This window comes from Caballeronia sp. TF1N1 (genome assembly GCF_022878925.1).
Lineage (GTDB): Bacteria > Pseudomonadota > Gammaproteobacteria > Burkholderiales > Burkholderiaceae > Caballeronia.
In genome coordinates this window covers 171,920-287,262 of the sequence record NZ_CP084627.1, presented here as the reverse complement: position 1 = coordinate 287,262, position 115,343 = coordinate 171,920, and the positions used below count along the sequence as shown (strand labels likewise).

The window sequence follows — 115,343 nt, the reverse complement described above, 5'->3', positions numbered from 1 at the left end:
ATTTATCTGACGACCGCGGGCAACGAGATGCTTCATCACAGCCGCGCGATCCTCGAACAATTCCGCGAAGCCGATGACGCCATGGCGCGGCTCAAAGGGGTTTCGGGCGGTACGCTCAACGTGGCGGTCATTAGCGCGGGCGACTACTTCTTTCCGCGCTTGCTTGCGGCATTCACCAAACGTAATACGGATGTCCGCCTCAACCTTGCGGTCCATAATCGCGAGGAACTGCTGCATCAACTGACTGATAATCTCACCGACCTGGCCGTCATGGTTCGGCCGCCGCGCGACATGGACACGGTGAATATCTCTTTCGCGCCGCATCCGTATGTGATCGTTGCGCCGCCGGATCATCCGCTGGTCGGGCTCAAGGACGTGCCGCTAGAAGCGCTTGCGGATGAACCGTTTATCGTTCGTGAGCGCGGTTCCGACACATGGAATTCGATGGAAGAAGGCTTTGCCGGCCGGCTCGCCAATCTGAATGTGGCAATGGAGATAACCAGCACGGAAACCATCAAGCAGGCTGTCATTGCGGGCATGGGCGTGAGCTTTTTGTCTGCTCACACCATCAGCATGGAATTGCAAGTTGGCAAACTCGCGGTGTTGGATATCAAGGGTTTTCCCGTCATGCTCAACTGGTTCGTCGTTCATCGCAACAACAAGCGTTTGCCTCCGGTTGCATTGGCATTCAAGCAATTTCTCGTCGATGAAGGCGCGGCTCAGATCGAAGCGATTACGCATATTGTCGCGAGTACCGGTAAACCCGATGTATAAGTCATCCGAAATATAAACGCGAAGAAACTTTAATTTTCGTAAATGGATCGAGTTCCCTATCCTGCATGGAAGCCCCACGGCCATACAGGAGACGAACATGAGTCATGCGACCTTAAGCGACGACCGCGAAGTTCAGGCGCAAGTGTGCGCTTTCAATACTGCATTCGAAGAGCTCGACCTGATGTTCCGTTGGGATGCCGATACCTACCGCGCGCTCGCTTCGACCGAAAGCGATTACGGAAAGATCGCCCAATATATCGCGACGCATTCGCCGCATCTTTTGAAGGCTTATAGCGCGGAGTTTCTTTGCGGCGCAATTGTCGAGCGGAAGAATTCGACACTCGAAGCGTGCCGCCAAAACACCGTGCAGTATAAAGACAGCACGCAGCGCGCGCGGCTTTGGCGCGCGCGGGATGACGAAGGAAAAGAGGTGCGAGCTTGATTCTCGGCTTCGGTATTCGTATGGAACGTTGAACGCGCTTTCATGATTTTCGAAAGGCGGACCGGCATTAGTGCGGGCCGCCTTCCGGCATTGGGTTGTGCAGGTGCCGCAATCCGAACGCCGACGAACGCGCTTTCTACAGAAACAAGCAGCAGCCTACATTCAAAGCTGGCGCTGTTTGAAAAGCCCGTATCAAGGCGTCAATGAAACCCAAACCGCCTTGGGCTCCGTAAAGTTTTCGATGGCGACATCGCCGTGTTCACGGCCGAAGCCGGAATCGCCGGAGCCGCCCCAGGGCAAGCGCACATCCGTATAGCCGTAAGTGTTGATCCACACCGTGCCCGCCTTGAGCCCCGCCGCCATGCGATGCACGCGTCCGATATCCGCGCTCCACACGCCCGCCGCGAGGCTATACAGCGTGCCGTTCGCGATGCGTAGCGCGTCGGCTTCGTCATCGAACGGAATCACGCTTGCGACCGGTCCGAAGATTTCTTCCTGCGAGATGCGCATCTCGTGTTCGACGTTCGCAAATACGGTCGGCTCGACGAAGTAACCGCGCTCGCCGACGCGCCGTCCGCCCGTCACGAGCGACGCGCCCTCCTCCTTGCCGATGTCCACGTAATTCAGCACGCTCTGCATCTGTTTGGCGGAGATGACGGGGCCCATGTTGGTTTCGCGCTTCGACGGATCGCCGAGCTTGATGGTGCGCGCGCGTTCGGCGAGGCGCTCGACCACTTCGTCGTAGACCGTGCGTTGCGCCAGGATGCGCGAGCCCGCCGAACACACCTGCCCCGCGTTGAAGAAGATGCCCGAGGCGGCCGCGCGCACGGCGCCGTCGATGTTGGCATCCCCGAAAATAACGTTGGCGGATTTGCCGCCCAGCTCTAGCGTGACGCGTTTGAAGTTGCCTGCCGCGCCTTGCAGGATGCCGCGTCCCACCGATGGCGATCCCGTGAACGTCACTTTGTCGATGCCTGGATGCGCGACGAGCGCATCGCCGACGACCGAACCCTTGCCCGTCACGATATTGAGCACGCCGGGCGGCACGCCGGCTTCGAGCGCGAGCCGGCCGATCATCAGCGCGGAGAGCGGCGTGATTTCGGCGGGCTTGACGATCAGCGTGCAGCCGCAGGCAAGCGCGGGCGCGATCTTCCACATGCCGATCATCAGCGGAAAATTCCATGGCACGATGGCCGCGACGACGCCGACCGGCTCGCGCACGGTGTAGGTGAGCGCGTCGGGTCGCGCGGGGACGACCTGGCCGTTGATTTTGTCGCACCAGCCGGCGTAGTAGGTCAGCGTGTCGATGGCGGCGGGCACGTCTTGCCGATGCACGGCCGCGATTGGTTTGCCGCCGTCTAGACTTTCGAGCGCGGCGAGTTCGTCCTGATTTTGGCGCAGGAGGTCGGCGAGCTTCATCAGAATGCGCCCGCGATCCGCCGCGCGAATGGCGTTCCACGGCTTGAGCGCTGCGCGGGCGGCGATCACGGCGCGATCGACATCGGCGGCGGTGCCTTGGGCGACGTAGGCGATCGGCTCTTCAGTGGCGGGATCGAGATTCGTCGAATATTCCGCGCCGCCGGGCCGGACGAACTCGCCGCCGATCAACAGTTCGTAGCGCTTCAAATCCGTGGTGCTTGCCATGATCGTCTCCGCTTTTATCGAATCGTGTCATGGTGGGGCACTTACGGCGTTGTCGATAGAAAAACATTCTTATCGTTTGTATAGGGTGGGGTGTATGGGTGGGTGGTTTCGGGTTTCTTTGGCGGCTTGGGCGAGCGGGCGGAGGGGTTTGGGTGATGGCTTTTCAGTCGTGGTTTTGGCGGTTTGCCTAGGCGGCAGCAAAGGACAGCGCGTTGCCGTCCAGCGCAGTGTGCTTTCTCAGCTGCCTACGCGGCAGCAAACCTCTCAGTCAATTATTCATCTCCGCAATGATTTTTCTCAGCTGCCTACACGGCAGCAAACTGTGTTTTGGATCGCAGCTTGACTGGCGTTGGACCTATCCGTAATTCTGTGGGCGAGGCATATTATGAGAGGTAAAAGTCATGGATATGCCGATGAAGAAGAAACGCACCGTCGCTTCTCAGGCAGCGGCCCGAGGGCCGCTGCCTGCCCTTCCGGAAGGTCTGCTGGATGACCTGGTCAAAGGCCCGATGACGCCCACCGAGGTCCAGGACCTGATGCTGGCGTTCAACAAGGCACTCATCGAGCGCGCGATGGGCGCCGAGATGAAGATGCATCTGGGCGACCTGGCGGGGCAGCCGAAACCCGACGGCCAGGACAACGAACGTAACGGCGCCAGGCGGCAAGACGCTCATCACCGATTATGGCCCGCTCAGGGTCGATCTGCCGCGTGATCGTGACGGCAGTTTTGAACCCATCCTTATTCCGAAACACGAGCGCCGTTTTACCGGTTTCGACGAGCGCATCATCGCCATGTACGCGCGCGGCATGAGTGTGCGCGAGATCCAGGCGTTTCTGGCCGAAGCCTATGGCACCGAGGTTTCGCCCTATTTCATCAGCTCGGTCACCGACGAAGTCATGGCTGAAGCGCTCGCCTGGCAAAGCCGTCCGCTTGAGCCGATGTACCCGGTGGTGTTCTTCGACGCGCTGCGTGTGAAGATCCGTGGCGACGGCGTGGTGAGCAACAAGGCGGTGTATCTGGCGCTGGGTATTCAGGCCGACGGCCAGCGCGATGTGCTCGGCCTGTGGATCGAACAGACCGAAGGGGCGAAGTTCTGGCTGAAAGTGTTCAACGAACTGAAGACCCGGGGCTGCCAGGACATCCTGATCGCGGTGGTCGACGGCCTGAAGGGACTGGCTGAGGCGATTGGCACGGCGTACCCGCGCACGGCCGTGCAGACCTGCATCGTGCATCTGATCCGCAACAGTCTGGAGTACGCCAGCTACAAGGACCGCAAGAGCGTGGCCGCAGCGCTGCGGCCGGTCTATGCCGCCGCGAGTGAACAGGCCGCTCAGCAGGCCCTGGAGGCCTTTGCCGAAGGCCCGTGGGGTGCGAAGTATCCGACTATCGTGCAGTCGTGGCGACGGGCGTGGGAGAACGTCACACCGTTCTTCGTGTTTCCGCCGGACATACGCCGTGTCGTCTACACCACAAACGCCATTGAGAGTCTGAACATGCAACTACGCAAGATCATCAAGACACGCGGCCACTTCCCCAATGACGAGGCCGCCATCAAGCTGCTGTGGCTGGCATTGCGCAACGTGCTGGCAAAGTCAGTACGCGCGGCGTTCGACTGGTCGTCCGCGATGAACCAGTTTGCCATCCTGTTTGGAGAGCGTTTTACCAACGCACGCGGGTGACTCCGCTAACCGCCTCGCACACAAAAATGCGGACAGGTTCTTTTATTTTCTCAACTGCCTACGCGGCAGCAAACTCGTTTGCCCGTACCACTGCGCGCTGCCCGGCTTTCTCAGCTGCCTACGCGGCAGCAAACCATCGATGGAACCCCGTTCTTCTCGTGCGAACTTTCTCAGCTGCCTACGCGGCAGCAAACAGAGGGCGACTCGCTCCTTCCCGCAGGGAAGTTTCTCAGCTGCCTACGCGGCAGCAAACCAGCGCGTCGTATCGCTCGACGGTGAGCTGCTTTTCTCAGCTGCCTACGCGGCAGCAAACTTTCCTTCCCCCGAGTTTGAATATCGTGACGATTTCTCAGCTGCCTACGCGGCAGCAAACGCCCAAGCTTCAAGCGCAGTGAGATCGCTCATTTTCTCAGCTGCTACGCGGCAGCAAACTGCGCATCAGCTGATAAAAGTGCCACGCGAATTTTCTCAGCTGCCTACGCGGCAGCAAACGTCGCCTTCTGCGATTCGAAGAACGTCTTGACTTTCTCAGCTGCCTACGCGGCAGCAAACGCATGGCCTTATGTGCGGTCGGCTTTTATCTTTTTCTCAGCTGCCTACGCGGCAGCAAACTGTTCATCTGATTTCTCCTCGTGGTTGGATTCTTTCTCAGCTGCCTACGCGGCAGCAAACGTGCTTTGCGCGCGATTGCACCCGCTGATGATTTTTCTCAGCTGCCTACGCGGCAGCAAACATCTCATGTTCGATGTTCATGCGTACATTTCGTTTTCTCAGCTGCCTACGCGGCAGCAAACGGTCCCCAATGATCACATGCACGCCGACGTACTTTCTCAGCTGCCTACGCGGCAGCAAACTCGCGGATCCTGCGAAAGCGGGGCGGCGAATCTTTCTCAGCTGCCTACGCGGCAGCAAACGCTGGAGAGCGAGCTCGCGTTGATTGACGTGCCTTTCTCAGCTGCCTACGCGGCAGCAAACCAGCAGGGCGCATGAGTCAATTCAAAGGTCACTTTCTCAGCTGCGTACACGGCAGCAAACACCGATCTCGCTCGCTCGCGCAAACGTTTGTCATTTCTCAGCTGCCTACACGGCAGCAAACATCGACCCCTGGTATCGCGAAGACACGAAGCTTTTCTCAGCTGCCTACGCGGCAGCAAACATACAATTCCTGTGTTGTGGAAGACCCGCAGACTTTCTCAGCTGCCTACGCGGCAGCAAACCTTGAGTAGACCGAAACCGGCACGCCCTTCTAGTTTCTCAGCTGCCTACGCGGCAGCAAACTGTCTGCCGAGACGATCTCGGCAGCATAGGAGTTTCTCAGCTGCGTACGCGGCAGCAAACTATGCTGCCGCAACTGAAGATTTTCGATTGGCTTTCTCAGCTGCCTACGCGGCAGCAAACGCTCCATGTATGCGGGCGCATTCTTCGGTAATTTTCTCAGCTGCCTACGCGGCAGCAAACGACGATGCATTCCTTGCTCAAGTGCTTCTATTTTTCTCAGCTGCCTACGCGGCAGCAAACTTTATTTGCGGGAATATCGGGACGTCTGGGTCTTTCTCAGCTGCCTACGCGGCAGCAAACCAATCGAAAATTGCAGAGAGCGCCAAGCAAGATTTCTCAGCTGCCTACACGGCAGCAAACAGGTGTTGTCACCGAACCGGTTGCCGCTGATCTTTCTCAGCTGCCTACACGGCAGCAAACAATGTGTTCGCCGCGCTTGAGGCAACGGATGGTTTCTCAGCTGCCTACACGGCAGCAAACTTCAGATACTGCGTGCAGAACTGGCGCTTCCTTTTCTCAGCTGCCTACACGGCAGCAAACGCTGCGGCGACGACCCGGTTTTTGCCCGAATAGTTTCTCAGCTGCCTACACGGCAGCAAACCGTTCATTGTGTCGAACTTCGTGACGTGGTCATTTCTCAGCTGCCTACGCGGCAGCAAACTGCATAGCCTGACCGATCTGCGCGGCGCTGAGCTTTCTCAGCTGCCTACGCGGCAGCAAACACCAGTCAGTTGAAATCGCGGCACATCACCGCTTTCTCAGCTGCCTACGCGGCAGCAAACCGACCGGCAATGCGCCCGCGCGCGAGTATGCATTTCTCAGCTGCCTACGCGGCAGCAAACATTGGCCGACTGTCATTGATATGCCTTCAGCATTTCTCAGCTGCCTACGCGGCAGCAAACAAGGTGGAAGTCGCCGACGACGCCCAGCTCGATTTCTCAGCTGCCTACGCGGCAGCAAACGGCAAAATCCCGCGGGTAATGAGCTTTCTGCATTTTCTCAGCTGCCTACGCGGCAGCAAACATTACATCAAGTCGGAACTCGACGAGGCAATCTTTCTCAGCTGCCTACGCGGCAGCAAACTTCCTCGCCGACCTTCACAAGCTTCACTCCCATTTCTCAGCTGCCTACGCGGCAGCAAACACTGAGCGCGGCATCACGCACGACGATACCTTTTTCTCAGCTGCCTACGCGGCAGCAAACTGTCTTGGCGTCTCTGCGCAGCAACTTTCGCATTTCTCAGCTGCCTACGCGGCAGCAAACGGCGCTTGACCCCGACGGCGCGACCGGCGCATTTTCTCAGCTGCCTACGCGGCAGCAAACAAACGCACTAGCGGAAAACCTGCGGTATCTGTTTTTCTCAGCTGCCTACGCGGCAGCAAACACGACGAACGCACCGCGATCGCGCTTGCGACATTTCTCAGCTGCCTACGCGGCAGCAAACTAGCCGACTTAAACGCCATCCCCTTGATTACTCAACAAAAGACACCGTTCTCGCCGAACCAACCCAAATTCTCCCTATATCGCTAACTCATTGATTTCCCAATCAACAAACCAGCGCTCCAGAAAAAGGGTTTAGAACCACGGCACAGTTGCTCCGCAACTCAACCCATAACTATTAAACGTCCCCGGCACGCTCGCAGCCACCTCGCCCTTTTGATCGACAAACAAACAAAACGGCTGCCCTGTACTCGCGCTACGTAAATGCACGTAAGGCAAATCAGGCCGACGCTCGACCGTGTCCGGAATCGCCGCAGCGGCCTGCGCTTCCGTCTCGCCCTTACGTCGCATTCGACGCCGACGCATCCGCTCGACATTGGTTTTAAATTGACGCCGCTGTATGACGCGATGCATCGCCCCCGACGGAACGCGCATAACGTCGGTAAGCTTCACATGATCCCGCATACCCTGCATCCAACCGCGTGCCATCAGCTCCTGCAATCGCGATTCGTCGCCATGCAGGCGCAACACATCGCCCAGAAAACGCGGGCTCAAACTGTATTGCGGAAAGCTAATCCCGATGTCGTCCGCACGAAACTCCACCAACGCGCGATGCAGTTTCGCCACCAAAGCGCCAAGCAGATGCACACGGCTAAACTCCGGATCGGGTCGTAACGTGATGTCGATATAGTGAGTCGTCATGGCCGTCAGTTCGCATCGCCAAAAACACCGCCGCGAATCAGAACGGCCATGACGAAGTGCTGCTGCTCGACCGCCGGCATCTTGTCCTTGAGCAACCAGTCATCGAGGAGGTTGTAGAAGTCTTGCGTCGGCTTCAGCTTCGGATGGCGATAGGCCGTGCCCTGAGTCGTGACCGACCCATAAGGCTCGACCGCAATCGGGCCAGATTCCAGCGCGTTCTCATACCAAGTATCGATCGTTCGCAAGGCATTGCCGATTTTTTGCGAGTGAATAGCCGCGACGTTCTCCACGTGATAAAGCGTCTTGCTCTTTTCCGTCTTCTCCAGAATCAGCTCTTGAGACGGAAATACTTCCTGACCAAAGCCAAGACGCACATACGCGGTCACGCGCAGAAGCACATGGGTTCTACCCGCAAGCCCGTCGGCAATAAGTCCGCCCAGCGCCGTCACATTCGAATCGAATTGATCCATCGTGCGCAAGCCAAGCGACAACGCATCGAACGCGAGTTTCTGTACGCACTCGCCGTTCTTTTGACGCGATACTTCGACCGCCACGCTTTCCGCACCTATACGGTTACGCCAAAGGAAGCGTCCGTTTGCCAGATTCGCGGCGTAGCGATTAGCCAGCTCAGTAAAGTCATGCTTGGCGACATAATCATTCACCACGTTTTGAAGCCGCACTCTATACGCTGCGTTATTACAAGCCGAAGGCATGCCCGTGCCCGACAGAACGCGCAACGAGAAAGTGACTCGGAGCGTGTCGGCATCGGCCGGCAGCGTAGCAACGTCCACGGCCTGCAAGTTTGCATTATTGACGGCTGCATCCAATTTGGCTGGATCACCGCCCTTTGCCTTGAGCCGATTCGAAATCGTCCCACGAACCGATTTCACGCGGATACGAACCGGCGACCATTTCGATCCGTTGTCGCGTTCATCCCAACGGCCAGAGTGGAAGACCGCATCGGACGGATCCAGCTTACGTTCAAAAGCGAGGACAGAAGCAGTAGCAATTTTCTCAGACATCTTTTTATATATTCCTAATCAAGATAAAAACAAAGGACACCACGACGGACGCGAAAGGTCGCCGCGGTCAATCAAACTCGTATTCCTCGTCATCGTCCAACTCGGTGTCGGAGCGATCGGGTACGTAACCGCTACGACAGCGATACAAGCCGATCTCCGTATTGGTTTCCGCTCGCCAAAGCAAATCATCCAGACTATTCAGCCGATGCGGGCTGATCCACTGACCGATTGAATACACCGTCTCTACGAATACGCACGGAATGGACGGATCGCGCACGTTTTCGACGCTGCCCGCTGGATACGGTTTAGTGAGCGCGGCGTAGCCCACGGGTATTGGCACGGTCCAGCCTTCGCCCTTTTGTCTGTTAGGATCGGCCCAACGCACGCGCTTGGGTGCGGTGGACGATGCAGCGTCATCGGCCGCTTCTTTTTCCGGCATGGGCTGATAATTGAATCGAGCAGCGTGCAGCCAGGCATCGATCAAGCTGGCGTCAGGGTGCTTTTCGCGCAACGCGTCGTGGCGGTTCTTCAAAATATCGTCGCGGCCGATAAGCGCGTAGCCCGGAAGCCACTGACGGCGCCATCGGGCGAAATCGCGCGCCCGTTTGTCGTGGCTATCCGCGAGCTCGGCCATCCAGGGTTTGGTACGCCGTCCGGGCATGGGACCGACCGGCAGCAACGTTCCGCCAGCGACACGCATGCGCGACACGATCTCCCCAACCTTATCGGCCCATTCGGCATATTGCTTTTCATGGTCCAGTATCGATGAAGCGATAGCGTCGTCGATTGAAACTTGAAACACCAATGTGATGTCCAGGTGCATTCGTCCTTCCTCGACGATCGTGGATGGCTTGCCATCACGGCCCAAGGGATTGCGTGTCAAACGGAATGTCTTGACGTAGCCCTGGGCCACCTGCTCGTCGTATCGATGACAGATCACGCCAACCTGTTGCAGCCTTAGCGGAACGTCCTCAATGGTGAGCTTGCGCTGCAAAGACCACATGAGTCCGGTAGTTGCAGTGATGGACGGAAAGCCGTGCGTGAACGCGCCGGAAATGGCATTGGCATTCTGTACGTGCAGATGAGGCAACACGAGCAACGCCTTTGCGGTGTTAGCGCTGTTAATGTTCTTCATGCGCGTTCATGCCCCGTCAGTTCGCCATGCGTCTTGCGAAATGGGATGTAGTGGGGCGCCCCAAGTCGATCTCGCAAATCACGCAGGTGTTGCACCCAGCTACTGCCCTCGCCTAGCAATTTTCTACGCCATTCGCGAGCCTCCTCAAAGCTGACACGAGTCAATTTGTCCTGCAACTGGCCGTTGAGCCAGTTGCCGAAGCCGATGCCAATCTGCGCGGGCCAGTCCATAACGAGCCATCTTTGCAGGAAGTCGCCTTCTTCCGGCAATTCGGCACGCAACGGGTCGAGCCAGAGCTTTTCCTCTTCAGCGAGCGTGTCGAAGCAAGGTTCCCGCGTCCAGCCTGCTGGCTGGAGCAATAGCTCTCCGGCATAGATAACCAATTCGTCGACGATCCTTTCTCTTAGCCGATTCGTGCGGTCACGAAAGTGCATGTTGTTCGGACGGCTGCTCGACAAATGCTCCTGCAATCTGTGAACGGCAGCACGCACTGAGCGACGTGCGCCGAAGGATCGCGCGAAGATCGATGTCGTATGTACCGGAAGAAAGTTGCGTTGGGCTTTCCATATTGGCGGCAGTGACGACAACAGGTAGTTATTTCCCCCGCGCTCGCTAGTGAGCTGTGAGACTATCTGCGGCTTAGTGCTACCCAATTTCTGAATTGCGAGATCACGGTAATCACGATAAGCGCCCTCGTACATCGAGCCATCGCGATATGCTTGACGCGCCAACTTGTTGGAATCACCAAAGCGGGCGTCTTGCACTTCCTCGTATATGACCTGAGCAAGCGAGGTTGGGTGCAGCGGAGAAATAAGGTGATACTGCGCGTCGTCATCGGCGTTGTCGCCGACCAGCCAGTACAACTGCTTTGCGTATCCGTGGGAAGCAGGACCGCCGTCGCGTTCGGCCACGATGCTAATCAGCGCCTCTCGCAACGTCTTGGCCTCGGAAGGATCGTCCGCGAGAGCCTGTAGAGCCGCCTGGTCGTCGTCCAGCAGAGCCTGAAGCAAACTGCGTCCACCGGACTCGATCTTAAGCAGCTTGTAAACGTCAAGAGCACCCGCATCACCTGTTACGTCGACCACAAAGTGATTACCTAACGCATGACTGCCAACTTCACTAAGAGAAGGCAACTCCGTAGGTTTAATGTAGAGATTAGTGCCGCGTGCTCGTGGATGCATCGCCTTCAGCGAATGCGTAACGACCTGTATATGCTTTACACGCCTTGCCGCGTCATTAAGCCACGGACCGCGTTGATAGTCGGCGATCAGTTCTGATCGCTTCGCATCATCGAGGGGAAGCTTGTCCAGTTTGGCTTGGAGACGTTCAGGCAAGAAGGCGTCAATTGCTGCGCGGAAGCAATCAGATGCTCCCGGCGCATGTGAACATGACATGTGTTCTCCTAACTTTCCTTAAAAAAGCATTCAACGGACCACTCAACTTTATTGGCGAGATTCGGTGTTTGATTGACTACTGAACTCGCCTGAAATAGATTAAGGGAGCAGACTTCACTAAGTCAAATCTTTAGTGGTTCGAAAATTCTTAAATGTGTGAATTGCAAACGTGCTAACGTAGTTTGTTGGATCTACCGTGCAGGTAGCTGAGAAAAAGTCAAATCTTTAGTGTTTGTCATTCCTGCCGAACAGGCAGCAAATCCTCACTCCTCCCTAAACCCCAGCACCGAGTGAAACCACCACCCATTCTGCGATTCATGCAAGCTAACCGTAGCAACCCTCTCCGCGCTAGCCAACGCGCTCTGTCCGTGCGCATCCGCCCATTGCCGTAATAGGTCCATCAATTCGACATGACACCACGAACCAATCCCCGGGCCGACTAACTCGGAATCAGCTATCTGCTTGAACTTGTGGTGAATATCGACATACGGCGCGTTCCCTCGCTCCCGCCGACCGATAACCCGATGCAACCGCAACTCATCCTCGTCCTCCGAAGGCAGCAACGCGATATCTTCGCGTCGCAGTGGATCATGACGAAAGCGCTGCATCTGCGGCAGCACACCCGTCAACCAGATTCGAACGCGCTCGTCGTCCGTGGCGTGCCAATGCCGCGTGGCATCGTGCGATATGCGCGTACGTGACATGCTGCTCGCATCGCGCGGCCGCATCGTGTCACGCATTCGGCCATGCTCCAGGTCGATCAGGCTCTTGGAAGGCTTCAACTTGTCGGCGCGACAAATACGCGGCCGAGCATCGATCGGCCACGAATGACTGCCTTCAGGCAGCGGCAACAACTCGCTCAAGAAGTGCGTTTGCAAATGGAAGAAATAGGCCGATTCGCCCGACTCCCGAGATACGCCGCCTGACATCTCGAACCCCGGCTTGCTGAACACCGCGTCCAGCTTCGGATTACGTCGCTCGAAGTACCGAAGATTCGTATCGAGCACAGCGATATTCGCCCGCGCCACCGCCCCCGCCCGATGCCGCCGCACGCGCCCCGCAAGCTGGATCAGCGAACGGATCGACGACGGTTCGGCAATTGCCCAGTCAGCGTCCCAATCCCGCCCGACCTCGCACACCGGTGACGCCAGCACGATAAACAGATGATCTTCCTCAGGATGCGCATCGAGCAGCGCGCGCACCGATGGATGCCGCAACGCAGGATTCCCGCCGCTTCCCTGCGCCCGACGATCGAACACCGAATCCAGTTGCTGTTCGATATGCGATCGCGCCAGCAATGCAAACTGCGAGTGATACACGCACAAGTGAACATGCACACCGGATGCTGGCGCGCCTTGCCGATACATCGCCCGGGCAACATCGAACAACGGCTTGATGTTGGCCATTCGGATAAGGCCAAAACTCACGCGCTTGCCGGTCGTTGCATCGACATCGTGATTCTGCTCATCCTGATGCAAGCTCCACGCAGACTGCAAAACGAGTGCCGCAAAACCGACGTGAAAGGCGACGATTGGGGCCGCGTCGCGTACCGCTACGACAAGCAGGGGCGGCTAACCACGCTGAACAACGAGAACCACGAATCTACCGAGTTTCGTTATGACGCGCTCGGTCAGGTCATCGAGCAGACGGGGTTCGACGGGCGCAGCGTCGCTTATGCATGGGACGATGCCGGGCGGCTGGCGGCATCGACTGAAGCCGGCGTCGAGACGCGTTACGAGCGCGACCCGATCGGACGGCTCACCGCGCGCACGATCGGCAAGCAAGCGACCGAGAGTTTTTATTACGACGCGCGCGGGCGGCTCGCGACCGCCACGGCCGCTGGCAGCACGACCCGCCTGCATTACGACGACGCGGACAACCTGATCGCCGAAGAGCAGCACGTTCGCCCGTATTACCGGGGCCAGTATTCGACCGTCACGCGCCACCAATACGATGTGCTCGGTAATCGCACGAAGACCATCCTGCCGAATACACGCTCCATCGACTGGCTGCGTTATGGCTCGGGCCACGTCCACGGCGTCATGCTCGACGGCAAGCCGCTGATGGATTTCGAGCGCGACAAGCTGCATCGGGAAATCAAGCGCACGCACCGCAGCTTCACGCAGGCGCGCCAGTACGATCCGGTGGGACGGCTCGCACAGATGTCGGTGCGTCATGTGAGTTCGGTGAATTTGCTCGATGTGCTGGCCGAGCGCACCTATGGGTACAGCACGGCGGGCAACCTGACGCGCATCGAGGACCATGTGCGCGGGGTGACCGATTACACCTACGATCCGGTAGGCCGGCTGCTCAAGTCGGCGACGCCCGACCTGACCGAAATCTTTGCGTTCGATCCGGCGGGCAATCCGGTCGATGCCAACAAGGTTCCACCGCGCCCGGCGATCGAGACGGCCGAAGCGCGTGCCGCGCGCCATGCCCGGGAGGATGAAGAAGACGCGGCATTGAAGCGCGCCGGCCGAAGCCCGACATGCAACTCGCTGATGTGTTGCGATACCTGCGCCGCATACCGATCGTGGGCATCTTGAGCGAGGCGTCTTACACCACTGTCCGCAAGACGATGAGCAAGCGCGCTGAGCAAGGGTTCGACCGCATCGGCTTTCAGACGCCTATCGGACCAAAGAATGCCAATGGCCTCCTCCGAGACAGGGAGCTTGTCCTCGAAATCCTTTGCATTCACAAGATACACAGGCGCCGCCCAGCCCAGCGTCCGAGCCTGACGCGTGAGCCGCTGTGCAAGTTCTTCCGAATCAAATGGAGCGTCCTTGTAATGCCGATTGCACATCACGGCTACGATCGCATCTACGGGCCGTCGGCGACGGAACCGACGGATCTGGTCGAGCCAGTCGGCATCGATAAAATCAATTGTCTGCGCCGCATAAATCAGAACCGCACCACTGGTGATCTCATAGCCGTTCTTGGCAAGCCCTGGCGCAAGGCGTTTGACGATCGACTCGTCGCCACTCACAAGAATCCAGCGATCGCGGTACCGCCAGCACCTGCCATGGCGGTCGCGAAGCGCTAATTTCAGTGCTTCCCGTTTGATCGGCACAGACTCTTTGCGCACCGTCTCGGCCGCACTCAGCCGGGCGAGCGGATCGCGTTCGAATTGCTCCTGCTTGCGCTGCAGGGCAAAGCGCGCTGTCAAGCGCCATGTGCTTGACAGCGCGCCCCGTGCACTGAGTACGATCGCGCCCATCATGCATACAAAAATCACCCTTCGGGCAGCAGATGGATCGAGTTCCGAGCCATGGGACCAAGCGTAAAGTGAAGCGAGCGCGGTCAGCGCTCCCACAAAAATCCAATAACGAGATTTAGGCAATTTCTATTCCGTCGCGTGTCGATGTCTGGCCTCCCGGCTGCGCGACCGCAACGCGAAACCTGCCTTCTCTCCATGCCATTAGTTGTGGGCGCTTGGTATCCGCCGCGTGCTCGATACCGAGCGTGAGCGTGAGCCATCCGGTCGCGCCGTCGAGGCGATCGAATGTCTTGTCAATGTCGTGAATACCGGACAATTTCTCAGTCTTTGACACGCCGGCCACCAAGCTTGAAATGTCTCGGGAGATGATTGATTTCTCGTCGGACTCCAGAGCAGCTTCCCATAGATCACTAATTTGATCGCCTGTCGCGTGCCCAAACCGCAAAGGGGTTGTCAGTACAGCCCTGCACTCCTCCGACTCACCTTCGATCGGCCGGTGCAGTATTGCAAGCGGACAAAGCTCATAACGATAGGCGAGCGGCGCCCATGACAGCAGCAAGGCGACCGCAGCTTCGGTGCTGTCGTCGAATGGCGCTTCACGAAGCTGTACAGCAGCAAAAAGGACGAACCGTTCCAACTTTGGCCCACCTCGGACATCGAGCCATTCATCCAGCGCCATCACGCCTTGTTCGGGTTCGATCAGAATGGCAGTGGTCGGTCGAAGTTTCGCGGCGGTCCAACAAGCTTGCCATGCCGCAAGCGAGGTGTCGCGATCCGCCTCCTTGGGCAACTGCAGACGAACGGCAAATGGCGCGTCATGGGGAATCTTCCGGACTACATCGACCATCGCCGCGATCAGATCTCCGAAGCAGGCGCGATAGCGTGATGGATCATCGTCGTCACCGACCAGCGGCAGTTCCTTGTAGTTGCTAACCGAGACTGCGATTTCCCCTGCCGGCAGTTCGGCGGTGTTCGCAGGCTCCGCAATGAGCCTCGCCATGTTCGACGTGCCGGCGCCAGTTAGATAGGCATAGCCGAGCACCGCGAGCGGATCGCGGGCAAACTCCACTGCTTTTTCTCGGTCTGCGCGCAGTGTTTCGTTCACTGCGTCGATCCGATCACATTCCTGTTCGTGATAGAGCCAGCGCAATCCGTAGGCAAGCGCCCAAAGCAGAAAAGGAATGCCTAACAGCTGGATCCAGAACCATGCTGTGCGCGTCGATTCGTTCTTGGGCCACGCGACGAAGGTATAGACGGCGCCTCCCGCCATGACAACAGCAAGAAGCACCAGCCAAATAATCATCCGTGGCGGCTCGGGACGGGTCTCGGATGACTCTGCCGGGGGTAAAACGACGGGCATCCGTCTACCGCAAGCTAGAAATAAGGCGACAGCCGCACGTAGCACGAAAGCCGTGCCGGGCGACTGGAACCCCGCCGTCGGTCGTGCCATCGTCACCGTCGATGACGAGGTTAGGCTTGATGTCGTGCAAAGGGCAACTTACCTCGTCTCCTTTGCGCGCGACATAGCTACCGCCGAAGCGCATGGTCTTCGAGGCGGTAATGACTTTGCCACCGTGATCGGTGTCGTCGCCAAGACGGATGAGATCAATCATTTCGTGCTCCTTTTACTTGTCTTTGAACCAATTTATGCAATTGCCTCAGTGTTATCCGAACGCTCACGCGCTGAGGCAATGCTCCAGTCGTTTTCGGGCATGTAGGAAACGTCGCCGAAGTACATCATTCGCCAATTCTGAAGCTTTGAAAAATCGTTTCCAAAGCCGGCTACAGAATCGTGTACCAAGTAGTCGAAAAAATCGAGTTCAGCTTGCGCGTCGCTTGGTTCGCCGATGATTAAAGACACGTCTTCATAAGCACGGGCCAACGTCAATTCCCTCAGGGTCAAGGTCTTCCCATTCAGTTTCTTAGTCTCTGCTTCCGCCGTCGCACTATTGATCGCAAGACCGCCTTTGGTAATAAGACGTAGTTGCTCGTCCTGCTTTGGCACCAAGTCGCCGTTATTTGTCTTTGCAAGTATTTGTTTTGCCTTAGGCAGACGTGCGCGTGCGGCGGAATCGTTGGTCAGCTTGGAGAGGTGACTACGTGCGACGTAAAGCGGGAAAAGGTGATCGGAGACAGCTTTCTCAAGTGGTCCGGCGGCTCGAGCGCGCCGTTGATATCGATTAAACAGAGCCGCGGTCTTGGGAGAAAGACTAAACGACGCTTGGACCTTTGCACCAAGCGTGCTTAACGATCGCAGCGGTACGCCGGCAGTTCGAGCCGCACGATACATGTGTAGCAACGGCACCTGACTTAGCTTTTCCGCGTCTTCCAGCGCTTTGGTCTGTTCTGCGGGCGCATAGCCCCCACCCACATCTGAGTGCACTCCGGGATAGACGATCTCAGAGCAATTCGGAGGATAGTGCTTTCCGTCACGCACGGAATCCAAGGGAAAAGAATCGCGGACCTCATGCGCGGCGACGTAGTGAATGCACTGCTCTACCATTGCCGGAATCTTTAGGCTTTTCGCCCAATCGTAGTGACCATCTTTCGGTGCAATACTAAGTCCGACGCTCAGAGCCGGCGATATGGCGTAGGTGGCGAATTTTAGGATTGGACTATGATCGACGGATTTGGCACTAGCGGGTAACCCTGCGGAGGCAACCGTATCGAACAAGCCCATGAAGTACACCCGGATCGGGTAACCTTGATAGCGCCATCCGGCGGTGTCCTGTCGGCAATCCTTGGACAGGCGAACAGCAAAAGCACGCGCCAGGGCTGCGCCTCGTGAAAAGCCGAACAGCGCGACGTTGATCATTCGAATCGGTTGCTTAGGGTTCGTCGCGCGAGCTTTCGCTTTGGAGATTCTCTGATCGAACTGAGTCCTTGCCCACCGCAAACGCTTGTCTCCACCGCTAGCGAACGCAAGTCCCGGCGTGCTCGCTGTCATCTCGCCGACTTCAGGGAAAGGTGTGCCGAGCCCGTTAATATAGATTCGATATGTGCCTGTCCTTTCTTCATCTTCAGCATGTGCCGCATGAAGGCGTGCAACGTTACTATGTGCCGACTTCTCTGTGTCAATGTAAAGATTGTTTCCTGTACCGTCGAAGAAGACAGAAATCCAAAGCGATTGCGAACAGTCTGAAGTACCAGGCCGCTTTTTCTCATCGAAGCAAGCCATAGATTCCGCACGCTTTTCACGCTCACTCGAAGTCAACGGCCGCAGACCAGCCGAGGAAGGAACCTGAGTAATGTCCAACATGGCTATTTATTCTCTTATCGTACAAAGGGCATGCGTCGCTCAAGCTTCAATCGCGGCGGCGAGGGTCCATCCGAACCAGATATGGCGGCCTCAATATGACCGTCCGGGTAGAAGTGAATCTCAAGATATTTCGGATCAGGAGGAATAGAGCCTCTTACTTCGACTCGTACTTTTTTGGCTGGCTTGGGCGGATCGACGATTCTCCTTGAAGGATAGGATTCGAGAGCGTCCATTGAGTATCCAACCTCGACCCAAAAGGGCATTTTTGTCTTGCGACTCATAATGACGCAGCAGGAAACACTTCCACCGCCAGAAGTCGGCGTGCTTAGCTCAACACTGCCTCCCCCCTGACCATTCACTCCGAAGTTCCAGAAGGCGCGATCGGTGTAGTTGTATCCAATTATTCCGAGCATGTATGGATCTTGTGTGCACCCCCCGAGACTCGTAAGCGCCAGCAAGCTTGCCAATGCAATACGTTTAAATCGCCTTTTCAGCATGATTTCGGCTCCTCTTGTTCCTCTTGTTTATGTGCTGCGAGCAAAGCCGATCTCACCCGGTTAGTCAGCAACATATGACTGAGCAACTCCTCGGTTGTTGCCTGCGCGACAATCCCCTCGCAGACCCGGTAGCGAGTCTGTGCGTCGAACTCAGCGAGGAGATCGTCATCGCTCAGCTGCAGCGAATGCAACACGGAATCAGGCAAACTGGCGTCCACAAAGACCTCAGTCTGTTGCTCGCTTAGCCGAAGGGGACCGCAGTATGAGTCTTCAGTCTCGTCCGCCAAGATCAATTTCTGCGTCTCACCATACCTATCGAGATACCACCATTGTTTTGCGAGTCCGAGATACGCCCGACGCTGCTCGGCAGACAAAGCGCGGTCAAGCACGGCGAGCGAGCGCGTATCGAAAAATTTCATCTGCCATTCACTGCCGTCCTCGCACAATGCATCTAGCCGCTCGCTCAGGCCGCAGATCAGATCGTCGGTTGGCAGGCGAGAGAACAGGAACGACACGCCGCGGTAATCATCTACGCAGGCGTGCGCCAGCCGCGTCAGGAGCTTCGATGGCTTCTCGGCCCCTCGCGCGATACGAACCAGGTACGGACCATAGTCGAAGGCGACCCCGCCATCCGATGCAACACCGTCAGTGCGACCGTTCATGTCTGCCTCATTCCTTCGATAGCGGCGCGAGATCCTTGCCGGGCTTCTTCGGGTCCATCGGATCGAGCCCGCTCTTCAATTCCGACTGCTCTTCGGCCTGCGCCTCGACCGATGTCTTGTGCCGGTGCGCGAAGATCAGGCCATTCTTCACGGCCGGCAGCTCCGGGTGATCCGCCAGCCACTGCTCGAAGAACGCTTTCGGTACGTGCTCGGTGATGCCGAAGCCCGCGACCGCATAACGGGAGTTCGCCCCGTTCAGCGTCACGCGCTTGCGCAATTCGCCGTGCTTTACGATGTCCAGATGCATCCCCTGCGGCAGGCGGCAGGCCACCGTCACGGTGTCGCTGGATGGGGGTGGCGCGACCGAGGGCGCGGCTGCGGTGGGTTGCATTTCAGGTGACGCGTCTGATTGCTGCGTCGTCGGGTCGGCGAGTTTCGCGTCCGACAGCGTGTCTGAGCGGGCGGTACGGGCGGCCATATCGTGACTCCTAGACCCCGACCATCGAGGCGATCGCAAACGGCTGGAAAATCACTGTGCCCCAGGTCCCCTGCGACTTCTTCTGCTTGAAACTGCTGGTCTCGCGCACGATGCCGTGCGCGCGCATCTTCTCGGTGAACGCGCAAAACCCGGTCTTTTGCGGTCACAAGCGGCGGCTGCGCATCCATGGCGATGAGCGCCGTGGTGTACTCGAGCACGTCCGGCAAGACGATGCCGAAGGTCCGCTCGAGTTGGTCGAAATCGCTATTTCTCATGGTTGGCCTCGCTTCATGGGCGCCGTCGCATGCGCAAAAAAGAAGACCCGCGCCACCCGCCTATTCGAGTCGCGGATCGGTCGCGGGTCTTCAACGGGGACAGTTCGTCTCTAGCCCAAGGGCCACGTCGAGATCTTCATGAGTTCGCCGGGCGCCGCGGCGGACATCACGAGCCACTTGGTCTCGACCGCACCGGATACCGAGGCGCCAGCGGCTCCCGGAACGGCTGTGCCGTCCGTCAGTTTGGCGAACACCTTCTGCCCGGCTGCAGTCGCCACGGTGCCCGCATTGCGCGTCCAGAAGTCGCCCGCGTGATGCAAGGTGACAGCAAACCCTGCGGGAATCAGCAGCGTGGCCTCGGCGAGCCACTGCGTGATCAGCGCCTGCTGCTCGCGATGCACGAATCCCGTGGGGGCGCCGGTGCCGGTGTTCGATACGAGGTTGTAGAAGTCGACCTCGCCCGAGCTCACGTTCTCCTCGCCGTTCGAGCTCGCCCATGCAAAGCGCCCGACTATCACGCCATTCGGGCCGGCCACGAGCGAGCCGGGACCAGCGAGCACCGAGGCGCGTGGATTGGCCGACGCGAAGTCGCCCTCGACAGCGGGCGACGGTTGCACATACACCTGCGTCTGGAATCCCATGACGATCTCCTAGCCGAGTTGTTTGATGCCGGCCGCGTGGGGATAGCGCTCGGCGAAGCTCTTCATCGAAGCCGAGTCCATCGCAGGGTGACCACGATTGAGCGTGCGCTGTAGACCCGTCATGCCCGGTTTGGGCTGCGCCTCGAGGATGGCGCGAAACGCACTGGGGTGAATGCCCTCGAGGCGTATCCCGAGCGTCGTGAGCGCCGCGTGATAGACCTCCTCGGCGCTGTCCTGCGCCAGTGCCAGGTGTCCGACCCAGGGCTGCACGAAGCTCTCCGCATCGGCCACCGCGCGCATGCGCCGGATCGCTGCGGTCTCCGCACCCTTCGCGGCCTGCTTGACTGCCTCGCGCATGGCTGCGTCCATCGCGACTCGAGCTTCACGTTGAACTTGGCGGCGCACTTGGGCAATCGCTGCGTCCATCGCCGGACGGCTCACCGGATCGGTGTCCTTTGCGGGTGCGGCCGAACCCGGTGGTGGCGGTGTGCCCGGCGTCGGAGGGGGCGTGTCGACCGCCGCCATCTCATCATCCTGGTCGCTCGCGAGCTTGAGCGCGCGAAGCTTGGACTCGATGCCGGTCAGGTCCTCGTCGCTGAGCTTGCCGCGCAGTCCGCTCAGGATCTGAGCGATAGGATCGGCTTCGTTGGTGCCGTCGAGTTCCCCACCGGCTGCTGGCTCGGCCGCAGCGTCGGCCTTCGACGGATCACCGTTGTCACCCTCGCCCGCATCCTCCGTATCGAGGCTGTCGAGCAGCGCCACGAGATTCTCAATGTCGGCGTCGGTGGCCAGCTTCGGTTTGAGCGACGCCAGGATCGACGTCTTGCCGGTTAGCCAATTCGCGCGCGTGAGGCTCGCCAGTACAGGATTAAGGTCCGTGCGCGCATCGGCGGCCAATGTCGGCCGGAAGGCTAGTAACGCGCCGCGCACGAGCGCCCCACGACGCGAAAGTTTGAGTCCCTTCGGTGAACCCGTTGCTGTGCTGCCCATGATGGTTCTCTCCAATGCTGAATCGCCGACAGCGACGTCCGGTCCGGCGCGGCCCGCGCGCACGAGCGCAACGTGGTTGCCACGGATGTCACGCATCACACCGTCGTAGGACTCGCCGTCGTAGACGCCCGGCGTCATGTCGGCGCGGTAGTAGTACGCCGATGAGATCTCGCGGCGCGTGTCGTCGTCGATGCCGCGGATCGCCTTGGCATCCCATACCACGAGGCTGTTACGCAGGTACGGCGCATCGAACGCTGCATCGCTTCCGGTGCTGCCCACCACGATCTCTTTCTTGGGCGACGCGGCGCTGAGCTGGATGTGCTCGCGACCAAGCTCGTCGAACGCGTCGATCAATGGGACGCGGTTGAAGGTCGGGGCGGCGCGCGCGAGTTCGTCGGGGTCACGCAGCAGCCGGTACGTGCGCTGAGCATCAAGGCCAAGCTCTTCCCAATCCGGAATTTCACTGCCGAGGTACGGGCAGACGTTGGCTTTGCTGATCGGTGTGATGGCGACGTGAAGGCGACCGTCTTGATCGTAGGTGCGGACCGAGGCGCGGTCGAAGGCGAGACGCGGTTCGTTACCGAAATCCAGCACGCGCAGCGCGATTGACATGCGAATGACGCCGTATTTACGCTGTGCTTGTCAAGATTGTGAATATTTGCCACATAACAAGATCAGACGTCTCTAACGTGTAGCATGCCTGTGCATCGATTAGTTTCCTTTGACAACGTAAGCGACCATGGATCCGTCTTGTATTCCCAACGATCTATACGCGCCAATCTACGGAAGGCCATGTCGGTCCTATCAGCAATAAAACGACTTTTGTTAAAGCCTGTCGCGCATAAAAGCTCTACCGTACAGCGAGTCGTAACCGCCGTAGAGCGACCTCGACATTCTTCGGCCACGCCCTCCGCTTTACCAGAAATCGTGGCCGCATCGAAATTCTCTCCTGCTAGTAGTAGCATCAAACTCCCATCCAAGATTGATGACTTATTGGCGATGGGCGTGACAATCCATTCGCCCAATCGGAAATGGACAGTAGGCTATCGTGACCCTGGCCCTACCTTGGTCCATGAAAGTGTCGTTCGACTTCGGAACAACGAGACGCGTGAAATCTGCACCACGGTTCGATCGCTTGTTCGACCGATCGCAGTTGACGTATCGGATGAAGGCGTCTGGGTTGTAGACGACGCGGGGCCGGCCTCAGAACTCTCAAGCACAGTTGTTGTGTTCGATTCCTCTGGAGCGGAGCTTTACCGACGGGCATACCGGGCAAATCTTATGCAACTGACGATTTCGCCGTGCGGAAGATACATTGCGAGTGTTACAGCCAATGCACCGAACGAGGATAGCCATCTCCTTGAAATTCACAACGTGAGTAAAGGCAAAGTATTGTTTTCCCGAACACCCGCTATTGCAACGCAATGCACATACATATTCGAGTTCGAAGAAAACCAACTTGTAAAAGTGTTCGCCAAAGTGCCGAAACTTGGTCGGTTTGCCTACGCAGCTTCCGGGGAATTCCTCGATGCGAAGAGGTATTTGAAAGCACGATTGACAAAAGGCAGCTTTAGCGACCGAATTCTGGCAGGGCAAGAGCTGATTGGCGCAGACCCTTCGGAAACAGCGCTACGGCAAGCCTTAGAGTCAGTTGAGGTGGCGATAGGAGAGTCCAAAGAGAGTCGTTCATGGCACGTGAGCGGATTGTTGCTCAAGGGAAGGATCTGCAATTCGCTAGGGCAACTCAACGAAGCGATTAGAGCCTTTGAGGCTGCACATGAACTCAATCCACGAGCGATATCCCGCAAGAGAATAAACGCACTCGCAAATAGGCTCGCTTCATGAACCTTCCGTTGCTGAACGTACTTTAACAGTTCGGGTAGTGTCGGTGTCGGCCTCGACTTTGCGCATGTTGGCCAGTTGCTCCTCCGACAGCGTCCACAGCGGCACATAGCTGAAGCCGATGTCCGGGTCGATTGCACCGAAGAGCGACAGCTGGATCACATTGAGAAGACGCGACAGCGGCGCGGTAAAGAGCGCCTCCTGCTGCGCCTCGATCCACGCATAGAAAGTGCGCAACTCGCCTTCACTGGTCGCGTTCAGTCCCGAGGGCGTGATGCCGAGCAACACGATCAGCGGAATGCCGGTGACCGCTGCCATGTGTTCCTGCGACTGCGCCTGCAGTCGATCGAGGCTGCCAAGCGGCGCCGACACGTTGGCGAAGTCCTCGGTGTCACGGTCGATCATCATCAGGTGCCGGTTGTCGCGCGCTTGATTGAACAGCACCGCGCGCCGCAGCATCTGCTCCGCCCCTTCAGCATTCAGCACCGCGGCCAAGTTCGTCTTGAGCACCATGGTGGAAAACGAATGCAGCAGGTCCGACACGCTCTGGCGTGTTCGCAGCCAGTTGTCGACATAAGGCTTGGCGATCTGCGAGAGACTTAAGCCGCCAAACGCATACGCGGGCTTGAGCATGTCGGGCACCGGACGCGACACAAAAGTGAGCAGCCGGCTCGCATGGACCTGACGGTTCATCACGAACCAGGTCTGCGGCTGATAGAAGTCACGCCGCAGCGGATCGGTCGAGTTGTACATGCCCGGATACGTCCAGATCGGCTCGACCACCCGCAAGCCCTTCAGACTGCCCAAGCCGATCTTGGCTCGACTGTCCGCCAGCGGCGCGATCAGTTCCTCGGGGCGGTCATCGCCCATGTCGAGATAAAGCTGCGCGCGTCCGAAATAGCCGTCCTGCTCGGCCACCTTGCGAAAAGCGGCCTGCACGCCCAGACGCTTCATCTCGGCCACGATGGCCGCAATCTTCTCGCTCTTGTCGCCGTTCTTGTCGTCCTTGCCCGTGCCCTGCAACCGAATCCACTTGCGCGTCATCTCCTTGGCCAGGATCTCGGCAGGACGCCGGTACTCGGGACGCTGGGTAAGTTCCGCCAGATATGGATAGCCGAGAAAGCCGAGCCCTTCGCTAAAGGCACCCGATATGGCTCCTGAGAGCGCCCAGCGGTAGTTCGCGTCACTTGGTGAATCGCACGCGAGCTTGGTGTCCTGGGCGATGACACCAGGCGCGGCCTGCGGCAGCGTGAAGGCCCGCATACGCGGCGGTGGCGCACCTAGCACGCCGAGTGCCGCGTCACTGATCTGACGGGTCTTGGGACCGTTGCACGCGGGCGATGCCGTCGGCTTGAACGTTTCGTTCAGGCGAGGTCGCCAGAAGTCGAAACGCAACATAACTTCGAAACTAGCGCTGCCGGGTGATTCCGAAAAGTCGCAAAACGAGTACAGATTTCGAGAAAGCACGTCGACTTTAAGGTAGGCTACATCGCAATTATGAAAAGGAGACGGAGTCGTGACACGAAGATTTAATATCGAGGCGCTGAAGGCCATCGCTCAAGCGCCGGCCACCGGCGAAGCGGAGTGGCTAACTGCAGCTGAAGACTCCGTCCTATTCCTAAAGGAGAACGCGGAGAGCGAGGAGACTTTGATCTATGCCAGCGGACCGGCGACGCTCATTCATGCCGTGCTCGCGCCGCTGGAGCAAGTCACGCCTGCAGACCAGAAAGATCTCATGGACTCCTTCGTGCAGCCAGACGACAGCTGGATCATTCAAAAGAGGTACGGCGGCGGCGAAGGCCACCACGTCTACCTTGAAGCGCCATTAAGCTCGGGAAGATCGCTATCCGGCGGAGAGAAGCTCGTTTTCCGGCGCTCATTCGATGGCGTCCAGAAGGGTGAAAGTCCAGTCGAACTGAGCCAAAAGCTCGTGCATGCGCTCGGCCTGCATTTCGTGGCCGAACGCAGCGCGTACTGTCGGCTCGATGAACGCGGGGACATTGAGGACGTTCTTCGCGTAATACGCACCGAGCTTGCGGGACGGAAGAGCCTTACCGCGGTTACGATTCTAACCAAGGATCTTGGCACTTACATGACTTTGGCTAACATGGCCCTCGTCTACTTCTTTGACTTCACTCGTTTCGATTCAGCAAGTTTCATCGGTTGGGGCGAGCATCCGCGAATCGACCGCAGGGCCCCCGACCTCTTCTATCACGGCGGTAGCATCGTAAATGCCAGCTATGTCAACGGTCGGATGATCGTCCGCTCAGCCATCCCGTTGCAGCGACTCATCGACGAGTGGAAAGAGGAAACGAACCCGACTATGACAAAAGAATATGCGACGTTCAAGATATTCGACCGCAAAAATCAAGTCGAAATTGAGACGTCGTGTGCACCGGATTTCATTACGGACTACTTCCATAAATCGGACCTTCCTTGGCAAATTTCTCCCGCTTTTTTCCGTCCTGACGTGTTGCACCGCTTCAAGGCCGACCCCGAGAAATATAGTCTTGACGACCGCTCCATTAGTTGTCGCAACGCTTGGTACCTCAAGAGCTACGACATTAACGAAGCAGGACAGGTGCATGCCTATATTGGCGACCTCGCCCGCCTTCCGATCGAAGAGCAGCGCTATTGGCAATCGTTCAACGAATGGCCGCGGGGCACAATCTCAAGACGCGCGCACGAAAACGACATCCTTGGTGAGTTCAGTTCTGAGTATGACCCGCTCCTGCTTTTGAAGTACAAGATCAGGAAACTGAATATCACTCCGCCTGACTGGTGGCAACCAAGGGACGAAGCGCTCATGGACGCGGCACGCTACCCGGCCACAGATTCAACTCTTGAATGGGCCAACGAAATCATGTCCTTCGACCAGTTGCTCGTAGAAGGATTTCAGCTTAAGCCATTGCGAAAAAGTCTGGAAGCGAGAGGAAAGAAAGCGGAAACAAGTTGGGCCCCTTTGCGCGTGATCTCAGAGATCTTTGTTGCTTCTGGAAATACTGTCGACGATGCCAAAGCACTCCTCGGTCCTCTCAGTAGGCTTCACGCCTTGCGTAGCATCCTAAAAGCACACAGCTCGGTCGAGCAGAAAAATAACGAAGAGCGGCAAGCGCGCGCAACACATGGAACCCTACGGGCTCACTTCAAAGATCTCGCCGCCCAATGCGACAAGAGCTTTGACGCAATTCTGCTCGTCCTTGAAACGGACAAGCAGCTATGAGGCAGGCGCCAGCCGTTGCGCGGTCGACAACGCGAACGCGCGCGACAGCGCGTCGACCTGATCGTCGTGCGTGCCGAACGGAAAGCCACGCAGTTCGGCCACCAGCGGCGCTCTGTATTTGCCCGACGATCAGAAGTGTCAATAATGGTGCCCCAACGGCTCATCTAGAATAGGACCAAACCAGCACATGGCAAGAAAAGCAGGCGTTGTAAACGTATTCGCTACGCATTATGAGAATTGGTCTCAACGCGATGCAACTTTTGACGAGGCGTTGGATCGTGTCAACAACAAGGGCTTGTCCTTGGTGGAAGCCCTGCGGGTGAAGGACAAGCTTATGGCAGTCGTCTCGACGCACTTCGAAGCGGCTGCCCGCATACTCCGGCAACATGCTGACAATGGCATGGAGCGCCACATCGACGAGGCACTCGACTCAAGCATCGAGTATTGCAACCTGCGCGGATTGATGCCGCCGGATGAACCCGAGGCCCTTAGTTCGTATCAGGGCGAGTTCTCAGAAGACGGTTGGGCAATGGCGGATCAGGCCATAAAGACTTATGGCGTAGAGATAGCGGAGGGACAATTCTTGTTCCACGGTGGCCGATGGGCAAGCAACAACTCCACTGTCACAACGTCGCGTCCGTTTTCGACGTCCTTCTGCCCTCAGGTGGCCTTAAGGAATGCGCAGTGGAGAGGCAAAGCCTATGATGCTGGCCGGGTGGACCTTATGGTGGTCCGCGTGACACGGCCTAAAACTAAAGCCTTCGCGTACAGCCTAAAGGGCAATCACGGAAACGAGAAAGAGGTAGTCTTCGCGAGCGGCGCAACACTTACCTGTGTGCGCAAAACCTACATCGCCGACATTCCCGTATCCAGAGTCACTTCGGGCATTCAAAGGGTTGAAAAAAACGTGCCAGCCTACGTAATTGAAGTCGAAATTAGTTGACCAGCTGGTTTTTGATAACCGCAGATTGAGCAAAGCTCAGTATGCAAAAAAAATCCGACCAGTTGAGTCGCTGTACCGCTTCAGCCAACTTCCCCTGTCACTCGGAACGTGCTCTTCGGGTTTGCTGGCATGCCGACGTGACTTTAGACCGACCGCCAGCATGCACTCGTATTAAACCGCTGCCAGCGCTGCATCCGAAATCCGCATTGGCCGCCGCGCAATCAGTAGCGCAAAGGCGCGCGACAGCGCGTCGACCTGATCGTCGTGCGTGCCGAACGGAAAACCGCGCAGTTCAGAGATCAGCGCGGCGTTCCAGTCGCCCCGCAGCATCAGCACGTTGCCCACATTCATCTGCGCCGCGAACGGCTCGGCGCGCGTGACCTTGTCGCCCGTCTCGGGGCTGCTCACCACGCGATAACCCGCCAGCTCGCGCGTCAGATACAGCACCTGAGTTTTGCCGGCTTGTCCGGGGTCTTGCGGTAGGCCGACACGCGTGCCCCCGCCGTCGAGTTGCGCGGTGCCCGCGATAATCGCATCGCGCCGGTCGGGTCCCCACCGCCCGCGCGTCACATCGCCGATAACATAGCGCCCGTCCGCCAGGCGCCCGAGCTTCGCACCCGCCGTCCAATCGCCGTCGCCCTCGATACTCGCCAGATCCCAGGCGCGCACCCAGTCGATCCAGCTCGTCGGAATGATGTCCACGACGACGAGTTGCTCAGGCTTGAACAGATCGCCCTCCGGGGGCACCGGCATCTGCTGATACAGCGATGCCCACGTGCGCGGGTTCGATTCGTACTGCGCCCAGTGCTTTTGATCGAACCACTCGGTCCACAGATACTCGCCTTTCGCGCGCGCGAGCGGATCGGTATCGTTCTCGCAACGCGCCTGCAGGCACAGGACCTCCCACATGTTGCCGTCGCGGCAGGCGATGCGCCCGCTCTCGCCATGCCAGCCTTCGGGCAGGATGCGGCCCGCCAGGTCGTCCTCGTGCCAGCGCGTACCGATATAGACGATCCAGCCGCCCGGCATCAGCCGCGTCTTCAGGTCGTCCTCGTAAGCGTCGAACACCTTCTCGCGCACGACTTCCGAGTCAGCCTGCTCACGGCCGCGAATCACGTCATCGAGGATGAGCCCGTCGCAGCGGTTGCCCGTGACGCCTGACAGGATGCCGCTGGCGAGATACTCGCTGCTGTTGGTCAGCGCGAACGCGTGCGCGGCGTGTGAATCGGCCGCCAGCTCCGTGTTCCAGATGCGCTGCCAGCGTGCCTGCCGCACGATCGAGCGCGTGCGCCGGCCCATGCGGCTCGCGAGCGCGTCGCCGTAGCTCGCGAGGATCAGCCGCCGCTGCGGCGCCGCGCCCACATACCACGATGGGAATACCACCGAGGCGTAAGTCGATTTACCCGCGCCCGGCGGGGTAAAGATCATCAGCCGTCCGTGCGGCGTGCGGCTGGTCGCGTCCACGCGCTCCAGTATTAGCCGATGGTGCGCCGCCAGCGGCGTCGACACCGGCTCGAACTGATCGCAGTCGTCCGCATCTGCGTCATCGCTCGCAGGGTCACCAACAGGCCGCCCGGGCACCTCGATCGCGTTGGCGTAGTCGACGATGCTCGCGCGAGCGCGGCGACGTGAGAGCAGTTCAGCCGCTGCCGCATCACGATTAACGCGATCCACTCGATTAACGCGATCGACGTCCCTTGCGTCCCTTGGCGACGATGGCTTCGAGTTCGGCATCGCTCATGGACTGCAAAACAAGCGGACCGCCGTTCGCGCCAGAGAGCTCGACCGCCTGTGCGGTCTCCTTCCAGCGCGCGCGGCATTTCAGCCAGAAGATTGCCGCGATTGTGTCGCCACCGGTGGCCTTGTTGTAGAGCGATTGCGCCACGTTGCTGTTGGCGCGAACCGCCCCCTCCAGCAGCTCTTGCGCGAAGTGCGTGCGCAGCGTCTGCTCGGTCACAGGTCGCCCGCGTGCGCCGGTCACCAGCGCGCAGATCTCCGACACGGACGTGCCGCATGCGGCGAGCTTGAGCACAAGCTGCCGCTGTGCAATAGCCGGCGCAAAAGCGCTACGCGGCATGATTAAAACGCCTCACCCGTCAACGGTTCCATGCGATGTTAGGCCAGATGTAGCGCACGTTTTTGCCGCAGTGGTCATGTTCAAACACATCGGCTTGATTGACTCGCTTTCGTTCGCCATCAGAGCGTTAATGCCGTCATCCCAACCACGGAATGAAAGCCATGAACGCACCAGCCAACAACGCACACCACACCAACGAACAAGCCGCTCACGACGGGCTATCCACGCGGCTGTACCGCATCAAGAACACGCTCCTGAACATTGGCGACGTGCTCTACGATCAGAACGGTCGCAGCGTCGGCCAAGTGACCTATCTCGCCCACGGCCCACGACACAGCGATCTCGTTGTCCATACGTGCGGCGGCGACGCGTACCGAACGCGCGGCGGCTACCTGCTGGGCCTGTCCAACCGCAAGCCCTACTAAAGCAGCGCGCAACCAGCAGCGCCGGCCTTGTGCCGGCGTTTTCGCTGGTGCGGCTAGCGTGGGAAACCCACCCGCGTGGCTTCGATCTGACAGACCCAAATCACCACACACTTCACTCGCTTTCGTTCGCGACCAGAGCGTTAATGCAGTCATCGCAACACACCAACGCAAGCCAAGCAAATGAACACCAACACGACCCACACGACCAGCGCCACGATCCCCAACACCCGCAACGAAGGTTGGGGCTTCTTCGGCACGATGGACCAGCACGCCAAGGCCGCCTGGCCGCGCGCGATTGAAGCGGTCTCAGAAGCGACCGGCGAATCGCACGAGGCGGTGCGCCGCTTCCTCGACGCCGCGCCTGGGCGGCACTTTGCCGACGACGTTCACAACGCCATGCACGGCGGCCTCGAACTTGCCGCCGCCATCGACGCCGCCACCCGCAAGTGGATGGGCTGGACCATCAGCGCGCGCGCAAGTCGCCAGCACGGCATCCCGCGCGGCCTACCTTATCTCACCGGCTTCGTGATCCACTGCGATCTCACCAGCAACGACGAATAAAGCCCACCGCGCAGGCTGCGGCCTGCGCCTCAACATCGACACGCTTATTGACTCGATTGTCTAGCAAACCAGAGCGTTAATGCTCTCACCGCAGCGCACCGCGCCGCACCCACCGATCATCAGGACCGACCCACATGGCAACGAAAGCAACCACCTCCGCAGCGAAGAAGAGCACCACCAAGGCAACCGCCAAAACAGCCACCCAAGCCGCCGTTAAGAAGGCCGCCAAGGCTCCGGCCAAGGCCGCGCGCACCAGCGGCACACAGGCGGCCACCAAGCCGCGCACGACGCCCGCAAAGTCCGCGACGAAAGGCGCGGTGAAACCCACGGCGAAGAGCACACCAGCATCCAAGCAAGCGCCGTCAGCACGCAAGACAGACCCGAATGAAGCGTTCTTCGCCAGCCGCTCGCCTGCTTCCACCACGCCGGCCGTGTCGGCCGTGTCAGCACCCGCCACGTCGCCGGCGCCCGCCCCTGCACCCGTCTCGGCCACCGCGCATCAAGCACGTGCGTCCCGCCAGAACACCGCGCAAGCCCGTGTCATCGCGATGCTTGCCGCGCCCGAGGGCGTCACGCTTGACGCGATCATGAGCACCACCGGCTGGCAGGCGCACACGGTGCGCGGATTCATCAGCGGCACCGCCAAGAAGAAGCTCGGGCTGACGATCGAAAGCGCCCGCGTGGACGGCAAGCGCACCTATCGGGTCGCCGCATAATCCACCGCAAGACTACCGGGCGCCCCTGAAGCGCTCGCCCCCTCTTCAAACCACGCGCCATCGGACGCCCGACTGGCGCGCTCCCCATTAAAGTCCTGCCAGCGACGCACGATGACGTCGCAGTAGCGTGGATCGACCTCCATTAGCCGGGCCACGCGCTGCGTCTGCGCACATGCGATCAGCGTCGAACCCGAACCGCCGAACGGGTCCAGCACCACCTCGCCCGCCTGAGTGCTGTTCATCGTCAGATACGCCAACAGCGCGACCGGCTTCATGGTCGGATGCGCATCGCTGCGCGCGGGGCGATCAAAGGCCCATATCGTTGATTGCTTGCGATCGCCGTACCAGCGATGCGCCGCACCTGGCTTCCAGCCATACAGCACCGGCTCGTGTTGCCAGTGATAGTCGTGATGGCCCAACACAAAGCAGGGTTTTGCCCATACGCCGCACTGCGCGAGCCGCCAGCCGGCATCCACCAACGCGCGCCGGAAGTTCAGTCCTTCCGTATCGGCGTGGAACACGTAAGCGGCCGAGCCGGGCGTCGCATGCTCGAGCATCCGCGTGAACGCGCCGAGCAGGAATTTGTAGAACGCGGCGCCGGCCATCGCGTCGTTGACAATCTTTAGACGCCGTCGACCCTTGCCCTCATAGTTCACGTTGTATGGCGGGTCGGTCAGCACGAGTGCCGCCGAGGTGTCCACCATCAGTTGCGCCATGTCGCTCGCATCGCGCGCGTCGCCACACATCACGCGATGCGGCCCGCATCGCCACACATCGCCTGGCTGCGACACGGGCGTGTCTGGGCACGCGGGTGCGTCGTCCTCGCCGGTCAAGCCCGGCAAGCCAGTCGGCCCGAGCAGCCGCTCTAGCTCGCTGCCGTCGAAGCCCGTGAGCGCGAGGTCGAAGCCATCATCCCGCAGCGCACCCAGCTCGAACGCGAGGAGTTCCGGGTCCCAGCCGGCACGCTCGGCAAGTTGGTTATCCGCGAGAATATAGGCCCGCCGCTGTGCATCGCTTAAGTGCGAGAGCACGACACACGGCACCTCGGCCATGCCGATTGCTTGCGCAGCCGCAAGCCGCCCGTGGCCCGCGATCACGCGATCGTGATCGTCGATCAGAACCGGATTGGTGAAGCCGAATTCGCGCAAACTGGCGACCAGTAGGCTGATCTGCGCCGGCGCATGGGTGCGCGCATTGCGTTCATAGGGGACGAGTTCGGCGATGGCGCGCTGAACGAGTTCCATGACTTTGGGCAGCTTACTCAGGCATTGTCAGCGCCACGACATTTCGGAATTGTCTGGTCTTGCGTGCAGCGCTCTCGGCACCAGCTTCGTCCTTTCAACCGGACGAGGATCACAGCATGACGCTCAATAAAAACATCGAACATGACGAAGCGGTTGCGCTGAACGAACTGCGCGTGAAATTCATGGGCAAGACGATTCGTCTTAAGTCTGGCGGCCCGGTCATGACAGTGGACTCTGTCTCAACGGTTGCCGATGCAAATTATCTCGACTGCTGCTGGTTCGACGGAGTGAAGCTCGAACAGGCAAAGCTCAGGCCGGATTCGATTGAACTGGCTGAGCAACCACGTTCACACGTAGAGCTTATCTAAGGGCAACGCTAATCACTTGTTTGCAAGGCGGTGCCCATTAGGCGGCGGCCTGCGCCTCAGTTTCGCTCATAACGATGCCCGTCTCACGCAGTCGTTCGTCGATGTGGGCGAACGCGGCGTCGAACGCGCCGCCTTGCGTGCGGGTGCCCAAGAGCGCGGGCGAGAGCAGCGAGATATGCTGCGCCACCGTCTGCCGATGCGCGCCGCAGCGCTGCGCGAGTGCCACTTGCGTCTCCGAGGTATGCGTGAGCAGGTTCGTCACCAACGCCTCGCGCAGCCGAACGTTAAGCACATGATTGGCGAACAGCGCCGCAGTGGTCGCCACAACAAATGTGAGCGCGTTAGCCCATTCGGGGTTCGGATAGTGGCCCGCGCAACACGGGCGGCGGCAATTGCAGCGCAGCTGGCGCGGCGCATACGACACGACCAGGAGCGCCTGCTGGGCCATCGGCAGCCGCTCGAGTTGGCGGCGAATACGTGCCGCTTGCACGCTGGCGTCGGTCCCGACGAGCGCCATGCCGGTGCCGACGCTCTGATGCAGCGGTGCAAGTGACGACACGCTGCCCGACTCTACGGTGTGGCGCAACGCGTCACGCAGCGCTTCGGCGGTGCTGAGGTAGTGGTCCTTCATGGCAAGTGAACAACCGAACGTGCGAAAACGAAAAACCCGCCGATCGTCGTCGAGTCACGAGGCGGGTTCTTTGGACACATTACGGCACATACCGTTTAGTTGCCCAGAATAGACCGAATATGTCGCTTGTCAAGTCTTGCGCCCCCCAAAGGGTTAAACACGCCTCCTTTGCGCGTCCCTTTCGCGTCCGTCGTGCGAGCTAGCGCCTGCGTATCAGTTTGGCGAAGGCAAGAATGTCAACCGGTTCGACATGTTTTGTCGACTTTAGGCGGGGCTCATAGCGGCTCGTCGTGAGTTCTTTCGCACGGTCGAATGAGACATAAGACACGGTGACGAAATTTCCACCAGTGGACAACTTACCGATCGACCCCGCACTCGCCCAACACGCCCCCGACACCCGCCTTCGCCCCGACCGCACGACTTCCACGCACGTTCAGCCACGCGCAACCTTACGCCGTTGTCCCCTGCTTTATCCACTGTCGACTTCACGCGACACGGCCTTGACTTCGCGGCGCCTTTTGCGCGCCAGCCCCGCGCAAGGCTGGGTTGCGCAGCTTTTCTCGTACTCATGTCGGGCTCTGACCGCACGCGCTCGCCCCTCGACGGTGAGTCAGCTAAGTCAGCGGAGTCACCATCCTGCTATCCCCATCCCTCACACCTACGCGCGTGCCCTTCCTGATCGTTGAAAAGTAAAACGTCAAATAGTGGGAATAGGCGGATGGTGACTCCGCTGACATAGTTGACGCCGGATTTAGGGCAGGCTGCCTGCTTTCATCCGCTCGCGAGCGACGCGCACCTGCTCAGCGAAGGTGAGTGCACGCAGCGCGTAGACCACGACGCGCCGTCCTGCCACGCGGAAAAGTCCGTCGTCAGCATCGGGATTACGTACTGGCGTATAGCCGGTACGCTCCATCTGATGCGGAATGGCGCGGCGATTGTGGCGGTCGGCCAACTCCCCCTCCACCGAGCGCATGTTGTGGCGCATGGCCCCCGAGATGAGATCGTCAAGCGTCAACGCGGGCGGGCTGCCGAGCAGTTCGACGAGGTCACGCATTTCACCGCGTTCGGGCGCGTCGCCTGCCTGCACCATGGTCCAGAACGCGGGCGTATGCGGAGGCGGCGCTTTCGGGTCAAAGCCGGAGAGCTCGCGCGTGCGCAGCCATGCGGCGACGTGGCCAAGCCCGCCTTCGTCGTACCAGGACCATAGCCCATGCCAGTAGTCCTCGTTGAAGTCGGCCGCCGTCGCCTCGCTCCAAGCGACATAGTGGCGACGATCATCGGCGGGTAGGTATAGGCCGTCAGTGAGATGGTTGGTGGTAAAGATGACACCGCAGGCGTTGGCGACATAGTACTCGCGCAGATTCTTCTCATCGACACGCACCACGTCCGGCGGCGCGGCCAGCAGTGGCTTGCAGTGTTCGTAAAATGCGAAGCGGTCGATCTCACCGAGGTCGCGCACTTCAGATACGCGCACGATGATGTTGCGCACCCAGCCGTTGAAGCGACCCTGCATGATGCGCGGATTGATGTCGGCGAAATTGTGCGCGCCCACGGCCGTGCGCACCGGCTCCAGCAGCGTGTCTTTGCCGATGCCGGGCGCGCCGCCGAGCATGAGCGCGTGGTTAATTTTGACGCCCGGGTACTGCACCGTATGTGCGAGCCAGTCGGCAAGGTGATCAAAGTCATCGGAATAAAGGTGCGTGAGATGATCGAGCCAGGGTTTCGCGCGCAGCGCGTCACCAGGCAGCACGGCGGGTGGCGTGTACAGATTGTAGACACTCACACCCGCGTGCTGCTGCCAGCCAGACACGATCATCACACGGTCATGCACAAGCTGCGGTTCGCCCGGCACCCAGACGAGCTGCACGACGGCGCGGTGTTGGTCCAGCCAGGTCGAGGGCTTAATACGCTCGCGCGGCGGCAGTTTCGCATTCACGCTGGCGACAGGCCAGATCTCGCGCGTCGGCGCATGCAGATAACCGTGTGTGGGAAGATAAGCGTAGAAGTCCTCGTAACTGAAACGAGACTTAGAGTCGTTGGTGTCCTTTGCACTTATCCGGCCAGGGCGGCGTGAAAACGGATCAGTCATGGCAGTATTTTTCTGCATCAAGGATGCGCTTGAGCGAGCCGAGCAGGCGCGTGTGCTCGCTCTTAGTGACTGAACCGCGACGCAGGATCGCGCCGATGATCACGGCGACCTCGAGCAGCTCCAGCGTGAGCGCGGGCCACATCTGCGCGTCCACAAAGCGGCGTCTCGCCGGGCTCGCGTGATGAAGGGTGTGATCGTCGCGCGGAAACAGCTCCGCGAGGTTCAGGTCGAGGGACTCGGCGATCTCCGTGACACTGCAGCCCGCGAAGCAATGCATCAGCACAACGCCCTCGTCGGTCTCGGTGATGCCAAGCGCCGGGCGGTGGCCGTCGTGCGCGGGACACATCGCACGCCACCGACCCGGCGCGACACGGTGCACGCCATCGAGGCGCGCCAGCAGCGTCGTCACGGGTCGTGTCGAGAGGTGGTTCGACGACGTGCGCCGGTTGCCGTTCATCGCCTCAAACCGTTGCCGAACACGTCATCGAACATGAGCCGCAACGCCTCATCGTGCAGCGGGCGACGACCATACCAGCGCTCGGCCACCGCGGCATAGTGATCGGCATTGCGTGCATACGGACCGCCACGGCGTTCGCTTTGGCGCGCACCAGTTCAGCCACGGTGGGCAGTGGCCTCAGCGCATCGAGGCGTTTCGCGTACGGTGCTTTCACGAATGCCTCCGTTCACCGGTGATCGGTATCGGGTCCGCTGTCGCTATCGGGCGGTGTCGACACGATCAACGCGGAGCGCGCCAGCTGCGCGATGCGATGCAGGTCATGCTGGGTGGACAGGCTAGCCCGGCGCTCCCTGCCGTTCGCACGCTCGGCGATCTGGGCGATCAAATGCAATGCGTGGCGCAAGCGCGGCACATCGTGAACCGCACGCGCGCGCAACTGCTCGCCATGGGCGATGCGCAGGTCCTTGAAGAACGGGTTCATCGTGACTCTCTTAAAAGGCGCCCAATCTGCAGGCCAGTTAGCCGTGCGTAGGACGGTGCGGTCAGCGATTCGATAACGATCTCGACGCGCGGATGCGTGCGATCAATGCCGTGATACACGTGCTTCTCGCGAACTTGCCGGTCATTGCGGTACACGCCGTCCTGCACGCGCTCACGCACCCTCACCCCGTTGCGCCGCACATATGCCCAACGATCCTGCAGCACATCAAGCACGAGCGCCTCGTCGAGATCGGGCCGCTCGCTGGCGTAGAAGAGCTTCAGCGTGATGCGCACCGGTCCTTCGAGACGTAACCGGCGTGAAGCCGGGATCTGCTGCAGCGCCGAGCGTTCGAACGCGAGCGCCTTGTCCGACTTAATCGACGCCAGCCGCGCGCGCAATTCGCCCGTCGCTGTACGCGAACGGCGCATGACGATCGCCCGGCTGTTTGCTTTGCTCGCGCATTCGCCGAGGATCGTGAAGGCAATGACACCCATGCTCAAGATGCTCACGACACCTTCGAACGGGTGAGCGCGGCCAGCACGCGCAATGCGCGCAGCTCGGCAGACGTCATGCGTGCGAGCGTCTGGGGCGTCAGGCTCGTGAAGCCGACCATAATCGTCGGCGGCAACGGGATCGCCTGGTGATGCGCACGCCACAGGTGCAGGCAATAGGCGTGGTTGTTGATGTATTGGTCACGCGGCGGATGGAGCTGCATCACGGTCTCGCCGGGTTCGAAGAACTGGTCCCGGACCCAGGCCATCTCCGACCACAAGGGACAACGCCCCTCGCCCGCCACGGTCACGCTGACGTGATCCCATCCGCCGCCGTTCGAGGCGATCAGGTACAGCGTCGCGTGCGTAGGCGCGGCGATTAGCCGAAAAGCGCCAGTGTGCGCTTCGTCATCCTGGCTTTTGATACGCCAACCACTCAGATGGTCGAGCGGTCTCATGGGCTCACCCCGCGCAGCAGCGAGTACACCGCCCACGCGCCGAGCATGCCTTGCAGCAGCACGCTCATGGCTCTCACGTGGTTGCCAAGTGGCGTGGGCGGCACGCCTCGTGCGAGGTCGCCGAGGTTGCCCAACGCGCCTGCGACAAACAGCACAGCGGTAACAGTTAGAAAAGCTTTCATCATCATGATCATCGTATTGCAATCGTCAACGAACGACCGAGTTACCGACTTACTTCGTTTCCTCCAGCCCCTGCATATGCTCGATCAGCACGTCGCCCGGGCGCATGCCCGACGCGTCGCGCAGCAGCGCCCGCGTTCGGGGATCGAGCTGGCCACGGCTACTTTGATAGCGATCGCGCAGGGTGCGCATCTCTTTGGCCGACAACACGTGAATCACCGGCAAGATCGAAGTGCGCCGACGGCTTCTCTGTTTGCCGACCGAAGATTCCGGCGTGTTGCCAAGAGGTTCCGCTGTCTTTTTCATGATGTTCACTCGTCTGAAGTACGCCATGACAATCCTTACGGCCCGGCTGAAATGCTCAGTCTGCTTTGAACGCTTGGTGCGGTCGGCACCAAAGCGCTTAATGATATTTTCGTGTGCAGCCTGTCGGCCGGCCCGGAATCGGCGGTGCCGACTGGAACTCAATTTTCGGCGCTCTACTGCCGCGACATCCCTCGTAAGCCTTCGCTTGCCTGCACGCGTTCGTCATTGGACGGTGTGAGGCACCGCCCGCTGCTGACGGTGCTGCTCAACGCGCGCAAGCGCATGCACGAGCGGGGCGAGCACATCGAACTGCTGCAAGCTTGGGTCAAAAAGGGGACTGAAGAGCGTATGCATAGCCACCGCCAGACCATACGGGTAAGGCACGCCGCGCAGATTGAGTGCCTTCATGAACGACGCTGAGCGGCTGATCTCTGGATGCGTGCGCAGGTAGGCATCGATCTCAAACAAACCCGGTGCCTGCGTCATCCACATTGCCTGGCGGCATTCATAGTTGAATAGCAGGCTTGCTGCCTGAGCGGCTTTCTGCGCTTCCCATGGGGCAAGCCCCTGCATGGTGGCCACGTCTCTCGGCAGGCGGCGGCGTCCGCTATCGAAGCTGAGCACAACGTCCGGGTCGATTGCGACCTCGACGTCGAATGTGATAGCGACACCGTATTGCAAGGCTTGACGAGCCGCATCAAGCCGGTGCTGCCCGTCACCGAGCTTGCCATTGCTTGTGAAGCGCAGGCAGTCACCATTGCACTCGCGCCAGTACCCCTCGACCATCGTCTGCGCATAGCGATCGGCCACTCGCTGATCAAAGTGACGGTTGAGTCGCGGCAGCGCAAGCCAGGCATCCACGATCGCCGCCGTGCACGTGACGCGCACGCGCCGGCGTTCGCGGCACATAGGCAGTACGATCGCCTCGCGCTCAGACCGCGGCTCTTCCGATCCGACTTGGCTCGCACGCTCGGACATCTCACGTTCGGCTTTGTCGCGAGGGGAACGAGTCAAAACACCAAGCTTAGCCTGCTCCTCACGTTCGTAGCCATACCACTGTTGAACTTCATCTATTCCATTAGTACAACTATTTTTGACACGATTCATTTCAACACCTCCTTCCAAGTGTATTCCCCGGCGTTCCGTTATCGCATTTCTTCCCGGGCGTTTGATGGTCTGTCGCTAAGCCTGCTGATCAGGTAAAGCATGGAGCCGGACCACAACCGGCCACAAGACTTGTTGTCAAGGGCAGCTTTACTCATTGCAAGAATGATCAGGCCCTTGACGAACTTAGAGAGGACGATTCATCGGTATCCGGCTTTCTGTCGACAAGCGCCCGCCTCAGTTCGCCAACGTTCCAGCGCGCGGTGACGCCGAGCTTCTGCGGTGCTGGAATGACGCCTTTACGTACGCGCCGCCATACCGTCTGCGCGGTACACCCATACAGAAGGCCCACCGTCCTGACGTTGACGAAAGCGCTGTCCGGGTACACATCGAACAGCACAAAAGCATCGGGAAGAATGGAAGCTGACACGGTATGGCTCCTAACTGCGGCGCAATACGGTCGGACTGCTTGATGTATCGCGCCAGGCGTTCGTAAAGTGCCTGAGACGATACCGATTGAATACCGCAAATCGAAGTTTGAAAAGCTCGCTGCGCGCAGCGTGTAGGTAATTTGACGCCGAACCAACGCCAGCGTGAGACTACTGCCCGGTCTGAGCCCGTGACTACGGCTTGTCCGGGGCGTAGCCGGGCTGGCCAAATTCAGTCAACCACCTTCTGATCGTCCGCGAAGCTACGGCACACAAAGCAAAGTCGGGTCGGCTTGCTTCGGCTTCGATCTTTTCCGTGATGGCCTCCGCCAGCGCATCCAGGCTACGAAACTCGGAACGGTGCTGTCGGAACAGTTTGTGGGCCAGGCGCTTTGCTGCGTTGGTGCCCGCATGCCGCTTAGCTGCATTTCTCGAAGCCATCTCCGAGATGCTCTTCCTGGTTGCCTCCACGAGGTCCGCTGCTCGCCGACGCTGTTCTTTGATTTCTTGATTTATTTTGTCTATCGCCTCTCCTGATTTCTCGTCGCGCAGCGCTTCGGCCCATAACATCGCCTCCTGTGCTTCCAACGCATGTTGCGCTGCCTCATGCCACCAGGTGAACGGATCATCCATCACGTCCGTCAAGGTCACGCTGAGTGTGTGCCGACCGCTACTGCTCCGAATGACCGGACGTGCGGCAGCCTTTGCGTGTGCAAGGCTTAAAAACAGCTCTCCGTCGATGGCGTGACAGAGTGCCAGTACAGCGAAGTATTCGTACGCCTCACCCTTTGGAAAATCCGGATCGCTGTCGAGGTCGTATGCTTTGAGCGCATCGCGCAACGCCGACGCATCCGAGATGACGCCGCGGCAAAAGCTCGCCGGAGCACGATCGCTTTCGGTCTCATCACGCGGGTACCCCCAGTCTTCAAAATACTGTTCAATGAAGGAATCGACGTTCGCCGCGGCTGCTTCGATTTCCTGACTGTTTCGCCGGTCTACTATCCAGCGTGCCCGCCGCGCAACTTCGTTTAGCTTGAGCATGCTACTGACCCGCCCGCTCTTCAGATTCACGCGATTATCGACGCAACGTTCCCAGTACCACATGCCGTTTCTCCCATCGAATGTGGATGACACGGCCAAATCAATAACCGTGGCCATCCGGCGGCGCCGGCTATCTCCATTCTCGACTTTTAAAGATGCGCCAGGGCATGCGCGGCGACTCAATCAATTCGCGACGATACGGTTTCGAGCCGTAACGATGACGAAATCGAACGATCATTTCAATTAGCGTTCCAATTGAGCCTCCGATGTGCGGATTAGCTTAGATAAGTCAGCTTGATACGAGATGATCCGCTGCGGTACAGATTAAGACGCTTTCGAGTGGCGTGAAGGCACCGTTGAAATCCACGAAACGGCCTCTTAGTATTTATCCCGATAACGAGGTGATTTCCTCAGATACCAACAGAACACGCATCTTGTTTTCAACCGGCTCTTTCGTCGGTGTCTCAAGCGTTCTGACAAAAAATTGCTTTTCAAACTAACTCTGGTTTTATTCGTCATCCGAATCATTTATTTTGCGACTCGAATAAATTGCTCTTGCGCTAGCGCTGCCGTTTTTCTATTGTGCGCTGTGTCTGCTCTTGCTTTCGGATTCCTCGCGATGCAGCCCCCCTTCAAACTCGATTGCACTTCCGACGTTTCCGGTCACGGCGTCGACGCCGTGTCTTCGAGCGCGACAAGCTGCGTACATGCGACGCGCTCGCTACGCGCACTTGGACTGAAGCCGCGCACGCTGCACTCGCTGCGCCGGGCCGGCGTGCGATCCGTTCGAGGACTTTGTGAACTGAGCGAACACGAACTGCTGCTGATTCCCGGAATCGGCCACGGCTCGATCGTGGCAATTACAGCCGCCCTCGGCAGCTGTTCACTATCACTGGATCAAGACGGCAATGAGCACATCTGACACCGATCTAGATCTGAGCCACGATCCAAGCGCACCGGCGTCGGCCCACGCTAACGTATCTGCGAACATGCTGGCCGGCCGCTACGATGATCTGACGGCCGTCGACTATCACGCGCGTGATGCCTTGAGCGCCTCCGGCATTTCGAAGTTGCTACGCTCGCCGGCCCACTATCACGTTTGGCGCAAGGCACCGCACACGCAGACGGCCGCCATGGCTTTCGGCACTGTCGTCCATGCGCTCGTGCTCGAACCTCACCGGGAGCCGCCCGTTTCGATCGCTCCGGCTTGCGACCGGCGCTCCAGCGCCGACAAGGCCATCTGGGCCGACTTCGAAGCGAATCTGAAGGGTCGCGTGCCATTGAAACAAGAGGAGTTCAATCGAGCGCAGCGCGTTCGCGACGCCGTTTGGGCCAACGCTGGCGCGCGACTCTTGCTCGACGACATTGCCAGTGAAGTTTCGCTATTTTGGACCGACGATCAGTTTGACATCCCGTGCAAGGCACGGGTCGATGCGGTCCGCGCTGATCATGGCGTGGTGGACTTAAAGACTACCTCAGACGCGGCGCCTACGGCGTTCGCGCGGTCAGTCGCCCACTTGAACTACCACGCCCAGGCCGCGCACTATTGGCGCGCGGTCGAGCACACGCTCCACGCTTCACCACCATTCTTCGCCTGGATCGCCATCGAGACCGACCCGCCTTTCGGCTTGCGTTGTTACGTCATCGATAGCCAGGTGCTGCGTCTCGGCGGAGATCTGGCCGATCGCGCCGCCTCAATTTATGCCGCGGCATTGCGCACCGGTCGGTGGCAAGGCTACATCGAAACGATCGAGCCGCTGCGTCTGCCGAAGTGGGCGTTGCAATTCGATGCAGTCTGAGGAGATGTCATGTCCGTCAATGCCAACATCGCAGCCTTCCGCGGCGACCTCGACAAGCAACAGAAAGAACTGCAACTTGTCCTGCCTAAACACATCGATCTGGGTGGCTTCTGCCGGATTGTGCTGACTGCGGTGAGCGCGAACGAGAAACTCGCCGCCGCGGATCGAACCAGCCTGCTGGCCGCGTGTATGGAAGCCGCCGAGGATGGACTCATGCCTGATGGCCGGGAAGGCGCGATCGTGCCGTATTTCAACAAACGAGCGAACTGCTATATCGCGTCGTGGCAGCCGATGGTATGGGGCCTCGTGAAACTCGTGCGCCAGTCGGGTGAGTTACTCGACCTGGGCGCGCACATCGTGACGAGCGCCGACCGCTTCGACTATCTCGTAGATGAGCATGGCGAGCACTTCCAGCACCGTCCAGACTTCGCGCAGTCCGATGCGCAGCCACTGCTGATCTATGCGTTCGCACGCACTAAGGACGGCGGCGTCTACTTCGAGGCGATGTCGTGGCGCGAGGTGCAGAGATTCCGCGAGTTGTCGCAGGCGCGGTCCGACGACACACCTTGGCACAACTGGACCGAGGAAATGGCAAAGGTGCGTGTACTCAAGCGCCTATGCAAACGTCTGCCGATGTCGGCCACCGCGCGCGCGGTACTCGTGCGCGACGATGCACGCGACGCTCAGCACTTCGCACCCGTGCCCGAAGTCATCGACCCGGTGTCGGCGATCAACGCGACGATCCGCGAAACGGCTGCCTCTGTGGAGGCGATATCGACGTCAAGACCGGCGCTTGATGCGCCCGTGAAGAGGCAGGCCGTGGGGGCGCCGAAAGCAGCGCGCGGCACACGTTTGAGCCCAAATGGCCCAGACGAAGTCCACGAGTCACAGAGTACGTCGTCACCCTTCTCGCTCACCTACGCCCAAATTGCGGAACGGCTCAACAAGGCGAAGGACCTCGCGGCGCTCGCCGCCGCCTCCAAACTAATCGACTCACTCGCCGACGAGAGTCAGCGTGACGAGTTGTACGAACTGGCCGAGCAGATCAATACGGACCTGGCATTGGCTGCACACGACGCCGAACCGCCCGGCGAGGGCGCCTGACACGGAAGACGTCGACACGCGTCGCGGCCCGTGCTCATTGGCCGCCCACGTTAAAAGGAGAACGCTATGCAAGCGCTCGCGACGCTGGCAAAGGATCTCACCGCATACACGATGCACCCTCCCATCCCCAACGACCAACGCGAGGTGTGCGAAACCCTCTTCTATTTGGGTGCGGCCTGCGTCATCGATTTCGTTCACGCGATTCATAGCAACGCCTCAACGCCTCGCGAAGCACAGATCGCTTTCGACGGCATCTGTCGCGAGGTGCGGGACTTCGGCATCCAGCCGATCGTTCGCAAGGCGCTGCACGGCGCTTCGCTTCATGTGATCGACGTCTCCGCATCTCGGTCCAATACACGTTGAGCCAGCAACTCACCATCATGAAGCGCCTCGTCCCAAACAAAAACATGCGCAAGCTGCTCGCGCGCTATCCGAATCTGGAGATCACCCGGACCGATCATCATGTGCGCGTGCGTCACCGAGGCACGGGCGACTTCATCATCGTTTCGGTGACCAGTTCGGACTGGCGCAGCATCCGCAAGGTCGAGCGTGATCTCGAACATCTTCGCGCCGGCATGGGCTACCTGCGACAAGCCGCCCTGCGCCGGTGCTCGGACAAAGCTCGGTAGACGACCGCAACGCAGAGCCTATTGCGTGCCAAGACGTCAAGCCGTTCTTGGGAGACCTCGCTCAACCTGCCGACGAAACGCCACACTCGCGAGAAGTCTATTTGTCAGTGGCTGTTCGTGGCAAACGACGCTACAGTGCGCCGCGGCTCACCCACACGGAAACGGACTCTGAGAACGCGGTTCTAACACGATAAGGAATACGCACCATGCGTACGCTGCAAGCCGGAACCACCGAGACCGCGCACTACGTGACGGTGCCATTGGCCGCCGCCCTGACCGGGCTCTCTGTGAAAGCCATCCGACGCAAGATCGAGGAAGGCAAGTGGCTCGAAGGACGCGAATACCGCCGCGCACCAGATGGCGGCATCTTTATTTCATTGACGGGGTATCAGAAATGGGTAGAACGACAGGGGGCGTAGAAGTCCGCGCAGCCTCCATTCGCCTGAGCTTCACTGCAGGTGGCGTGCGTTATAGGCGCACGCTCATGGTCGACGGCGCAGCGGTGCCACCGACGCCGGCGAACATCAAGTATGCGAATCGGCTCATCGCAGAGATCTGCGGGCGCATCAAGATCGGCAACTTCAGCATGGACGAGTATTTCCCTGATGACGAGGCGCTTGCGCCCGTGCTGGAGCCGGTGTCAGCGTCGATGCCGGCCCCGCAGGCGCGCGTAGGGGCGCTACAGCCGCCTAATGAACGGTCCAAGCAGCCTATGCCCACAAAGCGAAAAACAAGGGAGCGAGCGCCTACCGAGCTCAGCGTCGAAGCCTGGCTCACGCAATGGCTCGATTTGACGCGCATTGAAACATCCACACGCATCGGCTACGACGCCGCGGTCAAGTTCTGGAGCCGCTCGTCGTGCGACAACCGCGGGCATCCGATGGGCACACTGGCGCTCTCCTCGCTCAAACTCTCGCACATTCTCACAGCGATCGCCAGCCGTCGCGAACTCTCCGGCAAGACGATCAACAATTACGTTTCCGTGCTGCGACTGGCGCTGGCGGTCGCCTGCGCCGATCAGCTCATCGCCACCAACCTCGCCGAAGCCGTCCCGCGCGCCAAGCACCAGCGCCAACCCACCGATCCGTTTTCGCGCGACGAGTCGGAAGCGATCATCGCAGAGGCTGCCAACGTCGATGCTCAGATTCACAACTACATCGAACTATGGTTCTGGACGGGGCTGCGCACGTCGGAGATCAACGGGCTGGAATGGCGCTACGTGGATTTCAAGGACAAGACCATCGCCGTCGAACGTGTGTTGGTGGCGGGCGAAGAGAAAAACCGCACCAAGACGGCGGAAGCACGCCTCGTACGGCTAAATAGCCGCGCACACGCCGCCCTGCAGCGCCAGCGTGCCTTTACCCAAGTGGCAGGCGGGCGGGTGTACCAGGACCCGCGTTCGGGCAAGCCATGGCATAGCGAGGAGGCGTTCCAGCGCGTGTACTGGGCGCGCATCCTGCAGCGCCTGGGGCTGCGCTATCGCCGCCCCTACAACATGCGCCATTCATATGCCACCAGCATGCTGATGGCCGGCATGACGCCGGCGTTCTGCGCGCGCCAACTCGGCCACACCGTGGAGATGTTCCTGCGGACCTACGCGAAATGGATCGATGGCAGCCAGAACGATCTGGAAATGGCGCGATTGGAGAATGCCCTTACCGTGTCCGAAATTGCCGTGCGGAACGCAAAATTATCGTAGCCGCTTATTGAAGCAACGAAATTCACATATTCACTCCCGTTCCGATTAGCGAGCGCGAACGGCTATATCGATATCCGTGAGCGGCTGAAAAAGTGGCAATGGACGTCGTCCGACTTTGGCAGTTCTCGGCCAGGAGCCGCCAGTCGAGAGCGGCATCCAGTTCGACCAACCAAGCTCCCGTTTCCTGTCGCTGAATGGCCGCTTTGCGGCGCGCAAATTGCCGAGGGCACAGCCTCAATCCGGCCACGAACAGTCGTTCACCTTCGCCGTTGCTAGGTCGCTCGTGGGGACTGCTCCTTCTGAGAAACCAGCCATTCATTCCGCGGGCTGGAGGAAAATCGCCTCTTGGAGCTTTCTCGACTTGCCGATTCCATTGGGACATCCGTAAGAGGTTACGATGCCTCCGTTACAGGAAATTAAATTGAAACCCCAGAGTTTTCCTGCCCATGCGAAACAGCACAGAGGAGATACGGATGCAATCGCGAACGTTCGTCTTGCCGAAAGCCGGTGTGGCGTTTGACCAAAACAGTGAATGGCCTGCCGATAAGTGCACGGCCCTTGACGTACAGAAGTCGGTGGTGATTGTAGGCGCGAACGGTAGCGGGAAGACCCGTTTGGGCACGTGGATCGATCTATATTCGCCGCAGAAGGAATCAACGCTTCGTGTATCTGCACAAAGATCGTTGACCATGCCCGATAGCTCGCAGCTTATTTCTCTCACGATTGCAGAGTCCGATTTAATCTACGGCTATGGCAAGGCGACGGAGAACCAAAATCCCGCAGGATACAAGTTGGGCAACCGCTGGGCCAGCAATGGGCCGGTTCACATACTTAACGATTTCCCTAAATTGATGGTTTACCTGTTTTCCGAGCAGGCCGACGTGAGCGCGAAGTACCTAGCTGACTCACGGCTATCTGAAAAACGAATACCCCCGCCAGTTACGAAGCTTGAACAGATCAAAAATTTGTGGGAGACGCTTTTACCCCATCGCGAACTGGTGCTCGGCGGAGCAGAACTACATACCAAGATCGCAAACTCTGACGGCACGCCCTACAAAGCTTCTCAGATGAGCGACGGCGAGCGCGTTCTTTTCTATTTGGTTGGTCAATGTCTGGCAGCTCCAAAGAGCGGAATCATCATCGTAGACGAGCCGGAAGTTCATCTGCATAAATCGCTGCAATCGCCCTTATGGAATGCGATTGAAAACTTGCGGGCAGATTGTCTTTTCGTTTACATAACACATGACGTTGACTTTGCTGCTTCGCAGGTTGCGGCAACGAAGCTCTGGCTGAAAGGCTTCGACGGCGCATCTTGGGACTGGGCCACAATCGACGACGTTGACGACATGCCGGACGACCTGCTACTTGAAATCATGGGAAGTCGCAAACCGGTCGTGTTCGTCGAAGGCGACAACGGCAGCCACGACGTTGCTCTGTATCGTGCGCTTCTACCTGAGTGCCTTGTAATGCCACGAGGCAGTTGCAGTGCCGTTATCGCAGGCGTCCGTGCGCTTCGAGATAACAAGCAATTTCATCACCTCGACATAGTAGGCGTTATAGACCGTGACCGGCGAGGCGATGAAGAAATACAGGCACTTGGAAAGGACGGCATCCATGTGCTCGACGTGGCAGAAGTCGAAAATCTCTTTTGCACCCGGGAAGTCTTAGCGCTCTGCTCGACGCGCTTGGCAAGAGATGCACAGATTGATTTCGATAAGATCGTCAAACTCGCCTTCGAACGTCTGAACGCGGAACTCGAGACGCAGGTTTCGATGCGCGTTGCCGCCGAGATCAAATATCGTTTGAATCTTTTCGACGTTAAGGCGAAGGGTCCGGGTGCCCTCGACGACGCGGTCAAGCAGACGGTAGCGGACATTGATGTTTCCGTTCTATATTCCGAAACAGAGGGATTGTTTGTTTCGTTGATTTCCCAAAACGACTACAACGGACTACTTAAATATTACAATCGAAAATCGTTGGCCTCGCAAATCGGAGCCACGATTGGCCTTGCAAATAAGGAGCTTCCGGCGCTCGTGCTGCGAATTGCGAGCGGTGATGGCGTGCACGCGATTCGGGAAGCCGTGCGACCGTACTTCGGCGATTTTAAGGACAAGATACCTGTGAAGCCGACTGAAGACCCTGCGGTCGCGGAGCCTTCGGGCACTATCGTCTGACAGGTCCCCGCTGCTTGGCAGACGCTACTGGCGTGCGTCCTCGCGGGCTGGAGGTAGAGACGACACGCGCAGTCGGACGTCTCATACTAACTCGTGAGCGGCCGCTGCTGGTGCAGTGATCTGAATGGCGGCTTGGGGTCGGGGCTTCGCGTTGGCGAGTGGCCGTTGTCGGGCAGCCAGACACCATTGAACGCTTTGCGGCGATGAGTTCGTAGCTCGGAGGGGCTCATCCCGACCCGCAACTGCCGGTCGCTCGACACGCCCCTAATGGCCGTTTGCGAGGTACAACCTCCGCTCGATCCTGCTGGTCCCCTAGCGGGTCGTCGGCCATAGCCGACGGCCTAGACAGACAGAGTCTCACACTGGCAACGTGGCGGTTTGCAGACAGTGGCGACATCGCGCTGCCCGACATGAGCATCCCTCGTCAGCACACTCATTGCCGCGATCATGGCGCATTTGGTGCCGCGCATGCAGTATTTTCCGTATAGGAGTTTCATTTCCACAAAAGTATTTCCAGAAACACAAATCACTGTTGCGCTATCTGTTGCGCGCAAACGGTACTTGTACTGTTCGTGTTGGAAATTATTCCGTTTTCAGCTACCGCGAATGACACCCTTGACGTTCTTTTCATGTCTTGGAAAACGGAAACCCCATAGTGATAGCGAACAGTTCCGCTGCATGGGACGTTAAAGTAAAATGAATCAAATGTTGTTGTCGGTGGTTTTGTGTAGTAGTCGGACGTTCCGGCAAGACTCATCGGATTGCTGAGTGCAGTAAGACTTTTGTTATCCGAAGTGAATTCTAGGGCGCCCATCTCGCCGTCGGATCGAGTAACAAGGTCATCGCTTATTGGCCAAGACGAACCCGTCGTGGCATTTAACAGCGCCGACAGGAAAAACCCCTTTCCCCCTTGATCGCACGGATATGGAGCAGTTGTGCTGCACACGTTGGGCGACCGAGAAAGGGCGTTGCGACGGACCCAGTATCTAACTGACCCTTGGGTATCTGATTGATAGTCTTCATGCGGCACGCCGATAGGAAATTGCCCGTGAAGATCGTGATCTCCATAAAAGAGATTCGAGAAGTCCGGATCAAATTTCAGTCTGTAGAAGACGCTTGTAAGTTTGCAGAGTGGATTTCTATAGCCTTTCGCAGGCTGGTTTCGGACATGTCCTGGTACCCATTCGAAATGCAGATGAGGGCTCCCTGACACACCGGAAGAGCCACTGACGGCAATTTGCTGACCTGCTTTAACCGACACTTTCGTGTTGGACGTCTTGTCAAATTCGTAGCATGTCGGAACATCCAATCCAAGACTAAGTTTGTTCGGAGTCAAATGTCGATATGTAACGCGTCCCGTAACATTGCCGCTTGCATCTGTTAAAGCCAACGTTAGGCGATATTGTGGATCCGTTTTTGAACCTATCTTTGTAGGCTTCAACGGCTTCCATCCCTTGGGGTCCACGCATTTGTAGTTTTCGTCTCCGACTGATTCCAGGTAGCCATCCGCGACTGCATAAACCGGCGTTTCTGCATCGGCGAAGAAATCAATGCCCTGATGGCCACACCTCATGTCAGGTTGACCGTCGGGAAGGAATTTTTTGGTAGTACGGTCGCTTTCTTTACACTGACGTGGTTCCGAAAATGTTCCTACGACGCCTGCTACTGTCGGATCGTAAAAAGCTACTGCCCCGCCCGAAGCCGGACTTTTCCGTCCAAACTGCAGTGGAGCGGCAAAGGACGCATCACCCGGACAATCCGATGGGCTAACATCTGCGTGGGACGTCAAAGCAACTTTTTGATTGCTTTTTACCGAAGCGTCGGTTCCTCGATCGTCGTCGGTGAGGACCACAAGTCGCAGTGTGGCCGCCACGTGACCAGAATCAGCAAGGGACGGGTCGAACGCAGTGACGGGCAAATTGACCGTGAGACTTTTTTCTGCGGCGTCGAAGTCGCCGTTCAGTATGTCGAATTGGTCCAGAGTTTCCTTCTTATCCGGGTCGTCCGACGAGTCGAGGCCTTGCGTGAAAGCGACAATCGTTTTACCAGCTGCGGCGTCGGCCAGAATGTCATCAGGCAAGATGATCTTCGCCGTCATCGTGCCGGTTACCGCTTCCGCCGGCGCAACGTCGACTTTCACAACTGTCGCGTCGGCGTTAGAAATGCCGAAGTTTGAAGTGCCAGCGATAAATGTATTTGTTGATTCTTCATCGATGCCTCTGGTTAGGACAATTGAAGCATCCTTAGAAAGCGCACTGCCTCCGACAACAATAGAAACCTGTTTATCTATTTGCACACTTCCACCAGTCGACGGAATAGTACTCGTGGAGGTGAGCTTGGGCTGCGTTGTAGTTGGCACATCAGGGGAAGGTGTGGAAGGAGACGAACTCGAATCACCCGTCGAATCTGTACCACCGCCGCAGGCAGCAGATAGGGCGCATAGCGTACACGAAACCAAGAGTTTGGTATAAGTCATGGGACAGCGCCTTATATTTCAGATTCGTTACGGATTTTTTAGTTATCCACTCTATTCGCGAAGCTTGAATCTAAAGGACTGCGCCATACGCATCGAGAGCGTTCATCTTGCATCTGGCAGACCTGCCTGTGTGCGATTTGAAAGCAGGTGTCATGTATGTGCAATATTGATCTTGACACTAATGTGCGGTGGCACACATTGTTTTTGGGGTCTCGGTCTTGCCTGACGTACATCCACGAAGGCGCGGGACCGATGCATCGCAGTGGATCTATGGTTAGTGCTGACGGCCCAAACGAAGGTCGTTTTCGCCTTTGATTCTCAGAGAATGTCGCAAGCGGAGCGACGACGCACTCACCGGGTGCGGTCGAGATGATCCGTGCGAGGTAAGCGCGTCGTGATGACCGTTTGATGCGACGTCTAAACATTCATGCGTCGGTGCGTTTAGTTATTCGAGCCCCGTCGCTGGCCGGGCCCGGTCACATCCATGTTCAGATTCCCAGCAGCTTTGGTGGAAATCGGCAGACCAGAACCACCGGGCTATGCCTAGAAGGTTGGCAACACGCTGACCGCTAAAGCTCATTACGCGACGCTAGTTGTTGACAATTGAACGGCCGTTTGCGGAATAGTCCCGTCGTCTAAACGTCCTAAGCGACCCATCTCACGAACGTCCCTTCATGGCCGTTGGGTAAGGTCGCCAGCGTCCGCTTTATGGTGTTCCAGCTCGGAAGATGCTGTTCGACTGAGTGACCGCTTTAGAGCGGGCCATCCGACCGAAGTGGGTCGACAACGGACCTACGACGTGGCCGTTTGGGGATCGGCACCCGTTGTTGAACCAGATGATGCAATTGTAGAAAATAGCAGCAAGTGGCCCCAAACTTTAGTGTCCGTGAATGATCTCTGTCGATCCGCGAAATCATCACCGGGGGCGAAACGTTGTGGAACGCAATCCCTGACACCATTCGTTGGCGGAAATGCCATATTTCGGCGGCTCTACTTTCCGTTGTCGGCTGGTTTGTTTTTGGGATAACAAGGTGTTCGCCCACAAGGCGTCGAACGCACAGGAAGGGATGCACGGCAAAGCGGCGCAGAGGTACGCTGAATGAGGCGAGCGTTCAAGGGGTCTAGTGGGCATTGTGACCCACATGGTCCCCGCAACTGTCCCCGGAGTGTCCCCCAAAAGCCCCTCATCAGGGACGCAAACCGCCAACCGTTTGATAATTTGAATGAATGCTGGTGGGCCGGGTGGGGCTCGAACCCACTATCGGTCGATTATGAGTCGACAGCTTATACCAGTTAAGCTTCCGGCCCTTTTGAAAGCAGAGGGCAAAAAGAAAGCGCCATGGCGGCGCTTTCTCTAATACAAACGTTGCGCAACAACTGAAGGTTTGCGAGTTTGCCTCACAACGCCTTCCATTACAAGCCCATTGATCCGATCAGTTCCCTTCCAGGAATGACTTGAGCTTGTCCGAACGGCTAGGATGCCGCAGCTTGCGCAACGCCTTCGCCTCGATTTGCCGAATCCGCTCACGCGTGACGTCGAATTGCTTGCCGACTTCTTCCAGCGTGTGGTCCGTGCTCATCTCGATGCCAAAGCGCATCCGCAACACCTTCGCCTCGCGCGGCGTCAACGAATCGAGCACGTCCTTCACGACATCGCGCATGCTGGCATGCAGCGCGGCATCGGAGGGAGCCACCGTGTTCGTATCTTCGATGAAGTCGCCAAGATGCGAATCGTCGTCGTCGCCGATCGGCGTTTCCATGGAGATCGGCTCCTTCGCGATCTTCATGATCTTGCGGATCTTGTCCTCCGGCATCTCCATCTTCTCGGCCAGCGTCGCCGGGTCCGGTTCCAGCCCGGTTTCCTGCAGAATCTGCCGCGAGATGCGATTCATCTTGTTGATCGTTTCGATCATGTGAACCGGAATGCGGATGGTGCGCGCCTGGTCCGCGATCGAGCGCGTGATGGCCTGACGAATCCACCATGTCGCGTACGTCGAAAACTTGTAGCCGCGCCGATATTCGAACTTGTCCACCGCCTTCATCAGGCCGATATTGCCTTCCTGAATCAGGTCGAGGAACTGCAAGCCGCGGTTCGTGTACTTCTTCGCAATCGAAATCACGAGACGCAGATTCGCCTCGGTCATCTCGCGCTTCGCCTGACGCGCCTTCAGTTCGCCCGCCGCCATTTGACGGTTGGTTTCCTTCAAGTCCTTGAGCGGTAACACGACGCGCGCCTGAAGGTCCAAAAGACGCTGCTGCTGCTCGCGAATCGCGGGGATATTGCGCTCGAGCACGGCGCTGTAGTCGTGCCCTTCGGCCACTACTTTGTCGCCCCACTCCAGATCAGTCTCGCTGCCCGGAAAGCGCGTGATGAACTCCGCGCGCGGCATGCCGCACTTGTCGACGACCGTGTGCAGAATCTGCCGCTCGACCTGGCGCACTTCGTCCACTTGCGCGCGCAGCGTGTCGCACAGACGCTCGACGGTACGCGCGGTGAAGCGGATGCTCATGAGTTCGGTCTGAATGGCTTCCTGCGCCTTCAGATAGGCCTTCGACTTGTAGCCTTCCTTCTCGTAGGCGCGCCGCATCTTGTCGAACCATTCGCTAATGAGCGAGAACTTTTCGAGCGACTGACGCTTGAGCGCTTCGAGTTGGGCGGCGTTCGCGCTGGCTTGCGCCGCGCCATCGTCGTCGTCCTCTTCCTCGTCGCTTTCCTCGTCCGATTGCTGCTCTACGTCCTCGGTCTCTATCGCTTCGGCTTCCTGTTCGGAAAAACCGTCGGTGTCTTCCGCGTTCGGGTCGATGAGGCCATCCACCAGTTCGTCGACGCGCGTCTCCTCGTTCTGCACACGCTCGGCCATCGCGAGAATGTCGGCGATGGTCGTCGGGCATGCGGAGATCGCCATGACCATGTGCTTGAGGCCGTCTTCGATACGCTTCGCGATCTCGATTTCGCCCTCGCGCGTCAGCAACTCGACCGTGCCCATTTCGCGCATGTACATGCGCACCGGGTCGGTCGTTCGGCCGAATTCGGAGTCGACGGTGGAGAGCGCGACTTCGGCTTCTTCCTCGACTTCATCGTCGGAAGAAGCGTTCGGCGCGTTGTCGTTCAGAAGGAGCGTTTCGGCATCCGGCGCCTGCTCGTACACCGCCACGCCCATGTCATTGAACGTGCTGATGATGCCTTCGATCGCCTCGGTTTCCGTGAAGTTATCGGGCAGGTGATCGTTGATTTCGGCATACGTGAGGAAACCGCGCTCCTTGCCGAGTTTGATGAGCGCGCGAAGCTTCGAGCGACGCTCCTCGATCTCCTCGACAGTGCCGGGCGCGCTCGACGCGAACGCGTCCTTCAGAAGCGCCTTTTCCTTCGCACGGCGGTCGCGAGCCTTGGCCTTTTCGACCTTCGCCGCAGGCGCGGCGGTGGGCTCCGCGGTTTGCGTTGCGTCGTCTTCGACGGGTACATCGTTCAGCTTTTTCGTCATGGAGTTCGCCATACAGGCTTTAGTCTCGACTCGCGGCTGCTGGACAACAGCCGATGGAACCGTAAATACCAAATGCGCACGCTGCATCGTCCTGCGTGCCCTGCCCGGGGCGCCATCGCGGTTGAATCCGTCGCGGTTCATCACGGCGAATTCGTCAAACGCCCTTCACCACGATAGCAGCCGCTTCCCTTGCGCCCGTCTGTACGTCGGCGTGCTTTCCTGTCCGTTTCGTGTCGGAACAATGCTCAAACGCGTGCTGCGCACCGCTTTTACATGATTCCCACAGCCGATTCGGCCAGCGCCTTGCTGCAACTTCCCTGCTTCCTTCGCTAACTATTCCACGCACCAATGAAGGGATTTGGCCCTTCGAAACGGGAGAGGAATTGACAAAAAGCAACTACTTTTTAACATTTTATTATAGCATCTCGCTATCCGGCTTCAGGGCTAGCCGCCCGTCCTGCCTTGATCTGCGCGATCTTCGCCGACAGCTCCGAGAACTCCGCCACCTCTTCCGGCGAAAGTCCCGGCTGCCGCGCCAGCAAATCCAGCCGCGCGCGATAACTGTCGTGTTGCAATTTCAGTACCGTCGCCTGCAACTCTTCGGCGAGCAGGCGTTTCTGCTCTTCCACACGCTGCGCGGCGTCCTCGTCTGACGGATCGCGCATCAGTAAATCCCGCACGTTTTCATCATAGGCGAGAATTTCCTGGAAGATATCCTCGTAGGTGGGCGCGTTTGCTGCGTTTCTCAAGATGTCTGAAAGCATCTGAAATTCCGCGCTCGCGCCCAGTTCGCGCGCATGCGCGATGACTTCGCTGAACAGTTCGCCATGCTCGGTCATGGTGACGAGCGTGCGTTCGCTGATTCGATCGAGCGATGCCGCGATGCCCGGATACATCACCAGATTGCGTAGCGCGCGCTGTTCCTGACCCGTGACACGCCGGCGTTCGCTTCTCGGCACCATCGCGCGGGCGACAGCGGCGGCACGCGAGTCGATGTCGCAAAGCGCGGCGATTTCCGTGAACGGCGTAGCGAGGCGGTCGGCCAGCATATGCAGAATCTGCACGCGCAACGCGTTGGCGGGCAGCGCCTGCAACAGCGGCTTCGCGTCGAACAGGGCCTTCGCGCGGCCTTCGGGCTGGTCGAGTTCCTTGTCGTTCAGCACCTCGTTGAGCAGAAATTGCGACAACGGCATTGCGCGGTCGACTTGCTCACCGAAACCGTCGGCGCCGAATTCGCGCACATAGCTGTCCGGATCGTGCTCTTTCGGTAGAAACAGGAACTTGATCGTGCGGTTGTCCGCTGCGTGCGGCAGCGCGGCTTCGAGTGCGCGGCGCGCGGCGCGCCGGCCGGCGGAGTCGCCGTCGAAGCTGAAGACCACCGTTTCCGTCTGTCGAAAAAGCTTCTGTACGTGGACCGGCGTGCAAGCCGTGCCGAGCGTGGCGACGGCGTTCGCGAAACCTAGCTGCGCAAGCGCGACCACGTCCATATAGCCTTCGACGACGAGCGCATAACCCAGTTCACGAATGGCAAGACGCGCCTCGAAAAGGCCGTAAAGCTCGCTGCCTTTGCTGAATAAAGGCGTTTCCGGCGAATTCAGATACTTCGGTTCGCCGCTGTCCAGCACGCGTCCGCCGAAGCCAATGACGTTGCCCTTCACATTTCGAATAGGGAACATCACACGTTCGCGGAAGCGGTCGTAGCGGCGCGCTTGTCCTTGCGCGTCGGTTTTTTCGCTGACGATTACGAGCCCTGCTTCCACCAGATTTTCATGGCGATAATCGGGGAACGCGCTTTCGAGATTCTGCCAGCCGTCGGGCGCGTAGCCCAAGCCAAAGCGCGCCGCGATCTCGCCAGTCAAGCCGCGTTTTTTCAGATAACCGATGGCGTTAGGCGCGCCGCGCAACTGTTTGCGATAGAAGTCGCAGGCGGTCTGCATGACTTCGGTGAGCGCGACGCTCACGGCCTTGCTCGGCGCGTTGGCATAGGCGTCACCGCCCGCGCCACCCGCGCCGCCGCGAAACGACGGCTCCTGCGGCACGGTCAGACCGGCCGACTGCGCGAGGTCCTTCACGGCCTCTGGAAACGTCAGCCCCGTATGCTCCATCAAAAAACCGATGGCCGTGCCATGCGCGCCGCAGCCGAAGCAATGATAGAACTGCTTGGTCGGACTGACTGTGAACGACGGGCTCTTTTCGTTATGGAACGGACACAAACCCATGAAGTTCGCGCCGCCCTTCTTCAATTGGACGTAACGGCCCACCACGTCGACGATATCGACGCGGTTGAGCAGGTCCTGCAGGAATGCGTGCGGTATCAACGTAGGCGAACGCCGCTGATTACTTGGCGAGCGCGGACTTGACCTGCGCGGAAACGGCCGTCATATCCGCCTTGCCCGCGAGCTTCGGTTTCAGCGCGCCCATGACCTTGCCCATGTCTTGCGGGCCGGCTGCGCCCGTTGCGGCGATGGCGGCCTCGACTTCAGCGGCGATGGCATCGGCGGAAAGCTGTTCGGGCATGTACGCCGCGAGCACGGCGAGTTCGGCGTTTTCCTTCGCCACGAGATCGTCGCGGCTGGCCGCTTGAAACTGGCTGATGGAGTCCTTGCGCTGCTTGATCATCTTGTCGACGACGGCGACGACGGCCGTGTCGTCGAGCGTGATGCGCTCATCGACTTCTCGCTGCTTGATGGCTGCGAGCAGCAGGCGAATGGTGCCGAGGCGCTCGGTTTCGCGCGCGCGCATGGCATTTTTCATGTCGTCGTTGATCTGATCCTTGAGGCTCATCGTTCACCCGGTGCAATTGCGAAATTCGCGATATTGAAAACCCGGCTGGCGCGACGCGTGCCCGTGCGGCTCCCGACCCTTTCCGCTAAAGCAAAAACCCGCTTGGGAATGCTTCCTCAAGCGGGACTTTGAGCGAGGCCGTTGAAACCGCGGCGAAGCTTGAGGCCATCGTGACGTCAGCCGGAGCGAAAGAATCCGTGCCCGAACGCGCATTTCGAGGCGCCTTCGAACAAATACGGAATCCTCCGATAACCGTTCGAGTATAGCAGGCGCGATGGCGTTCCGAGACCGCGCCACGGCCGCCGGAACGCCCCGTCTCAGGCGTGCGCGAACTCCGCTGCGGCCTTGCCCGCCGCGACGCCGGAAGCCCACGCCCATTGGAAGTTGTAGCCGCCGAGCCAGCCCGTCACATCGACGGCCTCGCCGATGAAATACAAGCCCGCGACGCGCTCGCTCATCATCGTCGTGGACGAGAGTTCGCGGGTATCGACGCCGCCGCGCGTGACTTCGGCCTTGCGATAACCTTCGGTGCCGCTCGGCGTGATCGTCCAGTCCGACAACGACGCGCCAAGGCCCTTGAGCGTGCGGTCGGGGAGATCGGCGAGGCGGGCATCGACGGAAACATGCTGCGCTTCGAGCCACGCGTGCGCGAGCCGTGCGGGAACGTGGTCCGCGAGAAAATTGCCTATTTGTTTCTTCGATCCCGCCTTGGCTTCGAGCAGGAGTTCGGTGGCGTCGGCGTCGGGCAGGAGATCGACGTGGATCGGCTCCGACGTATTCCAGAAACTCGAAATCTGGAGCACGCCCGGACCGGACAGCCCGCGATGCGTCAGCAGCAAGTCCTCGTCGAATTCACCTCGCGTCTTGCCCTTGCCCGTGCCGATGCGAACCGGCAGCGACAGCCCCGACAACGCCGCGAACGGCGCCCAGTCGGCCGACGTGAAAGTGAGCGGCACGAGCGCGGGAAGCGTTTCGACTAGCTTGTGGCCGAACTGTTTCGCCACGCGATACCCGAAATCCGTCGCTCCGATCTTCGGAATGGACAAGCCGCCCGTCGCGATGACGAGCGCGGCCGCGTCGATTGCGCCCGCCGAGGTGTCGAGCGTGAAGCGCGCGCCGTCGTGCCGGATCTCGTGGACGCTCACCGGGCGCCGCCACGCGACGCTGCCGGCATCGCACTCGCTTTTGAGCACGTCGATGATGGTTTCGCTCGAATCGTCGCAAAAAAGCTGGCCTTTGTGCTTTTGATGCCATTTCACGCGGTACTGCTTCAGCAGCGCGAGAAAGTCGCGCGGCGTGTAGCGCGCGAGCGCGGAGCGGCAAAAATGCGGATTCGCCGACAAGAAGTTTGCCGGCTGCGCGTTGAGATTGGTGAAGTTGCAGCGGCCGCCGCCCGAGATACGGATTTTTTCGGCGAGACGCTCGGCGTGGTCGATCAGCACGACGCGACGCCCCGACTGGGCGGCGACTGCCGCGCACATCATGCCGGCCGCGCCCGCGCCGATCACGGCGATATCGAAGGATTCCATGGCGCGCATTGTAACTGGGGGGCGTCGTTACACTGCTATACTTTTCTGTTCCCTTCAAGCGCTCAACCCATGCTAGTTCTCGGCATAGAAAGCTCCTGCGACGAAACCGGCCTCGCCCTCTACGACACAGAGCGCGGCCTCCTTTCGCACGCCCTGCATTCGCAGATCGCGATGCATCGCGAGTACGGTGGCGTGGTGCCCGAACTGGCTTCGCGGGATCACATCCGCCGGGCGCTGCCGCTCCTCGAACAAGTCATGGCCGAGGCCCACGCCGCGCGCGCCGACATCGATGCCATCGCGTTCACGCAAGGTCCGGGGCTTGCGGGCGCGCTGCTGGTGGGCGCGAGCATCGCCAATGCGCTGGCGATGGCATGGGACAAACCGACTGTCGGCATCCATCATCTCGAAGGACACCTGTTGTCGCCGCTACTCGTCGATGCCCCGCCGCCGTTTCCGTTCGTCGCGCTGCTCGTATCGGGCGGCCATACGCAACTGATGCGCGTCACCGATATCGGCGTCTACGAGACGCTCGGCGAAACGCTCGACGACGCGGCGGGCGAAGCCTTCGACAAAACCGCAAAGCTGCTCGGGCTGGGTTATCCGGGCGGGCCGGAAGTGTCGCGGCTGGCGGAATTCGGCACGCCGGGCGCGGTCACGCTGCCGCGTCCGATGCTGCATTCAGGCGATCTCGACTTCAGCTTCAGCGGCTTGAAGACCGCCGTGCTGACTCAAAGCCGCAAGCTCGGCGCGAATGTCTGCGAGCAGGCAAAGGCAGATCTGGCGCGAGGTTTCGTCGATGCAGCCGTCGACGTGCTCGTCGCCAAGTCGCTCGCGGCGCTCAAGAAGACCGGGTTGAAGCGGCTGGTCGTGGCGGGCGGCGTGGGCGCGAACCGGCAGTTGCGCGAGGCGTTGTCGGCTGCGGCAAGGAAGCGGCGCTTCGACGTGCATTACCCCGACCTGGCGCTTTGCACCGATAACGGCGCGATGATCGCGCTGGCGGGCGCGTTGCGGCTTGCCCGCTGGCCGGAGCAGGCCGGGCGGGATTATGCATTTACGGTGAAGCCTAGATGGGATTTGAGTTCGCTGGCGCGAGTTTGACCTTTGCGTGGCTTCGTGCGAAGTCTGGTTTGCTGAATGAACCGCACGACAGTCTCGACACAGCCAAGGCCCACACGGATCGCAACACGCGACCAACGCCGGCCAACGCGCTCACGAATTAGCGACGCATGTGCCTTGCGCGAACGGGCGGCACGCACGCAACGGCGATATTCGCGCGGCCACTGCATCGCCAAATGAGGAAAAGAGCGTCGCTGCAACGTTCATTTCGGCGGATCGAACGCCTGCACAACCGCCCCGAACGCCGGCAGCGCCTCACACCGATCGCCATGCGCGATCAACGCCAGCCAGCGATTCCCGCTGACCAACGCCCCATGCGCTTCGCGCACGAACCGCAGCGCGCACGCAACGGCGATATCCGCGTGACCGATTGCATCGCCGAACCAGAAAGGCGTCGGACGCGCCGCGCGATCCGCTTCCAGCACGTCGAGCACGCGTTCGATCTGCCCCGTGCAGCGCTCGACCCAAGCCTGCGACTTTTCCGCGTGCATCACGCGCTCGTAGACCAGCGCCACAGCCTTGTCCGCGAGACCCGTCGCGAGCGCACACACCTTCAGCGCCGCACGACGCTGCGCGCCGCTTTGCGCAATCATCGCGCGGTCGTCGCCGGCGAGTTCATCGAGATAGTCGAGGATCGTCGCGCTCTCGATCACCGTGTCGCCCGACTCCAGCACGAGCGTCGGCACGCGCGAGAGCGGATTGAACGGCGCGATCTTGCCGGCATCGCCGAAAGTCGACCACGGCCAATGCTCGTAGCCAATGCCATAAAGATTCAGCGCAATGGCCACGCGTCTGACAAACGGGGAATCGTATTGGCCGATGAGAATCACGACGCACTCCGCAAAGTTCGGGTCGAACAGTTTAAGCGCGCGCGGGCTTCGGAAACAATGGCCACGCGAGCAACGCGCACACGCCCGCCAGCAGCCACACGCCCGGCCACGAAGTCGCCGCCAGGACATGCGGAATGACGAGCGGCGTCACGAACAAGCCCACGTAGACGGCCGTGTTGGTCATGCCGAGCGCCGTGCCGGCGCGCTGCATGCCGGCGAGCGTGGCGAGTTCGGTGTACGCCACCCCATGCCATGCCGATACGCAAATGCCCGCGAAGACCAGCATCGCCGCGAGCAAGTACGGAAGCTTCGCGACGCCCAGCGCGGTCGCCACCGCCAACGCCACAAACGACACCGACGCGACCACCACCGACCCGCGCAGATACGCGCGCCGGTTGCCGCGACGATCCGTATGACGGCCGCTCCAGACGCGCATGACCATGGCGCCGAGTTGCAGCGCGCCCATTGTCGCGCTGATCGCCGCGACGCCGAAGTGTCCCGCGTCGTGCATGAAAACCGTCGCGAAGGTCAGCACCGCGAATTGCGGCACGCACAGCACGCCAATACCGAGCACCACGCGCCAGATCCGCGCATCTCTCAACGGCGCAGCCGTCGTTGCCTGCGATACCCCCGCGTCCGCGCGATGCGGCCTTTCCGGGGGCTCATGCAGCCAGCGCCAGGTGAATGCGCCCGAGATCGCGCACATTGCGGCGAGCGTGCCGAACACCGCGCCAAAACCGTGCGATGAAGCGAGCCACGGCAGCAACGCCGCGCCCAGACCGCCACCCATCGGCACGGCGGTCTGGCGGATGCTCATCGCGAGACCGCGCTCGCCTTCGCCGAACCACGCCATGACCGCGCGCCCGCTCGATCCGTTGACGCTGCCGCCGAGCGTGCCGAGCAGGAACATCGCGAAAACGAGCCAGCCGAGCGCGGGCGCCGCGCCGAAGCCCGACGGCACCGCGAAGACGCTCATGCCGAGCAGCACGGCAGCCGTCGCGAACAGTCCCGTCAGCAAGACGGGCCGGTCGCCCCAGCGGTCGGTGAGCAATCCCCAAGGAAGTTCCGATACCGCAAGCCCCAGCCCGAGCGCGCCGAGCACGAGTCCGACTTCGCCGTTGCCGAAGTGATAGCCGCTGCGCATCCAGACGGCCGTCGTCGGAATGCCGCCGATTGCCGCCGAAAAACTCGCGTTGGCGGCAACGCCCACGCCGAGCACTTTCCATCGATGCGCGCTCGAACGCGACGCTGCGTTCAAAGTTAAAGGAGTTGCCATGTCGCCACCCTGTTCTCAATTTGACTGAACCCAGTGTGACGGCATACGATCATCCTGAAAATAGCAAAGTTTTGCATCGATCGTTCGATAAAACAGGATTGTTGCCATGACTCAAACCACGTTCGACCTCGCGGTCCTTCGCAGCTTCGTCGCGGGCATGGACTTGGGAAGTTTCGCCAAGGCCGCAGACCGCGTCGGTCGCTCGACTTCCGCCGTCAGCGCGCAGATCCGCAAGCTGGAAGAGCAGGCGGGCACGCCGCTTTTTCGTAAATCGGGTCGTGGGCTCGCGCTCACCGACGCGGGCGCGGTGATGCTCGCCTATGCGCGCCGTCTCGTCGAATTGAACGATGAAGCGGCGGTCGCGGTGCGCGGCGTCGATCTCGAAGGCTGGATACGGCTCGGTCTGCAGGAAGACTTCGGCGAAGTTTTGCTGCCGGAAGTGCTGGGCCGCTTTGCGCGGGCGCATCCGAAAGTGCGGATCGAAGCGCGGGTGGCGCGCAACACCGAATTGCTGGAGCGCATCGAGTCGGGTCAGCTCGATCTCGCGCTCGTCTGGGGCGCAGGCAGCGCAACCGACGTTGGCAACGCGACCAGCCTCCCTCAACCGATCGCCGCGCCGCCGATGCGCTGGATCGTGTCATCGACAGTACCGTGGCAGTTCGATCCGGACGAGCCGCTACCGTTGATCGCGTTCGACCGCCCGTGTCTCTTTCACAGCGCGGCGGCCGCAGCGCTGGATCGCGCGGGCATCAAGTGGCGCATCGCGTTCACGAGTCCGAGTCTGTCGGGATTGTGGGCGGCCGCCGCCGCAGGTCTCGGCGTGACGGTGCGCACGGCCTATGGCGTGCCAACCACGGTGCGCGCCCTCGAATGCGATGAGAGCGGCTTACCGTCGCTGCCGTCGATTCCGCTCGCGCTGCATCGCGGATCGGGCGTGGGATCGCCCGTGGTCGACCGGCTCGCGTCACTCGTGATGGATTCGGTGCGCGAAATGCACGCATCGACTCAAACCGTGGCGGCTTGAGCCTTCGCTCAACCGAGGCGCTTGTCGCGCTCGATCACCGCATACGCGCTGTGATTGTGGATCGACTCGAAGTTTTCGGCTTCGAGCACATAAGCGATGATGCGCGTATCGGCATTCAGCCGCGTGGCCACGTCGCGCACGAGGTCCTCGACGAACTTCGGATTTTCATACGCACGCTCGGTCACGAACTTTTCGTCGGGCCGCTTGAGCAAGCCCCACAATTCACACGACGCCTCTTCCTCGGCGATTCGCACCAGTTCTTCCACCGCGACTTCGCCCGCCAACTCCGCCGTGATGGTCACGTGCGAGCGCTGATTGTGCGCGCCGTACTGCGAAATCTTCTTCGAGCAAGGACAAAGGCTCGTAACGGGGACGAGCACTTTCATGGTCATGCGCGTTTCGCCGTCGCGCTTTTCAGCGATAAAGCTCACGTCGTAATCCAGAAGACTCTGCACGCCCGACACCGGCGCGGTCTTCATGACGAAGTAAGGCAGACTCACTTCGATACGGCCGGAATGCGCCTCCAGTTTCGTGAGCATCGAGACGAGCAGCGCACGCAGGGAAGTTTGATCGAGCGGCTCGCGATTCTCCTCGAGCAGCGCGACGAAACGCGACATATGCGTGCCCTTTTGCTCGGCGGGCAGATGCACATCGAGGTTCCATACGCCAACGCTCGGCTGCACGCCGTTTGCCGACCGCACCGACAACGGATGCCGCACTCCCTTCACGCCGACACGCGCAATGGCGATCTGACGCGTATCAGGCGTGCTTTGAACGTCGGGCATCACGAAGGCGGGATTCATCTGGTTCATTGATTCTTGTCCTTGGGCTCGCGCGGTCTTTCCTGAAAGCGCGCTTCATAACTCGTAAGCGAACACGGCGCGGATTGCGGCCCGCGCCGTGTAGAGACTAAGTGCAAAGCACGACGCGCCCCGAGCGCGCCGCGTTAGGCTGAAACGTCAGGCGACGCGCTTTTCCAGCTTGCCCGGCTGGGCGCTCACGACCGCGTTGAGAAAGCGCTCGCGAATGGATTTCGCGATACCTGCGCCGTCCAGACCGACGCTTGCAAGCAGCTTAGCGGGATCGCCGTGATCGATGAAGACGTCCGGCAAACCAAGCTGAAGCACGGGCTTCACGACCGAACTGGCCAGCAGCGCTTCGACGCATGCCGAACCCGCACCGCCCATGATCGCGCCTTCCTCGATGGTCACGAGCGCGTCGTGAGTGGCGGCGAGTTCGCGCAGCAAGTCGGCGTCGACAGGCTTCACGAAGCGCATGTTGGCCACCGTCAGATCCAACTCTTCGGCGGCAACGAGCGACGGCGCGACCATGGTGCCGAACGCGAGAACGGCGATGCGCTTGCCCGAGCCGAGTTTCTGCGACGACTCGCGGCGCACCTCGCCCTTGCCAAGCGGAATGGCGGTCATTTGTTTGACGGTTGCCACGCCCGTGCCCGCGCCACGCGGATACCGCACGGCTGTCGGGTTCGGCTGCTGAAGCGCGGTGTAGAGCATCTGACGGCATTCGTTTTCGTCGGATGCGGCCATCACCGTCATGTTCGGGATGCAGCGCAGGAACGCGAGGTCGTAATTGCCCGCGTGCGTTGCACCGTCCGCGCCGACGAGACCCGCGCGGTCGATGGCGAACACCACCGGGAGATTCTGCAGTGCGACGTCGTGGATCAACTGGTCGTACGCGCGCTGCAGGAAAGTCGAGTAGATGGCGACGACGGGCTTCATGCCGTCTGCAGCCAAGCCGCCCGCAAATGTCACCGCATGTTGCTCGGCGATGCCGACATCGTAATAACGATCCGGGAAGCGCTTTTCAAATTCGACCATGCCCGAGCCTTCGCGCATGGCAGGCGTGATGGCAACCACGCGCGAGTCTTGCGCGGCAGCGTCGCACAGCCATTCGCCGAACACCTGCGTGTAGGTTTTCTTCGAGGGCGCCGTCGATGGCTTGATGCCTTCGGCCGGATTGAATTTGCCGGGACCGTGATAGAGCACCGGATCGGCTTCGGCGAGCTTGTAGCCTTGGCCTTTCTTGGTCACGACGTGCAGGAATTGCGGACCACGCAGTTCCTTGATGTTCTGCAGCGTCGGAATGAGCGAATCGAGATCGTGACCGTCGATCGGCCCAATGTAGTTGAAGCCGAACTCTTCGAAGAGCGTGGCTGGCACGATCATGCCCTTCGCGTGCTCTTCGAGCTTGCGGGCGAGATCGAGCATGGGCGGCGCGACGCGCAGCACGCGTTCGACACCGGCGCGCGCGGCGGCGTAGAAGCGGCCCGACATCAGACGGGCGAGATGACGATTCAACGCGCCCACGGGCGGCGAGATCGACATGTCGTTGTCGTTGAGGATTACGAGCAAGGGCACGTCGTCGGCGACGCCGGCGTTGTTCATTGCCTCGAAGGCCATGCCCGCGGTCATCGCGCCGTCGCCGATCACGGCGATGGAATAGCGGTTGTCGCCCTGCAGCTTGTTGGCGATCGCCATGCCGAGCGCCGCCGATATCGACGTGCTCGAATGCGCCGTGCCGAACGTGTCGTACTCCGACTCGCTGCGGCGCGGGAAGCCCGAGATGCCGTTCAACTGACGCAACGAGTGCATCTGGTCGCGCCGGCCTGTCAGGATCTTGTGCGGATACGTCTGATGGCCGACGTCCCAGACGATACGGTCATTCGGCGTATCGAATACGTAATGCAGCGCGATCGTCAGCTCTACCGTGCCGAGATTGGACGAGAGATGGCCGCCCGTCTGCGACACGCTGTCGAGCACGTAGGCCCGCAGTTCGTCGGCAAGCGGCTGCAGTTGGCGTCGATCGAGGGCGCGAAGGTCGGCCGGATCGTCGATGGTTTTCAGCAAGTCGTACATCGTCGTCCCATTTTAGGAAAACTGGCGTGATTCGTTCAACGCGGTCATTGCGCCGTGGGGTTCGTCACGCATTCAACGTTCAGTGCACCCGGTTCACAACCAGGTTGGCAAGTTCGGCCAGGCGCTGACCGCGCGCGCCGAACGGCTCTATTGCAGCGTGCGCATCGCGGCCGAGTTGCGCGGCGAGTTCGCGCGACGCGTCCAGCCCGATGATCGAAACATACGTGGGCTTGTCGTGCTGCGCATCCTTGCCCGCGGTCTTGCCAAGCGTGGCGGAGTCCGCCGTGACATCGAGGATATCGTCCACCACCTGAAACGCGAGGCCGACCGCGGCGGCGTAATGATCGAGCGCCGCGAGCGCCTTGGCGTCCGGACGTTCGCCCGCGAGCGCACCCATGCGCACCGAGGCGCGCAGCAACGCGCCCGTCTTCTTGCGATGCATGGTTTCGAGCTCCGGCCGCGACAGCTTGCGCCCGACGCTTTCGAGATCGATGGCCTGACCGCCTGCCATGCCGAGCGAGCCGCTTGCGAGCGCCAGTTCGCGCACGAGCGCGGCCTGCTGGGTATCGCTCAGACCATTGCCTTCGGATGTCAGCGCGACGAACGCCTGCGACTGCAACGCGTCGCCGACGAGCAGTGCCGTCGCTTCGTCATATTGCACGTGTACCGTGGGCTTGCCGCGACGCAACGCGTCGTCGTCCATTGCGGGCATATCGTCATGCACGAGCGAATAGACGTGAATCATTTCGAGCGCCGCGCTTGCCGCTTCGACGGCCGGCGCGCTCGCGTGGGTCAGTTCGCCCGCGGCGTGCACGAGAAGCGGCCGCACACGCTTGCCGCCGCCCAGCACCGCGTACCGCATGGCTTCGTGCAGACGCGCCGGCGCGATGTCCGTGCCCGGCAGATAGTGCTCAAGCGCGGTCTCGACGCGATCGAGCGTGGCACGCATCCATTGTTCGAAGCTCATAGGTCGTCGTCCCCTCGGTCGTTGGTGGCTCCTGCACCCTGGGTCGCGCGCTGTACCTCGACGGGCAGCGGCTTGAGCGTCTCGCCATCGAGCACGCGCACCTGCTGCTCGACTTTTTCGAGCTGTTGTTGGCAAAAGCCCACAAGCGCGGCGCCGCGCCGGTATGCCGCGAGCGACTCCTCGAGACTCAGCGCGCCCGCTTCCATGCGGCCGACGAGTGATTCGAGTTCCGCGAGCGCTGTTTCGTAGTTTTCCGGAAGCGGCGCGGCGTCGTTGGCAAGCGCGCCTGCACCGGTTTCTTCGCGTGTATCGGGGACAGCGGTCTTCGCCATGAATCGTGGATGTGCAAATGTATTTTGGAACCAAGTCGCACATTCTACGGCAAAAGCCAGTTTTTCGACCCGAAACACGTCCGTCGCAAAGCGTGGAGACGGCTAATCCTTGAGCTTGCGCCACAGCCGCCCGGCGTATGGACGCGACGCCCTCGCGCCGGCTTTGAACGGAACTCCTGCAACAATTTATACCCAAATCAAGACCTTATACGCCCGAGTGTGGCGGATTTCGGTATAATCGCGGGCTCCCTAAATCGAATCTTCGATGGTTGGGTTGTTCACTGCTTTCACGTCTTAACGGGAGTGGGAATGTCCAATCTGAGCAATGCATTGCAACTGAATGCCATTCACAGTCAGTTGCCAGTCACGGCTTACTTTGACGAAGCGCTTCTTACGCGCGAAATCGAAACACTTTTCAAGCTTGGTCCACGCTACGTCGGGCACGAACTCATGGTTCCCGAAGCGGGAAACTATTTCGCGCTTCCTGGCGAGGGCGAAGGGCGCGTGCTCGTGCGCAATCAGCAGTCGAATATCGAATTGCTGTCGAACGTGTGCCGCCATCGCCAGGCAATCATGCTGAACGGTCGCGGCAGCGCGGACAACATCGTCTGCCCGCTGCATCGCTGGACGTACGATCTGAACGGGCAGTTGCTCGGCGCGCCGCATTTCGCCGACAAGCCCTGCTTGAATCTCGGCGCCACGCCGCTGCAAAACTGGCAAGGCCTTCTCTTCGAGGCCGCGGGTCGCAATGTCGCGGCCGATCTCGCGAAACTCGGCACGGCGCGTCATTTCGACTTTTCGGGCTATATGTTCGATCACGTCGAAGTGCACGAGTGCAACTACAACTGGAAGTCCTTCATCGAGGTTTATCTGGAGGACTATCACGTCGCGCCGTTCCATCCGGGACTCGGCAGCTTCGTGTCGTGCGACAACCTCGAGTGGGAATTCGGCGACTGGTACAGCGTCCAGACCGTCGGCGTGCACAAAAATCTGGAGAAGCCGGGCAGCCCGACTTATCGCAAGTGGCACGACGAAGTCCTGCGCTTCCGTAACGGTACGCCGCCCGAATTCGGCGCCATCTGGATGGTGTATTACCCCGGTCTCATGATCGAGTGGTATCCGCACGTGCTGGTGGTGTCGTGGCTGATCCCGCAGGGCACGCAGAAGACGACCAACATCGTCGAGTTCTACTATCCCGAGGAGATTGCGCTTTTCGAGCGCGAGTTTATCGAGGCGGAACGTGCGGCCTATATGGAAACCGCGCGTGAGGACGATGAAATCGCCGAGCGCATGGACGCCGGCCGGCGCGCGCTCATGTCGCGTGGCGAGAATCAGGTCGGGCCGTACCAGAGCCCGATGGAATCCGGCATGCAGCATTTCCACGAGTTTCTGCGGCATCAGCTCGGGGCTATCTGAACGTTGCTCGGCTATCGCGCGGGAATCATGAAAAGGCGGGCTTTCGAGTCCGCCTTTTTGTTTAGACTAGCTGTATCCCACTTCACGCGCGCGGCGATTGACACGACCGGGCGCGGACGCTTTGCAAGGGATCGGGGTCGCGCGCCGAAGCGCACACTCTGTCCGACACAGGAGCCGTCATGCCGCACACCCACTACACCACGCTCATCTCGGCGACGAATCTTGCCGAACGGCTCGCCGCCGCGCCCGGCAGCGTGCTCGTGTTCGATTGCCGATTCGACCTCGCCGCGCCTGAATCCGGCGCAGCGGCTTATGCCCAAGGTCATATTCCGGGCGCGCACTATCTTCATCTCGACCGCGACTTGTCCGGCGTCAAGACGGGGTCGAACGGACGTCATCCGTTGCCCGAACGCGGCGCGCTCGTCGAAAAACTCGCGAGCTTCGGGCTAAACGAAGGCCAGCAAGTCGTCGCCTATGACGCGCAAGGCGGCATGTACGCGTCACGTTTGTGGTGGCTGCTGCGTTGGCTCGGTCACGATTCCGTCGCGCTGATCGACGGCGGTTTGCCCGCGTGGGAGGCAGCAGGTCAGCCACTCGATACCGTCGCGCCGCAAAAGACAAACGGCACGTTCAAGGCCGCCGCGCCGCTTGCCGTCACCATCGATGCTCCGGCGATCGAACGCAGCATCGGCACGCGCGACCATCTGCTAATCGATGCGCGCGCCGCGGACCGGTATCGCGGCGAGAACGAGACGCTCGATCCCGTCGGCGGTCACATTCCCGGCGCGCTGAATCGCTTCTTCAAGGACAATTTGACGCCGGAGGGCCGCTTCAAGACCGCGCACGAATTACGCGATGCGTTCGGCTCGCTGATCGGCGCCACGCCCACCGACCGCATCGTGCTGCAATGCGGCTCGGGCGTGACGGCATGTCATAACGCGCTCGCCATGGAGATTGCCGGTCTGCACGGCGCGGCGTTGTATCCGGGATCGTGGAGCGAATGGAGCGCCGATCCGGGCAGGCCCGTTGCGACCGGCGCGAAACCTTGAGGCTCGTAAAGCCCCGTCACTTGACGCCGTGCTCGCGGAACCACGCGAGCGCGCGCTTCCAGCCATCCTCCGCGTCTTCCTTGCGATAGCTCGGCCGATAATCCGCGAAGAACGCGTGCGGCGCGTCGTCATACACGACGATCTGCGACTCCCGCGCCTTCGGCTGGCCATTCGCCACGGCCTGCTTCATCTGTTCGAGCGTGTCCTGCGGAATGCTCTGATCCTGCCGGCCGTATAGCCCGAGCACAGGCACATTGAGTTCGGCCGCGTTGTCGATCGGGTTGCTCGGCGTGTTCGCCGTCTTGTTCCCCGTGACGCGCCCGTACCATGCAACCGCCGCCTTCACGTGCGGATTGTGCTCCGCATAAAGCCACGTAATGCGCCCGCCCCAGCAGAACCCGGTGATACCTAGCCGCTTCAGATCGCCGCCGTGCTCGCCCGCCCATTTGACGGTTTCGTCGATGTCCGAGATCACTTGCGAGTCAGGCACCTTCGAGACAAGCTGCTCGTTGAGAAGCTGCATGGACTTGTACGCCGAGGCATCGCCCTGACGCGTGTAGAGATCCGGCGCGATGGCGAGATAGCCTTGCTTGGCGAAGCGCCGGCAGACATCGGCGATATGCTCGTGCACCCCGAAAATCTCGTGGATCACGATGACGACCGGCAGATGCGTCTTGCCCTTCGGCTGCGCGCGATACGCCGGCACGAGCACGCCATCCGCGCCGCGCACGCCCACGGCGCCGGCTTCGAGACCCGCGTCATCGGTATGAATGGTTTGTGCCGACACGGGCAGCACGCACGCTGCGAAGCCTGTGCCGAAAGCTGCCTTGATGAAGTTGCGACGGTCGAACGGAACATGGGGAATGAGGCTGTCGACTTCAGGGGTAAGCATGCAAAGCTCCCGCGGCAAGCGCCGGCAGGCGTCGATTCGCGCGGCCGGCGGCATGGATTCTGGAACCGCGCGAGTGTGTTCAAGGCTTCACGACGCGCGGCGCTGTACGACTCCCAAGCGAACGCGCCCGACATATCACAAGGCGCGCCGCTCATTCTAAACAGCTTTGCAGCGTCGATGCAGCTCAGTGCAGCTTGACGCGCGGCGCGGTGGACCGGCGCAGCCAGTGCGCGATGGTGTCGAGCACCATGCGCGCGTAGCCGTGGAGCGCGGCGATATGCAGCCGATACAGCGACATGTACATGAAGCGCGCAAAGAGGCCTTCGATCATCATGTTGCCGCCGATGAGCCCGCCCATCAGGCTGCCGACCGCGCTATAGCGACCGAGCGACACGAGCGAACCGAAATCGCGGTACGTATATTCCGGCAGCGATTTGCCGTTCATGCGGCGCTCGAAAGCCTTGAAGAGAAAGCTCGCCTGCTGATGCGCCGCCTGCGCGCGCGGCGGCACACCGCGCTCGTTGCCGGGCCACGGACACGCGGCGCAATCGCCCAGGGCGAATATGTTGTCGTCGGCTTCCGTTTGCAGCGTGCGGCGCACGATGAGCTGGCCGAGACGATTGGTCGGCAAGCCGTCGAGCTGCGAGAGAATGGCCGGCGCCTTGATGCCCGCCGCCCACACCGTGAGGTCTACGCGAATGGTCTTGCCGCTCGCCGTGCGAATGGAATCGCGCGAGACTTCCGCGACGGTTTCGCCCGTCATCAAGGACACGCCCAGCTTCGTCAATAGCTCGGCCGTCGCGGTCGATACCGTGTCGCGCAGCGCGGGCAGAATGCGCGGCCCCGCTTCGATCAGCACGATACCGATGTCGTGCTTCGGATCCAGCTTGTGCAAACCGTACGCGGAAAGCACGTGCGCCGTGTTGCGCAGTTCCGCCGACAATTCCACGCCCGTCGCACCCGCGCCGACGATCGCCACCTGAATGCGCGGCGCGTTCGGCGAACCGAGCGGCACGGGCGGCCCTTCGGAATCGTCGATGCCCGCCGCCACCGGTTCCGGCGCAAAGTGCTCGGCGCGCATGCATGCCGCGATGAGCCGCTTGCGAAAGAGCTCGGCCTGGCCAACTGTATCGAGCGCGATGGAATGTTGCTGCGCGCCTTCGACGCCGAAGAAATGCGTCGTGCTGCCGATGGCAATGACGAGCGTGTCGTATTCCAGTTCGCGCTGCGGCAAGACCTCGCCCGCTTCGTCGTCGCGCAACGCGCTGATGGTAATGCGTTTTGTCGCGCGGTCCAGCGCAATCAACTCGCCCTGCTGAAACTCGAAGCCGTGCCACATGGCCTGCGCGGCGTATTCGAGTTCCTGCGTGAACGGGTCCATGCTGCCTGCGGCCACTTCATGCAGAAGCGGCTTCCAGATATGCGTGGGATTACGGTCCACCAGCGTGACTTGCGCACGCGGTGCCGTTTTACTGTCCGTCGTACCGAAACGGTCGCCGAGACGAGTCGCCAATTCGAGACCGCCGGCCCCTCCGCCGACGATGATGAATCGATGCATAAAGCTCTCCCGAATTTTTCTCCGCACGCGGAGTAATCAACTTACCGAGCCTCGGACCGCACGTACGTTCGACGACATGTCGGCCCGATGTCTCACCTTCCAAAAACCATTCTGCTTGAACGCGCGGCGCACTTGCAATGGCCGGCCTCGCATGCCCGGCATTCACCGCGCTCTTTTTGCTCAGTGTGCTTCTTCCCAGTTATTGCCGACGCCCACCTCAGCCACGAGCGGCACGTTCAGCTTGGCGACGCCACACATCAATTCGGGTAAGCGCTTCCTGACTTCGGGCAGTTCCTCTTCGGGAACTTCGAGCACGAGTTCATCGTGTACCTGCATGATCATCTTCGCGTGGATCTTCGTAGCCTCGATCCAGTCCTGCACCGCGATCATCGACAACTTGATGAGATCAGCGGCCGTTCCCTGCATGGGCGCGTTGATGGCCGCGCGTTCGGCCGCCTGACGACGCGGACCACTGCCGCCGTTGATCTCCGGCAGCCACAGACGCCGGCCGAACACGGTCTCCACGTAGCCGTTCATCTTCGCGGTCACGCGTGTGCGCTCCATGTAGTCGGCAACGCCCGGATAACGCGCGAAATAGCGGTCGATATAAAGCTTCGCCGCGTCGCGCGTGATGCCGAGATTCGACGCGAGCCCGAACGAACTCATGCCATAGATCAAGCCGAAATTGATCACCTTGGCGATACGACGCTGGTCGTTCGACACTTCGATCGGCGTCACGCCGAATACTTCCGACGCGGTCGCGCGGTGCACGTCCTCGCCTTCCTTGAACGCGCGTAACAACGATTTGTCACCCGAGATATGCGCCATGATGCGCAGCTCGATCTGCGAGTAATCCGCCGATACGATCTTGCAACCCGGCGGCGCGATGAACGCCTCGCGGATGCGCCGGCCTTCGCCCGTTCGCACCGGAATGTTCTGCAAGTTCGGCTCGTTCGACGACAAGCGCCCTGTCACCGCGACAGCCTGCGCATAGTTCGTATGCACGCGTCCCGTCGATGCATTCACCATGCGCGGCAGCTTGTCCGTATAAGTGGACTTGAGCTTCGAAAGCCCGCGATGTTCGAGCAGCACCTTCGGCAGCGGATAATCCTCGGCGAGTTTTTGCAGCACTTCTTCGTCGGTGGAAGGGGCGCCGCTCGGCGTCTTCTTCACCACCGGCAGTTCGAGTTTCTCGAAGAAGATCTGTCCGATCTGCTTGGGCGACCCGAGATTGAATTCGCCGCCCGCCAGTTCATAGGCTTCCGTTTGCAAGTCGATCAGCCGTTTGGCGATCTCGTTGCTCTGCGTGTCGAGCTTCGCGCGATCGATCAGCACGCCGTTGCGCTCCATCTTGCGCAACACGCGCGAAGTCGGCAATTCGATCTCGCGATATACCTTCAACAAGCCCTCTTCCTGCACGACTTGCGGATAAAGCGCCTGATGCAGACGCAAGGTGATGTCCGCATCTTCGGCGGCATACTCGGCCGCCTTGTCGAGCGCGACTTCGTCGAAACCGATTTGCGACGCGCCCTTGCCCGCGACGTCCTCGTATTTGATGGTCTTCACGCCCAAGTGCCGCAGCGCGAGGTTGTCCATGTCATGCGGCCGATGCGACTCCAGCACGTACGACTGCAACAACGTGTCATGCTCGACGCCGCGCATGACGATGCCGTAATTGGCGAGCACCTGCTCATCGTATTTCAGATGCTGGCCGACCTTCTTCTTCGATTCGTCTTCGAGCCACGGCTTGAGCTTCGCGAGCACTTCATCGCGCGGCAGTTGCACGGGTGCGTCCGGCCCGCGATGAGCGAGCGGAACATATGCGGCATGACCCGGTTCGACCGAGATGGACAAGCCGACGATCTGCGCGGTCATCGGATCGAGCGCGGTGGTTTCGGTATCGAACGAAGTGATCTCGGCGGCATCGATGCGTTCGAGCCACGCGCCGAACTGTTCCCACGTCTGCACCGTCTCGTAGTGGTGGACGATCTCCGTGACTTCGGCGGGCGGCGTGTCGGTCGGGCCTTCGACGGCATCCGCGATTTCGACTTCGCGCAGCCAAGTCTTGAAGCCGTGACGCAGGAACACGTCGCGCAACTCGTCGCGCGACTCGGGACGGCTTTCGAGCGTTTCGTCGATCGACGCGATCTGCGACGCCAAGTCGCATTCCGTGTGTACGGTAACGAGCTTGCGAGCCATGGGCAGGAAGTCCAGAGCCTTGCGCAGATTGTCTCCTACCGCACCTTTGATCTCGCCCGCATGTTCTACGATGCCATCAAGGGAGTCGTATTGCGTGAGCCACTTGAGCGCAGTCTTGGGACCGCACTTTTCGACGCCCGGCACGTTATCGACCGTATCGCCGATGAGCGAAAGATAATCGACGATACGTTCCGGCGGCACGCCGAACTTGGCGATGACGCCGGCGCGATCGAGCGTTTCGTTGGTCATCGTATTGATGAGGGTGACATGATCCGTCACGAGTTGAGCCAGATCCTTGTCGCCCGTCGAGACGATCACTTTCATGCCGCGCTTTTCGGCCTGAACCGCGAGCGTGCCGATGACGTCGTCGGCTTCGACGCCTTCGATCATCACGAGCGGCCAGCCGAGCGCACGCACGGCGACGTGAATAGGCTCGATCTGCTTCGAAAGGTCTTCGGGCATGGAAGGCCGGTTGGCCTTGTAGTCGGCGTACCAGTCGTCGCGAAACGTCTTGCCTTTGGCGTCGAAGACGCACGCGCTATACTCTGCATTGGTTTCACGCCTAAGGCGTCGCAGCATGTTGATCATTCCATACAGTGCGCCGGTCGGCCCGCCGTCGGGGCCGCGCAGGTCAGGCATGGCATGGTAAGCCCGGTACAAGTAGCTAGAACCGTCGACCAATAGCAGGGTCTTACCTTCAAGACTTCGTTCTTCAGGCATTATGAACAAGAGAAAAGTGATTCCGAGTCTGCGATCGCTCGCAGATCAAGAGCGCGCGACGGCCAAAAAGGCTCGCGCATCGTGGCAGATGTTCACGATTATGGCAGAGTTTATCGAGGCTACCGAGTACCTCTCGGAGATCCGTCCTGCCATCAGCATCTACGGTTCCGCGCGTCTCAAACCCGAGTCGCCGTACTATCAGCGGACCATTGAAATCGCGCAAAAATTCTCGGATGCAGGCTTTGCCGTGATCTCCGGCGGCGGTCCCGGCATCATGGAAGCAGCCAATAAAGGCGCGCATGCGGGCAAGTCGCCGTCGGTGGGTCTCAACATCGAATTGCCGCACGAGCAGTCGGGCAATCAATGGCAGGACATCTCGCTGCGCTTCCGTCACTTCTTCACGCGGAAGGTCACGTTCGTCAAGAATTCGGATGCGGTCGTCGTGATGCCGGGCGGCTTCGGCACGCTTGACGAACTGGCCGAAGTGCTCACGCTCATTCAGACCAAGAAGTCGCGCCACGTGCCTATCGTGCTGGTGGGCGCCGAATTTTGGGCCGGCTTGCTCGACTGGTTCAAGAACACGCTGCTGACCAATGGCGTCATCGGCGAAAAAGATCTTGGACTAATGCAAGTGATCGACGACCCCGATCAAGTGCTCGATGCGGTGCTGCGCTTCTATGAAGATCGCGAAGGCGCAGCAGAGCAACCGGCGGAAGGTAAGTCGGATGAGGACCGGATGTTTTATTTGTGATTGTCTTGAGCGGGCTGAACTGCGGATGCGGTGTCAGGCGTCCGCAAATTCTTAGTAGGCTCGCTTTCAAGGTCATTAGCCGTTAAATATCAAAAAATCTTTTTACTCAGTAATTCGAAGTATCCAGGCTCTTGCTAAGCGCAAGTCAACTCGCTAAGATTCGCCGCCGATAATTCAATCGCTCGTGGCCGCAATGCCTACAACGCTTGCGGCTATTTTTTACGTTTATCGATAGTTTTAGTCCATCGGAAAACAGATTTTGAGATAGCGAGTCAATGCGCGCTCGCGCGTTGGCGCATCAAGTGTCGAAGTAGGAAACCTCGAATGAAAAATGTATTGAACCGGTCATTGCGTTTAGCCGTGACCGCTGCCTTTGCGACCTCACTGTTGACAGGATGCCCTGGCGACAAGCACGACTCCGCATCCGAACCGGCCCCAAGCACGACGCAGGCCCCGGCACCCACTCCCGCAGCCGTTCCGGCCGAAGCGACGCCTGATTACCGAGCCAAGCTGCTGGACCAAATCTCGGGGGTATGGAAGCCTTCTGTGGGCAAGGGTCTTCTCACTGTTTATGCTGCGAACAATGACGTGCAGATGTCCCGCGGCGATTCACTTTTGCCTGTGACGCTTGGCAACGTCGACCCGGAAAACGGCACCGTCAACATCAAGCTCATGCGCAACGGCAAGCCGGAAATCAATACGATCTCGGTGACATCGCAGGAAGATGCCACCACGATCAACATCACGTCGCCAGACGGCACGCAGCAAGATTTCGCCTTCGTTCGCAAGATCAGCAGCGACGACATGGATCGGCTCATCGCACTGAGAACGGCTCCATCGACGCCAGCGCCGCAAGTTCAGGCAGACGCGCCTGCCAATCGTGGCGTCGTCGATATGTGGCTCAGCCGGATCGACATGAACCTGCGTTCGTGCCCGGGATCGAGCTGCTCCGCGCTGATCGTCATCCCGAAGAACTCGAAAGTAAGCGTGGATACATCGACAGTTCGCAACGTCACGGAGGCGGCCGGTCAGCAAACACCGTGGGTACGGGTGACCTATGAAGGCGCATACTGCAAACCGGAAGAAACGGATAAAGACGCCGGCTGTACGCCTTATAAGGGAACGGACGCGCCGGCGACTGGCTGGATGAACTACACGCGACTGCTTGCAGCACCGCTGCCGCAGCAATAAGCAAACCAAACGGGCCGCGCAATGCGGCTCGTTCAAATCGACTTACGAGAGCAAGGCTCTCACTGAAACGCCACCTCCGCAAAGCTGCGCAACTTCCGGCTGTGCAACCGCGACAGGCCATTCATGCGCAGCAGTTCCATTGCCTTCACGCCGATCTGCAAATGCTGATCCACTTGCGCACGATAAAACTGATCGGCCATGCCCGGCAGCTTGAGTTCGCCATGCAGCGGTTTGTCCGACACGCATAGCAACGTCCCATAAGGCACGCGGAACCGGAAGCCGTTCGCGGCGATGGTCGCGCTTTCCATATCGAGCGCGATCGCGCGGCTTTGCGACAGCCGCTGCACCGGCTCGCGATGATCGCGCAATTCCCAATTCCGATTGTCCACGCTCGCGACGGTGCCCGTGCGCATCACGCGCTTCAGTTCCACGCCTTCGAGTTGCGTCACCTGCGCCACGGCCTTTTCGAGCGCGACCTGCACTTCCGCCAGCGCGGGAATCGGCACCCACAGCGGCAGGTCGTCATCCAGTACGTGATCCTCGCGCACATAGCCGTGCGCCAGCACGTAATCGCCCAGACGCTGCGTGTTCCGCAAGCCCGCGCAATGCCCGAGCATGACCCACGCGTGCGGACGCAGCACCGCGATGTGATCCGTAATGGTCTTTGCGTTCGACGGCCCCACGCCGATGTTCACCATCGTGATGCCGCTGCCATCCGCGCGCTTCAGGTGATACGCGGGCATCTGCGGCAGACGCGCGATTGGCGCGCCTTCCTCCGGTTGCTCGCCGAGATTGGCGTTGTAGGTGACGACATCGCCCGGTTCGACGAATGACGAATACTCGCTGCGATACGCGCGCGTTTCCTCGTCATCCGCGCGCGACATCAGCGTGCGGCCGAGCTTCACGAACTCGTCGATATAGAACTGGTAATTCGTATAAAGCACGTAGTTCTGAAAATGCGTGGGGGAAGTCGCCGTGTAGTGCCGCAGCCGATGCAGCGAAAAATCCACCCGCGCCGCCGTGAAGAGCGCAAGCGGATGAGGCTCGCCCGCGGCGGGCTCATACGTGCCGTTCACGATGCGGTCGTCGAGCAGCGCGAGGTCCGGGGTATCGAAGACATTGCGCATGGCGAGCAGGCGATCGCGGTCGAGATCGCCTTCGAGATGGATGCCTTCGGCGAACGCGAAGTGAATAGGAATGGGTTGCGCCGACACGCCCACTTCAATGCCCACATGATGGTTCTTCGTCAAGAGCCGCAACTGCTCGCGATAATAATCGCCAAAGAGATCCGGACGCGTGAGCGTAGTTTCGAAGATGCCGGGCCCGGCGACGAAACCATACGAGCGCCGCGAGTCGATCTGCGTGTTGAGCTCGGTACGCACGCGCACGAACGGATAGCACGCGCGCACGCGATGCGTGAACTGCTCGTTGCGCCGATACCGCGCGAACGCGTCGCGCAGGAAAGCGGTGTTGGCTTCGTAGATGGCGGAGACCCGCGAGACGGCGGCTGCGGGGTCGTCGAATGATTCGGTTGGGAAGTCGTTTGCAGGCGTTCCCTGAGTGGTCTGAGTCCGGTCGTTTGTCATGATCTTGTATGCGTGTCTGATGCCCTCGTAGTCATCGACATTAACACGGAAGCATGCAAGAACCATGAAGCCCCCGCGCCGCGCAAGTGCGTGCGAACACGGCGCGCAACAGCTTTTTGAACGTTCCGGCCGAAATCCGTGAAGCAGCGCAAAATAAGGCGTTGCGCCGGCATGGGGTTCGCGTTTTGCTAGAATCCGGCCATCGCCTGGAGAACTGACATGAAGCCGCTCTATTTCGCCGCCGCCGCGGCCATCCTTGCCGTCGCAAGTGTAGGCGCCACGGCGCAAACCCTCCAGGCCGAGCAGGCGGGCGCACAGCCACAAATGTCGCAGGAAGAAGCCGCTGGCCTGCCTGATCTGAAGGCCATCAACCGCCCGCCCGCGAACGCGAGTTCGAAGGTCGAAATTTCGCCGCCGCGCATGCCGAGCTTCCACGAACTCAGCACCAACGGCACCGAGATCACCGAGTATCGCGACAAGGGCAAGCCCGTCGAGATCAACGTGCATTCGAACTTCGGCACGCGCTATCAGATGAGTTCGCCTTACGACACCTCGCCGCAAGTCCGCGATAACGGCAAGGCAAGCACACGCCTGCCATCGGTGAGCGTGCGTTACTGATCCTCGGGTCGATTTGCGCCCGCTCGTCTGAGCGGGCGTCTTCACGCAGTGCTCACGCGACTGCGCCGTTCACCGGCCCGCCACGGGCTTCTCAACCTGACCCAAGTTTCTGCATGGCCGTATTCACCCCCGTCTCTGACGCCGAACTCGGCGACTGGCTGCAACACTACGATCTCGGCGATGTCGTCGAATTGCGCGGCATCCAGTCGGGCATCGAGAACAGCAACTTTTTTCTTACGACCACGCGCGGCGAATACGTGCTCACGATCTTCGAGAATCTCACGGCGACGCAACTGCCGTTCTATCTCGATCTGATGCGCCATCTGGCCGCGCATCGCGTGCCGGTTCCCGATCCCATGCCGCGCAGCGACGGCTCGCTCTTCGGCATACTGCACGGCAAGCCCGCTGCCATCGTCACGAAACTCGAAGGCGCGCCGGAACTCAAGCCGACGCCCGCGCATTGCATCGAAGTCGGTCAGATGCTCGCGCGCATGCATCTCGCCGGGCGCGATTTTCCGCGGCATCAGCCGAACTTGCGCAGCCTCGCGTGGTGGCAGGAGAACTTGCCGGCCATCGTTGACTTCCTGAGCGCGCCGCAGCGCGAACTGATCGAATCCGAGCTTGTGCATCAGGCCGCGTTTTTCACGTCGGCGGACTACGCCGCGCTGCCGGACGGACCGTGCCACTGCGATCTGTTTCGCGACAACGTGCTGTTCGCGCCGGGCCGCGATCACGCACGGCTCGGCGGGTTCTTCGACTTCTACTTCGCGGGCGTCGACAAGTGGCTCTTCGACGTCGCCGTGACCGTGAACGACTGGTGCGTCGATCTCGAAAGCGGCGCGCTCGACCCCGCGCGTGTCGACGCAATGCTGCGCGCTTATCAAACCGTGCGCCCCTTCACGCCCGCCGAGGAACGCCACTGGAACGACATGCTGCGCGCCGGCGCCATGCGCTTCTGGGTCTCGCGCCTGTACGATTTTTACCGTCCGCGCGAGGCGCAGATGTTGAAACCGCACGATCCCGGCCATTTCGAACGCATTCTGCGCGAGCGCGTCAAAGCCGCTGCCAGCCTCAATCAGTAACCTTCCACTCTGCTCATGCGACTGATCGAAGTTCCCGCCAAGACCGGCTATGTATGGTTCCGCCAGGGCATCTGGCTGTTCCGCCGCAATCCGTTTGCGTTTCTCACCGTGTTCTTCGCTTATCTGTTCGTGATGACGCTGATTTCGCGCGTGCCGCTCATCGGACCGCTGTTGCCGTTGCTATTCATTCCGGGCATCGCGGTAGGTTTCATGGCCGCCTGCCGCGATACCATCGCGGGCAAGCCCGTTTGGCCGACCGTTCTCGTCGATGGCTTCCGCTCCTACGGCACCGTGGTCGCGCGCCGTCTGCTCGCGCTCGGCGCGATCTACGTCGTGGCGATGGCGGTAATCTTCGCGGCATCGGCACTGGTCGACGGCGGCACGCTGCTCGGCCTGATGATGGGCGACGGCCCCGCCGGCGACCCCGAAACCGTGGCCGCGAGCTTCAGCCCGCTCGCCGTGCTGGTGGCGATGGCCTGCTACATCCCAGTGGCCATGCTGTTCTGGTTCGCGCCCATTCTCGTTGCATGGCACGACGTGACGCCCGCGAAGGCGCTGTTCTTCAGCCTCGTGTCGTGCTGGCGTAATCGCGGCGCCTTCGTGCTTTACGGCGTGTTGTGGATTGCCGTGGCGCTTGCCGTATCGTTTGGCCTGACCGCGCTGATGCAGGCGCTCGGCGTGAGCCAGGAGATGGCGTTGGCGGTGCTCATGCCCGCGTCGATTCTCGTCACGACCGCGCTCTACTGCTCGTTCTATGCGACTTATCGCGGCTGCTTCGGCGTGCAGTCGCCGGACACGCCGGATATGCCTAATGCATCGGATACACCGGGCATCTGATGCCCCGAATCCTCGCGCGCGAAGCGTTTTCCGTACACTAACGTCATTGGCCGATACGGCCTTTTGCGGCGCTTCGCCATGACCTCGCCCGACGACTTCCCGCTCGAACTCGATCAGCAAATCTGCTTCGCGCTCTATTCGACATCGCTCGCGATGACGAAAACCTACAAGCCGATGCTCGACAAACTCGGCCTCACCTATCCGCAGTATCTGGCGATGCTCGTGCTGTGGGAAAGCGACAATCTCACCGTAAAGGAAATCGCCGCGCGCCTGTCGCTCGATTCCGCCACGCTCACGCCGCTGCTCAAGCGCCTGGAGGCGCAGGGGTACGTCGAGCGCATGCGCGGCGTCGAGGACGAACGGCAGGTGCACGTGCGCTTGACGGCGCAAGGCCGGTCGCTGCGGCAATCCGCGCGTGCCATTCCGCCTGAGATCTTTTGCGCGGCTGGATCGGATGTCGACGAATTAGTGCGCCTGCGCAGCGATCTGGTCAGGCTGCGCGCATCGCTCAACGAGTATCTAGAACGCTGATAGCCATTCCCTAATCGCATCTTGACCAAAATTTAATTTGCACGATAATGATTAGCGCGATATATTTCTATCCGTGGTCGACGCAATGATGACCCGACAGTCAAGTCCAACCCTTCCGCGCCGAACAAGGCGACGAATTCAAGGAGAAAAGCGATGAGCATCCTGTACAAGGCAACCGCGACGAGCACCGGTGGACGCGACGGACGCGCGGTGTCATCCGACGAACAACTGAACGTGAAGTTGAGCGCACCGAAGGCCTTGGGCGGCACGGGCGCAGAAGGAACGAATCCTGAACAATTGTTCGCGGCGGGCTACTCGGCGTGCTTTCTTTCCGCGATGAAATTTGTCGCCGGCCAGCAAAAGCGTACGGTTCCGGCGGATACGACCGTCACCGCCGACGTGGGCGTCGGCCCGAACGATGCGGGCGGCTTTGCGCTGGATATCGAATTGCGCATCGCGCTGCCGGGACTTGACCGAGCGGAAGCACAAGCGCTCGTCGATGCGGCTCACAAAGTTTGCCCGTATTCGAACGCGACGCGCAACAACGTCGATGTGCGCGTGAAGCTCGTCTGAGCGAGTCGAACAAAAAGAAAATGCCGGCTCACGAAGCCGGCATTTTCTTGGGCGTTGCAAATGAAAAAAGCCGCTGGACAATTCCTGCGGCTTTTTTACTTACGCTTCGAAAGCATACTGCTCAGTTCGCCATCCACGTCGGATGACGCGTGCCAGCGCGCTGATCCAGGCGCTTCATGCGATATTCGAGATCATAAATGTCGGTGGCTTCGGCCAAATATGCGTCGTCGCGTTCGCGATCGCGTTGGTCGGCGGACTTCGTCAGAAACAGGAAAATGCGGCTGAGCAGGAACATGGTGGGCCTCGCTTGGATACTGGGGTAACTACCTATGGATGTAACTATAGGGTAATCCCTGATCCGACGCAAGTCTTATCGGCTAGATTCCTGATACTAAAGACTAATTTGCAACACTTGAAATTGTCGCGCGGACTGCTCTAAGCAACGAAAGCCGCGCGCGCGGACTCGCTGGAACGGCGTTGATGTTTGAAGAACTCCCACATCACGGCTGACGAGTCCGGACCCTTGGCTGAATGGAAAGCCACGGTATCGTCGCCGCCCGCCCACGCGTGGCCCAATCCGCGAACGACCACGCTCTTGACGACGCGCCGGCCATTCTTGAAGTAGTCGCGCACGACGCCATCCGCTTGCTTCTCTTCACGCAATTCGCCTGCGCGCGGAACACCAGCGGCATCGACGAAACCGTTGAGACGCAAAAATTGTTGCGTCAATTGTGCGGCGTTGGACGGCGACACGACCGAATCCAACTCGCCGTGGACGATGATCGCCGGCATTCCGGGATATTCGCGCGTGTCGACGGCAGCATCGACGAGCGTGACGGGGTCGTTGCGACTGCCGCGACGCATGACATCCATCGCGCCGATTGCTGAACTAGCCTCGCCGAACACTACCCCAGAGTGCAAGCCGACAGCGGCGAACAGTTGCGGATATCGCACCGCCAACAAGGCGGACATGCCAGCACCCGCCGACATGCCGGCGAGATAGACGCGCTCGGCGTCGAAACCATGCTCGGCGACGACCGCCTTGACCAGCGATACGATCGACGCCGCCTCGCCGCCGCCTCCATTGCCGGACGCGTCGTACCAGCGCCAGCAACGATGCGCATGATCATGCTTAGACTGTTCGGGATACAGCACGGCGAAACCAAACTTGTCGGCGAGAAGATTGAGGCGCGTTCCTTGCGCAAAATCATCGGCATTCTGCTGACAGCCGTGCAACATGACGACGAGCGGCACTCGGTCGAGTTCGGCTTGCGGCGGCGTGTACAGCGCGTACGAAACATGGTTGACGAAGCGTCCGCCCGTCGGCGGCGCGGAATGATAGGAACGCATCCACTTCCCCAAAGCCCAGGCGGACGCGCGCGGACGAACTCGCGACTCCCGCGCCGTCGGCTGCGCACCAAGGCCTGAGCCACTGCGCACAGTGGCTGCCTTGGTAGCAGCGCCCGACTTGAGTTTTGTCTTGACGCTTTTCGGTCGGGCTGGCTTTGTTGAGGGACGCGACTTCGGCACACGCAAGGGTTCGACTTGACTGGCGACCAGGCGTCTCAAGCCACGCAACCAGAGCTTGGTAAGGCTTTTCGACATTTGGCTGGGTCCTCTACGAATAAGCGAATCAGAAGGCACTTTGTTTTGGTGATGACAAGACGTGCCCGGTTGTGCATCGCACAATAACATCAAAAAGAAGGTTTCGAGCGACTCGAAAACTCATATATCGGGACGAATTGCAAGGCAATCAAGGCGAAAGAGAAGTTTTAACCGAAGTTACACGACGTAACTGACATCATTTTTTCGGCCGAGTCGCATAATTAGGGATTGTCCCAGCAGGTATACTCCAAGGTCTTCGCCACGCAGTCGTGACAGCCGGTGCGAGATGCACGCTCCATGTCGCACCGCAGCAACCTATATTCCCAAGCTCTGCAATGAACCTTGTTCCATCAGCCTCAACCTGGTTTTTCGTTACCGCTTTCGGCAGCGTCGGCGTCATGGCGCCGTTGGCGGTCGTGGTTGCGGCGTGGCTCGCCGTCGGCTACCGATGGAAATACGCGTGCGCGTGGCTCGGGTTGCTCGGTGTTGCCAGCGGACTCGTGGCGTTGAGCAAGATCGCGTTTATCGGTTGGGGAATCGGCGTGCGCGATCTGGATTTCACCGGCATCAGCGGTCATGCGTTGATGTCGACGGCTGTACTGCCGGTTGCGCTATTCGTCGCCGCGTTGTCGATGCGCGCGTCGTTGCGCGTCACAGCGATCGTGCTGGGACTTGTTATTGGCGTAATGGTGGGCGTGTCGCGTGTCGTGCTGAACGCGCATTCGATCTCGGAAGTGGTCGCGGGAGGTTTGCTTGGCGCAGTGGTGGCCGTTGCTTTCGCGTGCATCGCGTGGCGGGCGCAAGCGGCGAAAACGCTATCACCGGGACCGGTCGCGGCGAGCCTGGCTGCGGTCGTGATCGCGTTGCATGGCGTGCCGGTGCCTACTCAGCAGTGGATCACGCAGATCGCGCTGGAACTGTCCGGCCACGAGCGGCCGTATATCCGGGCGCGCTGGAAAGTGCAAAACTATCGAATTCCAGCGCGTCGGACCGAGGCGCTGGCGGTGCCGTTCGCGGTTGCTTGAGCGGCCGCCTGAGCAGCCGCACTCTCTGCAAGCCTCAGTCGTTCACACCAATGATCACGCTGGAAGCCTTGATCACTGCAACGGCTTTCTGACCTTCTGCGAGGCCGAGTGTATCGGCGCTGCGGTTCGTGATGATCGCGGTCACGGTGGTTGCGTCGTCCAGCGTCAGTGTCACTTCGGCGTTCACGGCGCCCTTCGTCACACTCGCCACCGTGCCACGCAACTGATTGCGTGCCGAAATCTTCGCGGGCGCGTCTTCCATCAGCATGACCCACGACGCCTTGATGAGCGCGAACGCTTCGCTGCCTTCCTTGAGACCGAGCGATTCGGTGCTTTCGTGCGTAACCACGGCAACGATCGTCTGTCCACCCGGCAAGCCCAGTTCGATTTCGTCGTTCACCGCGCCGCGCGTGACTTTGGTGACTTTCCCCGCCAGTTGATTGCGTGCACTCGTTTTCATTCCTAGTCTCCCTATGAGTTGCCAGTCGCGGGCGAAGCCTTCCATAGCCATGCCCGCTTGTTGAAGAAACTTGCGATGTTCGCGTTCGACCGCTTGGTAGGTCTCGATGAGACGCCGCGCCGCCGATGTCAATGTGGTTCCGCCTCCGCCCCGCCCACCGCTCGCGGTAATCACGAGTGGCTCGCCAGCGAGATTGTTCATGGTGTCGACCGCATCCCAGGCCGCCTTGTAACTCATGCCGACGGCCTTTGCCGCCGCCGTGATCGATCCGTTATCGCGAATCGCCGCGAGCAGCGCAATACGCGCCGCGCCGCCAAGAGTCGCGTCGCCGCTTTGCAGCCAGACAGCGCCACCAACTGCCAATGATTCGGCCGTGGCGGAGGGTGCTGTTTCGTTCATCGATTGCCTCCTGCATCGCGTTGCGCATTATATCGGCGCGCGTACACGGCCACGAACGATAGGCCAGAAAGCCGTTTCAATTCATACGAATGCCAATCATTCTCGCAGTCACGAAATCGACACACGGTGAGTGAAACATGGCGCATTGCGCTTTCACCGATTCGCGCAAGCCCCGCTCAAGCCAAGGACGCGACATGAACGACTTTGCTCTTTCTACAGGCCGTCAGGGCCGCACCACCGGGCAACGGCTCGCCCTACTGCTCTTTCTAATCGCCATCGCGGCAGGCGCCGTTTATTGCGTCACGCATCTTTTCGAAGACCTCTCGCCCGTGCGCGAATCGTCAGCGTTTCCGTACATCTTGCTTGGCATTGCGCTTTTGATCGCGCTCGGCTTTGAGTTCGTCAATGGCTTTCACGATACCGCGAACGCCGTCGCCACCGTCATCTACACGCACTCGCTGACGCCGAATCTGGCTGTCGTCTGGTCCGGCGCGTGGAACTTCGTCGGCGTGCTGGTCTCGAGCGGCGCGGTGGCCTTCGGTATCCTGCAACTGCTGCCGGTGGAATTGATCATCGGCGTGGGGAGCTCGCAGGGCTTCGCGATGGTCTTTGCGCTCCTGATCGCGGCGATCATCTGGAACCTCGGCACGTGGGCGCTCGGCTTGCCGTCGTCCAGTTCGCATACGCTGATCGGCTCCGTGATCGGCGTCGGGCTGATGAACCAGATGCTGCACGGCGCGAACGGAACGTCCGGTGTCGATTGGGCGCAAGCGACCTCGGTCGGCAAGTCGCTGCTGCTTTCGCCGCTGGTCGGCTTTATCGCCGCGGGCTTTTTGCTCTACGTGATGAAACTGGTCGTGCGCGTGCCCGCGCTCTACAAGGAGCCGGAAAAGAACACGCCGCCGCCCTTCTGGATTCGCTGCCTGCTGATTCTCACCTGCACGGGCGTTTCGTTCGCGCACGGCTCCAACGACGGCCAGAAAGGCATGGGCCTCATCATGCTGATTTTGATCGGCACGGTGCCGACCGCTTACGCGCTCAACAAGGCCGTCACGGCCGAGGAAACGCAGACCTTCCTCTCGGTCAGCCACAACGCATCCGAAGTGCTGCAGCGTTACGCCGATGGCAAGCCTGCCGCCACGGATTCACGCGGCGCCGTCGAGCATTACGTGCAGACGAAGACGCTTGCGCCAGACACGGTTCCGTCGCTGAAAAATCTGATCGATTCCATCGATGCGAAAGTGCGTCCGAGCGAAACCATCGCCAATTTGCCGCAGGGAACGGTGCGCAACGTGCGTAACGACATGTACGTGGCATCGGAAGCGCTGCGTCTGATGGAAAAGCAAAAAGCGCCGGCCTTCACGAATGACGATTCCGCCGTGCTCACCAACTACAAGGCGCAGATCGATCACGCCACCAAGTTCATCCCGACCTGGGTGAAGGTTGCGGTGGCCGTCGCGCTCGGGCTTGGCACGATGGTCGGCTGGAAGCGCATCGTTGTGACGGTGGGCGAGCGTATCGGCAAGACGCATCTGACATATGGACAAGGCGCTTCGGCGGAACTGGTCGCGATGCTGACCATCGGCGCCGCCGACGTTTACGGCTTGCCGGTGAGCACGACACACGTGCTGTCGTCGGGCGTCGCGGGCACGATGGCCGCGAACGGCTCCGGTCTTCAATGGCGCACCGTGCGTAGTCTCGCGCTGGCTTGGGTGCTGACCTTGCCGGTGTCGATCATCCTCGCGGGCGGACTTTTCTGGGCCTTTCGCGGTATCTTCTAAGTGTTCGTTTCGCATCCGTTTCGCATCCCTTTCGCATCCTACGCAATTGCATGGCGCAGAGTCCGATCCGCGCCGTGCAAGTTTTGCCCACCCCCATCTGCATCGACTTCCTTTTCGACAATCCGCTTTAACCGCGCAACCGTTCGATTGCGCGTCTAGCCTTTATCCATAAGCCTGAGCCGCTGCGGCACAGCTATTGCTAAACACCACTCGTCGATCGCAACCCGACCGGCTGGCGGCCGAAAGCCGCCACTCGACGTGTCGCTGCGTGGGAGACCATGGCGGGGCCGGTTCAAGGCGATCTTTCGATAAGGAGAAGACAAAATGACGATCGGAACCATACTGCTGATTATCCTGATCTTGCTGCTGGTGGGAGCAATCCCGTCGTGGCCGCACAGCCGTAGCTGGGGTTACGGGCCGAGCGGTATCTTGGGCATCGTGCTGATCGTGGTCATCGTGCTGTTGCTCATGGGTCGCATATAACCGCCTGAACGGTTTGCAAACAACGTTCGAGACAGACCGCAAAACAAAAGGGGCGCTCAACCAATGTTGAGCGCCCCTTTGCTTTTGTAGCGAATCGATTTAAACCCGCGACTTAAACCCGCGATTAAAACTCGCGTTTCAAACCCGCATGACCTGTCCGTTTGGTTCGATCTTGCGCGGAATCACCGGTTCTGCCGGCTTGCGCGATGACGATGACGCCGACGGCCTGCTTGGTACCGCCGCAGCGCCCGACGATTCGACCGTGCCTTTATCCGCCACCTGCTTGACGGCCGTGGCGCCTTTGCGTTTCTTCTTCGCCGTGCTTTGCGCGGTGTTCTGCGTCGGCACACGCGCCTTGTTCTTGGACTTCGTGCTCTGGACCTCGGGCGGATTCCAGACTTCCGTGTAACGCTCGGCGGCAATAGCCGTGGATGAACCGAGCAAGACAGCGATGGTAAGCAATGCGAGCTTCAAGAGGTCCGCTCCGTGAATTAGTGATCCGCTCTGCGCGAGAGGATGGCGTCGAGCGACCGCTCGGAAGTGTCCAGTTCCAGCAGCGCGGCGTCCAGTCGGTCGAGCGCGCGGGCGGCGAACTGGCCGTCGTGTTGGTCGTCCGGTTCGACGCGCGTGGCGTCGAAAGCCGCATTGACGGCGCGTGTCGCGCGCATGAAACGTTCGAGCGCGGCGGCTTCGAGCGACTCGTTGCGTGGGTTCATCGGCAAACTCCTTGTTGCGGACAAGCTGTACGAATATACAGTAACCCGGCGGGATGCAAAACACTCCGCACGCGGCGTGGCAAAAATGCCAAACATCGCTTGACCACCGCGCGGCCGCCGTTTCTCACGTTTGAAGGCGGCATTTCGCCGCGTGCATGTCGACAAGCATTCGCGTTAAGCCGCGCTTAATTTTCGACGCACAAACTCAATCGCGCCCGAACCAGCGCCGCCTTCAACCGTTAGGCGACGAGCCGATCAGATGAGGAATGTGCCATGCCCGCCAATACCGCCGCGCGTCAGTCATTTGCCAACATTGCATCGACGATGCGCAAGCAGTCCGCGCTCAAGCTTCAGGAATGCCGCCTGTCGGAGCCGGTCGAACCGCCCTGGGGAACGGCGTATCGGACGATCGAATGGTCGCTGAAAAGCGATCCGCGTGTGCAGCGACGGGTGGTTCCGGCCGACTGCACCGCCTCCGAATTGGCTGAAACACTACGGTCGCACGTGCCCGGCCGGTGCTACGGTCCATCGGACGAAGACTAAAAACGCCTTGTACTAATCCAGCAATGGACTATTATGAGTCTCAAGTTCCTTTATAGACTCAAAGATTATGCCATCTGCTGCACGCATCGCCTCGCCGGAGACAGGGCTTCCGCCGCCGCGTCTGGCTCCCGGCTTGGGCGAGCTATCCGCTGCCGGTCTGCGCGCTTTTTTGAATATCGCGCGGGACTGGTCGCTATCCATCGAAGAGCAGATCGTTTTGCTCGGCTCGCCGGGCCGCTCGACCTTCTTCAAATGGAAGAACGCGCCCGACTCGGCGCGGCTCACACGCGACACACTCGAACGCCTTTCGCTGATTCTCGGCATCTACAAGGCGCTGCAGATTCTGCTTCCTGAGCCGGCCGCCGCCGATACCTGGATCAAACGCCCCAATACCGCGCCGCCGTTCGGCGGCAGACCTGCGCTTGCTCGCATGCTGGCGGGCAATATCAGCGACCTTCTGGCGGTTCGGCAGTATCTGGATGCAATGCGAGGCGGATGGGCGTGATCGAAAACAAGGATGTGATTCAAGCCGCGGACTGGCGTACACGCTGGCCGCACGGCCAATTGGACTGGTCGCCGGCGTATCGGGTAATTCCCACGCGGTTTCCCGCCGTCAATCTGTTCGATCGCGTCGCGCGTCCGGAAGACTTCGAAGCGCTCTACGCGCTGGAAGCGATGACCAACGACCGCCTGCGTACCGAAGTCGGCGATCTCGATCTCGTTCCGCCCGACGAGCGCTGCTTCGGGCCGGGCTGCGGGCCGATCATGGCCGCGTTCACGCATCTGAACCCCAATGGCAGCCGCTTTTCCGACGGCAGCTACGGCGTGTTCTATTGCGGACGCGAACGGCAAACGGCTATCGCGGAGACGCGCTATCACTCGGGGCTATTTCTCGCGGCAACCAAGGAAGCGCCGCTTCGTCAGCAGATGCGCCTGTACACGGTGATCGCGCATGGCGAAGTGGTCGATCTGCGTGGAAATCGCATCGCGGAAGCGGGACTCGACGCGCGCATCCTCGATCCAGACGACTATGCGCCCGGCAAGGCGCTCGGACGCGCTATTCGGGCGGCGGGCGTGCCGGGCATTGCGTATCCGTCCGTGCGGGATACGCAGGGCGAATGTCTCGCCGCGCTGCACACCACGATGCTGCGCGACTGTCATCACGCGGCGTACCTGGAATACAACTGGAACGGCGAGACAGTCGACTATGTGTTCGAGTTGAATCAAGTGGGCTAGCGAATCAACTCATCGCCACGGCGGCCGGCGACCGCGTACGCGCGAGCTTCTTCGCGGCCGGCCGCGCCGCTTTCGGCCGAGTCTTGCGCACCACGGTAGATACCGCTTGCGCCGCCGCGCTCTTGCCGCTCGCCTTCAAACCGCCCGCACGCGCCTTTTTGCTCGATTCGGCGAGAAGGTTGGTCAGCCGCGCATCGTTCGGAACGGTACCCTTGCGGTTTTTGCGCGCGGCTTCGCGGGCGCGACGCTTCGCATCCTTTTCGAGGAAGATGGCAAGCGCAGCTTCGTCGGTCTTGAGGCCATGGCGACGCGATGCCTGCATCGATTCCGCCAGTTCGCCCGCTTCGAACGCCTCGATCACCGCCGGATGCACATAGCACTTGCGGCACACCGCCGGCGTATTGCGCAGCAGTTGCGACACTTCCTTGATGGTCCCGACGATGTGCTTGCGCGCCTCCGTCACCGTTTCCCATTGCAGCCGCCGCAGCGCCGCGAGCGCGAACACGCTGCCGGCCCACGTGCGATAGTCCTTCGCCGTGAAATCCGCGCCGGTGATCTCGCGCAGATAATCGTTGATATCTGATGAACTCACCGCGTGGCGCTCGCCATCGGCATCGAGGTATTGGAAAAGGTCTTGCCCCGGCAAATCCATGCAGCGCTTCACGATCTTGGCCACGCGCGCATCGCTGACGGAAACGTCGTGCTCGATCCCGCTCTTGCCGCGAAACCGGAAACGCAGCGTCCCCGACGACACCTTCAAATGGCGCTTGAGCAGCGTCGTCAGTCCATACGACTGGTTTTCCCGCGCATATTCCTCGCTGCCAACGCGCACGAGCGTCGTATCGAGCAAGCGCACCACCGTCGCGAGCACCTTGTCGCGCGGCATGCCGTCGAGGGCAAGATCACGCGTGACGCGGGCGCGCAGCTTAGGCAGCACCGCGCTGAACGCGAGCATGCGCTCGTATTTGGTGGCATCGCGCGTTTCGCGCCATTGCGGGTGATAGCGATATTGCTTGCGACCGCGCGCATCGCGGCCGGTGGCTTGCAAGTGGCCGTGCGCGTCCGGACAGATCCAGACATCGATATAAGCGGGCGGAATGGCCAGTGCGTTGATGCGGCGGATCTCCGCTTCATCGTCGATACGCTTGCCCTGCGTGTTGAAGAAGGCGAATTTCCCGTCGATCCATTCGCGCGTGTAGCCGCGACGCGAATCGTCCACATACCGAAGTCCGGGCGGCAGATCTTCGGGACAGCCTTGCGCGCCGCTGCCCGTAAGCACTTCGGCGACGCTCGCGCCGCCGCCTGCTTCATTACTTTTCGCAATCCGCGCCACGTCTGCCTCGCTTGTCTGCTCATGTTGATGGCAGGCTATCGAGCAACGTGCGTGCCTCGGGCACGTGCACGATCAGGGCAGCGCCAGCTCCCGCGCGCCTTCGGAGGCGGCCCAGCGCTCTTTGACCGACCAGCGTTCATCGGTGCCCGGCTGGACGATGGTCAACCGCCCTTCCGATGCGAACGCGCCGGTATCGATAAAGATCTGCGCGCCGACTTGTTTGACCACGCGCTGCGGCGTGTGTCCGCAGTACGTGGGCGAAAGTCCGCGTTGGCGCGCCGGGTCCACGCTGCCGAGCGCCAGGCCGCGGCCCCAAAGCATGTCGGTACGCGCCTGGTCGGAGAAATCGGCGGTGTCGAGATCGGCGTCGCTGCCGAAGAATTCCGCGTGCAGTACGTTGAAGCGCCGCGCCCCGTTGCCGACTATTCGCACGAGCGGCAACCTCGCCAAACGAATCGCGAGCGCTTCGAGTTGATCGTGCCCGAGCGTCTGCGCCCACGCCCCGCCAATGGCATACCACGCCTCGCGGCGCATGGTGCCGGTGGCAACCGCGATCAGCGATTCCTCGTGATTGCCCATCACCGGATAGAACCACGGCTTGTCGATCAGGTCGATGGCGGCGAGCGAATCCGTGCCGCGATCGATTAGATCGCCGACCGAGAACAGCCGGTCGCGGGCGCCGTCGAAGCCTATCTCGCGCAGGAGATAGCGCAGCGCGTCCACGCAGCCGTGCAGGTCGCCGACCACGAAATCGCGGCCAGTCTCGTTGGCTGGGTGCCGGCAAACGGCAGGTAAAGTAGGACCATTCATTCGAGCGATCTTAGCGTCAGTTAAACGGGGCGTGTGCGGCGTGGGTCGCTTTCATCACGCAAATGACGGTTGGAATACCGGTTCCCGGAATCTGCGTCACCCAAGGCTGGCTGAAAGGCGCGTCGGCAATAATCGCTGCGAAAGTCGCCCGCGCTCACGCCAACGCAAAAAGACAATGATCATTCTCCCAACCGTTTTGCGCAACCGCCCGCGCGCCCTGATCGGCCTTCTGGTCGGCATATCGGTCAGCGCGCTGATTCCCCTCGACGTCACGCCGACCGTGCGCGTCCTGATTGGCTGGGACACGGCCGTGTGGCTTTATCTGCTGCTCATCTGGATACAGATGGCGACCGCGGACCAGAGCAACGTGCAGCAACTCGCCGAGCGCGAAGACGAAAACGCGGCCGCCGTGCTGATGATCGTGAGCGTCGCGGCGCTGGCGAGTCTGGTTGCCATCGTCGTGGAACTATCGGCGGCAAAGAGCATGGGCTCGCATGGGCTGCCGAAGTATTTGCTGACGGGCGCGACCATGCTCGGCGCGTGGTTCCTCATCCCGACGATGTTCACGCTGCACTATGCGCGCCACTACTATCGCTCGACCGAAGGCGAACCCGCGCTCCGATTTCCCGACCGGCATCTGAAGCCGGACTACTGGGACTTGCTGTACTTCTCCTTCACCATTGCGGTGGCATCGCAGACTTCGGATGTCGTCGTCTGCTCGAAGAGCGCGCGCAAGACGGCGCTCGCGCAATCGGTGCTTTCGTTCTTCTTCAATCTCGCGGTGCTCGGCCTCTCGGTCAATATCGCGGCGAGCATGGTCGGCGGCTGAACGCATCCGCGCAACGCGACTGTCACACCTTCCAAATAAGCTGACCGCACGCCGCATGTAAAAACGCGGCGCGCGGCGCTGTCACTTTTACACGGCTCGAAATCCAGGGCTTCGGGCGCCTTCAAGTCTGCTCATTCGCGACAAAGGCGGAAATGATCGTGGCGATACGCACACGTTTCGTGCGCGCATGGCACGGCGATTGCTGCACTGCGCCAGTGAATTAGATAGAAACCCTGATCAGCACCGCGAATGCGCGGCCCGGTATCCCGCTCTGGCATCGAAGAGCGCGAGGCCATCGCCACGCGACTTCCGCACTGGAGCCCACTTTGCCTTTGAACGTTCTGCTGGTCGCCTCCGAGGCCGTGCCACTCGCCAAAACCGGCGGTCTCGGCGACATGGTCAGCGCTTACGCCGCCGCGCTGCGTGAAGCCGGCGTCGATGCCACCATTCTCCTGCCCGCTTATCCCAACGCCATCGCCCAGGCGACCGATCTCGTCCGCGTCGCGGTGCTTACAGGCTTGCCTGGTGGCGACGCGACGCTCATACGTGGCCGCATGCCCGACACCGGCGTGCCGGTTTTGATGCTGCGCTGCGACGCGCTCTACGCCCGCACGGGTCTGTATCAGGACGCGCAAGGCCGCGATTATCCCGACAACGCCGTGCGCTTCGCGACGCTTTCGGCCGCCGCCGTGCGTATCGCGCAGGGTATCAAGGGCGTGAAAAAGCCCGATATCGTCCATGCGCACGACTGGCACACCGGCCTCACGCCGCTCTTGATGAAAGATGCGGGCGTGCACGCGAAAAGCGTATTCACGATCCACAATCTGGCATTCCAGGGCAATTACGCGCTCTCGCTTGGTGCGTCGCTCGGCGTGCCGCAAAAGTGGCTGGCGAATGCGTTGACCGATCCGCAAAGCATCGAGTTCTATGGCGCGCTCAGTCTGATGAAAGCCGGCATCATCCATAGCGACAAAGTGACGACCGTCAGCGAAACCTACGCGCGCGAAATTCTGACGCCGCGCTTCGGCCATCTGATGGAAGGCGTGCTGCAAAGCTGTAAGGACAAGCTGTCGGGCGTGGTGAACGGCATCGACGAAGAGACGTGGAATCCGGCTAGCGATCCGCTGATCGAGCGCAACTATTCCTTCGACGATATGCGCGGCAAGCACGCTTGCAAGCGGACCTTGCAGCGCATGTTCGGCCTGCCGGTCGATCCGTTCGCGCCGCTGATGGCAATCGGCAGCCGCATGACCGGTCAAAAGCTCGCCGATGTCGTGCTCGACGCACTGCCGCGTCTGCTCGAAAAGCATCCGCGTCTGCAACTCGCGGTGATCGGCAAGGGCGAATCGCACATCGAGAAAGGTTTCAGGCGGCTTGCGCAAGAGTTTCCCGATCGCGTGGGCGTGCGGATCGGCTATGACGAGCGGCGCGCGCATGCACTGCACGCGGGCGCGGACATTCTCCTGCATGGCAGCCGCTTCGAGCCTTGCGGCCTCACGCAACTTTACGCGATGCGCTATGGCACCCTGCCCGTCGCGTCGCGCGTGGGCGGTCTGGCGGATACCATCGTCGACGCCGCCGAAGCCGCCGTGCGCGAAACCGTCTATCTGCGCGACGGCACTTACGACACGCCGATCGCCATCGAGGAAACGTCGGCGGCGCCAACGGGCTTCCTTTTCGAAGGCGAATCCGCGGAAGATGTCGTGCAGGCCGCGAGCCGCGCCATCGACGCCTACATGCGCCCGCAGACCTGGCGCGAACTTCAGCGCAACGCCATGTCGTGCGACTTCGGCTGGCGCGAAGCCGTGGCGAAGATGGTTGCACTCTATGTCGATCTCAGCGGCCTCAAGCCGAGCAAGACCGCCTTGCGTACCCGCCGTATTGCCGATGCCGCTTCGCAAGCCGCGCATCCGGCCATTCTCGAGACAGCCGAGCGCCTCGTCGCGCGCACTGCCTGAGCCCAAGCCTCGAAGCTATTGCACGGCAGCGTCGTCACGTCAGACGCAATGGCATTCGGGGCGCGGCACGCTACGTGCTCCAACCCCCCATGCGAAGCCCCGAAGGAAACTCTTGGGGGGCCGTGGCGCCCACCGGCGAGATGCACTCTCGCGCCGGTGCCTCGCGATACGCGACGCGGGCCAGTGTCGATACCGGCGGTACTGTGTTATCCATGTGTCGATACGTCTTGGCCCGTGACGCGTGCACAAACGACACGCGTCGTGATATATGGACCGACGCGTTGCCAGTTTGGCCCGTGAGCGTGATCGCGATTCAAAGCCCGCATCCCCGCCACCGCAGGACGACTCTGGAAAAGACGAACGATGGAAAACCATCAAGCTCATCATGCGTATGCGCCTCGTATCTACTTCATCGATCCCCTTCTCGTCGGCCCCTTGCCGAACTGGCCAGCTCAGTTCGAGCACGCAGCGGCGCTGGGCTTCGATCACGTTCTGATCGGCTCGCCGTTCGCGCCCGGAAGCAACGGGCATCGCGAGGCAGTTGCCGATCATCATCAACTTCACGCTGTTTTTGAATCCGACGCGAGCGCGGCGGACGGTCTGCGCCAGCTCGCCGATATCGCCACGAAGCACAAGCTGACCTTGCTCGTCGATATCGTGATCGACCGCGTCAGTGCCGAAGGCGGTCTTTATCAGGACAACAAGCATTGGTTCGAGCCGTTCGAGAGCGCGGATGCGCGGCTCGATCCGCGTCGCGCGCCCAGTCAGCGCGATGTCGCGCAGGCAAGGTTCGGCGATGGCGAGGCGGCGCATCATCTGACCGAGTGGTGGGCGAAGGAATTGTGTCTGCTCGCGGACGCGGGCGTTGGCGGCTTTCGCTTCGACTCGCCGCATGCGGTGCCCGCGCACGTGTGGCGGCGTCTGGGCGCGGCAGTGCGCGAGAAACATCCGCAAACCCGTTGGCTCGCATGGACGGTCGGCCTCACGCGTCACGATCTGCATGGACTGAGCGACGCCGGCTTCGACGCGGTCTTCGCCTCCACGCGCTGGTGGGACTATCGCAGCGCGTGGCTCACGGACGAACATGCGGCGCTCGCGCGCATTGCATCGCCGATCACGTTTCCGGAAGAGCCGTACGGCGCGCGTCTCATCAGCGAATTGAGCGATACCAGCGATACCGCGCTCGTCGAACGCGCCTATAACCGCTCGCTCTTCACCGCGACCGCGCTCGGCACCGGTCTGCTCGTGCCGATGGGCTTCGAATACGGTGTGCCCTTGCCGATGTCGCCGCAATACGGCGTCGCGGCGGAATATCAGCGCGCGAAAAGCGAAGCGCGCTTCGACCTGTCGAGTCAGGTCAAGCGCGCGAACGCATTGCAGCGCGATACCGGCACGCTCGAAAGCGTCGGCGAATTGCGCGCGCTGACCGGCGCGGGCACGCCCTACGCCGCGTTGATTCGCTCCGACAGCGCGGACTTGCGCCGCAGCGATTCGGCGATTCTCGCGATCTTCAATCCCGATCTCGTCGCGCCGGTGCATGTCGATACCTTGCATCTGCTCGAATCGGTGCCGGGCAATTACACGCGTTTCGCGCCGCTCGACGACGCCAAGGCGAAGCCCGAACGTCTCTTGCCGTTCACCCTGAAAGCGGGCGATGTACGCTTGTTCCGCGCCGAAGCCGAGCCTTTCATCCTGCTCGCGCAGCCGCAGGTCAAGCGAGGCGCGAAGAGCGCCGATAAAAAGTCGGTGGCCGAAGCGATCTCCGCGCCGCGGGTGTCTATCGAAAGCGTCACGCCTTCGGTCGATAACGGGCGCTTTCCGGCAAAGCGTATCGTGGGCGAAGCCGTGCAGATTCAGGCCGCGATCTTCGCCGAAGGTCACGACAAGATCGCCGCCGCCGTGCAATGGCGTGCCGCCGACGAAACCGAATGGCACGAAGCGCCGATGACCGCCGTGCTCCCGCTCGGCAACGACTTGTGGACCACGCGCATTCCGCTCGAACGCGTGGGCCGTCACGAATTCGTCGTGATGGCATGGCGCGACGATTTCGCCTCGCTCACCGACCACATGTCGAAGAAGCTGAAGGCCGGGCAAACCGTCGAACTCGAACTAGAGGAAGTGCGGCATCTGTTCGCGCTGATCCTCGCCGAAGTGAAGACGGTCGAGGAGTCGGATAGCGCGCCGCTGGAGAAGATCGTCAAGGAGTTCGCCAAGGCCGATGCCGCGCGCAAGCTCGAACTTGCGCTCGCGCCCGCAACCGCCAAGGCCATCGCGGCGGCGCGCCACCGGCCGTTTCTGTCGCGCGACCCGGTGGTGTATCGCATCGACTCGGAGCGCGCGGCGGCCCGCTTCGCAAGCTGGTACGAGATCTTCCCGCGTTCGATGAGCGACGACGTGAATCGTCACGGCACGTTCATCGACGTGATCGGCAAGATGCCGCGCATCCGCGAGATGGGTTTCGACGTGCTCTATTTTCCGCCGATTCATCCTATCGGCATTGCCAATCGCAAGGGCAAGAACAATTCGCTGACGGCCGAGCCGGGCGATGTCGGCAGCCCTTACGCTATCGGCGGCAAGGAAGGCGGACACACGGCGGTGCATCCGGAACTGGGCAATCTCGACGACTTCAAGCGCATGCTCGACGCCGCGCATGAACACGGCCTCGAGATCGCACTTGACTTCGCCGTGCAATGCTCGCCGGATCACCCGTGGCTGAAGGAGCATCCGACGTGGTTCGCATGGCGTCCGGACGGCACGCTGCGTTATGCGGAGAATCCGCCTAAGAAGTATCAGGACATCGTGAATCCGGACTTTTATGCGCAGGACGCCAAGCCCGATCTTTGGCTTGGGCTGCGCGACGTGTTCCTGCACTGGATTGCGGCGGGCGTGCGCATTTTCCGGATCGATAACCCGCATACCAAGCCGTTCCCGTTCTGGGAATGGGTGATCGGCGACGTGCGTGCGCGTCACCCCGACGTGATCTTCCTCGCCGAAGCCTTCACGCGTCCGCGCGTGATGAACCGTCTGGCGAAGCTCGGCTTCTCGCAGTCGTACACGTACTTCACGTGGCGCGAGTCGAAGCGCGATTTCATCGAGTACATGCACGATCTCACGCAGACCGATGCAAAGGAATTTTTCCGGCCTAATTTCTTCGTCAACACGCCGGACATCAACCCACGCTTCTTGCAGAGCTCGGGACGTCCGGGCTTCGTGATCCGCGCGGCGCTGGCGGCAACGCTCTCCGGGCTCTGGGGCGTGTATAGCGGCTTCGAACTGTGCGAGGCGGCCGCGCTGCCGAACAGCGAGGAATATCTCGACTCCGAGAAGTATCAGCTGCGCGCGTGGGACTGGAACCGGCCCGGCAATATCGTCACCGAAGTGACGGCGCTCAATCGCATCCGCCGCGCGAATCCAGCGTTGCAGACGCATCTCGGCGTGAACTTTCTGCCCGCGCATAACGACAAGATCCTGTTCTTCGAAAAGGCGAACGAGTCGCGCGACAACGTGGTGCTCGTCGCGATCAACCTCGATCCGTTCAACGAACAGGGCGCGGATATCGAACTGCCGTGGCAGACGCTCGAACGCTGGGGCGTCAACGAATGGGATGCGATCGCCGTGGAGGATCAAGTCACGGGCGATCGGTTCGAATGGCGCGGACGGCGCCAGCATGTGCGGCTCAATCCGCATTCGCTGCCGTTCGCGATCTGGCGCATTTCGCCGACCTGGGGACTGCCCAAGCCGCAACCGAACGAATAAAGATGCACTCATCCGGCGACCTACGAGACGCCGCGAACCAAAAACAAGGGCGGCAGCAAGCCCGCAAAGCGCATGGAGCAAACCGTGGATACAAGGGTGAAGCGCAACAAGACTTCGCAAGTCAGCGACGATCCGCTCTGGTACAAGGACGCGATCATTTATCAGGTTCACATCAAGTCGTTCTTCGATGCGAACAACGACGGCATCGGCGATTTTCCCGGCCTGCTCGCGAAGCTCGATTACATCGCGGAACTTGGCGTCGATGCGATCTGGCTGCTGCCGTTCTATCCGTCGCCACGCCGCGACGATGGCTATGACATTGCCGACTATCGCAACGTGCATCCGGACTACGGCACGCTCGGCGATGTCCGCCGCTTCATTCAGGAAGCGCACGCGCGCGGCATTCGCGTGATCACCGAACTCGTCATCAATCACACGTCGGACCAGCATCCGTGGTTTCAGCGCGCGCGTCGCGCGAAGCCGGGATCGAACCATCGAAACTACTACGTCTGGTCCGATACGGACAAGAAGTACGAAGAGACGCGCATCATCTTCATCGACTCGGAGCCGTCCAACTGGACGCACGATCCAGTCGCGGGTCAGTACTACTGGCACCGCTTCTATTCGCACCAGCCCGATCTGAACTTCGACAACCCGGCGGTCATCAAGGAAGTGCTGAGCGTGATGCGCTTCTGGCTGGACATGGGCATCGACGGGTTGCGGCTGGACGCGGTGCCGTATCTCGTCGAACGCGAGGGCACCAACAACGAGAATCTGCCCGAGACGCACCAGATCCTGAAGAAGATTCGCGCGACCATCGACGCGGAGTACCCGAACCGCATGCTGCTCGCGGAAGCGAACCAGTGGCCGGAAGACGTGAAGGAATACTTCGGCGATGAAGACGAATGCCACATGGCGTTCCACTTCCCGTTGATGCCGCGCATTTACATGTCGATTGCGAGCGAAGACCGCTTCCCGATCACCGACATCATGCGGCAGACGCCGGACCTGGGCGTGACGAATCAGTGGGCGATCTTTCTGCGCAACCACGACGAACTCACGCTCGAAATGGTCACGGACTCCGAGCGCGACTACTTGTGGAACACGTATGCAAGCGACCGCCGCGCGCGTCTGAACCTCGGCATTCGACGCCGGCTCGCGCCGCTGATGGAGCGCGACCGCCGCCGTATCGAGCTGATCAATTCGCTGCTGTTGTCGATGCCGGGCACGCCCGTGATCTATTACGGCGACGAACTCGGCATGGGCGACAACATCCACCTCGGCGACCGCGATGGCGTGCGTACGCCGATGCAATGGTCGTCCGACCGCAACGGCGGGTTCTCGCGCGCCGACCCAGAACAACTCGTGCTGCCGCCGGTGATGGGTTCGCTGTATGGCTACGACGCGGTGAACGTGGAATCGCAAAGCCGCGATCCGCATTCGCTTTTGAACTGGACGCGCAAGATGCTGGCCGTGCGCCGCTCGAAGCACGCGTTCGGCCGCGGCACGATCCGCTTTCTGCGGCCGAATAATCGCAAGATCCTGGCGTATCTGCGCGAGCTCGAAGGCGAGCCGCCGATTCTCTGTGTGGCCAATCTGTCGCGCGCGCCGCAAGCGGTGGAACTCGATCTGTCGGAGTTCGCCGGCTCCGTGCCGCTGGAAATGACGGCGGACTCGCCGTTCCCGGCCATCGGCCAGTTGACGTATCTGCTGACTTTCCCGCCCTACGGCTTCCTGTGGTTTCAGCTTTGCCCGGGCAACATGCGTCCGGCCTGGTCGCAAGCGCCTTCGGAGCAACTGCCCGAATTTGTCACGATGGTGATTCGCGCCGGTCAAACCGGTCCGACGCCGGAAAACGTGCGTCTGCTCGAATCGGAAGTGCTGCCTTCGTATTTGAGCAAGCGCCGCTGGTTTGCGTCGAAGGATCAGAAGCTGCACGCGGTTCGTCTCGCCGCGCTCACGACGATCGAAGGCGCGGGCTTTGCGTTCACGGAAATCGAAGCCGATGTCGGCGATCACACCGAGCGCTACGTGCTGCCGCTTTCCATTGCGTGGGGCACGGAAACGACCTCGCCGCTTTATATGCAACTCGCGCTGGCGCGAGCACGGCGCAATCGCGTGATCGGACATATCACCGATGCCTTCGCCGTGCCGAACTTCACCTACGGCATATTGCGCAAACTGAAGGAACGCGCGGTCGTGCCGACGGTGCAGAAAAGCGAGATCCGCTTCATTCCGACCGAACGGCTCGATGCACTCGACTTCAATCCGGTCGAGCCGCCGGAAATCCGCTGGCTCGCCGCCGAGCAGAGCAATAGCTCGCTCGTGATCGGCGACACGGTGGTGCTGAAGCTGGTGCGGCGCGTGGTTGGCGGCATTCACCCGGAAGCGGAGATGAGCCGTTATCTGACCAAGCTCGGCTACGCGAACACCGGCCCGCTGTATGGCGAAGTGGTGCGTGTCGATCCGCAAGGCGTGCCGCACACGCTCGTCATTCTGCAAGGCTTCATCGACAATCAGGGCGATGCGTGGAACTATGCGCTCGACTATCTGCGCCGCACGGTGGATGAACTCGCAGTCACGTTCGACTCCGAAGAGCACACGCCCGAGCGCGACGCGCAGGAGCAAGGCTTTATCGGCTACGGCAACATTGCGGGCATCATCGGCAAGCGGCTCGGCGAACTGCATGTGGCGCTTGCCTCGCCAACCGACGACGAAGCGTTCGCACCGCGCCGCGCCACGCCGGAAGACGTCCAGGGCTGGCTGAAAGGCACGTTGCAACTGCTGGAAACGGCGCTCGATATCCTCGCGCAGAAGATCGGCGATTTCGGCGAGCACGACCGCTTCCTCGCGCAGAGTCTGCTCGATCGCCGTGACATGCTGGTGGATGCAGTGAAGAAGCTCGTCTCGGACAATGCCGATGCGTTGTGCATCCGCATTCACGGTGACTTCCATCTGGGTCAGGTGCTGATGGCTCAGGGCGATGCGTATCTCATCGACTTCGAAGGCGAGCCCGCGCGTCCGCTCGAGGAACGCCGCAACAAGACGAGCCCGCTGCGCGATGTCGCCGGTCTCTTGCGCTCGCTTTCGTATGCGAGCGCCGCCGCGCAACCGACGACGGAAAATGCGCCCGCGCAAACCGCCGACCGCAAGCGCGCGCTGTTCGAGCGCCTGCGCGCGTTCGCCGAGGAAAGCTTCTTGCGCGAGTACGTGGCAGCAATTGCGGAATCGCCCGAGCCGATCGCCGGCGAAAGCGTCTTCCCGGCCCTGCTCGATCTTTTCCTGATCGAAAAGGCCGCCTACGAAATCCGCTACGAAGCAGCGAACCGGCCGACCTGGATCGGCCTTCCGTTGCGGGGCCTCGCGTCGCTCGCGAGCCGCCTGCTTGGCGACACGGGCGTTCCGCCCGCGCCCGGCACGCGACCCGTGTTCAACGCCACCAAGGACAATCCGGATGGAACCCACCATGAATAATCGTAGCGATCCAGGAGCGGATACCCGAAACCCGGCGCACGGCCTCAGTCCGCTCGACATCGACGCCATCGTCGAGGCGCGCCATCCCGATTCGTTCTCGGTCCTCGGCATGCATCAGACCGACCTCGGTCATGTGGTGCGTGTGTTCCTGCCGAACGCGGCGGGCGCAAATGTCGTCGATGCCGCAAGCGGCGAAGTGCTCGGCCATCTCGCGCGCATTCACGATTCAGGTCTGTTCGCGGGCTTCGTGGAGCGGCCGGCGGCGTATCGTCTGCAAATCGACTGGCATGGCACGCCGCAGGAAACGCACGATACGTATTCCTTCGGCCCCGTTCTCTCCGAAGACTGGCTCAACCGCCTTTCGGCCGCCGACCCTTACGCGGTGCTCGAATGCATGGGCTCGCGTCCGGTCACGCATGGCGGCGTGGCAGGCGCGCGCTTCGCGGTCTGGGCGCCGAATGCACGGCGTGTCTCGGTGGTCGGCGACTTCAACACGTGGGACGGCCGCCGTCATCCAATGCGCCTGCGTCACAACGCGGGTGTGTGGGAACTGTTCGTGCCGGGCATCGGCGCGGGCACGCGCTACAAGTACGAGATCGTCACACGCGACGGCCATACGCTGCCGCTGAAAGCCGACCCGTGCGCGATGCAGAGCGAGAAGCCGCCATCGACGGCATCGGTGGTGGCGGACGCCGATGCCATCGACCATTACGCATGGACCGACGCCGAATGGATGGAGACTCGCGGGAGCCGTCAGACGGCGCAATCGCCGATCACCATTTACGAAGCGCACGCCGAGTCGTGGCTGCGCGTGCCCGAAGATGCGAATCGCGGCATGAACTGGCACGAGCTTGCCGAGCGCCTGATTCCGTACGCGAAGGGCATGGGCTTCACGCACCTCGAATTCATGCCGATTGCCGAACATCCGTTCGGCGGATCGTGGGGTTATCAGCCGCTTGGCCAGTTTGCGCCGTCCGCGCGCTTCGGCACGCCGGAGCAGTTCGCGGAGTTCGTGAATCGCGCGCACGAGGCGGGGCTGGGCGTGATCATCGACTGGGTGCCGGCGCATTTTCCGAACGACGCGCACGGCCTCGTGCAGTTCGACGGCACGCCGCTTTACGAGCACGCCGATCCGCGCGAGGGCTATCACCAGGACTGGAACACGATGATCTACAACCTCGGCCGCAACGAGGTGAGCGCGTTCCTGCTTGCGTCGGGGCTTGCGTGGTTGAAGCGCTATCACGTCGATGGCTTGCGGGTCGATGCCGTGGCGTCGATGCTGTATCGCGACTATTCGCGCAAGGCTGGCGAATGGGTGCCGAACATGTACGGCGGGCGCGAGAATCTCGAATCGATCCAGTTCTTGAAGCGTCTGAACCATGAAGTGCGGTATATCCCGAACACGCCGGGCGCGATCACGATCGCCGAGGAATCGACGGCCTGGCCGGGCGTGACGGCGAGCGTCGAGAGCGGCGGTCTCGGGTTCGACTTCAAGTGGAACATGGGCTGGATGCACGACTCCCTGCACTACATGGAGGAAGATCCGGTGTATCGGCAGTATCACCATCACCTCTATACGTTCGGGATGGTCTATGCGTACTCCGAGCGCTTCGTGCTGCCTCTTTCGCACGATGAAGTGGTGCATGGCAAGGGGTCGCTCATCGGCAAGATGCCGGGCGATCTCTGGCAGAAGTTCGCGAATTTGCGCGCTTACTTCGGCTTCATGTGGACGCATCCGGGCAAGAAGCTGCTGTTCATGGGCGGCGAGTTCGGGCAGTTTGCCGAGTTCAACCACGACGCGACGCCGCATTGGCACTTGCTCGACGATCCCTATCACGGCGGCGTGCAGAAGCTCGTGCGCGATTTGAACCTGCTGTATGTCGGCGAAGCGGCGTTGCATAAGCTGGATTGCGATCCGCGCGGCTTCGAGTGGATCGTCGGCGACGACAGCGGCAATAGCGTGTTTGCCTATCGGCGGACGGATGCCGAAGGGCGCGAACTCGTGGTCGTCTGCAATATGACGCCCGTGCCGCGCCAGGGGTATCGCGTCGGCTTGCCGCGTGGCGGGCGATGGAGCGAGGTGCTCAATTCAGACGCCGGGATTTATGGCGGGTCCAATATGGGCAATGGCGGGGTCATTCATGCGGATGATTACCCTTCGCACGGAAAGGGGCAGTCAGCCGCGTTGACGTTGCCACCTTTGGCTACCATTGTTTTGCGGGCCGATTGAGGGTTCTTTCCGGACGTTGCGGAAGGAGGCGCGCTGGTTTGTTCGTGTCTTCTTCCGCCTAGGCGTTTATGGGGCTTTGCTAGCGGTTTCTTTTTTCTTGAGCGTTCGGGAAAGCCGAGCCGTTGGCTTGCGTTTTTGTTCGGTAACCGTCTCCCCGGCGGCTACTGAGAACGCTGCAAGCTAACGGCTCAATTTCAACGACTCATCAGCACGGGCAAGCAACAACCCTTCAGAGAACCAGAACCCACCAGCCCGGCAAGGGCAAAAACCCCGACCAAATGGCAAACGCACTCCCCGAAAAACTTCTCCCCGGCGCATCCTACCCGCTGGGAGCAAACTGGGACGGCTTGGGCGTCAACTTCGCGGTGTTCTCATCGAATGCGCACCGCATCGAGGTGTGTCTCTTCGACAGCACGGGCCGCAAGGAACTGATGCGCTTCGATCTGCCGGAATGCACCGACGAAGTGTGGCACGGCTATCTGCCCGGCGCGCATCCGGGCACGGTGTACGGCTTTCGCGCTCATGGCCCCTATCAGCCGCAACATGGTCATCGCTTCAATCCGCACAAGCTGCTGCTCGATCCCTACGCGAAGAAACTCGTCGGCCCGTGGCGATGGTCCGACGCGCTCTTCGGCTATCGCGTGCATTCCAATCGCCTCGACATGTCGATGGATCGCCGCGACTCCGCTCCGGCGATGCCCAAATGCATCGTCACCGACGACGCCTTCGACTGGTCGCGCGACAATCGCCCGAACACGCCGTGGGGCGAAACCATCATCTATGAAACGCACGTGCGCGGCGCCTCGATGCTGCGCGACGATATCCGTCAGCACGAACGCGGTTCATTCGCCGCGCTCTCGTCGCCTTGGTTCATCGAGCATCTGCAAAAGCTCGGCATCACCGCCGTCGAATTCCTGCCCGTGCACGCGTTTCTCAACGACCGCTTTCTCGTCGAACGCGGTCTCAAAAACTACTGGGGCTACAACACGGCGGCGTTTTTCGCGCCCGAGCCTTCGTATCTTTCGACGCATCGGCTGAACGAGATGCGTATCGCCGTGCGGCAACTGCATGCGGCGGGCATCGAAGTGATTCTCGACGTGGTCTACAACCACACCTGCGAAGGCAGCGAACTGGGGCCCACGGTGTCATGGCGCGGGCTCGACAATGCAAGCTACTACCGTCTGATTCCCGGCGACGAGCGGCATTACATCAACGAAACCGGTTGCGGCAATACCGTGAACCTGTCGCATCCGCGTGTCCTGCAAATGGTCATGGACTCGCTGCGCTACTGGTGCACGGCGTTCAATATCGACGGCTTCCGTTTCGATCTCGGCGTGACGCTGGGCCGCGAAGGGCACGGTTTCGATCCCGGCTCGGGCTTCTTCGACGCCATTCGCCAGGACCCGATTCTCTCGACGCGCAAGCTCATTTCCGAGCCGTGGGACATTGGGCCGGACGGCTACCAGGTCGGCAATCATCCGCCCGGTTTCGCGGAGTGGAACGACAAGTACCGCGACGGCGTGCGGCGCTTCTGGCGCGGCGATTCGGGCATGCGCCCCGACCTCGCCGCGCGGCTCACCGGCTCGGCCGAGCTTTTCAACCGGCGCTTCCGGAAGCCGTGGGCATCGGTAAATTTCGTGGCATCGCACGATGGCTTCACGCTCGCCGACGTTACCGCCTATTCGGAAAAGCACAACGAGATGAATCAGGAGGGAAACCGCGACGGGCACAATGAAAACTGCAGCGCGAACTGGGGCGTGGAAGGCCCGAGCGACGATCCCGCGATCCGCACCGTTCGCAATCGCCTCGCGCGCTCGATGATCGCGACCACGCTTCTGTCGCTCGGCACGCCGATGCTGCTGGGCGGCGACGAATTCCTGCGCACGCAGAACGGCAACAACAACGCTTATTGCCAGGACAACGACATTTCCTGGACCGACTGGGCCGCGGCGCATAGTCCCGAAGGCCGCGAGATGACGGAGTTCGTCGCAAGCGTCGTCGCGCTGCGCAAAAAGTACCCGGTTCTGCGGGAAACGCGCTTTCTGTACGGCGACCGCGAAGTGCTGCCCGGTCTTTACGATGTCAGCTGGTTCGACGAACGCGGCGTCGCGCTCGCCATCGAGGCATGGCAGGACCCGGAGGGCCGCGCGCTGACCTTGCGCCGGGCAGGGCCGGGACTCGACGGCGAGATCGACGTGATCCTGCTTCTCATCAATGGCTCGGGGCAGAACCTCGTCTTCACGCCGCCTCCGCCTCACTTGGAATGGAACGTGCTCCTGGATAGCGCTGAGCCCGACGCCATCCAGCGGCCGCTCGTCGGCAGCGAACTGGAGGTCGCGGCGCACAGTATCGTCGTGCTGCTCGCGCAACCGACCGGCGACGCCGACTGGCAGGCGGTCTGGATGGCGGGCGCACATCAGGGTCCGCGTCTTCTGACCGCGCTGCCTCCCGATCCGGGCACCATTCCGGCAAATCGACCGCCGGGCATCGATTCGGCTCAGTGAGGCGATTCACCACGGCTCGCGCGGCGCACAGAAAAGTGGCATATCCCGCAGTACACCAGGCTCGAAATCATGTCCGAACGTCCGATTGATCCGCACAAGCATCACCACGCGCATTGCCTTCCCTTCGGCGCGCATCTGACCGGCGCGGCGCGCGAAGCACCGCGCACGCGTTACCGTTTCTGGGCGCCGTCGCGCGACCGCGTGCAGCTGGAGTTGCAGCGCGATGGCGATGCCGCGCCCGCGCTCATCGACATGCAGCCGGCCGGTGACGGCTGGTTCGAAGTCGAAGCCGATGGCGGCGCGGGCACGCTGTATCGCTATCGTCTGGATGCCGATCTCGCGGTGCCCGACCCGGCATCGCGCTATCAGCCGGAAGACGTGAACGGCCCGAGCGCGGTGGTCGATCCGCGCGCGTATCGCTGGACCAATACCGACTGGCATGGCCGGCCGTGGGAAGAAACCGTGCTGTATGAAGTGCACGTCGGCGCGATGGGCGGCTATGCGGGCGTCATCGCGCGTCTGGACGAGTTGGCGCAGCTCGGCGTCACGGCCATCGAACTCATGCCGCTGAACGACTTCTCCGGCACGCGCAACTGGGGTTACGACGGCGTGCTGCCCTACGCCCCGGATTCGGCCTACGGTCATCCCGATGAACTGAAGAAGCTCATCGACATTGCGCACGGTCTCGGCCTCATGGTGTTCCTCGACGTGGTCTATAACCACTTCGGCCCGGACGGCAACTATCTGCATGCATATGCGAAAACCTTCTTCCGCGAAGGCGTGGATACGCCCTGGGGTCCCGCGATCGATTTCGAGCGTCCGCAAGTGCGCGACTTTTTCTTCGATAACGCGCTGTACTGGCTCAACGAATATCGCTTCGATGGCTTGCGTCTGGACGCCGTGCACGCCATCAACGACGACGAATGGCTGCGCGAATTCGCGGACCGCGTGCGCAGTTCCGTGGAAACGGGCCGTCATGTTCACCTCGTGCTAGAGAACGAACACAACACGGCCAATCTGCTGGAGTCGCACTTCAACGCGCAATGGAACGACGACGCGCACAACACGCTGCACGTGCTTCTGACCGGCGAGGACGAGAGCTACTACGGCGCGTATATCGAGAAGCCCACGGATAAGCTCGCGCGCGTCTTGAGCGAAGGCTTCGTGTATCAGGGCGATCCATCGCCGATTCACGACGGCAAGCCACGCGGCGAGAAGAGTTCGCATCTTCCGCCCACTGCGTTCGTGATGTTCCTGCAGAATCACGATCAGGTCGGCAACCGCGCGATGGGCGAACGCCTGCGCTCGCTCACCGACGACGCCTCGCTCTACGCGGCGACCGGACTTTTGCTGCTGTCGCCGCAGATTCCGCTTCTGTTCATGGAAGAGCAATACGGCTCGAAGCAGCCGTTCCTCTTCTTCACGGACTATCACGACGAACTCGCCGATGCCGTGCGCGAAGGACGCCGCAAGGAATTCGCGAAGTTCTCCGCATTCACCGACGAAAAGCGCCGCGCGCAGATTCCCGACCCGAACGACAAGCGCACGTTCGCGATGTCGTCGCCGAACGTCGAAGGCAAAGCGGACGAACTGGACCGCCTCGACTGGCTGCACTTCTACAAGTCGGCGCTGGACGTGCGTGCGAAACTCATCGCGCCGCGTCTGAAGGGCTCGAAGTCGCTCGGCGCTCAAGTGCTCGGCGACAAGGCCGTTCTCGCAAGCTGGAAGCTCGGTGATGGCGAAACGCTCACCATCGCGCTCAATCTCGGGCAAGCCCCGGCCACGCTTGAAGAAGCGCCGAAGGGCAAGGTCATCTTCGAGACGCCGGCACGCGCGCAGGATGGCGCGAGCGCGGGCGAACTCGGCGGACGCAGCTTTATCGCGTGGCTCAGCGGCGATGTCAACGGCTTTGCCCATGCACAAGGAACCCGCACGTGAGCGCCACTGCAAGCACCACGGGCGAAATGTCGCCCATCGAAACGCTCGCCGCACGCGCGGGCTTCGAAGTCGAATGGCAGAACGCGCACAAGGCGATGCAGCGCGTGCCGGAAACGACGCTGCGCATTCTGCTCGAAAAGCTCGGCCTGCCGTGTGGCAACGCCTCGCAGATCAAGCAGAGCATGGCCGCCGTCGATGCCGAAATGAGCGGCCGCAAGTTGCCGCCGCTCATCACGGCGGAAGTGGATCGCGGCATTGCGTTGCCGGTGTCGGCGGCGAAGTCGGGCGTGCGCTATCGCATCGAACTGGAAAGCGGCGAGGTTATCGACGGGCGTTTTACCGCGCCTAAAGGCGAGACCGCATTGCTCTCGCCGATTTCGGAGCCCGGCTATCACACGCTCGTCATCAACGACCATCGCACGACGCTGGCGGTAGCGCCCGCGCGCTGCTACACCATCGACGATGCGTGGCGCGCGCTCGACGACGCAACCGACCAAGCCGCCGCTGAAACCGCGCCGCCGCTTTGGGGCGTCGCCGCGCAAGTCTATGGTTTGCGCCGTCTGGGCGATGGCGGCGTCGGCGACTTCACGGCGCTGGCCACGCTCGCGACGCAGAGCGCGAAGCGCGGCGCTCATGCGCTCGCCATCAGTCCGATGCACGCCATGTTCAGCGCCGAGCCGAACAAGTTCAGTCCTTATTCGCCTTCGTCGCGGCTCTTTCTGAACATCGCGCACGTCGATCCCGCCGCCGTGTTCGGCGCGGCCGCCGCGCGCGCCGCGATCGAACAAGCCGGTGTGGCGGATGAATTCGCCGAACTCGAAGCGCTGCCGCTCATCGACTGGCCGCGCGCCATGAAAGCGCGCCTGGCCATTCTGCGCGCGCTCTTCGAGACGTTCTCGGCCGACAGCGCATCGCCTTTAGCGCAAGACTTCGCTTCGTTCGTCGAGGAAGGCGGGCGCGCGCTCGAAGATCATGCACGCTTCGAAGCGCTGCAGGCAGCGCAGCTTGCGGAAAACGGCGAAGGCCACTGGCGCAACTGGCCAGACGAACTGCGCGATCCGCGCAGCGATGCGGTCGCCGCATTCGCCGAAGCCAATCGCCACGAAGTCCAGTTCTTTCTCTTCACGCAATGGCTCGCATCGAAAGGCCTGCTGCACGCGCAACACGCGGCGCGCGACGCGGGCATGGCCGTGGGACTCGTCGCGGACCTTGCCGTCGGATGCGACAGCGCGGGCAGTCATGCATGGTCGTATCGTGATGAAATGCTGACAGGCGTGTCGGTCGGCGCGCCGCCCGATCTCTTCAATCAGGCCGGGCAGTCGTGGGGACTCACCACCTTCTCGCCCCGCGCCATGCGCACGCAAGGCTTCTCGGCGTTCATCGACATGTTGCGTTGCGCGTTCGCGCGCGCGGGCGGCATTCGTATCGATCACATTCTCGGGCTGAGGCGGCTGTGGCTCGTGCCCGAAGGCGAAAGCGCGAAAGACGGCGCCTATCTGCGCTACCCGCTCGAAGACCTCTTGCGGCTGATCGCGCTGGAATCGTGGCGGCATCGCGCGATTGTTGTCGGCGAAGACCTCGGAACCGTGCCGCCGGGCTTCACCGAACGCTTGCAGGAGCACGGCTTGCTTGGCATACGAGTGCTGTGGTTCGAACGCGAAGTGGATGGCCCCGGCTTCAAGCCGCCGCGCGAGTGGGACAGCGGCGTGACCGCTACCACGACCACGCACGATCTGCCGACCGTCACCGGATGGTGGCGCGGCGAGGATATCGTGTGGCGCTCGAAGATCGGCCAGACGGCGGCGCGCGAAGACGGCCGCGATGCGGTGGAAGTAGCGCAGGAAGAGCGCGGCGCCGATCGTGGCTTACTATGGCGCGCTTTCCAGGAAGCGGGTATTGCTCCGTCCGATGTCGATGCGCCTCCGGTCGAGGAAGCGCCCGTGGATGAAGCGCTCGCTTTCGTGGCCGCGACGCCCGCGCCGCTCGTCACGTATCCGCTCGAAGATCTGCTTGGGCTTGCTGAACAGCCGAATCTGCCCGGCTCGATCGACGAGCATCCGAACTGGCGGCGCCGTCTTGCCGCGCCTGTCGAGGAACTGTTTCTCGACGACGCATTTTCCGAACGACTGCTCGCGGTGGATGCCGCGCGCAAGCGTTCGACGCAATCCGACAATGTTGATTCACCCAAACCAGCCGACTCACCATGACCGTTCCGCGTTCCACGCTCAGGCTCCAGCTTCATAAGGACTTCACTTTCGACGACGCCGCGGCGCAAGTGGATTATTTCGCTTCGCTCGGCGTCAGTCATGCGTATGCGTCGCCGATCACGACCGCGACGAGCGGCTCCACGCACGGCTACGACACCGTCGACTACACGAAGGTCAATCCGGAGCTGGGCGGCGAGGAAGCCCTGCGGCGCTTCGTCGAGAAGCTGCGCGCGCACGACATGGGACTGATCGTCGATGTCGTGCCGAATCACATGGGCGTGGGCGGTTCGGAAAACGCATGGTGGCAGGACATCCTCGAATGGGGACGTCACGCGGCGCATGCGCGCTTCTTCGACGTGGACTGGCATTCGCCCGATCCTGCATTGCGCGGCAAGGTGCTCGCGCCGTTTCTCGGTGCTTCCTATGGCGACGAGTTGCAGGGCGGCAAGATCAAGCTCGCGTATCGGCCGGATGAAGGACGCTTCGTGGTGGAGTACTACGCGCATGTGTTCCCGATCTGTCCGGTCGATTACCCGGTCGTGCTGCAAGAAGCGCCGGAACTCGCGCACCGTTTCTCCGGCTTGACGACGCAGCCTGCCGATCAGCCGCGCGCGGCCGAAGCGCGCAATGCGCTCGCGACCATTGCTCAAACGGAAGGCGGCAAGGCAGCGATCGAAGCGATTCTCGCCGCGCATTCGCCGGACACGCCGGTTGGACGCGAGCGGCTGCATCGTCTGCTCGAACGGCAGCATTATCGCCTCGCATGGTGGCGTACGGCCGCCGACGAAGTGAACTGGCGGCGTTTCTTCGACGTGAGCACGCTCGGCGGCGTGCGCGTCGAGCGGCCTGAAGTGTTCGAGGCATCGCACGCGCTCATCTTCAGGCTCTTTACCGAAGGTTTGATCGACGGCGTGCGGATCGATCACGTCGATGGTCTTGCCGAACCGCGCGAGTACTGCCAACGCCTGCGCGCGCGGCTCGAAGAGTTGTCCGCGCAACGGCCCGAGGCTTTACGGCATGGCAACGGCCATACGTATTTCGTCGTCGAAAAGATTCTCGCGCGCGGCGAACCGCTGCGCCGCGACTGGCAAGTGGATGGCACCACGGGCTACGACTTCATGAACGATGTCGGCGCGCTGCTGCACGACCCGGCAGGCGCCGAGCCGCTCGCCGCGTTGTGGGCCGATATCACCGGCCGAAGCGCGAGCTTCGCCGACGAAGCGCTCGCCGCGCGCCGCAAGATTCTCGCGGAAAACTTATCGGCGGAACTGGATCGCGTGACGCGCGCGCTGCATCGCATTGCACGCGACTCGCACAACACGCGCGACTTCACGTTTACGTCGATCCGTCGCGTGGTCGCGGAACTGGTGATTCAGTATCCGGTGTATCGCATCTATCCCGTGAGCAGCGTGCGCAGCGCCGAGGATGAGAAGTACTTCTCGCAAGCGCTGAATGCCGCGCGCGCATCGCTTTCGAGTGCGGATCATGTCGTGCTCGATCAGGTGGCGCAGTGGCTCGGCGGCAAGCTGCCCGACGAAGCGCCGGTCAGCACGCCACCGGCCGAGCGCGCGGAACGCCCGCGTGAGCGCGCCGCCGAACGTGGACGCGACCGGAACCAGAGTCAGGCGACGGCTGGGCAAAACGCGCAGCCGTCGAGCGGATCGCAGCGGCGCGCGGCTCAGACGCTGTTTTCGCAGCTCACATCGCCGGTTGCGGCAAAGGCGGTCGAAGACACGGCGTGTTATCGCTATGGAAGGCTCATCTCGCGTAACGAAGTGGGCGCGGACCCCGGCGAGTTTTCTTTGTCCGTCGAAGATTTCCACGCGGGCAACAAGGAACGCTTTGCCGCGTTCCCGCACGCCATGCTTTGCACCGCGACGCACGATCACAAGCGCGGCGAAGACGTGCGCGCGCGCATCGCGGCATTGAGCGAGATCCCGGAAGAATGGGCGTCCACGCTCAAGCAATGGTCGACGCTGAACACGCCGTTGCGTCGTGGTGCCGATGCCGGCCACGACTGGGCGCCCGGCCCCGGCGCCGAAGCGATGCTGTACCAGACGCTCGTCGGATGCTGGCCGCTCACGCTCTCGCCGGATGACGAAGCGGGCGTCCAGGAGCTGGCCGAACGCGTCGCGCAATGGCAGTTGAAGGCGTTGCGCGAAGCCAAGTTGCGCACGAGCTGGTTCGCGCCGGACGAGGCGTATGAAAATGCCTGCCGCGACTTCCTTTTCGATATCGTCTCGCCGCAGCGGCGCAATGGCTTTTTGCAGGAGTTGTCGGCTTTCGTGGCGCGGCTCGGGCCGCTGGGCGTGATCGACAGTCTGCAGCAGACTCTGTTGCGACTGACATCGCCGGGCGTGCCGGACCTTTATCAAGGCACGGAGCTTTGGGACTTCAGTCTCGTGGACCCTGACAATCGCCGCCCGGTCGATTTCGAATTGCGTCGCAAGTGGCTTGCGGAAGTGGACCAGAAAGGTCCGCCTTCGGAGCAACTCGCCAACTGGCGCGATGGGCGCATCAAGTTGGCGGTGGTGCAGCGTGCGCTCGCGTTGCGCAAGCATTGCGAGTCGCTCTTTGCGCAAGGTGAGTATGTGCCGCTCGCCATCGAGGGCGAACATGCTGACCGCGTGATCGCTTACGCGCGCCATGCCGGTAGCGCTTACGCAATCGTGATCGCCACGCGGCTCGCCGCGCCATTGCTGCCTGCTGGCAGCAATGTGCCGCTCGTCAAGGCGGAAAGCTGGGGCGATACGGCGGTCATCCTTCCGGAAGCGTTGCGTTCCCGTGCGCTCTTCGACTGGCTGAGCCCGAATGCGCCGAAGGCGGACGGCGAAAAGCTGTTCCTGCGCGATGCGCTGGCTTCGATGCCCGCGGCCTTGCTCGTTGAAGAAGGCGTGCCTTGCGCATGATCAAAGCATGAGTTAGTGAGACATGAGGCGGGCGCGCTTCTCACCACGCGCCCCGCCCTTGCCTGCGCTACTACTCGGCGTGCTCGACCTCTTCCTCGCGCGGATACACCCGCACCAGCACGATACGCGGCCCGTTCATCTTCTTGACGACGATGTCGAAGGCGTCGAACTCGACGCGCTGCCCTTCCTGCGGCAAGTCCCCGAGCGCATTGATGACGAGCCCGCCGACGGATTCCGCGCGGCCTTCGTCGATATCGATGCCAAGCGCGCGTTCCAGTGAGACCACCGGCAAGCTGCCCTTGCCCATCAAAGTGCCGTCGTCCATGCGCGACCAGTCGGCATCTCCCTGACGGAATTCGTCGTGAATCTGACCGACGAGTGCGCCCAGCAGATTGTCGAGCGTGATAAAGCCGATGGGCTTCGCGCCCTTGCGCCCCACGATGGCGAAATGCGGCGCGCCCTTGCGAAAGCGCCGGAAAAGTTCCAGCGCCGACAGATTGGGCGCGACGTATTGCACGGGACGGACATGGCGCGCGAGCTTCTCGATCTTTTCGGCATCCTTCGAAAAGCTGAAGTTGAAGCCGCGCGCTTCGCCGTCGCCCGCGAGGAACAAATCCTTCAGATGGATCATGCCGAGCACGCGTTCGCCGGAAGCATCCGCGAACAACGGATAACGGCTGAAGCGATGCCGCGATATCACGGCCAAGTTATCGTGCATGGGCAAGTCGTTGCGCAGGCCGACAAGTTCGTGCGCGGGACGCATCAGGTCCGACACCGTCATGCGGCTGAAGTCGAGCGAATGCGCGATGGTGTTCCACTCGTCCGCGTTATACGAAGACGCCCCGCCAAGACGACGCCCGCGCAGAATGAGCTTGAGTTCGTCGGTGGAATAGTGGGCGTCGTGACCGTGTTCCGCCGACATGCCGAAAAGCCGCAACACGAGATTCGCGCTCGAGTTGAGTACCCAGATGAAGGGGTACATGGCCCAGTAAAAGCCATAGAGCGGCGTGGCGAGCCACAGGCCGACCTGCTCGGGACGGCGAATGGCCCACGACTTGGGCGCGAGTTCGCCGACCACGATATGCAGAAACGAGATGACCGAGAACGCAAAGAAAAGCGACACGGACTCGACCAGCTTTTCCGACTGAACGCCGATGAGCGCAAACAGCGGATGCAGCAGCGAAGCGAACGCGGGTTCGCCTATCCACCCAAGCCCGAGCGACGCGAGCGTGATGCCTAGCTGACACGCGGACAAATAGGCGTCCAGCTGGCTATGCACCTTCGCGAGCAGACGCCCCGGCAGGCCGTTGGTCCGCGCGATGGCCTGCACGCGCGTCGCCCGTAACTTGACGAGCCCGAATTCCGCCCCGACGAAAAAACCATTCAGGGCAACGAGCAACAATGCGCCGACCAGCGCGACAACCTGAGCCAAAGCAACTCTCTTCGAAAGTG

At 60.8% G+C, this 115,343-nt stretch carries 98 protein-coding genes, 1 tRNA gene, 1 pseudogene and 1 CRISPR repeat array (1 of these 101 cut by a window edge); of the genes and pseudogenes, 47 read left to right on the top strand and 53 right to left on the bottom strand.

Going from position 1 to position 115,343, the window contains the following annotated elements; translation table 11 throughout:
- Positions 1 to 774, top strand: partial view of a LysR family transcriptional regulator gene (locus tag LDZ28_RS15350; RefSeq protein ID WP_244829679.1) — the 3' portion only. 171 nt of this gene lie to the left of the window's left edge; 774 of the gene's 945 nt are visible here — the last part of the coding sequence; its start codon lies off the left edge, out of view; it ends in the stop codon at positions 772 to 774.
- Between the two features lie 97 nt (positions 775 to 871).
- The gene (locus LDZ28_RS15345; RefSeq protein ID WP_244829240.1) at positions 872 to 1,216 is read left to right on the top strand and encodes a hypothetical protein; all 345 of its coding nucleotides are present in this window, start codon (positions 872 to 874) and stop codon (positions 1,214 to 1,216) included.
- A 192-nt stretch (positions 1,217 to 1,408) separates the two neighbouring features.
- Here the strand turns inward: LDZ28_RS15345 and LDZ28_RS15340 are convergent, their stop codons facing one another.
- Entirely contained in the window at positions 1,409 to 2,860 is a 1,452-nt protein-coding gene (locus LDZ28_RS15340) for an aldehyde dehydrogenase family protein (protein WP_244829239.1), read from the bottom strand.
- 407 nt (positions 2,861 to 3,267) lie between these two features.
- Here LDZ28_RS15340 and LDZ28_RS15335 point away from each other — a divergent pair.
- A pseudogene (locus LDZ28_RS15335) lies at positions 3,268 to 4,540 on the top strand (IS256 family transposase).
- Positions 4,541 to 4,586: 46 nt separating this feature from the next.
- Positions 4,587 to 7,262: a CRISPR direct-repeat array (repeat unit 28 nt; unit sequence TTTCTCAGCTGCCTACGCGGCAGCAAAC).
- Between the two features lie 131 nt (positions 7,263 to 7,393).
- On the opposite strand, the gene cas6f reads toward LDZ28_RS15335, so the two are convergent.
- From cas6f to LDZ28_RS15310, 5 genes are all read right to left on the bottom strand, one after another.
- Positions 7,394 to 7,960, bottom strand: coding sequence for a type I-F CRISPR-associated endoribonuclease Cas6/Csy4 (gene cas6f, locus LDZ28_RS15330; protein ID WP_244829238.1), 567 nt, complete (start codon positions 7,958 to 7,960; stop codon positions 7,394 to 7,396).
- 5 nt (positions 7,961 to 7,965) lie between these two features.
- The gene (gene csy3, locus LDZ28_RS15325) at positions 7,966 to 8,982 is read right to left on the bottom strand and encodes a type I-F CRISPR-associated protein Csy3 (RefSeq protein WP_244829237.1); all 1,017 of its coding nucleotides are present in this window, start codon (positions 8,980 to 8,982) and stop codon (positions 7,966 to 7,968) included.
- Between the two features lie 67 nt (positions 8,983 to 9,049).
- A complete protein-coding gene (gene csy2 / locus LDZ28_RS15320; protein ID WP_244829236.1) occupies positions 9,050 to 10,117 on the bottom strand; it encodes a type I-F CRISPR-associated protein Csy2 in 1,068 nt (355 codons plus the stop codon).
- Positions 10,114 to 11,511, bottom strand: a complete 1,398-nt coding sequence (gene csy1 / locus LDZ28_RS15315; protein ID WP_244829235.1) for a type I-F CRISPR-associated protein Csy1 — start codon at positions 11,509 to 11,511, stop codon at positions 10,114 to 10,116. Before csy1 ends, csy2 begins: the two co-directional genes overlap by 4 nt.
- A gap of 263 nt (positions 11,512 to 11,774) precedes the next feature.
- Entirely contained in the window at positions 11,775 to 12,917 is a 1,143-nt protein-coding gene (locus LDZ28_RS15310) for a hypothetical protein (RefSeq protein WP_244829234.1), read from the bottom strand.
- 111 nt (positions 12,918 to 13,028) lie between these two features.
- On the opposite strand from LDZ28_RS15310, the gene LDZ28_RS15305 reads away from it, so the two are divergent.
- Positions 13,029 to 14,057 carry a hypothetical protein gene (locus tag LDZ28_RS15305; protein ID WP_244829233.1) on the top strand — a complete coding sequence of 343 codons (1,029 nt, stop codon included), beginning with the start codon at positions 13,029 to 13,031 and terminating at the stop codon, positions 14,055 to 14,057.
- The gene (locus LDZ28_RS15300) at positions 14,000 to 14,554 is read left to right on the top strand and encodes a hypothetical protein (protein ID WP_244829232.1); all 555 of its coding nucleotides are present in this window, start codon (positions 14,000 to 14,002) and stop codon (positions 14,552 to 14,554) included. Before LDZ28_RS15305 ends, LDZ28_RS15300 begins: the two co-directional genes overlap by 58 nt.
- 289 nt (positions 14,555 to 14,843) lie before the next feature.
- Here LDZ28_RS15300 and LDZ28_RS15295 read toward each other — a convergent pair whose 3' ends face one another.
- From LDZ28_RS15295 to LDZ28_RS15270, 6 genes are all read right to left on the bottom strand, one after another.
- On the bottom strand, positions 14,844 to 16,031 hold the full coding sequence (locus tag LDZ28_RS15295) for a hypothetical protein (protein WP_244829231.1): 1,188 nt from the start codon (positions 16,029 to 16,031) through the stop codon (positions 14,844 to 14,846).
- Between the two features lie 61 nt (positions 16,032 to 16,092).
- Positions 16,093 to 16,341, bottom strand: a complete 249-nt coding sequence (locus LDZ28_RS15290) for a PAAR domain-containing protein (RefSeq protein WP_244829230.1) — start codon at positions 16,339 to 16,341, stop codon at positions 16,093 to 16,095.
- Positions 16,342 to 16,373: 32 nt separating this feature from the next.
- Positions 16,374 to 17,987, bottom strand: coding sequence for a DUF2235 domain-containing protein (locus LDZ28_RS15285; protein ID WP_244829229.1), 1,614 nt, complete (start codon positions 17,985 to 17,987; stop codon positions 16,374 to 16,376).
- 14 nt (positions 17,988 to 18,001) lie between these two features.
- Positions 18,002 to 18,484 carry a DUF3304 domain-containing protein gene (locus LDZ28_RS15280; RefSeq protein WP_244829228.1) on the bottom strand — a complete coding sequence of 161 codons (483 nt, stop codon included), beginning with the start codon at positions 18,482 to 18,484 and terminating at the stop codon, positions 18,002 to 18,004.
- Complete coding sequence (locus LDZ28_RS15275; protein WP_244829227.1) at positions 18,478 to 19,146, bottom strand: DUF4123 domain-containing protein; 669 nt, start codon at positions 19,144 to 19,146, stop codon at positions 18,478 to 18,480. Before LDZ28_RS15275 ends, LDZ28_RS15280 begins: the two co-directional genes overlap by 7 nt.
- Positions 19,147 to 19,153: 7 nt before the next feature.
- On the bottom strand, positions 19,154 to 19,624 hold the full coding sequence (locus LDZ28_RS15270) for a hypothetical protein (protein WP_244829226.1): 471 nt from the start codon (positions 19,622 to 19,624) through the stop codon (positions 19,154 to 19,156).
- Between the two features lie 86 nt (positions 19,625 to 19,710).
- Here LDZ28_RS15270 and LDZ28_RS15265 point away from each other — a divergent pair, with 86 nt between their 5' ends.
- On the top strand, positions 19,711 to 20,013 hold the full coding sequence (locus LDZ28_RS15265) for a hypothetical protein (protein ID WP_244829225.1): 303 nt from the start codon (positions 19,711 to 19,713) through the stop codon (positions 20,011 to 20,013).
- Here the strand turns inward: LDZ28_RS15265 and LDZ28_RS15260 are convergent.
- On the bottom strand, positions 20,010 to 20,540 hold the full coding sequence (locus LDZ28_RS15260) for a hypothetical protein (RefSeq protein ID WP_244829224.1): 531 nt from the start codon (positions 20,538 to 20,540) through the stop codon (positions 20,010 to 20,012). The two genes, LDZ28_RS15265 and LDZ28_RS15260, sit on opposite strands and share 4 nt — an antisense overlap.
- A gap of 9 nt (positions 20,541 to 20,549) precedes the next feature.
- Positions 20,550 to 22,142 carry a DUF2213 domain-containing protein gene (locus tag LDZ28_RS15255; protein ID WP_244829223.1) on the bottom strand — a complete coding sequence of 531 codons (1,593 nt, stop codon included), beginning with the start codon at positions 22,140 to 22,142 and terminating at the stop codon, positions 20,550 to 20,552.
- A gap of 315 nt (positions 22,143 to 22,457) precedes the next feature.
- Between LDZ28_RS15255 and LDZ28_RS15250 the strand changes: the two genes are divergently transcribed.
- Positions 22,458 to 23,375, top strand: coding sequence for a tetratricopeptide repeat protein (locus tag LDZ28_RS15250; RefSeq protein ID WP_244829222.1), 918 nt, complete (start codon positions 22,458 to 22,460; stop codon positions 23,373 to 23,375).
- Here the strand turns inward: LDZ28_RS15250 and LDZ28_RS15245 are convergent.
- Positions 23,370 to 24,926 (bottom strand): DUF1073 domain-containing protein, encoded by a 1,557-nt coding sequence (locus LDZ28_RS15245; protein ID WP_244829221.1) that lies wholly within the window; start codon positions 24,924 to 24,926, stop codon positions 23,370 to 23,372. The genes LDZ28_RS15250 and LDZ28_RS15245 overlap by 6 nt on opposite strands.
- Between LDZ28_RS15245 and LDZ28_RS15240 the strand changes: the two genes are divergently transcribed.
- Both LDZ28_RS15240 and LDZ28_RS15235 read left to right on the top strand, forming a co-directional pair.
- Positions 24,889 to 26,595, top strand: coding sequence for a hypothetical protein (locus tag LDZ28_RS15240; RefSeq protein WP_244829220.1), 1,707 nt, complete (start codon positions 24,889 to 24,891; stop codon positions 26,593 to 26,595). The two genes, LDZ28_RS15245 and LDZ28_RS15240, sit on opposite strands and share 38 nt — an antisense overlap.
- Before the next feature lie 187 nt (positions 26,596 to 26,782).
- The gene (locus LDZ28_RS15235) at positions 26,783 to 27,538 is read left to right on the top strand and encodes a hypothetical protein (protein ID WP_244829219.1); all 756 of its coding nucleotides are present in this window, start codon (positions 26,783 to 26,785) and stop codon (positions 27,536 to 27,538) included.
- Between the two features lie 171 nt (positions 27,539 to 27,709).
- On the opposite strand, the gene terL is transcribed toward LDZ28_RS15235, so the two are convergent.
- Complete coding sequence (gene terL / locus LDZ28_RS15230) at positions 27,710 to 29,272, bottom strand: phage terminase large subunit (protein WP_244829218.1); 1,563 nt, start codon at positions 29,270 to 29,272, stop codon at positions 27,710 to 27,712.
- Entirely contained in the window at positions 29,217 to 29,615 is a 399-nt protein-coding gene (locus LDZ28_RS15225) for a hypothetical protein (RefSeq protein WP_244829217.1), read from the bottom strand. The genes terL and LDZ28_RS15225 overlap by 56 nt, the downstream gene beginning before the upstream one ends.
- Positions 29,616 to 29,776: 161 nt before the next feature.
- Between LDZ28_RS15225 and LDZ28_RS15220 the strand changes: the two genes are divergently transcribed.
- The 3 genes from LDZ28_RS15220 (at position 29,777) to LDZ28_RS15210 (ending at position 31,317) form a co-directional block, all read left to right on the top strand.
- Positions 29,777 to 30,040: a hypothetical protein gene (locus LDZ28_RS15220; protein ID WP_244829216.1), complete on the top strand. Its 264-nt coding sequence runs from the start codon at positions 29,777 to 29,779 to the stop codon at positions 30,038 to 30,040.
- Positions 30,041 to 30,220: 180 nt separating this feature from the next.
- On the top strand, positions 30,221 to 30,601 hold the full coding sequence (locus LDZ28_RS15215) for a hypothetical protein (RefSeq protein ID WP_244829215.1): 381 nt from the start codon (positions 30,221 to 30,223) through the stop codon (positions 30,599 to 30,601).
- 134 nt (positions 30,602 to 30,735) lie between these two features.
- Positions 30,736 to 31,317, top strand: a complete 582-nt coding sequence (locus tag LDZ28_RS15210; RefSeq protein WP_244829214.1) for a DUF3489 domain-containing protein — start codon at positions 30,736 to 30,738, stop codon at positions 31,315 to 31,317.
- On the opposite strand, the gene LDZ28_RS15205 is transcribed toward LDZ28_RS15210, so the two are convergent.
- Positions 31,299 to 32,561: a site-specific DNA-methyltransferase gene (locus LDZ28_RS15205; RefSeq protein ID WP_244829213.1), complete on the bottom strand. Its 1,263-nt coding sequence runs from the start codon at positions 32,559 to 32,561 to the stop codon at positions 31,299 to 31,301. The genes LDZ28_RS15210 and LDZ28_RS15205 overlap by 19 nt on opposite strands.
- 116 nt (positions 32,562 to 32,677) lie before the next feature.
- On the opposite strand from LDZ28_RS15205, the gene LDZ28_RS15200 reads away from it, so the two are divergent.
- The gene (locus LDZ28_RS15200; RefSeq protein ID WP_244829212.1) at positions 32,678 to 32,929 is read left to right on the top strand and encodes a DUF2158 domain-containing protein; all 252 of its coding nucleotides are present in this window, start codon (positions 32,678 to 32,680) and stop codon (positions 32,927 to 32,929) included.
- Between the two features lie 37 nt (positions 32,930 to 32,966).
- Here LDZ28_RS15200 and LDZ28_RS15195 read toward each other — a convergent pair whose 3' ends face one another.
- The 11 genes from LDZ28_RS15195 to LDZ28_RS15145 form a co-directional block, all read right to left on the bottom strand.
- Positions 32,967 to 33,560, bottom strand: a complete 594-nt coding sequence (locus LDZ28_RS15195; RefSeq protein WP_244829211.1) for a hypothetical protein — start codon at positions 33,558 to 33,560, stop codon at positions 32,967 to 32,969.
- Between the two features lie 751 nt (positions 33,561 to 34,311).
- Positions 34,312 to 35,649 (bottom strand): primase-helicase family protein, encoded by a 1,338-nt coding sequence (locus LDZ28_RS15190; protein WP_244829210.1) that lies wholly within the window; start codon positions 35,647 to 35,649, stop codon positions 34,312 to 34,314.
- Complete coding sequence (locus tag LDZ28_RS15185) at positions 35,642 to 36,106, bottom strand: hypothetical protein (RefSeq protein ID WP_244829209.1); 465 nt, start codon at positions 36,104 to 36,106, stop codon at positions 35,642 to 35,644. Before LDZ28_RS15185 ends, LDZ28_RS15190 begins: the two co-directional genes overlap by 8 nt.
- Before the next feature lie 226 nt (positions 36,107 to 36,332).
- Complete coding sequence (locus LDZ28_RS15180; protein WP_244829208.1) at positions 36,333 to 36,587, bottom strand: hypothetical protein; 255 nt, start codon at positions 36,585 to 36,587, stop codon at positions 36,333 to 36,335.
- Positions 36,584 to 37,096, bottom strand: coding sequence for a RusA family crossover junction endodeoxyribonuclease (locus tag LDZ28_RS15175; protein WP_244829207.1), 513 nt, complete (start codon positions 37,094 to 37,096; stop codon positions 36,584 to 36,586). The genes LDZ28_RS15180 and LDZ28_RS15175 overlap by 4 nt, the downstream gene beginning before the upstream one ends.
- A complete protein-coding gene (locus LDZ28_RS15170; RefSeq protein ID WP_244829206.1) occupies positions 37,093 to 37,536 on the bottom strand; it encodes a hypothetical protein in 444 nt (147 codons plus the stop codon). The genes LDZ28_RS15175 and LDZ28_RS15170 overlap by 4 nt, the downstream gene beginning before the upstream one ends.
- Complete coding sequence (locus tag LDZ28_RS15165) at positions 37,533 to 37,724, bottom strand: hypothetical protein (RefSeq protein WP_244829205.1); 192 nt, start codon at positions 37,722 to 37,724, stop codon at positions 37,533 to 37,535. The genes LDZ28_RS15170 and LDZ28_RS15165 overlap by 4 nt, the downstream gene beginning before the upstream one ends.
- Before the next feature lie 43 nt (positions 37,725 to 37,767).
- Positions 37,768 to 38,022, bottom strand: coding sequence for a hypothetical protein (locus LDZ28_RS15160; RefSeq protein ID WP_244829204.1), 255 nt, complete (start codon positions 38,020 to 38,022; stop codon positions 37,768 to 37,770).
- 222 nt (positions 38,023 to 38,244) lie between these two features.
- Positions 38,245 to 39,129 (bottom strand): hypothetical protein, encoded by an 885-nt coding sequence (locus LDZ28_RS15155; RefSeq protein ID WP_244829203.1) that lies wholly within the window; start codon positions 39,127 to 39,129, stop codon positions 38,245 to 38,247.
- A gap of 166 nt (positions 39,130 to 39,295) precedes the next feature.
- Entirely contained in the window at positions 39,296 to 39,556 is a 261-nt protein-coding gene (locus LDZ28_RS15150; protein ID WP_244829202.1) for an AlpA family transcriptional regulator, read from the bottom strand.
- A 193-nt stretch (positions 39,557 to 39,749) separates the two neighbouring features.
- On the bottom strand, positions 39,750 to 40,712 hold the full coding sequence (locus tag LDZ28_RS15145) for a hypothetical protein (RefSeq protein ID WP_244829201.1): 963 nt from the start codon (positions 40,710 to 40,712) through the stop codon (positions 39,750 to 39,752).
- A 502-nt stretch (positions 40,713 to 41,214) separates the two neighbouring features.
- Between LDZ28_RS15145 and LDZ28_RS15140 the strand changes: the two genes are divergently transcribed.
- The 8 genes from LDZ28_RS15140 to LDZ28_RS15105 all read left to right on the top strand — a co-directional run bounded on the left by LDZ28_RS15140 (position 41,215) and on the right by LDZ28_RS15105 (position 48,000).
- On the top strand, positions 41,215 to 41,517 hold the full coding sequence (locus tag LDZ28_RS15140; RefSeq protein ID WP_244829200.1) for a DNA-directed RNA polymerase subunit alpha C-terminal domain-containing protein: 303 nt from the start codon (positions 41,215 to 41,217) through the stop codon (positions 41,515 to 41,517).
- Entirely contained in the window at positions 41,504 to 42,394 is an 891-nt protein-coding gene (locus LDZ28_RS15135) for a PD-(D/E)XK nuclease-like domain-containing protein (protein WP_244829199.1), read from the top strand. Before LDZ28_RS15140 ends, LDZ28_RS15135 begins: the two co-directional genes overlap by 14 nt.
- Positions 42,395 to 42,403: 9 nt before the next feature.
- Complete coding sequence (locus LDZ28_RS15130; RefSeq protein ID WP_244829198.1) at positions 42,404 to 43,498, top strand: recombinase RecT; 1,095 nt, start codon at positions 42,404 to 42,406, stop codon at positions 43,496 to 43,498.
- 66 nt (positions 43,499 to 43,564) lie between these two features.
- Positions 43,565 to 43,861 carry a hypothetical protein gene (locus LDZ28_RS15125; protein ID WP_244829197.1) on the top strand — a complete coding sequence of 99 codons (297 nt, stop codon included), beginning with the start codon at positions 43,565 to 43,567 and terminating at the stop codon, positions 43,859 to 43,861.
- Complete coding sequence (locus LDZ28_RS15120) at positions 43,858 to 44,127, top strand: hypothetical protein (protein ID WP_244829196.1); 270 nt, start codon at positions 43,858 to 43,860, stop codon at positions 44,125 to 44,127. Before LDZ28_RS15125 ends, LDZ28_RS15120 begins: the two co-directional genes overlap by 4 nt.
- Positions 44,128 to 44,333: 206 nt before the next feature.
- On the top strand, positions 44,334 to 44,546 hold the full coding sequence (locus tag LDZ28_RS15115) for an excisionase family protein (RefSeq protein WP_244829195.1): 213 nt from the start codon (positions 44,334 to 44,336) through the stop codon (positions 44,544 to 44,546).
- Entirely contained in the window at positions 44,522 to 45,826 is a 1,305-nt protein-coding gene (locus LDZ28_RS15110; protein ID WP_244829194.1) for a site-specific integrase, read from the top strand. The genes LDZ28_RS15115 and LDZ28_RS15110 overlap by 25 nt, the downstream gene beginning before the upstream one ends.
- A gap of 473 nt (positions 45,827 to 46,299) precedes the next feature.
- Positions 46,300 to 48,000 (top strand): AAA family ATPase, encoded by a 1,701-nt coding sequence (locus LDZ28_RS15105; protein WP_244829193.1) that lies wholly within the window; start codon positions 46,300 to 46,302, stop codon positions 47,998 to 48,000.
- A gap of 526 nt (positions 48,001 to 48,526) precedes the next feature.
- Here the strand turns inward: LDZ28_RS15105 and LDZ28_RS15100 are convergent.
- The 6 genes from LDZ28_RS15100 to LDZ28_RS15075 form a co-directional block, all read right to left on the bottom strand.
- On the bottom strand, positions 48,527 to 50,476 hold the full coding sequence (locus tag LDZ28_RS15100; protein ID WP_244829192.1) for a M23 family metallopeptidase: 1,950 nt from the start codon (positions 50,474 to 50,476) through the stop codon (positions 48,527 to 48,529).
- A 1,231-nt stretch (positions 50,477 to 51,707) separates the two neighbouring features.
- Positions 51,708 to 51,784 (bottom strand) — tRNA-Ile (locus LDZ28_RS15095).
- 125 nt (positions 51,785 to 51,909) lie between these two features.
- Entirely contained in the window at positions 51,910 to 53,970 is a 2,061-nt protein-coding gene (rpoD, locus tag LDZ28_RS15090; RefSeq protein ID WP_244829191.1) for an RNA polymerase sigma factor RpoD, read from the bottom strand.
- 416 nt (positions 53,971 to 54,386) lie between these two features.
- Positions 54,387 to 56,276: a DNA primase gene (dnaG, locus tag LDZ28_RS15085; RefSeq protein ID WP_244829190.1), complete on the bottom strand. Its 1,890-nt coding sequence runs from the start codon at positions 56,274 to 56,276 to the stop codon at positions 54,387 to 54,389.
- A gap of 19 nt (positions 56,277 to 56,295) precedes the next feature.
- A complete protein-coding gene (locus tag LDZ28_RS15080) occupies positions 56,296 to 56,742 on the bottom strand; it encodes a GatB/YqeY domain-containing protein (protein ID WP_244829189.1) in 447 nt (148 codons plus the stop codon).
- Between the two features lie 317 nt (positions 56,743 to 57,059).
- A complete protein-coding gene (locus LDZ28_RS15075) occupies positions 57,060 to 58,271 on the bottom strand; it encodes an NAD(P)/FAD-dependent oxidoreductase (RefSeq protein ID WP_244829188.1) in 1,212 nt (403 codons plus the stop codon).
- A gap of 69 nt (positions 58,272 to 58,340) precedes the next feature.
- On the opposite strand from LDZ28_RS15075, the gene tsaD reads away from it, so the two are divergent.
- Positions 58,341 to 59,369, top strand: a complete 1,029-nt coding sequence (gene tsaD / locus LDZ28_RS15070; protein WP_244829187.1) for a tRNA (adenosine(37)-N6)-threonylcarbamoyltransferase complex transferase subunit TsaD — start codon at positions 58,341 to 58,343, stop codon at positions 59,367 to 59,369.
- A gap of 221 nt (positions 59,370 to 59,590) precedes the next feature.
- Here the strand turns inward: tsaD and LDZ28_RS15065 are convergent, their stop codons facing one another.
- Together LDZ28_RS15065 and LDZ28_RS15060 are read right to left on the bottom strand one after the other, a co-directional pair.
- Positions 59,591 to 60,217 (bottom strand): glutathione S-transferase family protein, encoded by a 627-nt coding sequence (locus LDZ28_RS15065; RefSeq protein ID WP_244829186.1) that lies wholly within the window; start codon positions 60,215 to 60,217, stop codon positions 59,591 to 59,593.
- 31 nt (positions 60,218 to 60,248) lie between these two features.
- On the bottom strand, positions 60,249 to 61,493 hold the full coding sequence (locus LDZ28_RS15060) for an MFS transporter (protein WP_244829185.1): 1,245 nt from the start codon (positions 61,491 to 61,493) through the stop codon (positions 60,249 to 60,251).
- Between the two features lie 106 nt (positions 61,494 to 61,599).
- Here LDZ28_RS15060 and LDZ28_RS15055 point away from each other — a divergent pair, with 106 nt between their 5' ends.
- Positions 61,600 to 62,517: a LysR substrate-binding domain-containing protein gene (locus LDZ28_RS15055; protein WP_244829184.1), complete on the top strand. Its 918-nt coding sequence runs from the start codon at positions 61,600 to 61,602 to the stop codon at positions 62,515 to 62,517.
- Positions 62,518 to 62,525: 8 nt separating this feature from the next.
- Here LDZ28_RS15055 and folE2 read toward each other — a convergent pair whose 3' ends face one another.
- From folE2 to LDZ28_RS15035, 4 genes are all read right to left on the bottom strand, one after another.
- Positions 62,526 to 63,329 carry a GTP cyclohydrolase FolE2 gene (gene folE2, locus LDZ28_RS15050; RefSeq protein WP_244829183.1) on the bottom strand — a complete coding sequence of 268 codons (804 nt, stop codon included), beginning with the start codon at positions 63,327 to 63,329 and terminating at the stop codon, positions 62,526 to 62,528.
- A 147-nt stretch (positions 63,330 to 63,476) separates the two neighbouring features.
- A complete protein-coding gene (gene dxs, locus LDZ28_RS15045; RefSeq protein WP_244829182.1) occupies positions 63,477 to 65,393 on the bottom strand; it encodes a 1-deoxy-D-xylulose-5-phosphate synthase in 1,917 nt (638 codons plus the stop codon).
- Positions 65,394 to 65,472: 79 nt separating this feature from the next.
- Complete coding sequence (locus tag LDZ28_RS15040; protein ID WP_244829181.1) at positions 65,473 to 66,360, bottom strand: polyprenyl synthetase family protein; 888 nt, start codon at positions 66,358 to 66,360, stop codon at positions 65,473 to 65,475.
- Entirely contained in the window at positions 66,357 to 66,692 is a 336-nt protein-coding gene (locus tag LDZ28_RS15035; RefSeq protein ID WP_244829180.1) for an exodeoxyribonuclease VII small subunit, read from the bottom strand. Before LDZ28_RS15035 ends, LDZ28_RS15040 begins: the two co-directional genes overlap by 4 nt.
- Positions 66,693 to 67,001: 309 nt before the next feature.
- Between LDZ28_RS15035 and LDZ28_RS15030 the strand changes: the two genes are divergently transcribed.
- Together LDZ28_RS15030 and LDZ28_RS15025 are read left to right on the top strand one after the other, a co-directional pair.
- Entirely contained in the window at positions 67,002 to 68,108 is a 1,107-nt protein-coding gene (locus LDZ28_RS15030; RefSeq protein ID WP_244829179.1) for an aromatic ring-hydroxylating dioxygenase subunit alpha, read from the top strand.
- 179 nt (positions 68,109 to 68,287) lie between these two features.
- Entirely contained in the window at positions 68,288 to 69,157 is an 870-nt protein-coding gene (locus tag LDZ28_RS15025; protein WP_244829178.1) for a sulfurtransferase, read from the top strand.
- A 16-nt stretch (positions 69,158 to 69,173) separates the two neighbouring features.
- Here LDZ28_RS15025 and LDZ28_RS15020 read toward each other — a convergent pair whose 3' ends face one another.
- The 3 genes from LDZ28_RS15020 to polA form a co-directional block, all read right to left on the bottom strand.
- Entirely contained in the window at positions 69,174 to 70,049 is an 876-nt protein-coding gene (locus LDZ28_RS15020) for a dienelactone hydrolase family protein (protein ID WP_244829177.1), read from the bottom strand.
- Between the two features lie 184 nt (positions 70,050 to 70,233).
- Positions 70,234 to 71,607 (bottom strand): NAD(P)/FAD-dependent oxidoreductase, encoded by a 1,374-nt coding sequence (locus tag LDZ28_RS15015; RefSeq protein ID WP_244829176.1) that lies wholly within the window; start codon positions 71,605 to 71,607, stop codon positions 70,234 to 70,236.
- A gap of 180 nt (positions 71,608 to 71,787) precedes the next feature.
- Positions 71,788 to 74,526, bottom strand: a complete 2,739-nt coding sequence (gene polA, locus LDZ28_RS15010) for a DNA polymerase I (RefSeq protein WP_244829175.1) — start codon at positions 74,524 to 74,526, stop codon at positions 71,788 to 71,790.
- 1 nt (position 74,527) lies between these two features.
- Between polA and LDZ28_RS15005 the strand changes: the two genes are divergently transcribed.
- Both LDZ28_RS15005 and LDZ28_RS15000 read left to right on the top strand, forming a co-directional pair.
- A complete protein-coding gene (locus LDZ28_RS15005; RefSeq protein WP_244829174.1) occupies positions 74,528 to 75,277 on the top strand; it encodes a TIGR00730 family Rossman fold protein in 750 nt (249 codons plus the stop codon).
- Positions 75,278 to 75,601: 324 nt separating this feature from the next.
- Positions 75,602 to 76,468: a hypothetical protein gene (locus LDZ28_RS15000; protein WP_244829173.1), complete on the top strand. Its 867-nt coding sequence runs from the start codon at positions 75,602 to 75,604 to the stop codon at positions 76,466 to 76,468.
- A 59-nt stretch (positions 76,469 to 76,527) separates the two neighbouring features.
- On the opposite strand, the gene LDZ28_RS14995 is transcribed toward LDZ28_RS15000, so the two are convergent.
- Complete coding sequence (locus tag LDZ28_RS14995) at positions 76,528 to 78,054, bottom strand: AMP nucleosidase (RefSeq protein ID WP_244829172.1); 1,527 nt, start codon at positions 78,052 to 78,054, stop codon at positions 76,528 to 76,530.
- Between the two features lie 219 nt (positions 78,055 to 78,273).
- Between LDZ28_RS14995 and LDZ28_RS14990 the strand changes: the two genes are divergently transcribed.
- The 5 genes from LDZ28_RS14990 (at position 78,274) to LDZ28_RS14970 (ending at position 81,695) form a co-directional block, all read left to right on the top strand.
- Positions 78,274 to 78,672, top strand: coding sequence for a hypothetical protein (locus LDZ28_RS14990; RefSeq protein WP_244829171.1), 399 nt, complete (start codon positions 78,274 to 78,276; stop codon positions 78,670 to 78,672).
- A 113-nt stretch (positions 78,673 to 78,785) separates the two neighbouring features.
- On the top strand, positions 78,786 to 79,754 hold the full coding sequence (locus LDZ28_RS14985) for a homoserine kinase (RefSeq protein WP_244829170.1): 969 nt from the start codon (positions 78,786 to 78,788) through the stop codon (positions 79,752 to 79,754).
- 15 nt (positions 79,755 to 79,769) lie between these two features.
- Positions 79,770 to 80,591: a BPSS1780 family membrane protein gene (locus LDZ28_RS14980; RefSeq protein ID WP_244829169.1), complete on the top strand. Its 822-nt coding sequence runs from the start codon at positions 79,770 to 79,772 to the stop codon at positions 80,589 to 80,591.
- A 78-nt stretch (positions 80,592 to 80,669) separates the two neighbouring features.
- Positions 80,670 to 81,122: a MarR family winged helix-turn-helix transcriptional regulator gene (locus LDZ28_RS14975; protein ID WP_244829168.1), complete on the top strand. Its 453-nt coding sequence runs from the start codon at positions 80,670 to 80,672 to the stop codon at positions 81,120 to 81,122.
- 153 nt (positions 81,123 to 81,275) lie between these two features.
- The gene (locus LDZ28_RS14970; RefSeq protein WP_244829167.1) at positions 81,276 to 81,695 is read left to right on the top strand and encodes an organic hydroperoxide resistance protein; all 420 of its coding nucleotides are present in this window, start codon (positions 81,276 to 81,278) and stop codon (positions 81,693 to 81,695) included.
- Between the two features lie 121 nt (positions 81,696 to 81,816).
- Here LDZ28_RS14970 and LDZ28_RS14965 read toward each other — a convergent pair whose 3' ends face one another.
- Both LDZ28_RS14965 and LDZ28_RS14960 read right to left on the bottom strand, forming a co-directional pair.
- A complete protein-coding gene (locus LDZ28_RS14965) occupies positions 81,817 to 81,990 on the bottom strand; it encodes a DUF3563 family protein (RefSeq protein WP_244829166.1) in 174 nt (57 codons plus the stop codon).
- Between the two features lie 140 nt (positions 81,991 to 82,130).
- Positions 82,131 to 83,300: a PHB depolymerase family esterase gene (locus LDZ28_RS14960; RefSeq protein WP_244829165.1), complete on the bottom strand. Its 1,170-nt coding sequence runs from the start codon at positions 83,298 to 83,300 to the stop codon at positions 82,131 to 82,133.
- Positions 83,301 to 83,635: 335 nt separating this feature from the next.
- Here LDZ28_RS14960 and LDZ28_RS14955 point away from each other — a divergent pair, with 335 nt between their 5' ends.
- Entirely contained in the window at positions 83,636 to 84,325 is a 690-nt protein-coding gene (locus LDZ28_RS14955; RefSeq protein ID WP_244829164.1) for a phosphatase PAP2 family protein, read from the top strand.
- Between the two features lie 34 nt (positions 84,326 to 84,359).
- On the opposite strand, the gene LDZ28_RS14950 is transcribed toward LDZ28_RS14955, so the two are convergent.
- Positions 84,360 to 85,184 carry a TOBE domain-containing protein gene (locus LDZ28_RS14950; RefSeq protein WP_244829163.1) on the bottom strand — a complete coding sequence of 275 codons (825 nt, stop codon included), beginning with the start codon at positions 85,182 to 85,184 and terminating at the stop codon, positions 84,360 to 84,362.
- 194 nt (positions 85,185 to 85,378) lie between these two features.
- Here LDZ28_RS14950 and LDZ28_RS14945 point away from each other — a divergent pair, with 194 nt between their 5' ends.
- Entirely contained in the window at positions 85,379 to 86,965 is a 1,587-nt protein-coding gene (locus tag LDZ28_RS14945; RefSeq protein WP_244829162.1) for an inorganic phosphate transporter, read from the top strand.
- 324 nt (positions 86,966 to 87,289) lie between these two features.
- A complete protein-coding gene (locus LDZ28_RS14940; protein ID WP_244829161.1) occupies positions 87,290 to 87,448 on the top strand; it encodes a DUF3309 family protein in 159 nt (52 codons plus the stop codon).
- Positions 87,449 to 87,586: 138 nt separating this feature from the next.
- Here the strand turns inward: LDZ28_RS14940 and LDZ28_RS14935 are convergent, their stop codons facing one another.
- Together LDZ28_RS14935 and LDZ28_RS14930 are read right to left on the bottom strand one after the other, a co-directional pair.
- The gene (locus LDZ28_RS14935) at positions 87,587 to 87,922 is read right to left on the bottom strand and encodes a hypothetical protein (RefSeq protein ID WP_244829160.1); all 336 of its coding nucleotides are present in this window, start codon (positions 87,920 to 87,922) and stop codon (positions 87,587 to 87,589) included.
- Positions 87,923 to 87,939: 17 nt separating this feature from the next.
- Positions 87,940 to 88,164, bottom strand: coding sequence for a hypothetical protein (locus LDZ28_RS14930; protein ID WP_244829159.1), 225 nt, complete (start codon positions 88,162 to 88,164; stop codon positions 87,940 to 87,942).
- Positions 88,165 to 88,437: 273 nt separating this feature from the next.
- On the opposite strand from LDZ28_RS14930, the gene LDZ28_RS14925 reads away from it, so the two are divergent.
- The 3 genes from LDZ28_RS14925 (at position 88,438) to LDZ28_RS14915 (ending at position 89,943) form a co-directional block, all read left to right on the top strand.
- Entirely contained in the window at positions 88,438 to 88,707 is a 270-nt protein-coding gene (locus tag LDZ28_RS14925) for a DUF2866 domain-containing protein (RefSeq protein WP_244829158.1), read from the top strand.
- Between the two features lie 67 nt (positions 88,708 to 88,774).
- Positions 88,775 to 89,212 (top strand): MbcA/ParS/Xre antitoxin family protein, encoded by a 438-nt coding sequence (locus LDZ28_RS14920; protein WP_244829157.1) that lies wholly within the window; start codon positions 88,775 to 88,777, stop codon positions 89,210 to 89,212.
- Entirely contained in the window at positions 89,212 to 89,943 is a 732-nt protein-coding gene (locus tag LDZ28_RS14915) for an RES family NAD+ phosphorylase (RefSeq protein WP_370652224.1), read from the top strand. The genes LDZ28_RS14920 and LDZ28_RS14915 overlap by 1 nt, the downstream gene beginning before the upstream one ends.
- Before the next feature lie 4 nt (positions 89,944 to 89,947).
- On the opposite strand, the gene LDZ28_RS14910 is transcribed toward LDZ28_RS14915, so the two are convergent.
- Both LDZ28_RS14910 and LDZ28_RS14905 read right to left on the bottom strand, forming a co-directional pair.
- Positions 89,948 to 91,276: a DNA topoisomerase IB gene (locus LDZ28_RS14910; protein ID WP_244829155.1), complete on the bottom strand. Its 1,329-nt coding sequence runs from the start codon at positions 91,274 to 91,276 to the stop codon at positions 89,948 to 89,950.
- Positions 91,277 to 91,348: 72 nt separating this feature from the next.
- The gene (locus LDZ28_RS14905) at positions 91,349 to 92,086 is read right to left on the bottom strand and encodes a metallophosphoesterase (RefSeq protein WP_244829154.1); all 738 of its coding nucleotides are present in this window, start codon (positions 92,084 to 92,086) and stop codon (positions 91,349 to 91,351) included.
- 175 nt (positions 92,087 to 92,261) lie between these two features.
- On the opposite strand from LDZ28_RS14905, the gene LDZ28_RS14900 reads away from it, so the two are divergent.
- The 9 genes from LDZ28_RS14900 to treY all read left to right on the top strand — a co-directional run bounded on the left by LDZ28_RS14900 (position 92,262) and on the right by treY (position 113,891).
- Positions 92,262 to 92,915, top strand: coding sequence for a DUF1345 domain-containing protein (locus LDZ28_RS14900; protein WP_244829153.1), 654 nt, complete (start codon positions 92,262 to 92,264; stop codon positions 92,913 to 92,915).
- A 326-nt stretch (positions 92,916 to 93,241) separates the two neighbouring features.
- Positions 93,242 to 94,873 carry a glycogen synthase GlgA gene (gene glgA / locus LDZ28_RS14895; RefSeq protein WP_244829152.1) on the top strand — a complete coding sequence of 544 codons (1,632 nt, stop codon included), beginning with the start codon at positions 93,242 to 93,244 and terminating at the stop codon, positions 94,871 to 94,873.
- Positions 94,874 to 95,236: 363 nt separating this feature from the next.
- Positions 95,237 to 98,629, top strand: a complete 3,393-nt coding sequence (locus LDZ28_RS14890; RefSeq protein WP_244829151.1) for a maltotransferase domain-containing protein — start codon at positions 95,237 to 95,239, stop codon at positions 98,627 to 98,629.
- A gap of 72 nt (positions 98,630 to 98,701) precedes the next feature.
- Positions 98,702 to 102,103: a maltose alpha-D-glucosyltransferase gene (treS, locus tag LDZ28_RS14885; protein WP_244829150.1), complete on the top strand. Its 3,402-nt coding sequence runs from the start codon at positions 98,702 to 98,704 to the stop codon at positions 102,101 to 102,103.
- Positions 102,096 to 104,333 carry a 1,4-alpha-glucan branching protein GlgB gene (gene glgB, locus LDZ28_RS14880; protein WP_244829149.1) on the top strand — a complete coding sequence of 746 codons (2,238 nt, stop codon included), beginning with the start codon at positions 102,096 to 102,098 and terminating at the stop codon, positions 104,331 to 104,333. The genes treS and glgB overlap by 8 nt, the downstream gene beginning before the upstream one ends.
- Before the next feature lie 278 nt (positions 104,334 to 104,611).
- A complete protein-coding gene (gene glgX, locus LDZ28_RS14875; RefSeq protein WP_244829148.1) occupies positions 104,612 to 106,837 on the top strand; it encodes a glycogen debranching protein GlgX in 2,226 nt (741 codons plus the stop codon).
- Between the two features lie 69 nt (positions 106,838 to 106,906).
- Positions 106,907 to 108,775, top strand: a complete 1,869-nt coding sequence (treZ, locus tag LDZ28_RS14870) for a malto-oligosyltrehalose trehalohydrolase (RefSeq protein WP_244829147.1) — start codon at positions 106,907 to 106,909, stop codon at positions 108,773 to 108,775.
- A 26-nt stretch (positions 108,776 to 108,801) separates the two neighbouring features.
- A complete protein-coding gene (malQ, locus tag LDZ28_RS14865) occupies positions 108,802 to 110,982 on the top strand; it encodes a 4-alpha-glucanotransferase (protein WP_244829744.1) in 2,181 nt (726 codons plus the stop codon).
- The gene (gene treY, locus LDZ28_RS14860; RefSeq protein ID WP_244829146.1) at positions 110,979 to 113,891 is read left to right on the top strand and encodes a malto-oligosyltrehalose synthase; all 2,913 of its coding nucleotides are present in this window, start codon (positions 110,979 to 110,981) and stop codon (positions 113,889 to 113,891) included. The genes malQ and treY overlap by 4 nt, the downstream gene beginning before the upstream one ends.
- 70 nt (positions 113,892 to 113,961) lie before the next feature.
- On the opposite strand, the gene LDZ28_RS14855 is transcribed toward treY, so the two are convergent.
- The gene (locus tag LDZ28_RS14855; protein WP_244829145.1) at positions 113,962 to 115,323 is read right to left on the bottom strand and encodes a hemolysin family protein; all 1,362 of its coding nucleotides are present in this window, start codon (positions 115,321 to 115,323) and stop codon (positions 113,962 to 113,964) included.
- Positions 115,324 to 115,343: the final 20 nt, after the last annotated feature.

Excerpts from the sequence above, each read along its gene's own strand:
- csy3 (WP_244829237.1), bottom strand. The coding sequence starts at position 8,982 with ATGTCTGAGAAAATTGCTACTGCTTCTGTCCTCGCTTTTGAACGTAAG.
- LDZ28_RS15215 (WP_244829215.1), top strand. The coding sequence starts at position 30,221 with ATGAACACCAACACGACCCACACGACCAGCGCCACGATCCCCAACACC.
- LDZ28_RS15195 (WP_244829211.1), bottom strand. The coding sequence starts at position 33,560 with ATGAAGGACCACTACCTCAGCACCGCCGAAGCGCTGCGTGACGCGTTG.
- LDZ28_RS15290 (WP_244829230.1), bottom strand. The coding sequence starts at position 16,341 with ATGATTGATCTCATCCGTCTTGGCGACGACACCGATCACGGTGGCAAA.
- folE2 (WP_244829183.1), bottom strand. The coding sequence starts at position 63,329 with ATGAACCAGATGAATCCCGCCTTCGTGATGCCCGACGTTCAAAGCACG.
- LDZ28_RS15180 (WP_244829208.1), bottom strand. The coding sequence starts at position 36,587 with ATGAACCCGTTCTTCAAGGACCTGCGCATCGCCCATGGCGAGCAGTTG.
- LDZ28_RS14905 (WP_244829154.1), bottom strand. The coding sequence starts at position 92,086 with ATGAATGGTCCTACTTTACCTGCCGTTTGCCGGCACCCAGCCAACGAG.
- LDZ28_RS15275 (WP_244829227.1), bottom strand. The coding sequence starts at position 19,146 with ATGAACGGTCGCACTGACGGTGTTGCATCGGATGGCGGGGTCGCCTTC.
- LDZ28_RS15310 (WP_244829234.1), bottom strand. The coding sequence starts at position 12,917 with ATGGCCAACATCAAGCCGTTGTTCGATGTTGCCCGGGCGATGTATCGG.
- cas6f (WP_244829238.1), bottom strand. The coding sequence starts at position 7,960 with ATGACGACTCACTATATCGACATCACGTTACGACCCGATCCGGAGTTT.
- LDZ28_RS14955 (WP_244829164.1), top strand. The coding sequence starts at position 83,636 with ATGAACCTTGTTCCATCAGCCTCAACCTGGTTTTTCGTTACCGCTTTC.
- treY (WP_244829146.1), top strand. The coding sequence starts at position 110,979 with ATGACCGTTCCGCGTTCCACGCTCAGGCTCCAGCTTCATAAGGACTTC.
- LDZ28_RS14925 (WP_244829158.1), top strand. The coding sequence starts at position 88,438 with ATGCCCGCCAATACCGCCGCGCGTCAGTCATTTGCCAACATTGCATCG.
- LDZ28_RS14970 (WP_244829167.1), top strand. The coding sequence starts at position 81,276 with ATGAGCATCCTGTACAAGGCAACCGCGACGAGCACCGGTGGACGCGAC.
- LDZ28_RS15135 (WP_244829199.1), top strand. The coding sequence starts at position 41,504 with ATGAGCACATCTGACACCGATCTAGATCTGAGCCACGATCCAAGCGCA.
- LDZ28_RS15295 (WP_244829231.1), bottom strand. The coding sequence starts at position 16,031 with ATGATTATTTGGCTGGTGCTTCTTGCTGTTGTCATGGCGGGAGGCGCC.
- LDZ28_RS15015 (WP_244829176.1), bottom strand. The coding sequence starts at position 71,607 with ATGCATCGATTCATCATCGTCGGCGGAGGGGCCGGCGGTCTCGAATTG.
- csy1 (WP_244829235.1), bottom strand. The coding sequence starts at position 11,511 with ATGTCATGTTCACATGCGCCGGGAGCATCTGATTGCTTCCGCGCAGCA.
- polA (WP_244829175.1), bottom strand. The coding sequence starts at position 74,526 with ATGCCTGAAGAACGAAGTCTTGAAGGTAAGACCCTGCTATTGGTCGAC.
- LDZ28_RS15300 (WP_244829232.1), top strand. The coding sequence starts at position 14,000 with ATGCAACTCGCTGATGTGTTGCGATACCTGCGCCGCATACCGATCGTG.
- LDZ28_RS15340 (WP_244829239.1), bottom strand. The coding sequence starts at position 2,860 with ATGGCAAGCACCACGGATTTGAAGCGCTACGAACTGTTGATCGGCGGC.
- csy2 (WP_244829236.1), bottom strand. The coding sequence starts at position 10,117 with ATGAAGAACATTAACAGCGCTAACACCGCAAAGGCGTTGCTCGTGTTG.
- LDZ28_RS15060 (WP_244829185.1), bottom strand. The coding sequence starts at position 61,493 with ATGGCAACTCCTTTAACTTTGAACGCAGCGTCGCGTTCGAGCGCGCAT.
- LDZ28_RS14890 (WP_244829151.1), top strand. The coding sequence starts at position 95,237 with ATGGAAAACCATCAAGCTCATCATGCGTATGCGCCTCGTATCTACTTC.
- LDZ28_RS15080 (WP_244829189.1), bottom strand. The coding sequence starts at position 56,742 with ATGAGCCTCAAGGATCAGATCAACGACGACATGAAAAATGCCATGCGC.
- LDZ28_RS15115 (WP_244829195.1), top strand. The coding sequence starts at position 44,334 with ATGCGTACGCTGCAAGCCGGAACCACCGAGACCGCGCACTACGTGACG.
- LDZ28_RS15155 (WP_244829203.1), bottom strand. The coding sequence starts at position 39,129 with ATGAATCGTGTCAAAAATAGTTGTACTAATGGAATAGATGAAGTTCAA.
- LDZ28_RS14945 (WP_244829162.1), top strand. The coding sequence starts at position 85,379 with ATGAACGACTTTGCTCTTTCTACAGGCCGTCAGGGCCGCACCACCGGG.
- LDZ28_RS15210 (WP_244829214.1), top strand. The coding sequence starts at position 30,736 with ATGGCAACGAAAGCAACCACCTCCGCAGCGAAGAAGAGCACCACCAAG.
- LDZ28_RS15075 (WP_244829188.1), bottom strand. The coding sequence starts at position 58,271 with ATGGAATCCTTCGATATCGCCGTGATCGGCGCGGGCGCGGCCGGCATG.
- LDZ28_RS14950 (WP_244829163.1), bottom strand. The coding sequence starts at position 85,184 with ATGAACGAAACAGCACCCTCCGCCACGGCCGAATCATTGGCAGTTGGT.
- tsaD (WP_244829187.1), top strand. The coding sequence starts at position 58,341 with ATGCTAGTTCTCGGCATAGAAAGCTCCTGCGACGAAACCGGCCTCGCC.
- LDZ28_RS15245 (WP_244829221.1), bottom strand. The coding sequence starts at position 24,926 with ATGGCCTTCAGCGCCTCGATATTAAATCTTCGTGTCACGACTCCGTCT.
- LDZ28_RS15345 (WP_244829240.1), top strand. The coding sequence starts at position 872 with ATGAGTCATGCGACCTTAAGCGACGACCGCGAAGTTCAGGCGCAAGTG.
- glgB (WP_244829149.1), top strand. The coding sequence starts at position 102,096 with ATGAATAATCGTAGCGATCCAGGAGCGGATACCCGAAACCCGGCGCAC.
- dxs (WP_244829182.1), bottom strand. The coding sequence starts at position 65,393 with ATGTACGACTTGCTGAAAACCATCGACGATCCGGCCGACCTTCGCGCC.
- LDZ28_RS15105 (WP_244829193.1), top strand. The coding sequence starts at position 46,300 with ATGCAATCGCGAACGTTCGTCTTGCCGAAAGCCGGTGTGGCGTTTGAC.
- LDZ28_RS15170 (WP_244829206.1), bottom strand. The coding sequence starts at position 37,536 with ATGAGACCGCTCGACCATCTGAGTGGTTGGCGTATCAAAAGCCAGGAT.
- LDZ28_RS15130 (WP_244829198.1), top strand. The coding sequence starts at position 42,404 with ATGTCCGTCAATGCCAACATCGCAGCCTTCCGCGGCGACCTCGACAAG.
- LDZ28_RS15140 (WP_244829200.1), top strand. The coding sequence starts at position 41,215 with ATGCAGCCCCCCTTCAAACTCGATTGCACTTCCGACGTTTCCGGTCAC.
- LDZ28_RS14980 (WP_244829169.1), top strand. The coding sequence starts at position 79,770 with ATGCGACTGATCGAAGTTCCCGCCAAGACCGGCTATGTATGGTTCCGC.
- LDZ28_RS15285 (WP_244829229.1), bottom strand. The coding sequence starts at position 17,987 with ATGTTGGACATTACTCAGGTTCCTTCCTCGGCTGGTCTGCGGCCGTTG.
- LDZ28_RS15040 (WP_244829181.1), bottom strand. The coding sequence starts at position 66,360 with ATGAGCTTCGAACAATGGATGCGTGCCACGCTCGATCGCGTCGAGACC.
- LDZ28_RS14985 (WP_244829170.1), top strand. The coding sequence starts at position 78,786 with ATGGCCGTATTCACCCCCGTCTCTGACGCCGAACTCGGCGACTGGCTG.
- LDZ28_RS15160 (WP_244829204.1), bottom strand. The coding sequence starts at position 38,022 with ATGAAAAAGACAGCGGAACCTCTTGGCAACACGCCGGAATCTTCGGTC.
- LDZ28_RS14975 (WP_244829168.1), top strand. The coding sequence starts at position 80,670 with ATGACCTCGCCCGACGACTTCCCGCTCGAACTCGATCAGCAAATCTGC.
- LDZ28_RS14960 (WP_244829165.1), bottom strand. The coding sequence starts at position 83,300 with ATGTCGAAAAGCCTTACCAAGCTCTGGTTGCGTGGCTTGAGACGCCTG.
- LDZ28_RS15225 (WP_244829217.1), bottom strand. The coding sequence starts at position 29,615 with ATGCCGCGTAGCGCTTTTGCGCCGGCTATTGCACAGCGGCAGCTTGTG.
- LDZ28_RS15125 (WP_244829197.1), top strand. The coding sequence starts at position 43,565 with ATGCAAGCGCTCGCGACGCTGGCAAAGGATCTCACCGCATACACGATG.
- malQ (WP_244829744.1), top strand. The coding sequence starts at position 108,802 with ATGTCGCCCATCGAAACGCTCGCCGCACGCGCGGGCTTCGAAGTCGAA.
- LDZ28_RS15000 (WP_244829173.1), top strand. The coding sequence starts at position 75,602 with ATGAAAAATGTATTGAACCGGTCATTGCGTTTAGCCGTGACCGCTGCC.
- LDZ28_RS15005 (WP_244829174.1), top strand. The coding sequence starts at position 74,528 with ATGAACAAGAGAAAAGTGATTCCGAGTCTGCGATCGCTCGCAGATCAA.
- LDZ28_RS15110 (WP_244829194.1), top strand. The coding sequence starts at position 44,522 with ATGGGTAGAACGACAGGGGGCGTAGAAGTCCGCGCAGCCTCCATTCGC.
- LDZ28_RS14930 (WP_244829159.1), bottom strand. The coding sequence starts at position 88,164 with ATGAACCCACGCAACGAGTCGCTCGAAGCCGCCGCGCTCGAACGTTTC.
- LDZ28_RS15100 (WP_244829192.1), bottom strand. The coding sequence starts at position 50,476 with ATGACTTATACCAAACTCTTGGTTTCGTGTACGCTATGCGCCCTATCT.
- LDZ28_RS15030 (WP_244829179.1), top strand. The coding sequence starts at position 67,002 with ATGTCCAATCTGAGCAATGCATTGCAACTGAATGCCATTCACAGTCAG.
- LDZ28_RS15190 (WP_244829210.1), bottom strand. The coding sequence starts at position 35,649 with ATGACTGATCCGTTTTCACGCCGCCCTGGCCGGATAAGTGCAAAGGAC.
- LDZ28_RS15235 (WP_244829219.1), top strand. The coding sequence starts at position 26,783 with ATGGCAAGAAAAGCAGGCGTTGTAAACGTATTCGCTACGCATTATGAG.
- LDZ28_RS15145 (WP_244829201.1), bottom strand. The coding sequence starts at position 40,712 with ATGGCCACGGTTATTGATTTGGCCGTGTCATCCACATTCGATGGGAGA.
- LDZ28_RS14940 (WP_244829161.1), top strand. The coding sequence starts at position 87,290 with ATGACGATCGGAACCATACTGCTGATTATCCTGATCTTGCTGCTGGTG.
- treZ (WP_244829147.1), top strand. The coding sequence starts at position 106,907 with ATGTCCGAACGTCCGATTGATCCGCACAAGCATCACCACGCGCATTGC.
- LDZ28_RS15185 (WP_244829209.1), bottom strand. The coding sequence starts at position 36,106 with ATGAACGGCAACCGGCGCACGTCGTCGAACCACCTCTCGACACGACCC.
- LDZ28_RS15280 (WP_244829228.1), bottom strand. The coding sequence starts at position 18,484 with ATGCTGAAAAGGCGATTTAAACGTATTGCATTGGCAAGCTTGCTGGCG.
- LDZ28_RS15200 (WP_244829212.1), top strand. The coding sequence starts at position 32,678 with ATGACGCTCAATAAAAACATCGAACATGACGAAGCGGTTGCGCTGAAC.
- LDZ28_RS14965 (WP_244829166.1), bottom strand. The coding sequence starts at position 81,990 with ATGTTCCTGCTCAGCCGCATTTTCCTGTTTCTGACGAAGTCCGCCGAC.
- LDZ28_RS14900 (WP_244829153.1), top strand. The coding sequence starts at position 92,262 with ATGATCATTCTCCCAACCGTTTTGCGCAACCGCCCGCGCGCCCTGATC.
- LDZ28_RS15035 (WP_244829180.1), bottom strand. The coding sequence starts at position 66,692 with ATGGCGAAGACCGCTGTCCCCGATACACGCGAAGAAACCGGTGCAGGC.
- LDZ28_RS15055 (WP_244829184.1), top strand. The coding sequence starts at position 61,600 with ATGACTCAAACCACGTTCGACCTCGCGGTCCTTCGCAGCTTCGTCGCG.
- rpoD (WP_244829191.1), bottom strand. The coding sequence starts at position 53,970 with ATGGCGAACTCCATGACGAAAAAGCTGAACGATGTACCCGTCGAAGAC.
- LDZ28_RS15165 (WP_244829205.1), bottom strand. The coding sequence starts at position 37,724 with ATGATGATGAAAGCTTTTCTAACTGTTACCGCTGTGCTGTTTGTCGCA.
- LDZ28_RS15205 (WP_244829213.1), bottom strand. The coding sequence starts at position 32,561 with ATGGAACTCGTTCAGCGCGCCATCGCCGAACTCGTCCCCTATGAACGC.
- LDZ28_RS15255 (WP_244829223.1), bottom strand. The coding sequence starts at position 22,142 with ATGTCAATCGCGCTGCGCGTGCTGGATTTCGGTAACGAACCGCGTCTC.
- LDZ28_RS14990 (WP_244829171.1), top strand. The coding sequence starts at position 78,274 with ATGAAGCCGCTCTATTTCGCCGCCGCCGCGGCCATCCTTGCCGTCGCA.
- LDZ28_RS14920 (WP_244829157.1), top strand. The coding sequence starts at position 88,775 with ATGCCATCTGCTGCACGCATCGCCTCGCCGGAGACAGGGCTTCCGCCG.
- LDZ28_RS15220 (WP_244829216.1), top strand. The coding sequence starts at position 29,777 with ATGAACGCACCAGCCAACAACGCACACCACACCAACGAACAAGCCGCT.
- LDZ28_RS15020 (WP_244829177.1), bottom strand. The coding sequence starts at position 70,049 with ATGCTTACCCCTGAAGTCGACAGCCTCATTCCCCATGTTCCGTTCGAC.
- LDZ28_RS15270 (WP_244829226.1), bottom strand. The coding sequence starts at position 19,624 with ATGGCCGCCCGTACCGCCCGCTCAGACACGCTGTCGGACGCGAAACTC.
- treS (WP_244829150.1), top strand. The coding sequence starts at position 98,702 with ATGGAGCAAACCGTGGATACAAGGGTGAAGCGCAACAAGACTTCGCAA.
- terL (WP_244829218.1), bottom strand. The coding sequence starts at position 29,272 with ATGCCGAACTCGAAGCCATCGTCGCCAAGGGACGCAAGGGACGTCGAT.
- LDZ28_RS15025 (WP_244829178.1), top strand. The coding sequence starts at position 68,288 with ATGCCGCACACCCACTACACCACGCTCATCTCGGCGACGAATCTTGCC.
- LDZ28_RS15260 (WP_244829224.1), bottom strand. The coding sequence starts at position 20,540 with ATGGGATTCCAGACGCAGGTGTATGTGCAACCGTCGCCCGCTGTCGAG.
- LDZ28_RS14995 (WP_244829172.1), bottom strand. The coding sequence starts at position 78,054 with ATGACAAACGACCGGACTCAGACCACTCAGGGAACGCCTGCAAACGAC.
- glgX (WP_244829148.1), top strand. The coding sequence starts at position 104,612 with ATGGCAAACGCACTCCCCGAAAAACTTCTCCCCGGCGCATCCTACCCG.